Here is a 115,343-nt window from a genome sequence, read left to right as displayed (position 1 = left end):
CCCCGCCGGCTGGACCGGGTGGTCGACCTGCTCGCCGCCGCCTTCACCGGGCCGCTCTTCGTGGCCGCCCTCGAACTCTGGGTGGCCGCCCGCACCGACGCCGAACTGCGTGCCGCGTTGCTGCCGCTGGAGACCCGGGTCGGGCGCGAGATGCACCGCCTGACCGTCGAGCTGCTCGGCGTGGACGAGCGACGGCCGGGCGTACGCGAGGCGGTGCAGGCCACCCTCGACCTGCTCCGGGGCCTCGGGGTGGCCAACCTGCTCAGCGACGACTCGGCCCGCCGGGCCGCCCTGCTGCACGCCTGGAAACACCAGTTCACCACCCTGCTCACCCCCGCCGACGACCTGCCGGAAGGCGAGCGGGACTGATTCCCACCGGAGGCACCATGGTCGACCTGGCCGTACTCCTCACGGATCTGGCCGCCGAGTCCGCGCAGCTCGACGCGCTCGTCGCGACCCTGCCCGCGACGGAGTGGGAGCACCCCACCCCGGCAGCGGGCTGGACCGTCGCCCACCAGATCGCCCACCTGGCCTGGACCGACCACGTGTCCCACCTGGCCGCGACCGATCCGGACGCGTTCCACGCCTCGGTCGCCGCCGCGCCGGACCCGGCCCGTCTGGTCGACGCCGGGGCGGAAGCGTTCCTCGCCCCGCCGGACGCGCTGCTGAACCGCTGGCGGGACGGCCGCCGCACGCTCGCGGCGTCGCTCGCCGCCGCACCGGCCGGACAGAAGCTGCCCTGGTACGGCACCCGGATGTCGCCCGCCTCGATGGCCACCGCACGGATCATGGAGACCTGGGCGCACGGCGAGGACGTGGCCGACGCGCTGGGTGTGTCCCGGCCCGCCACCGCCCGGCTACGGCACATCGCGTACCTGGGCTCCCGGACAGTCGGGCACAGCTTCGCCGCGCACGGCCGGGCGGTGCCGACGGCGCCGGTCCGGGTCGAGCTGCTGGCGCCGACCGGCGACACCTGGGCCTTCGGCCCGCCGGACGCGGGCGACCGGGTCACCGGCGCGGCGCGCGACTTCTGCCTGCTGGTGACCCGACGCCGGCACCGGGCCGACACCGCCCTGGTGGCCGACGGACCGGTGGCCGACGCGTGGCTGGACGTGGCGCAGGCATTCGCCGGCCCACCCGGCCCGGCCCCCACGCCCCGGTCGCCGGGCGACGACCGTGCCGGAGCCAGCGCGTGAGCGCGCCCGACCGGCGGCCACGCACGGGTGACGTGCTGCGGGTAGGCAACGCGTCCGGCTTCTACGGTGACCGGTTCTCCGCGTGGCGGGAGATGCTCGACGGCGGCGAACTGGACGTGCTGACCGGCGACTACCTGGCCGAGTTGACCATGCTGATCCTCGGCCGGGACCGGATGCGCGACCCCGACCTCGGGTACGCGAAGACGTTCCTGCGGCAGCTCGAAGGGTGCCTCGGCACCGCGCTGGACCGCCGGGTCGCGCTGGTCACCAACGCCGGTGGACTCCACCCGGCGGGGCTGGCCGCCGCGATCCGTGCTCTCGCGGAGCGACTCGGGCTGCCCGTGCGGGTCGGGTACGTCGAGGGCGACACCCTGGCCCGCCCGGACGCGCTCACCGCGAACGCGTACCTCGGGGCGTTCGGTATCGCCGCCTGCCTCGACGCCGGGGCGGACGTGGTGGTGACCGGCCGGGTCACCGACGCCTCCCTGGTGGTCGGCCCGGCCGTGGCCCACTTCGGCTGGACGCACGACGACCTGGACGCGCTGGCCGGCGCCACCGTCGCCGGGCACCTGATCGAGTGCGGGGCCCAGGTCACCGGCGGCAACTACAGCTTCTTCACCGAGCTGCCCGACGGCGGCCACCGGCCCGGCTTCCCCGTCGCCGAGCTGCGCCGCGACGGTTCGTCGGTGCTCACCAAGCATCCCGGCACCGGCGGCGCGGTCACCGTGGAGACGGTCACCGCCCAACTGTTGTACGAGGTGGCCGGGCCCGCGTACCTCGGGCCGGACGTGGTGACCCGGCTGGACACGGTCGCGCTGCGCCAGGACGGGCCGGACCGGGTACGCGTCTCCGGTGTCCGGGGCACGCCACCGCCGGAGACGCTCAAGGTGGGCGTCAACAACCTCGGCGGCTTCCGCAACTCGATGACGTTCGTGCTCTGCGGGCTGGACATCGAGGCGAAGGCGGCCCTGGTCCGGACGCAACTGGAGGCGGCGGTCGGCACCGACGGGCTGGAGTTCCAGGTGGCCCGCACCGACCACCCGGACGCGACCGACACCGAGGTGGCGAGTGCGCTGCTGCACGTACACCTGCGGGACGGTGACAGGACGCGGGCCGGACGGGCGTTCTCGACGGCGGCGGTGGAGCTGGCGCTGGCCTCCTATCCCGGCTGCACGCTGACCACGCTGCCCGGCGACGCCACCCCGTACGGCGTCTTCACCACCGACACCGTGCCCCAGGACGCGGTCACCCACGTCGCCGTACTGCCCGACGGCACCCGACGCACCATCCCCCCACCCCCGGTGCGATGTAAGGAGGGGTCCCCTGTACGACACCAGGCGATAGCAGGGGACCCTTCCTTACACCTGAGGGCGGGGACGCGGCGAGCACCGCTCGGGGAGTTGGTCGGGGCGCGCTCGGGCGACAAGGGCGGGGACGCGAACCTCGGCGTGTGGGCGCGTACCGACGCGACGTGGGCCTGGCTGCGCGGGTGGCTGACCGTGGCCCGGCTCGCCGAGTTGCTGCCGGAGACCGCCCCGCTGACCGTGCGGCGCTACGAACTGCCGAACCTGCGGGCGGTCAACTTCGTGATCGAGGGGCTGCTCGGACCGGGGGTGGCCGGTTCGACCCGTTTCGACCCACAGGCCAAGGCGCTCGGTGAGCTGCTCCGCGCCCGGCTGGTCGACCTGCCGGCGGAGTTGCCCACGGGTCCGGCCCCCACCGGGAGGTCGGCAGGATGACCATCGTGGACACGCCGGAGCGGCGTCAGTTGCGCGAACTGACCCGGGCTTTCGTGACCCGGGAGGTGCTGCCGCACCTGGCCGACTGGGAGAGGGCCGGCGAGGTGCCCCGCGCGCTGCACGTCACCGCCGCGCGGACCGGGCTGCTCGGCGTCGGCTTCCCGGAGTCGGTCGGCGGCAGCGGCGGCGACCTGCTCGACTCGATCGTCGTCACCGAGGAGATCATCCGCGCCGGCGGCTCGTCGGGGCTGGTCGCGGCCCTGTTCACACACGGCATCGCGCTGCCGCACATGGTCGCCGCAGCCGGCGGTCGGCTCGGCGGCACGCTCCCGGGCGCGGCCGGGCCGCCGGTGCCGCGCACGCCGGCCGATGACGACCTGGTCGACCGGTACGTCCGACCGACGCTCGCCGGCACCACGATCGGCGCGCTCGCCGTCACCGAGCCGGAGACCGGTTCCGACGTCGCCGGAATCCGCACCCACGCCCGCCGCGACGGCGACCAGTACGTCGTCAACGGTGCGAAGACGTACATCACCAGCGGTGTCCGGGCGGACTTCGTGACCACGGCGGTCCGCACCGGTCCACCGGGTGGCGGCGAGTTGAGCCTGCTGGTGATCGAGAAGGGCGCGCCCGGGTTCACCGTGGGGCGTCGGCTGGAGAAGCTCGGCTGGCACTGCTCGGACACCGCCGAACTCTCCTTCGTCGACGTACGCGTCCCGGTGACGAACCGGATCGGTGAGGAGGGCACCGCCTTTCTCGCGATCATGCAGCACTTCGCCGCCGAGCGGCTCTCCCTGGCCACCCAGGCGTACGCGATCGCGCAGCGCTGCGTCGAGTTGACCGTGCGCTGGTGCCGGGACCGGTCCACGTTCGGGCGTCCGCTGGTCGGTCGACAGGTGGTCCGGCACCGGCTGGCCGAGATGCACACCCGCGCCGAGGCCGCCCGCGCGTACGTGCACGAGGTGGCCGCCCGGGTCGTCGCCGGGGAGCCGGTGGTGACCGAGGTGGCGATGGCCAAGAACGTGGCCGTGGCGGCGAGCGACTGGGTGGTCGACCAGGCCCTGCAACTGCACGGCGGGTTCGGCTACCTGCGCGACGCCGAGGTGGAGCGGCACTACCGGGACGCCCGGATCCTCGGCATCGGGGGCGGCACCACCGAGATCATGAACGAGATCGTCGCGAAGGGCATCGGTCTATGACCACGTTGGAGAGCACGGTCGACCTCACCTCACCGCCCCACCGGGCCAACCGGGAGGCGTTGCGGGACCGGATCGCCGAGCTGGACGCCGCGCTCGACCAGGCACGTGCCGGTGGTGGCGAGAAGTACGTGACCCGCCACCACGCACGCGGGAAGCTGCTGCCGCGCGAGCGCATCGAGCTGCTGCTGGACCGGGACAGCCCGTTCCTGGAGCTGTCGCCGGTGGCCGCGTACGGCACGGACTTCCCGGTCGGGGCCAGCGTGGTGACCGGGATCGGGGTGGTCGAGGGCGTCGAGTGCATGATCGTGGCGAACGACCCGACCGTACGCGGCGGTGCGGTGAACCCGTGGTCGCTGGCGAAGACCCGGCGGGCCGGGGAGATCGCGCTGGCCAATCGGCTGCCGATGGTCAACCTGGTCGAGTCGGCCGGCGCGGACCTGCCCACCCAGGCGGAGATCTTCATCCCGGGCGGCCGGGTGTTCCGTGACCTGACCCGACTCTCGGCCGAGAAGATCCCGACGGTCAGCGTGGTCTTCGGCAACGCCACCGCCGGTGGCGCGTACGTGCCCGGGATGTCGGACTTCACCATCATGATCCGAGAGCGTTCGCAGGTCTATCTGGCCGGGCCGCCGCTGGTGAAGATGGCCACCGGGGAGGACGCCGACGACGAGTCGCTCGGAGGTGCGGCGATGCACGCCACCCGTAGCGGCCTGGCCGACTTCCTTGCCGCCGACGAGCGGGACGGCCTCCGGCTGGCCCGGCAGTGTGTCCGCCGGCTGAACTGGCGCAAGCAGGGGCCGGGGCCGCGTACGCCGCACCCGCGCCCGCCCCGGCACGACCCGGAGGAGTTGCTCGGCATCGTCAGCGCCGACCTGAAGGTGCCCTTCGATCCACGTGAGGTGCTCGCCCGGCTGCTCGACGGCAGCGAGTTCGACGAGTTCAAACCGGCGTACGGCACGGCCCTGGTCACCGGGTGGGGCGAGCTGCACGGGTTCCCGGTCGGCGTGCTGGCGAACGCCCGGGGGGTGCTGTTCAGCGAGGAGGCGCAGAAGGCGACGCAGTTCATCCAGCTCGCCAACGCCGCCGACACACCGTTGATCTTCCTGCAGAACACCACCGGCTACATGGTCGGCACCGAGTACGAGCAGCGCGGCATCATCAAGCACGGCGCGCTGATGATCAATGCGGTGTCGAACTCGACGGTGCCGCACCTGACGGTCAACCTGGGCGCCTCGTACGGGGCCGGGAACTACGGCATGTGCGGCCGGGCGTACGAGCCGAGGTTCCTGTTCACCTGGCCGAACGCGAAGTCCGCGGTGATGGGCCCGGCCCAGTTGGCCGGCGTGCTCTCCATCGTGGCCCGGCAGGCCGCCGCCGCCCGGGGCCACGAGTTCGACGAGGACTCCGACGCCGCCATGCGGATGATGGTCGAGCAGCAGATCGAGTCCCAGTCCGGCGCGCTGTTCCTCTCCGGACGGCTCTACGACGACGGGGTGATCGACCCCCGGGACACCCGTACCGTCCTCGGGCTCTGCCTGTCGGCCGTGCACAACGCGCCGGTACGCGGTGCCGCCGGCTTCGGCGTCTTCCGGATGTGAACCCCCGTGAGCGCGAGGAACGCAGCGCAGCGGAGTCCCGCAGTCGCGAACGAAAGACCAGCCCGATGAGCGCGAGAAAGGCTCTGCTGCCATGATCACCAGGCTTCTGGTCGCCAACCGGGGCGAGATCGCCCGCCGGATCATCGCCACCTGTCGGGTGCTCGGCGTCGAGACGGTCGCCGTGCACTCCGACGCGGACGCCGACGCGCCCTTCGTCACCGAGGCCGATCGGGCGGTACGCCTGCCGGGGAACACGCCCGCCGAGACGTACCTGCGGATCGACCTGATCCTGGCGGCGGCCCGGCGGTCCGGCGCGGACGCCGTGCACCCGGGCTACGGTTTCCTCGCCGAGAACGCCGACGTCGCGGCGGCGGTGACCGACGCCGGGTTGACCTGGGTCGGCCCGTCGGCGAAGGCGATCGCCGCGATGGGCGACAAGCTGGCCGCCAAGGCGTTGCTCGCCGAGGCGGGCGTGCCGATGCTGCCCTCCTGGACCGACGCCGCCCAGGTCACCGACTTCCCGGTGCTGGTGAAGGCGTCCGCCGGTGGTGGCGGTCGCGGCATGCGGATCGTCCGGGACGCCGACGGTCTCGCCGAGGCGGTGGCGGGCGCGGGCCGCGAGGCGGCGTCGGCGTTCGGCGACGGCACGGTCTTCATCGAGCGGTACGTCGAGCGGGGCCGCCACGTCGAGGTGCAGATCGTCGGGGACCGGCACGGCACCGTGCTGGCGCTCGGGGAGCGAGACTGTTCGATCCAGCGCCGGCACCAGAAGATCGTCGAGGAGGCTCCGGCGGTGCTCGCCCCGGAGCTGCGGGACCGGCTGCACGCGGCGGCGGTGGCCGCCGGCCGGGCCGTCGACTACGTCGGCGCGGGCACGGTGGAGTTCCTGCTCGCCCCGGAGGGCGACTTCCACTTCCTGGAGATGAACACCCGTCTCCAGGTGGAACATCCGGTCACCGAGGCGGTCACCGGGCTGGACCTGGTCCGGCTGCAACTGCTGGTCGCCGAGGGCGAGCCGCTGCCACTGACGGTGACGCCGCCGGCCGAGGGCCACGCGATCGAGGTACGGCTCTGCGCCGAGGATCCGGCCCAGGGTTTCCTGCCGGCCACCGGCACCCTGCACCGGTTCACGGTCCCCGGGGTGGTCGGCGAGTTCGTTCCGACGCGTGGGCTGCGGCTCGACTCGGGCGTGCGGGACGGCTCGGCGGTGCAGGTGCACTACGACTCGATGCTGGCCAAGGTGATCGCCTGGGCGCCCACCCGCGCCGAGGCGGCCCGTACGCTGGCCGCCGCGCTGGCGCGGGCCGAGTTGCACGGCGTGGCCACCAACCGGGACCTGCTGGTCCGGGTGCTGCGGAGTCGGGAGTTCGGCGCGACGGAGGTCGACACCGGCTTCCTGGACCGGCATCCCGGGGTCTTCGCCCCGCTGCTGCCGCCCGGCGAGGTGCCCCTGGTCGCGCTCGCCGCCGCGCTCGCCTCAGCGGCGGCCCGCCGTGCCGCCGCGCCGGTGCTGGCCGGGCTGCCCTCGGGGTGGCGCAACGTGCCCGCCTTCCCGCAGGTCGCCCACTTCTCCGGCCCGGACGGGGAGGTCGAGGTCCGGTACCGGCTGGACCGCGACGGCGGCATCGCCGAGTGGTCGACGTCGCCGGAGAGCGAGTCGCCGGAGGTCACGCTGGTCGAGGCGGGCCCGGAACGGGTGGTGCTCGACGTCGACGGGGTGCGCCGGGCGTACCGGGTGCACCTGGTCGGTGCGTCGATCTTCGTGGACGGCCCGGACGGCGCGGCGAGCCTGACCGAGCTGCCGCGCTTCCCGGCGCCCGGTGCGGAGCTGACCGCCGGGTCGCTGCTCGCCCCGCTGCCCGGGGCGGTGGCCCGGGTCCACGTGGAGGTCGGCCGGCGGGTGGCCGCCGGTGACCTGCTGCTGACCCTGGAAGCGATGAAGTTGGAACACCCCGTGCTCGCCCCGACCGACGGCGTGGTCACCGAGCTGCCGGTCGCGGCCGGCGGCCAGGTCGACACGGGTGCGGTGCTGGCCGTGGTCACCCCCACCGAGGAGGCATCGTCATGAACTTCGACCTCAGCCCGGAACAGGAGCAGCTCCGCGACGCGGTCCGGTCGCTGGGCCGGCGGTACGGCCACCGCTACTTCGTGGATAAGGCCAAGGCCGGCGAGCACACCACCGAGCTGTGGCACGAGGCCGGCCGGCTCGGCTACCTCGGCGTCAACATCCCCACCGAGTACGGCGGCGGGGGCGGCGGCATCACCGATCTGGCCATCGTCTGCGAGGAACTGGCCGCCGCCGGCTGCCCGTTGCTGCTGCTGGTGGTCTCCCCCGCCATCGCGGCCACCGTCATCGCCCGGCACGGCACCGAGGACCAGCGCAAACGCCATCTGCCCGGTCTGGCCGACGGCTCCCAGAAGATCGTCTTCGCGATCACCGAGCCGGAGGCCGGGTCCAACTTCCACCGCCTCGGCACCGTCGCCCGTCGCGACGGCGACGACTGGGTACTCTCCGGTCGCAAGTGCTACATCTCCGGCGTCGACGAGGCCGGGCACGTCCTCGTGGTGGCCCGCGCCGGGGACGACACCACCACCGACGGTGCCGGGCAGCGGCTGAAGCCGGCCCTGTTCATCGTGCCGACCGACGCGCCCGGGTTGACCCGGTCCAAGCTGGACATGGAGATCCTCTCCCCGGAGAACCAGTTCCTGCTCTACCTGGACGAGGTCCGGCTGCCCGCCGACGCGCTGGTCGGCGAGTCGCTCGACGCCGGACTGCCGGCGTTGTTCTCCGGGCTCAACCCGGAACGCATCACCGTCGCCGCGATGGGCGCCGGCACCGGCCGGTACGCCATCGAGCGCGCCTCGGAGTACACCGCGACCCGCACGGTCTGGGGCGGTCGGACCATCGGCACGCACCAAGGCGTGTCGCATCCCCTGGCCCATGCGGCAGTGCAGGTGGAGCTGGCCCGGTTGATGATCCAGAAGGCGGCGACGCTCTACGACGCGGGACGTGACCTGGAGGCCGGCATCTCCGCCAACATGGCCAAGTACGCCTCCGGTGAGGCCGCCGCGCTCGCGGTCGACACCGCCGTGCAGGCGCTCGGCGGTGCCGGCATGACCACCGAGTACGGCGTGGCCACGCTGCTCGGGGCGGTACGGGCCGGTCGTATCGCCCCGGTCAGCCGCGAGATGATCCTCAACTTCGTCGCCCAGCACGTGCTCGGCCAGGACAAGTCGTACTGAGCCCGGGGCGGGTGGGCGCTCACCGGCAGGCGGCGTCCACCCGGTGCACCGGGCGTACCCGCCGGCCCAGCCCTTCCAGCAGTGAGTCCTCGATGTGGAAGTCGTGGATCCAGAGCCGGTAGCGGGGCAGCTCCTCCTCGGAGGGGCAGAGCACCTGTTCGCGTACGTGGTCGACGGGCACGTACCGGACGCCGCCCCGCTCCTGGAGGATCACCGTGTGCACGTCGTCGGTGGTCACCACGTGCCCCCGGATCTCCTCGCTGGCCTCGGCGGTGGCCCCGACCGTGGTCACGGTGAGCGGCAGCACCGGTGTGCTGATCACCGGCAGCGCCGCCCAGACCAGCACCACCAGCACGGCGGCCTGACTCAGCGGGGCGAAGGCCCGGAGCACCACCCGGGGCAGCGGCCCGGCGACGAAGATCGCCAGCAGCGGCGGCACCACCAGCAGCGCGATCGGCAGCGGCTCGGCCTGCCGCCACGCGTCGCGCAGCGTGGGCAGGAGCAGCCACAGGTAGCCCGCGTACGCCGCAGTGATCATCAGGATGCGGACCGCCGGGCGCTCGTGCAGCCGGACCGCCGTGAGCCCGAACGCCGCCGCCAGGGTGGGCAGCAGCAGCGGGAGGTACAGCAGCGGCCAGGTGAGCAGGGCCATCAGGAAGCTCGCCGCGATGAACCAGCTCGGTGTGACGTCCATCCAGCGGGCGAAGAGCGAGCGGCGGGCGGTGGCCTCCCGGCTGGCCGCGAGCACTCCGCCGAGCGCGAAGACCGCGACCAGCGCGGTGCAGAGCAGGCGGGCCGCCGTGGTGAGGAAGCCGGCCAGCATGTTGACCGGTCCCACGTTCGCCACCAGCAGCAACGTGGTCTGCAACTCGCCGCCGGCCTCGACGCCGAGGCGGAGCACCGAGAAGATCGCCGGTACGCCGACCACCGCCGTCCAGAACGACTGGCTGGACCGCGCTCGGCGCTCGGTCCGGTCCCCGCCGACGTCCGCGGGCCCCTCCGACGTGGCAGGCCCGTCCTGCCTGGCGGGGGCGTCCCGTGGCGGCACCGCCGGCTCGGAGGGCGTCACCTGGGACGGCACCGGCCGGTCGGCGTCCGGGGCGTTGCCGGTGGTCGCCGCCGGCGTGCTCATCGGCCCGGCACCTTGTCGTCGAAGTCGACCAGTCGGGGCACGTCGAGGGGCTGCGGTTGCCGCTTCTCCGTCCGCAGCCACGGACCCAGCGTCCGGTTGTACGCGACCTGCCACGGGCTGATCTCCCCGTTGCGACCCTGGCGGTAGCTCTTGTCGAGGAAGTACGCCACCAGGTCGCGCAGCGCGGGGTCGCCGATGGGCACGCCGATGCCGAGCAGTTCGCTGGTGCCGAAGGGCATGTCGACGATCTCGAACTCCGTCGGATACCGGGCCACGAAGCCGGCGAGGATCGTCTCGTCCGAGCTGACGGCGTCGTACCGGCCGTCCAGGATGCCCTCGACGCAGTCGCCGACGTCCTTCACCACCACCGCGCGCACCTGGTGCTGTTCCAGCTCCGCCTCGGTGGTGGAGCCACCGCTGGTGCAGATCTGGAACTTCGGGTTCCGCAGGTCCTCGATGGTCCGGATGGTGTCCCGGTGCCGGCTCGGGACCATCACCTCCTGTGTGGTCACCAGGTACGGCCCGGCGAAGCTGACCTCCTTCTTGCGCTCCTCGGTGATGGAGAAGCTGGACACCACCAGGTCGACTATGCCGCCCTGGAGGGCGGGGATCCGGTCCTCGGTGGAGACCGACACGAACTCGATCCGCTGGTCGCCCTCGAAGCCGAGCGAGGCGGCGACGTAGCGGGCGATCTCGACGTCGAAGCCGACGTGCCCGCCGTCGCGTACGTCTCCCATCAGCGGCTCGTTGACCGCCACACCGATCCGCAGCACGTTCTGTTCCCAGACGTGCGACTCGCGGAGCTTCTCCTGCACCGAGGGCAGTTCCGGCTCCTTCTGACTGTCACAACCGGCCGCTGCGCCCAGGAACAGCGTCAGGGCGACCGCGAGGGTGGTGGCCACCGAGCGGAACCGGGTGGTGGAGAACCGACTGACCATGGATCACCTCGCTACCTTCCGAAGTTGTCATGACACTGAAAGTAGCGAGCGTCTGCCAGTCGGTACCGTCGTGAAACGCACCGGGGTGCGGCGGGCATCCGACTGCCCGCCGCACCCCGGAGGGTGTGTCGCGACCTCAGCGCGCCGTCAGCGCGCCGATCCCCGGCATCGGCACGACCACCGGCGGGAGCTGCTTGGGCGCACCGCGGCGCGGTGCACCCTTGGCCGCAAGGTCCTCCTTGGAGGTGTCGACCCGGGCGCCTGCCGCCGACTCCGGCAGCTCCTCGAACGGCTGGATGTCGCCGTGGCAGACGGTGCCCTTCTTCGGCAGCGTCAACCGCAGCAGGTAGGCGTCGATGGCGCCGGTCGCGCAGGCCGAGGTGCCATACGCGGAGTGGCCCCAGTTGTCGCTGGAGAGCAGTCGGCTGTTCGGCAGCAGCTTGGCCGTGGCGACGGCACCGTTGTAGTTGGTCGCCGGGTCCCAGTAGTTACCGACGACCAGGACCGGGTTGACGGTCCGCCGGTTGAACGGGCCGGTGAAGCGGTCCTCGTCCCGCACTGTCCAGGTGTCCCGGGCACAGGGCGCGGAGACCCAGGACCAGTACCGGCCGAAGTGCGGGTCGCGTTTGTCGGCCCTGGCCGCCCGGTCCGCCCAGGAGGCGGCGTCCTTCGGGTGGTACGCGTCGGTGCAGTCCACCCCGAGGAAGGCCTCCAGCCCGTTCTCGTACGGGAAGTCGTAGGCCCGGGCCTGCTGCCGCGCCTTCTCGGTCCGTTGGAGCAGCGAGGTGCGTGCCTGCGTCCGCGACGCGTTCGTCGCCGACGGGTCGGTCAGCGTCAGCAGGCCATCGAGGAGGTAGACGATCTCGTAGCCGTACGGATCATAAAGGTAACGCGCGGTGATGCCGATGACGGTGGCGTAGGTGAAGGTGTAATCGCCCTCGTCCGGGTCCTCGATCACCAGCGGTTTGGCCTTGAGCCGCTTGGTCAGCAGTTCGAACTTGGCGACCGGGTCACCGGAGGCCAGCGGGCAGACCTCCACACCAGCCGCTTTGCAGCGCTTGAGGATCTCGCGCAGCGCCTTGTGCGCGCCCTGCGCGCTGCGCATCCGGTCCTCCTGGCCCAGGTTGCCGGAGGCGCCGGCGCCGAACCACGTGGTCGCGTCCAGCACACCGTCGATCGCGACCGCCCGCACCCGGTCGGGGAACATGTTCGCGTAGTACTGCCCGAGCACGCTGCCGTAGCTGATGCCCAGATAGGACAGCTTCTTGTCGCCGACCGCCCGCCGCAGCACGTCGAAGTCGCGGGCGACCTGGGCGGTCGACATCGCGCCGCTGAGCGGCTTGCCGGTGGTCGAACATGCCTTGCCGACCGCGATCGAGGAGGCCACGTACGCCTTCTCCTCGGCTCTTGTGTACGGGAAGGTGACGTTCAACCCCTCGTACGCCCGGGTCTGGTCCTTGACCGACGTGAAGCACCGGATCTGCTCGCTGGCGCCCACCCCGCGCGGGTCGACGCCGACGATGTCGAACCGGTCGAGCACCTCGTCACCGAGGTAGTAGGGCGCGAACAGGGCGAAGTCGGTGCCCGAGCCACCCGGTCCGCCGGGGTTCAGGAAGAGGCTGCCGATCTTGCGCTTCTGGTCCCGCGCCTTGACCCGCAGCACCGCGATCTCGGTCGTCTCGCCCCTCGGCTGGTCGTAGTCCAGCGGCAGGTCGACGGTGGCGCACTCGGCGTAGTCGTAGCACTCGTACCAGTCCAGCTTGGGCGTGGGCACACGGTCGACGCGCAGCCGCTCCAGCGGGCTGGTGCGGTGCGAGACCGTGGCGATGCCCCCGCCGATCGTGGTGGGTGCGGCGCTGGCGGGCACGACCGCCGCTCCGGCGAGGAGCGCGCCGATCAGCCCGGCGGCGGCGAAGTTCCGGATTGGTCGTGGCATGTGGACGCCTTCCGGTGGGAGACGGGACACGTCGAGTCGGGCTCGACCTCCGTCACTCTAGAGACGTCGGACGATGCATGCGGTCCGATGAACAGCAACATGTCCGACAATGCAGGCGTCAAGGTCGTGCTTTCGGCATCCCGTAAGGTGGAGTTGTCAGATGTTACGCAGGCGCTCGACCGTCTGCTGTTGACAGATCGGCAATCTCCGACATTCTGGACGCGTGAGACGCATCCCCGGACCTGACGCGCGCACCGTGGCGGTGCTCGCCGCACTCGGATCGCTGTGGCTGCTGGTGGCACTGATCGTCGGGCCCCGGCAGGACCTGCTGGGGGTCGCGATGGCCCTGGGCTGCGTCCTGCTCGCCATCGTCACCGGGGTGGCGGTCACCGCCGCCCGGCAGGCCGCCCCGGTCGACACGCCACCTCCACCCCCACCGGTCCACCCGATGGCACAGGCGCCCGGCATCGACGCGGACACCCTGGAGACGCTCGGCGACCGGGAAGCCGTCCGGGCGATGCGGGACCGCTACCGCCGCGACGCGAGCCACTGACCCCGGTCAGCTCCCGGTGAGGGTGGGGGACGCCAGCCCGTCCAGCCCGCGCCCGGCCAGGCAGCGGTAGGTCGCGTCGTTCTGCGCGTCGGCCGGCGGCAGCACCTCCAGGTTCCACCCGGTGGGCTTGTCGATGCCGCTGACCAGGCGGAACGTCTCCGTGTTGCAGATCTTGCGGACGGCCGGATCCGCCACGATCTCGTCGTGGTCGGCGTCGCGCAGCGTGGGGGGCAACTCCCCCGCGGCGTAGCTCTCCCAGGTGTGCCGGGTGTCGCACGGCACCTGGCTGGCCTCGGCCCGCTGGGCGCGCACCTGCACCGGGCCGAAGCACTCCAGTTCCTCCGCGCAGCGGGCGCCCTCCGGCAGCGCCTCGGGCAGGGCGGCGCAGCCGGGACGGTGCACGCCGGTCGTGATCTGCCGGGTCGGGGCGGTGGGCTGGCCGGACTGAAGCCCACCGGCGGCCCAGGCACCGACGCCCGCCGAGGCGGCCAGCGCCACCACGCCGGTGGCACCCAGGAACCAGCGCCGTCCCCGGCCGCGCTCGGTGGAGGCGCCGGTGTCCCCGGCGTCAGGTGTCGCACCCGCCGCCCGGACACCGCCGTGGTATCCGCCGCCGAGCAGGCCGATAGGCGGACTCGGCGGGCCGAAACCCTCCAGTTGCAGGCCGACGAGCATGTCGTGCAACTGGACGACGGAGGGGCGGTCCGCCGGGTCGTTGGCCATCCCGGCGCGGAGCACGTCGAGCAGATCCTCCGGGATCCCGGGGATGCCGGGGATCGGCTGGTGGAACATCTCCAGCACGGTGACCAGGCTCGGGTTGCGTTCGGTCTGCCAGCGTGGCGGCCGACCGTGCATCACCGCGTAGAGCGTGGCGCAGAGCGCGTAGACGTCCACCGCCGGTGAGGGCGGACTGTGGCTGAACATCTCCGGCGGGGCGTACGCCGGGGTGAGCACCTCCAGGGCGACCGTGGCGTCACGCATCTCGGCGACCACGGCCAGCCCGAAGTCGGCCAGCACCGCCGAGTTGAAGTGCGAGTAGAGGATGTTGGCCGGCTTGACGTCGCGGTGCAGCACCCCGGCCGCGTGCGAGTGGGCGAGCGCGTCCGCGATCTTGATGCCCAGGTCCCGCGCCTCGGCGGCGCCCAGCGGCGAGGTACGCATCCGTTCGGCGTACGACCCGTCGCAGAGCTCCATGATCAGGTAGGGGTGCTGGTCGATGGTGACCCCGACGTCGAAGAGGTCGACCACGTGCGGGTGCGACGACATCCGACCGGCCGCACGCGCCTCGCGCAGGAAGCGGGCCTGGTCCCGGTCGCTGGCGAGAGTGCGGTTCTCGACCTTGACCGCGACCTCGCGGTCCACCGAGATCTGGGTGGCCCGGTAGACGGTCGCATAGCCCCCTCGGGCAAAGACCCGCAAATCAGTCAGACCAGGCACGATGGGCGTCGGCAGGGCGCCGGGCGGGGTGTCGGTCACGGTTTCGAAAATACCCAACTGGACCGGCGGCTCAGTGAACCGCATCGGCGGGCGACGGCTCCGGCGCGGTCTGCGCGGCGCGCCGGGAGTCCCACCACAGGCCGGCGGCGGTGGCCAGAGCGCCCACACCCTCCCAGGCCGCCACGCCGAAGAACCGGCCGGGCGCCACGTCGGCCAGCACCGCGAGAGTGAACACGGTGAACGTGACCAACCGGAACACCACCGTGAAGCGGAAGAACGCGCGCCACTCGGTGGCGGTGGCGAGCAGGTAGTAGACCCCCATGTTGAACGAGGCCATCGACGAGGCGGTCACGAACACGCCCGTGTAGTCGCCGGGCGCCCGGGTCGCCGGGATCTCGAAGCCGAGCATCCCGAGCAGCACCTCCGGCCAGATCAGCCCGACCGCACCCATCACCAGCGCCAACACGCCGAACACCGCGACCGTCCAGCCGGCGACCGAGCGCGGCAGCCTCATCTGAGCCCTCCCCCTTGACGGCACGACCGCCCATGTTGACCGCCGCGTGCACCGTGCACGCTATCGGTCGGCCCCGACAGCCCACATCACCGGAACCGACATACCCGGCCCCACCGCACCACGTCGGCAGGCCGACGGGTCGGCTCAGCGACCGTCGCGCAACCGGGTGTACAGCGCCTCGGCGTCGGCGCGCTCGCTGCGCTGCTCGGTGGCGAACGACAGACGGACCGCCTCCTCGGCACTGGTCAACGCCTCCGCCGGCCGGCCGCAGGCAGCCAGCGCCTCGGCGCGTACCCGGGCCGCGACCACCTGGCTGCGGACGTCCTCGGCCGGCGTGCCCGCCGCCCGACGGGCCCAGTCCAGCGCCTGCTCGTACTGCCCGTGCGCGAGCAGTGCCGAGGCGTAACGCGCCATCGACTGCCGACGGGAGAACAACAGCGACGGCGAGGTGGCGGCGGCGGTGGCCACCGGGGCCAGCAGGCCGACCGCGGTGCCGGAGTCACCGGCTGCCAACCGGGCCGTCGCCAGCAGCACCCGAGGCCCCACCTGCGCGGGCGCCTGCGGATTGTGCGGCTCCACACTGGTCAGCACCGCTCGCGCGTACCGCTCGGCACCGGCCACGTCGCCCATGTCCAGCGCCACGAAGCCGCGCAGCGTGCCGGCCATGCCGGTGAGCAGCGGATGGGCGGTCCGACCGGCGTACTCCAGGGCGTCGGTGAGCAGGTCGGCGGCGTGTTCCGGCTCGCCAAGGCCACGGGCCACCACACCTCGGACGACAAGCGCGAAACCCTGCCCCCACTCGTCGGAGGCCGCGGCGAACTCGCGGTACGCCCGACGGGCCTCCCGGTCCGCGTCGAGCAGTTCGCCCAGCTCCGCGTTGGCGTACGCGTCGACCGCCCGGAGCGTGCCCACCGCCCACGCCTCGCCGACCCGCTCCCCGAAGGGCAGGAAGATCCGGGCCAGCCGACGCGCCTCGCTCAGTCGACCGGCCAGCAGCCGGGCGAAGGCGGTGGTGCCCCGCAGCCACGCCCGCCCGTACGGGTCCTTGAGTTCGGCGAAGAGTCGGGCGGCCCGGCCGAGCACCGCGTCCGTACCCGCGAAGTCGCCCCGGGTGGTGGTCACCCAGGCCAGGTTCTGCAACGACCACGCCTGCCCCCGACGGTCCTGCACCGCCAGGCTGACCTGGTACGCGGCGGCCAACCGGCTGCTCGCCTCGCCGAGCCGGCCGGCCAGGAAGTCGGCCATGCCCAGCCGACGCATCGCCGAGGCCCGCAGGCTCGGCAGGTCCGCGTCGGTGGCCACCTGCAACGCCTCCCGCCAGCAGGTCTCGGCCCGCCGCAGGTCACCCATGGCCTGCTGGGCCTGCCCTGCGAGCAGCAGCGCGCTGATCCGGGTGGTCGCCTGGTCCCCGGCGTTGGCGGCGATCTTCTCGGCCGACGCCAGCGCGTCGGCCACCCGCCCGACCTGGAGCAGCGCCCGCGCGTGCACCACCCGGTCCTGCGCCGGTACGCCGTCGACGCGGGCCAGTTCGGCCGCGCGTTCGGCGTACTCGACGGCGAGGGCCGGCTCGCCCTCGTGCAGCGCGCGCCGGGTGGCCCGGCCGAGCGCGGCGACCCCCAGCGGGGCGACCGCCCGGGCCGGCGCGTCCGGACGCAACGTGACCGCGTCGGCCAACGCGGTGGCCCGCTCGACGTGCTGCGCCACGAAGTCGTCCCGGGCCGCCTCGGTGAAGCCGCCCGGACCGACCGTGGTGCCGGTCGCGACCAGGTCGGGGCCGCCCAGGCCGCTGGTGACGCTGGCCGCCGGGCTCGCCCACCGGGCCAGCGCGGCGTGCCGTTCGGCCAACTCCGCCTTGCTGACCCCGGCGTACGCGGCCTCCCGCATCAGCGGGGTGGCGAAGGCGTACCCGGTGCGCGTGCGGTGCAGCATGCGGCGTTGCAGCAGTTCCTCCACGGCCCGGTCCAGTTCGAGCGCGACCACGGCGGCGGGTCGACCGTCGCGCCCGGCCCGCTGGTCGCGCAACGCCTGCAACGCACCGTCGGGCACCGTGTCGCCGACCACCGCCGCGTCCCGCAGCACCGAGCGGGCCTCGGCGGGCAGCGCGTCGATCCGGGCCGCGAGCACGGCCGCCAGGTCACGGGAGAGCAGCCGGCTGCCGAGCGAACCGGGGGCCAGCCGCCAGTCGTTGCGCGCCCCGGCGGTCAGCGCGCCGCGCTCCATCAGCAGGGTGATCAGCTCGGCCAGATAGAACGGGTTGCCCTGGGCGGTGGCGAGCAGCCGGTCGGCGTCGGCCTGCGGCAGCCGCCCGCCGCCGAGGTAGCTGGTGAGCAGGCGGGACGCGTCGGCACCGCGCAGCGGCGGCAACGGCTGCACCTCGGCGTCCGCGACCCGGGCCAGGGTGCCCGCGGTACGCACCAGCTCCGGCCGCCCGAGCAGCAGCACCAGGACCGGCCCGTCGAGCCGGGACAGGGTGATCTCCAGCGCGCCGATGGTCTCCGCGGTGGCGTCGTGCAGGTCGTCCACCACCACCATCAGCGGCGCCTCCTCGGCGAGCGCGCTCAGCAGGGCGGCCACCGCGTTCGGCACCGCCTCGGCGTCGGGTGGCGGTTGCGCGGCGGTCCACTCGCTCTGGTCGGTGTGCGCGGCGGCGGGCAGCTCGGCGTACCCGAGCAGGGCCAGCAACTGGTCGACGGCGACCGGCGCGGGCGCGGTGCGGGAGCGGCTGAGGCGCTGCCCGAGGCGGCGCAGCCGCTCCTCGACGGCGGCCCGGGTGACCGCCGTGGCCGTGTCGTTGGGCAGGCCGGCGGCGGCGCGCACCAGGTCGGCCAGGGGGGCGAGCCGACGGCGCTCGCCGAACGCGGCGCAGCGTACCGAGAGGACCCGGGCACCGGTGTGTGCCGCGTACCGTCCGGCCCCCACGTCGTAACCGGCGGCCAGGCGCTCCACCTCGGCGGCGAACCGGGACTTGCCGATCCCCGCCTCGGCGGTCATCAGCAGCACCCGGGGCTCGCCCCGGTCGATCACCTCGGCCAGCCGGCCGGCGACCCGGCCGATCTCGGTCTCCCGGCCCACGAAGGGCGCCTCGTCGCCGAGGCCGGAACGGGTGCCCGGCGCATCCAGCAGGCCGAGCAGCTCGTACGCCTCGACCGGCTCGCGCTTGCCCTTGAGCCGCAACGGCCGCAACGCCCGCCAGCTGGCGACGTGGCGGGTGGCCGCCGCGGTCCGCGCCCCGCCGTAGACCGCGCCGACGGCGGCGGCGTCGGCCAGCCGTGCGGCGGTGTTCACGGTGTCGCCGATGACGGTGTACTCGATGGCGGCCTGGATGCCGGCGATCACGTCACCGGTGTTCAGCCCGACTCGCAGCCCCAGCGGCGCACCGCCGCCGCGCTCGTCGTCGAGCACCCGGCGGACCGCCCGCTGCATGGACAGGGCGGCCCGGACGGCGCGTTCGGCGTCGTCCTCGTGCGCGACCGGAGCGCCGAAGACCGCCATGATCCCGTCACCGGTGAGTTTGTCGACGTGCCCGCCGAAGGTCTTCACCGCGCCGGCCAGGGCGGCCAGCACGCGGTCGGTGACCGCGCCGACGCGTTCCGGGTCGAGGTCCTCGGACCAGGAGGTGAAGTCGGACAGGTCGCCGAAGAGCACGGTGACCACCCGCCGCTCGGCGGCGGGCAGGGTGGCGGCGGCCGGCAGCGCGGCGCCGCAGTTGTGGCAGAACCGGGCGCCGGGCACGGCGACGGTTCCGCACACCGGGCAGGTCACGGTCGGTCCAACCTCGCGGCGTCACCCTCGGATTCCCGGCCCAGGTACTCCAGTTGGGCGCGCACGGACCACTCCGCCGCCCACCAGAGCGACCGGTCCACGTCGGCGTAGACGACGGCGACCACCTCGGCCGGGGTCCGCGCCCCACCGTCGCGCGCCGCCCGGACCTGGTCCAGGCGGGCCCGCCGGTGGGCCAGGTAGAAGTCGGCGGCGGCGCCGCAGTCGGCCAGCGCCGGCCCGTGGCCCGGCAACGCCGGGATCCCCCGGTACGTGGCGAGCAGTTCCAGGCTGGCCAGGTAGTCGCCGAGGTGGCCGTCCGGATGGGCGACCACGGTGGTGCCCCGCCCGAGAATGGTGTCGCCGGTCAGGACCACCTGCCGGCCACCGTGCTCGACCAGGAAGCAGACCGAGTCGGCGGTGTGCCCGGGGGTGGGTACGAGCCGGATCGTCAGCCCGTGCCCGTCCACGTCTCCGGCGGCGTCGAGTGCCGGACCGCCGATGCTGTGCGCCGGGTCGGCGGCGCGTACCGGCGCACCGCCGAGCATCTCGTGCAGGCGCGGCGAGGCTTCGGTGTGGTCCGGATGCCCGTGGGTGATCAGCACCAGGCCGACCGGTCCCCACTGCGCGATCGCGGCCAGGTGGTCCTCGTCGGCCGGCCCCGGGTCGACCACGACGCCGTACGCCGCGCCCGGGGCGCGCAGCAGCCAGGTGTTGGTGCCGTCCAGCGTCATCGGCCCCGGATTTGGTGCCCGCAGCAGCGTCACCCACTCCGGCAACTCGCTGGCGAGGGCGCTCACCGCCCCCGTCACATGCCCTCCCATGGCTGCGATCGTACGACCCCGGGCACGCACCTCCGCGATCTTGCAGTTCTGGTCCCCGATTCGCCCTCGTTAGGGGCCTTCGTCCGGCCGGAACCACAAGATCGCGGCGGTGCGGTCAGGCGACCTCGACGATGACCTCGACCTCGACCGGCGCGTCGAGCGGCAGCTCGGCCACGCCGACGGCCGACCGGGCGTGCCGACCGGCCTCACCGAACACGGCGCCGAACAGGTCGGACGCTCCGTTGATGACGCCGGGCTGACCGGTGAAGCCGGGGGCGCTGGCCACGAAGCCGGTCAACTTGACGATCTTGACGACGTTCTCCAGGCCGACCAGCGAGTCGATCGCGGCGAGCGCGTTGAGGGCGCACCGCTCGGCGAGCTGCTTGGCCTGGTCGGCGGAGACGCCGGCACCGACCTTGCCGGTGGCCAGCAGCTTGCCCTCGGCCATCGGGAGTTGCCCGGAGACGTACACGTGCTGGCCGGACTGCACCGCCGGGACGTAGCTCGCCACCGGCGGGACCACCTCCGGCAGCTCCAGCCCGAGTTCCGCCAACTTCCCGTGCGGTCCGTTGCTCACGGCCTTATGCCTTCGGGCGCTTGAGGTAGGCGACGAGCTGCTCCGGGTTCGGCCCGGGTACGACGGAGACCAGTTCCCAGCCGTCCTCACCCCAGTTGTCGAGGATCTGCTTGGTCGCGTGGACCAGCAGCGGGACCGTGGCGTATTCCCACTTCTGCATCGGTGGAGAGCTCCCTCGGTGGCATGGACACTTCGGGGCACAGCCTACGGTCCGCCGGCCGGTCAGGACGCGGGACGCTGCTCCGAGGTCGGCCACTGCTCCGTGGCGGGACGCTGCTCGGGGGCGATCGACACGTCCCCGCAGAGCCCCTTGTGGTCGTACGGCTGGGGGCACCGGGTGCGGTCGGGCAGCAGCAGGTCGCAGAAGACCCGGTGCCGGTTGTTCTGGTCGTCGGCGGTGGACACCTCGGTCTCCCCCGCGTCCAGCTCGGGCAGGAAGTTCAGCGAGGTCGCCACCCGGGCCGCCAGCGCGGTCGCGGCGGCCAGGTCGGCCACCCGGACGGGCAGGTGGATGACGTAGCCCGGAACCTCGTCGTCCCGCCCACCGGCCGGCTCGACCATGCCGACCGGGTCGGCGGGACGCCGGTACGACCGCTCGTTGACCGGCAACCGGCCGGAGGGGTCGCCGCCGGCCGTCCGGCTGCCCCGCCGCCCCCCGACGGAGAACTGGGCTCGGGGGGTGTTGTCGATGTCGCGCATGCACTGCCTCCGGGCGTCGTACCTGGTCACGGCGCCGCCGGCCGGTCCGGCACCGCTGCGGCCAGCCCAGTCAGGGCGTGCCGGAGCGACGGTAGGGCGGCGGCGGCGGTCCCATCAACAGGACGCGCACGCCCGGCGGCCTTTCGTCACATTTGCGACACCCCATCAGCAGGAAACTGATGGCGCCGTCCGCACAGGTGACACCGGGACCCCCGCACCCCACCGATGGACCGCTACCCTTCCCGTCTGGACGGGCGCACGGCCCGGCCGCCCCAATCCCACGCCCGTCGCTGTCGCGCGACGGTGCGCCGCACCCGGGGGTACGCGATGACCCAGCCACCCGCAGGCGGCCCGACCGGCCCCACCGACCCGCTGCCGGCCGGCCCACCGGTCGCCCCCTCCTCGCCGGCCGGTCCGGAACCGGTCACGGCGTCGCCCGGCAGCCATCCGCCGTACCCGCCACCGACCGCGCCACCCCGCAAACGGGGTGGCGCCATGGTGGCCTCGATCGCCCTGGCCGTGGTGCTGCTGCTCTGCGCGGGCGGCGGCGTGGTGGCGTTCCTGACCGTGCGCAACGCCGAGTCCGGCGAGGGTGCCCAGGATCCGTCGGTCGCGGTCGACGACTTCCTCACCGCCGTTTACCAGGAGCGGGACGCGGCCAAGGCGGCCCGACTGGTCTGCACCGGCGCACGCGACCAGGACCGGATCCGGGCCAAGGTCACCGAGGTCGAGCAGTACGTGGCGGCCCACCAGAGCCCCCGCTTCCGCTGGGACACCCCGACGGTGGACAACGAGACCGGGGACCGCGCCACCGTCACCACCACCGTGACGGTGACCACCGCCGACGAGAAGATCGCCGACCAGGACCTGCGCTTCACCGTGATCCGGAAGAGCGGCTGGTGGGTCTGCGAGGTCGCCTGAGCCGGCCGGCTGGATAGGCTCGGCCGGTGGGAGCAGCGCAGCGCCCGGCCGACCGGGCCGGCACGGAGTGGCCCGCCCGACTGCACGTGGTGACCGGCAAGGGCGGCACGGGCAAGACCAGCGTGGCCGCCGCCCTGGCCCTTGCCCTGGCCGCCGGTGGGCGGCGCACACTGCTGGTCGAGGTGGAGGGGCGGCAGGGCATCGCCCAGCTCTTCGGCACCGACCCGTTGCCGTACGCCGAGCGGCGTCTGGCGGACGCGGCGGACGGCGGTGAGATGTGGGCGCTCACGGTGGACGCCGAGGAGGCCCTGCTGGAGTACCTGGACATGTTCTACAAGCTGGGTGCCGCCGGCCGGGCGCTGCGCAAGCTCGGCGCGATCGACTTCGCCACCACCATCGCCCCCGGCCTGCGCGACGTGCTGCTCACCGGCAAGGTCAAGGAGGCCACCACCCGCAGGGTCGAGCAACGGCGGGTGTACGACGCGGTGGTGCTGGACGCCCCACCGACCGGCCGGATCGCGCGCTTCCTGAACGTGACCGCGGAGACCGCCCGGCTGGCCAAGGTCGGCCCGATCAAGACCCAGAGCGAGGGGGTCTCGGTGCTGCTGCGGTCGCCGATGACCGCCGTGCACGTGGTGACGCTGTTGGAGGAGATGCCGGTCCAGGAGACCGTCGACGCGATCGCCGAGCTGGCCTCGCTCGGTTTCGGGGTGGGCCGGGTGATCGTCAACGGGACCCGGCCACCGCTGCCGGCGGGACGGATGGTCACCGAGGCGGAACTGGAGCGGGGGCTGCGCGCCGCCGGGTTGTCCGCCGACCGGCGCGTCCTCGCCGGGTTGCGCGACGAGGCACGTGACCAGGCCGTCCGCCGGGATCTGGAGGACTCGCTCCGCGCCGATCTGGCGGAACTCGACGTGCCCCTGGTGGAGCTGCCCCTGCTGCCCGACGGGGTGGACCGCGCCGGCCTGGACGTGCTCGCCGCAGCCCTGGTGAAGGGCGATTGACTCACACCTGACGTCGGCCCGCCGCGCGGACCGGGTCGGGCCGATACGCTCGAATGGTGCCTTCCGACAACGCCGCACCGCCGCTGGACGTCGACCGGATCCTGGCCGATTCCGGCGTACGGATCGTGGTCTGCTGCGGTGCGGGCGGGGTGGGTAAGACGACCACGGCCGCCGCGCTCGCACTCCGTGCGGCCGAGCGACACGGTCGCCGTACGGTGGTGCTCACCATCGACCCGGCCCGCCGGCTGGCCCAGTCGCTCGGCCTGACCGAGCTGGACAACACGCCCCGGCAGGTGAAGGGGATCGACGTCGAGGAGAGCGGCGGCGAGTTGCACGCCATGATGCTCGACATGAAGCGCACCTTCGACGACGTGGTGCTCGCGCACACCGACCCGACGAAGGCCGCCGAGATCTTCGCGAACCCCTTCTACCAGGCGATGAGTTCCACCTTCGCCGGTACGCAGGAGTACATGGCGATGGAGAAGCTGGGCCAGTTGCACGCACGGGGCGACTGGGACCTGATCGTGGTGGACACCCCACCGTCGCGGTCGGCGCTGGACTTCCTGGACGCGCCGGCCCGACTGTCCCGGTTCCTCGACGGACGGATGCTGCGCCTGTTGCTGGCCCCGGCGCGGACCGGCGGGCGCAGCATGTTCAGCCTGGTCACCGCCTCGTTCGGGATGTTCTCCCGAGTGGTACAGAAGATCCTCGGCGCGCAGTTGCTGACCGACCTGTCCGGCTTCGTGGCCGCGCTCGACTCGATGTTCGGCGGGTTCCGGCAGCGGGCGGAGCAGACGTACCGCATCCTCCAGGCGAACGAGACGGCGTTCCTGCTGGTCGCGGCCCCGGAGCCGGACGCGGTCCGGGAGGCCGCCTACTTCGCCGGACGCCTGCGGGAGGAGAACATGCCGCTGGCCGGTCTCGTGCTCAACCGGGTGCATCGCCCGGCCGACACCGGGTTGGACGCGTCGGCCAGCCGGGCCGCCGCCGACCGGCTGGCCTCGACCGGGGGCCACGAGGGCGTCGTCGAGGTGTTGCGGGCCCACGCGGCCCTGTCCGAGCAGGCGGTTCGCGAGAAGCGTGTGGCGGCACGGTTCACCGAGGCGTTTCCGCAGGTGCCGGCGGTCTCGGTGACGGCACAGCCCGCCGACGTGCACGACGTCGACGGGCTGCGGACGATCGGTGCGGCGATCGGCCGCTCCTGACCGTGCCGGTCAGGTGGTGGCGAGAATCTTGTCCTTGCCGACCTTGTCCTTGGCGTTCTTCTTCATCGCCGCCTCGAACATCTTGCGCCAGCTGGTGACCTGCGGGTGCCGACGCAGCAGTGCCCGGCGTTCGCGTTCGGTCATGCCGCCCCAGACGCCGAACTCGATGCGGTTGTCCAGCGCGTCGGCCAGGCACTCGTAGCGGACTGGGCAACTCCGGCAGATCCGCTTGGCCACGTTCTGTTCGGCGCCCTGTACGAACAACGCGTCCGGGTCCCCGTTCTGACATGCCGCCAACGACGGCCAGTCAGTGATCATGCCCATCTGTACTCGTCCCCCCTTGCAGTACTACCGACGCCGTCGCGGGTCAGCCGGCAATTCCCCCCGGTCATCCGGCACGCCTTACCCCAAGGCGGCACAGACGACATGTGGCGCTGTCGCCGCAACCATCATGCTCTGTAGTCACCCGATTACGCAACGTTGTCGGCCAAATCCATCATTCCGGACACTCCCGGCTTCTCGGGCTCGGGGCCCCCGCTTACCCCGCCCGAGTCCGCGAAAACGCTGCGCGCCACCCCCCACGCGGAGGAAACTCGGCACGGATCACACGCAACCAGATCTCCGGTGCCACGCGTCTAGCACAACGAGGACGGCGCGCGCAGGAAATGGGGAAAAGACGCCCCAGCGCCCCTCGTTACCTGTTCGCGTACCCTGTCGAGGTGACCTGGATGCGGAAACGTGACCACAACATTCTGACCAACGCCGCATCGCTGCTCATCTGTGGGTTGTTGGCCGGCGTAGTGGTCGCCGCAGCGGCATTCCCCGCGGTGGCGATGTCTGGCCTGGCCGCCAAGGCCGGCGCGGAGACCTTCGGCGCGCTGCCGAAGGAACTGACGGTGTCCCGCGCCCCCCAGATCAGCTACCTGCTGGCGTCCGACAAGAAGACACCACTGGCCACGATGTACGACGAGAACCGGCGGGACATCAAGTTCGCCGACATCGGCGAGAACATGCGCAACGCGATCATCGCGGCCGAGGACCACGACTTCTACAACCACAACGGAGTCGACCTCAACGGCGTCGCCCGCGCCTTCGTCAACAACAGCGCCGCCGGCAACGACCGGCAGGGCGCCTCGACGCTGACCATGCAGTACGTCCGGATGGGCATCGCGTACTCGGCGACGCACCCGGCCGACGTGGTCGCCGCGACTGAGGACACCAGCGCCCGCAAGCTGCGCGAGATGAACTACGCGTTGCAGATCGAGAAGACGCTCACCAAGGACCAGATCCTGGAGAGCTACCTCAACCTCGCCGCGTTCGGCAACGGCGCGTACGGCGTCTACGCCGCCAGCCAGGTCTACTTCAGCAAGCCGCCGAAGGACCTGACGGTCGACGAGGCCGCCATGCTGGCCGGCCTCGTGAAGGCGCCGACCTCGTTCGACCCGACCACCAAGAGCGGCTACCCGCAGGCGGTCGCCCGGCGCGACTACGTGATCGACAACATGGTCAAGACCGGTGCCGTCACCCAGGAGGACGCCGACAAGGCCAAGGCAGTCAAGCTGGTGGTCAAGGGCAAGCGGGCGCCGAACGGCTGCGTCGCGACGAACAAGAACGCCTGGGGCTTCTTCTGCGACTACTTCTACCGCTGGTGGATGTCGCAGGAGACGTTCGGCTCGACCACGTACGACCGGGAGCGGCGGCTCAAGAGCGGCGGCTACACGATCATCACCACCCTGGACAAGCAGGCCCAGGAGGGCGCCGACAAGGCGGTCCGCAAGGCCAAGTCGGTGAAGTCCAAGGAAGCCGCGATGATCGCGGTGGTCGAGCCCGGCACCGGCCGGGTCCGTGCCCTCTCGGTCAACCGCAACTTCAAGCTGGACAACCCGAACAAGCCGAAGAACCTGCCGCACAGCGACCCCAAGCAACGCGGGAACGGCAAGCTCGGCAACTATCCGAACACGGTCAACCCGCTGCTGACCGGCGGTGACGGGATCACCGGCTACCAGGCCGGCTCGGTCTTCAAGATCTTCACGATCGTGGCCGCACTGGAGAAGGGCATCCCGCTCAGCTACACCATCAACGCGCCGCGGCAGTTCAAGTCGGAGTACATCATCAGCCCCAGCAGCCCGGCCGCCTGCGAGGGTACGCACTTCTACTGTCCGACCAACTCGAACCTCCAGCCCGGTGGCGTGAAGGACATGTGGAGCGCCTTCTCGGCCTCGACCAACACGTACTTCGTCCCGCTGCAACAGCAGGTGGGCGCGGCGAACGTGGTGGACGTGGCCAAGCGCCTGGGCATCCAGTTCCGGGAGCGCGAGGACGCGGACCTCGCGCGCACCAAGGAGTCGGCGAACCAGTGGGGCGCTTTCACGCTCGGCGTCTCGCAGGTCACCCCGCTGGAGTTGGCCAACTCCTACGCCACGCTGGCGGCCGACGGCAAGTACTGCGAGCCGACCCCGGTGCAGGAGATCCGCGATCTCGACAAGAACAAGCTGGACGTGGCGAACCCGCGCTGCGAGAAGCGGATCAGCACGGACGTGGCCCGGGCGGCCGTGGACGCGGCCCGCTGCCCGGTCGGCGACAACTCCCCCACCACCAAGTGTGGTAGCAGCCGGACGTCCCCGCAGACCAAGGTCGTCGTCAACGCTCCGGTCGCCGGCAAGTCCGGCACCACCGACTCCGAGAAGACCGCCTCCCTGGTCGCGATGACCAAGCAGTACGCGGTCGCCGGCATCATGGCCGACCCGGACTGGCCGCAGACCAACGTCAAGATGAGGCACAACGCGGCGGACGGCATCAACCCGCCGGTCAACGAGACGTTGAAGGCCGCGATGGACGGCAAAAAGAGGATCAACTTCGACCCGCCCGGCAAGAAGATCTCCGAGGGCGACCAGCGCAGCATCCCCGGCGTCAAGTGCCTCTCCGTCGACGAGGCCAGATCACGCATCTCCGGTGCCGGGTTCCAGCCGGTCGTCTCCAGCAACCGGGTCGCCTCGGAATGCGCGGCGGGCACCGCGGCCGGCACCAGCCCTGACGGTCGCACCATCAAGAACGGGATCGTGACGATCCTGGTCAGCGCCGGTGGTGGCGGAAGCAACGCCGGTAACGGCCCTCCGGGTGGTACGCCGAGCAGTCCCGGTCGACCGCCGGGCAGACCTGGCGGCTGATCACCGCTGAGACCGCACGCGAACGGGCGGGCAACCCTGGAGAGGGATGCCCGCCCGTTCCGCGTCGTCGGGAGTGATCAGCGGTAGCGCCGCGTCCGGGGCGTACCGGCCGGTGACGTGTCAGAGACCGAGCTGTCGGCGTACCTCGGCGGCAACCCGACCGCCCTCGGCCCGGCCGGCCGTCGCAGCCTGGGCCGCCTTCATGGCCGGGCCCATCTGTGCCTTGCCGGTGAACCCGCCCCCGGCGAGTGCCCCCGCGACAAGCTCGGTCAGCTCGGCGTCGGAGAGCTGCTTCGGCAGGTAGCGCTCCAGCACCTCGCCCTCGGCGGTCTCCTTGGCGGACTGCTCGGCGCGACCCGCGTCGGCGAAGGCGGTGGCCGCCTCGCGGCGCTTCTTGGCCTCCTTGGTCAGCACGCCCAGCACCTCGTCGTCGCTGAGCTCACGCTTGGCCTTGCCGGAGACCTCGGCCGTGCCCACGGCGGCCAGGGCCATCCGCAGGGTGGAGGTGGTCAGCTCGTCGCGGGCCTTGAGGGCGGCGCGCATGTCGGCGGTGAGGCGGTCCTTCAGCGTGCTCATGGTCGCCCAAACTACCCTGATCGGCATGCGAAAGCGCACACTATTCCGGCTCGCGACCGCCACCGTCGCGACGGGCGCCGCCGCCCTGGCGTACGCGTCCCTCGTCGAGCGCAACATGTTCACCCTCCGGCGCTTCGACGTCCCGGTGCTGCCGACCGGCACCGAGCCGCTGCGCGTCCTGCACCTCTCCGACCTGCACATGACCCCCAACCAGGTACGCAAGCAGAACTGGGTGGCCTCGTTGGCCGCCCTCGACCCCGACCTGGTCGTGGTCACCGGTGACAACATGGCCCACCCGGGAGCGGTGCCGGGTGTCCTGCGGGCGCTGCAACCGCTGCTCGACTACCCGGGTGCCTTCGTCTTCGGCTCCAACGACTACACCGGGCCGGTGCTGAAGAACCCGTTCAGCTACTTCCTGCCCGACCGGGAGTACACCGAGGGCGTCGAGCTGCCCTACGAGGAGCTGCGCGACGTCTTCAGCGGGGCGGGCTGGACCGACCTGAACAACCGGCGGGTGACGCTCAAGGCCGGTGGCCGGACGATCGACATGGCCGGCGTGGACGACCCGCACATCGAACGCGACGACTACCCCTCGGTGGCCGGTCCGGTCTCCGCCTCGGCCGATCTCTCCATCGCCCTGACCCACTCCCCCGAACCGGCGCTGCTCGACGAGATGGCCGCCGACGGCTTCGGGCTGCTGCTCGCCGGGCACACCCACGGCGGCCAGGTGTGCGTACCGGGTGTGGGCGCGCTGGTGACCAACTGCGGGCTGCCCCGGTCGATGGCAAAGGGCCTGCACCGCTGGCCCGGCTCGGACTCCTGGCTGCACGTCTCCGCCGGCCTCGGTACCCATCCGACCGCCCCGGTCCGGTTCGCCTGCCCGCCCGAGGCCACCCTGCTCACCCTCATCCCCCGCTGACCCTCCGGCCCCGGGGGTACCGAGTTTGACCCCCGGGGCGGGTGGGCTAGTATTTGTCCGCACGCCTCGGGGTGTGGCGCAGCTTGGTAGCGCGCTTCGTTCGGGACGAAGAGGTCGTCGGTTCGAATCCGGCCACCCCGACAGATGTGAGGCCCTGACCGGCATTCTCGCCGGTCAGGGCCTCACTCGTGTGCAGGGCAGCGGTCCTGCACGGGGGCGCACCCGTGGGCCGGCCGGTCGGACAGTGCACACCATTCGGTCGAACGCTCCGGGCCTCGCATCGCCCCCCGCGTCCCACCCCCCGAGAACGGTCGTGGTGCACTACAGTCCGAGAACGCCCGAAAGGCCGCCTGACCTCACTCGGCACGGCCGCCACCACAATCGGGGCACCTCGTTCGAACACAAATACCTACGCGCAAAGTCGCTGAGATCAGTTCAATGTTTGCTGGTTCGGTAATCCTCCACTCAAGCCAGGATAAACCAGACAGGCGATAATTCCTGGGGTCGACCCTTTTTCCTCCACCACTGAGCGTGTTACCGTACTCACGCAACAACGGCCGTAGATGGGTTGGGGACCCCGGCTGATAATTTCCAATGGGGGGAACAGTGCGTTGTCCAAGCTCGGCGCGCTCCGAGTTGACCCCGCAGATGCTTGTTTACGATGATTTCGACCAGCGCGGCCAGGCTCGCTGGATGTCCTATGTGATGCATTTTCACCGCGTGCACTACCGCTCTCCCGTCATCAATACGGATCGTCTCGGTTTTCGCATCTCGCACGGCGCCGACGGGTACGCCTCGGCGGGCGGGGAGCCGGCCGACGGCCCGATCCGGTTGTTGGCCGGCAGTTCCATGGCGATGGGCATCGGAGCCACCTGCGACCAGGCGACACTCGCCTCGCGACTGTGGACCGCCCACGCACCGTCGCTGCCCTGGTTGAACTTCGCGGGACGCAGCCATTCCTCGGCCCAGGAGCTGCTGCTCTTCCTCTTCTACCGGCATCTGCTGCCGCCGGTGGAGGAGATCGTGATCGTGTCCGGGCTCAACAACCTGGCCCTGGCGCGCCTACCCGCCGCCCAGCGCGGCGACGACGGCGCGTTCTTCAACTGCGGTGACTTCTTCGGCCAGATGGACAAGCTCAGGTCCCAGCACCGGACGCATCCCTTCGGCTCCGGCACCTCGTCGACCGGCGGCGACGAACCGGTCCGCCCGCTGGAGGTACGCATCGCGGACGCCGCCGCGCTGACCGTGCGGCACCTGGAGTCGTGGAAGCAACTCGCCGCCGCGACCGACACCAGGATCACGTTCGTGCTGCAACCGCTGGCAACCTGGGTACGCGAGACGGCCGCGCCACCGGAGAAGTGCCTCTTCGACGAGCTGGACAAGATCTCGAACTTCTGGGAGTTGTTCGGCGACATCGCCACCCGGGAATCGGTCCGCAGATATGCGGAGCTGCTGCAACTGGGCTGCGAGAAGATCGACGTCGGGTTTCTGGACATCAACCCCCTCCTCGCGACCAGCGTCAAGGACGACAGCTGGCTGTTTGTCAACCGGGCCCACATGACCGACCACGGGTTAGACCTGGTGGCCCGGCTGTTGGCCGAACAGTTGAATTTCTCGTCCTAGGACCGACACGGGTCCGACTCAGGTGAGGGCAGAAAGATGAACGTGGTGCGCAGAATTCTTAACAAGATCTTCGGTCGCAAGAAGAAGCCGAAGAACGACGCCTCGATCTACCCCATGTTCTAGCTTCTGCGAAGACGGCGACACCTTTCCCGTCACGACGAATGGCACGTTCGTCGCGCGGGCCATCCGTGCCGTCCAGATTCCGCACACATTTGGTTACCACATTGTTTCGAGATACCAGACACGAATAGAGCCAGGAGCTGGCAGTGTCAACGAAAGAAGTCGGTCAGTCAGGTCGACATACGGCCCGACCGCTTGATCAGCAGGCCCGGTCCCGCGAGCTCTTCGTCATCGCGGTCGACCCCGAGACCTCCTTTCCCGGCGACCCGTTCGTGACACGGCTGCGGGCCGAGATCAGTAACGTGGCAGATCGCGAGTCGTCGCCGACCCCGTTGGACGTGCTCCGGGACGAGGCGGTGCGCTGGTCGACCGCCGAGTCCCGCCGGTTCGAGGAGTTGGGCGCGACGGCCTCGGCTCCGCCGGCCACCGAGTCCCTCGTCCGCCGCACCGCGCTCGCGGTGGCACCGCTCGCGCTGCGGTCGGGCGCCTGGTTGCAGTGGCAGAGTGCGCCGGGCAACGCGGACGACGCGACCACACTGCGCATCCTGACCCTGTACGCGTCGGACGTCGGCGTCGGCCGGCCGCAGGACTCCCGGGGCAGCGTCTACCTGACCCTGCTCCGGCACCTGCACCTCTCCGAGCACGCGGTGCCGGTGGCCCGGCTGGTGCACGACCCTCGGGTGGCCGACCACCACTTCTATCTGCCCGCGATGCTGCTGGCCATGAGCCGGAGACCGGCCGACTTCCGCCCCGAGATCATCGGCGCCGACCTGTGCCTGCGGACGGTCGGGCTACTGCCCGCGTTGCGGCTGGTACGTCAGGCGCATCCGCAGCTCGTGGAGTGGAGCGCGATCGATCCGTCCGCCGGCCGGGACGGCGCGGCGCGTACCGGGTTGGAGCTCTGCCTGGACGTCGTCGAGCACGGGTTCGACGACGGGGAGCTGGCCCGGGTACGCGACGGTTTCCGGTGGGCGCTCACCGTGCTGGACAGGTGGAGCAGGAGCCTCTTCGCCGAGTTGGAGGAGGCCCTCGACCCGGCGTACGAGATGGCCGAGCTGCTCCGCCATCGGGCCCGCGAGGGCGCCGTCTACCACCGGGACTTCACCGTCGGGGACCGTTCGCTGTCGAACTGGTTGGAGGAGGCTCGGACGGATCCGCGCGGGTTGCTGGCCGAGCTGGCCGCCAGCCGTCTGGTCAAACCGGGCCGCTCCGTACAGAGTCCGCTGGTCAACGGCCTCGTCGGGGAACGGGGCCCGATGTTCCGGGTGTTCTCCCCGGCCGATCTGGTCGTCATCCGCCGGTGGATCGACTCGCTCCCCACCGGGCAGCCGGTGCGCGATCACCCCGGACCGGTCCACGACGTGCACACGGTCTCCCCGGAGCTGCTGGCCCCGGTCACGGCCGGTCCGGTCGCGAACGACCGGGAGCCCGTCGACGTCCGGGAGGCGTACCACCTCCTCCAGCAGCGGACGGACACCCCTGCCGTCCGCCGGTTCGCCGTCGACTACGTGCGGGGCTGGCTGGCGCGGTCCCGGCACAACATGGCCTCCGACCCGCAGCGCCTGCCCGACGTGTGGGGCCGGGAGGGGCTGCGGCCCTGGCTCGTCGAGCAGCACGACCGGCAGGGGCGTGACTTCGAGGAGTCGGCCGGCGCGCCGATGCCGTCCCGGGAGGATCTCGTCGACTCCACCGTGCAGCTGGCCCCGTTGACGTTGATCGACGGTGCCTGGCTCCAGGGGTTCACCGACTACGAGCACGCGGCGTCGGAGCAGGGCTACTTCCTGTTCGAGACCTACTGGGACGAGCTCGGCAACGGCGTGCCACGGATGAACCACCCGTTGATCTATCGGGAAGTGCTCGCCGAGATGGACGTCCGGGTGCCGCCGACCGCGTCGCGGGAGTTCGCCGAGTGGGACGGATTCCGGGACGAGTCCTTCGAGCTGCCGGTGTACTGGCTCAGCATCGGGCGCTTTCCGCGTACGTTCCTGCCGGAGATCCTCGGGTTGAACCTGGCCATGGAGCTGTCCGGCGTGGGCGGGACGTACCGCCGGGCACGTCAGGCGTTGAAGAGCTACGGCTTCTCCACGAAGTTCGTGGACATCCACAACACCATCGACAACGTCGCCACCGGGCATTCCGCCTGGGCCGCCGATGCCGTCGACACCTATCTCGCCTCGCTGCCGGTGTCCCACGGCGCGCAGGCGGTCACCGAGGTCTGGGACCGGGTTCGCACCGGCTTCCGCTCGCTCAACCCGCCGACGGGTCTGCTGGCTCGACGGGCGTTTCGCCGCGCCCGCAGGGCCAGCAGGTCACTCGCCGCCATCTGACCGTCCACCCGCCCACACCCACAACCGAGGGGAACGCCCGTGGGAAAGCTGGTTCTGGGGTTGTCCGCCTACTACCACGACAGCGCGGCGGTGCTGGTGCGGGACGGCACGCCCATCGCGGCCGCCCAGGAGGAGAGGTTCACCCGTAAGCGCCACGACCCGGCCTTTCCGGCCGAGGCCGTCCGGTACTGCCTGGCCGAGGGCGGCGTCACGCTGCGCGACGTGGACGCCGTCGCCTACTACGAGGACCCGGAGCTGAAGTTCGGCCGGGTGCTGACGAGTTTCGCCGGATCGGCTCCGTTCTCGCTGGAGGCGTTCACCAGGGTCCTGCCGGAGTGGATGTCCTGGAAGCGCGACACGATCGGAGAGGTCCGCCGGTCGTTGGCCGCGCTGGGGTCGGCCGAGGTGCCGGAGATCAGCGTACGACGGCACCACGAGTCGCACGCCGCCTCCGCGTTCCTGCCCAGCCCGTACGAGTCGGCGGCGGTGCTCTGCATCGACGGTGTCGGCGAGTGGGCGACCACCACGCTGTGGCACGGTCGGGGCAGCGAGCTGCGTCAGGTGGCGGAGATCCGGTACCCGCACTCGTTGGGCATGCTCTACTCGGCCTTCACCTACTTCTGCGGGTTCAAGGTCGACTCGGGCGAGTACAAGCTCATGGGGCTGGCCCCGTACGGTGTGCCGCGCTACGCGGACGTGATCCGGCAGCACCTGATCGACGTCAAGGACGACGGTTCGTTCCGGCTGAACATGCGCAACTTCGAGTTCCTGCGCGGTCGCGTCATGACCGGCCGGGGGTTCGAGCGGTTGTTCGGTGGCCCCCGGCGCGAGCCGGAGAGCCCGCTGACCGAGCGGGAGTTCGACCTGGCCGCCTCCGTGCAGCTGGTGACCGAGGAGGTGGTGACCCGGCTGGCGCGGACCGCCCGCGAGCTGACCGGGGAGACCAACCTGTGTCTGGCCGGCGGCGTGGCACTGAACTGCGTGGCCAACGGCAAGGTCGTCCGGGAGCGCCTCTTCGACTCGGTGTGGGTGCAACCCGCCGCCGGTGACGCCGGTGGCGCGTTGGGTGCCGCCCTGATGGTGGCGACGGAGTGGGGTGCGCCGCGCGCGCACCTCGCCGAGGGCGGCGACGGCATGTCCTCCGCCCTGCTCGGTCCCGCGTTCGACGACGAGGAGATCGCCCGTTTCCTGGACGGTCTGGGTGTGCCGTACACCCGGCTGGCCGAGGACGCCATCGCCAAAAACGTGGCGGAGGAGTTGGCCTCCGGCAAGATCGTCGGCTGGTTCCAGGGCCGGATGGAGTTCGGCCCCCGGGCTCTGGGCGCCAGGTCGATCATCGGTGACCCGCGCGACGTCGACATGCAGTCGACGATGAACTTGAAGATCAAGTTTCGGGAGTCGTTCCGGCCGTTCGCGCCGTCGGTCCTGGCCGAGGACGTCGAGGAGTACTTCGACCTGGCCCAGGAGAGCCCGTACATGCTGCTCGTGGCGCCGGTCGCCGGGCGGCAGCGCCGGGCGGTGTCGGAGTCGGCGTCGGCCACCGGCCTGGACCGGCTGAAGGTGCACCGTTCCACGATCCCGGCGGTGACCCACGTGGACCACTCGGCGCGGGTGCAGACGGTCACGGCACGGTCCAATCCGACCTACCACCGGCTGCTGACCTCGTTCAAGCAGATCACCGGCTGCCCGGTGCTGGTGAACACCTCGTTCAACGTCCGGGGCGAGCCGATCGTCGCCACTCCGCACGATGCCTACCAGTGCTTCATGCGGACCAACATCGACCTGCTCGCCATGGGCAACTTCCTCCTGCACAAGGCCGATCAGCCCGCATGGCGGGAGCAGGGCGACTGGCGCGACGAGATCGCCCTGGACTGACCGACCGATTCCGCACCGACGAGGGTTGATCATGAAACTTCTGTGGATCCTGGCCTATCTTCTGATATTCGTTCCGGTTGGTATATTCTTCCGGGTGTTTCGCGACCCGCTGCGCCGAAAACTGCAGCCGGAGCTGAGCACCTACTGGGATTTCCACGAACGGCCGCTGTGATTTCGGCTGCCCATTATCCGAAGCAGGAGAAAAGACGTGATCGACGTCAACGCAGGGCTCGGCATCGCCGCTGTCGCCCTGGCAATGGTGCTCACCCCGGGGCCGAACATGATCTATCTGGTGTCCCGGTCGATCACCCAGGGCCGCCCGGCCGGCCTGGTCTCCCTGCTCGGGGTCGCCGTCGGCTTCTTCGTCTACCTGCTTGCCGCGGTGACCGGTGTCTCGGCGGTGTTCGCGCTGGTGCCCGCGCTCTACACGACGATCAAGATCGCGGGCGCGTGCTACCTGCTGTGGCTCGCGTGGAACGCCCTCAAGCCCGGTGGCCAGTCGGCCTTCGCGCCCAAGGACCTGCCCGTCGACGGGACCCGGAAGCTGTTCACGATGGGCCTGATGACCAACCTGCTCAACCCCAAGATCGCAGTGCTGTACGTGTCACTCCTCCCGCAGTTCGTCGACCCGGCCAAGGGCGACATCGCGACGCAGAGCCTCTCCCTGGGGCTGATCCAGATCACGGTGGCACTGACCGTCAACTGCCTCATCGTGCTCACCGCGGGTTCGGTCGCCGCCTTCCTCGCCCGGAAGCCGGCCTGGCTGCGGGCCCAGCGCTACATGATGGGCACCGTTCTGATCGGTCTCGCGGCGAGCATGGCCTTCGACCGGACGGAGGCATCGGTACCGCAATAGTCGATTCCGGCAACGTCGGGCAATTACTGCGTGCCGCCGAGCGACTTCCTGACTACGTGAACGGTGGCGAACTCGCCACCCATTCGAATCGTGGGATCGACGGAAAGGCGAGGAGCACGCCCCGATGAAGCCGCACATTCTGATCATTCACCGCTGGCGCGATCACTATGCGGGATACGCGGAATACCTCGACCACGACCTGCACCACGTCACGTACGTCTGCACCGAACTGGCCACGGCCGCCGTACCCGCGTCGGCAGCGGCCGTGGCGCTCGTCGCCGCCACCGACCGCCTGGATCTGGTGAGCGCCGCCGCCGACGGGTTGATCGCGCGATTCGGCGTCCCGGAACGGATCGTCGCCCTCAACGAAGGTGACCTGGACACGGCGGCCGAGCTACGCGCCCACCTGGGGGTGGCCGGTGACCGTCCCGACCGGCTGGCCCGGTTCCGCGACAAACTGGTCATGGCGGAGACCGTCGTGCGCGGCGGCGTCGCCATCCCGGCGTTCGCCGACGCACCGGACACCCAGGCCGTCGTACGCTTCGCCGACTCCCACGGCTGGCCGTTGATCGTCAAACCCCGTCGGGGCACGGCCAGCCGGGACGTGCTGCGGCTGAACTCGGTCGACGACCTGGTCACACTCGACCGGTTGCCACCCGAACCCCGGATGGTGCAGACCTTCTGCCCGGACCAGGTCTTCCACATCGACGGCCTGTGGACCGGTGCCGAACTGGGTCCCTGGCGGGCGTCGCGCTACGTGAACACCTGCATGGAGTTCGCCGCCGGGGACGTGCTCGGTTCGGTCGAGGTGGACGACGCCGACCTGCTCGGTCCGCTCGGCGGGTTCCTCGCCGACGCCTGCGCCGCCTTCGGTGACGCACCGTGGGTGTTCCACATGGAGGCGTTCGTCGGCACCGAGGCCGACGGCACCGTCCGGATCAACTTCCTGGAGGCGGGCTCCCGGGTGGGTGGCGCCGAGATCCCGTTCGTCTGGCGCGAGGTGCACGGCGTCGACCTGATGGAAGCGGCGATCCACATCCAGCTCGGCCGCAACCCGATCGTGCGGCAGATCAGCGATCAGCGGGTCGGCGGTTGGCTGCTGGTGCCGACGCCGGTGCCCGCGCCCTGCCGGATCACCGTCGCGGAACTCGACCTGCCGGCGGCCGAGTGGCCCTACGCCCGGGTGATCCCGGCCGTCGGCACCGAGATCCCCAAGGCCGGCGGCTACGAGCACGTCGGCGCGCGGTTCCGGTTCTCCGGTGCGGCCACCGACGACGTGGAGAAGGCCATCCGGCGTACGGCGGGCCAACTCTGGTTGGAGTGCGTGCCCAGCCGGTCGGACCTGCCGTCGGCACGCTGACGCCACGATGAGCACCTCCTTGTCCTACCTCCACCAGCAGCGTGGCCCCCTCGACAGCGTCGAGTCCGCCGCGTACGAACATGCGGTGCTGGGCAGTCGGCTGCACGCCGACCGCCCGCCGCCGGAGACCGGCATGAGCCGGGGCGAGTGGGCACACGCCTGCGAGAACCTGGTCCGACGCCGGCTGCTCTCCCGCGACGAGGACGGCGGCCTGACCGCAGTGCATCCCGATGTCGCCCTGAGCATCCTCAACGCACCGCTCACCGACGAGATCCGCGAGCGGGAACAGGCGATGGCCGCCAACAGCCGGGTGCTCCAGTCGATCGGCCGACGGCTGGCCGAGAACGGCAGGCAGCACGAGGGCGTACGGGTCGTCCAGGGCGAGAAGGCGATCCGTGACGAGATCGACTCGGCGATCCTGCGCTGCGCCACCGAGATCCTCTCGCTGCGTCCGGGAGGTCCACGGTCGACGGACCAGTTCAGCGCCTCGGAGGCGTCGGTGACCTCGATCTTCGTACGCGGGCTCCGCTGCCAGTTCGTGTACCACCACACCGCCCGCGCGAACCCGGGTCTCACGGCCCGGGCCAAGGCGGTCGCGGCGTACGGCGGTGGCATCCGCACCACGGCGGCGAGTTTCGAACGTCTGATCATCTTCGACCGACGGGTGGCGTTCGTTCCGGTCGACGCACCGGGTGCGGATCACGCTGCCGCCGTCATCTCCGACGACCTGGTGGTGGAGTACCTGCACCGCACGTTCACGCACCTCTGGGCCAACGCGGTCCCGCTCGAACTCGCCGAGGACCAGATGGACGAGGTGTCGCTGGGCACCAGGATGGCGATCCTCCGACTGATGGCCGCCGGGCTCAAGGACGAGGCCATCGCCAACCGGCTGGGCATGGCGCTGCGGACCTGCCGACGGCACATCTCCTCGATCCTCAAGGGTCTCCAGGTGTCGAGCCGGTTCCAGGCCGGCATCAGGATCGCTCAGCTCGGGATCCTCGCCGACGAGGTGGCGGACTCCGACCAGTCCAGCCGGACCGACATCAGCCCGCTCTGGTGACCCCTCCGCCTCTCTCCACCCCCATCCGACAAGGAGAACCGACGACGTGAAACTCCAGCGCGAGATCCTGACGCCGCAGATGCTGCAGTACGACGACTTCGCGTCCCGTGGGGAGACGCAGTACCTCCCGTACCTGATGTACTTCAACCGGCCGGACTACCGGTCGGAGGCGATCAACACCGACCGGCTCGGCTTCCGTATCTCCCACGGTGTCGACGAGCAGGCCTCGGTCGGTAGCACCCTGCCCGAGGGGCCGGTCCGCCTGCTGGTCGGCGGTTCCGTCCCGCTCGGGTACGGCTCCACCAGCGACGCGGCCACGATGGCGTCGCGGTTGTGGACGAAGCACGCCTCGTCCCGCCCGTGGCTCACCTATGCCGGCCACTGCTACAACTCGACCCAGGAACTGCTGTTGTTCCTGCTCTACCGGCACCTGCTGCCGCCGGTCGAGGAGATCGTCATCCTGAGCGGGTTCAACACGCTGGTGATGTCCCGGCTGGTCGAGATGCACCGCGCCGACCAGGGGCCGTTCTACTTCTGCGGCGAGTTCTTCGAACAGATGGAGGAGGTCCGGGCCAGGCACCGCAAGACGTCGCGTGGTTTCGGTCGCCGGGCCAAGCCGACCGTCCCCTCGTGGCCGTCGCCGGACGAGGTCCGTCCGGAACTCGACGAGGCGATCGCCAGCGCGGTCGACCTGGTCGGCAGGCATCTCGCGAGCTGGCAGGTGCTCGCCGCCGCCACCGGCGCCCGGGTCTCCTTCGTGTTGCAACCGATGGCCACCTGGCTGCGGGCCGAGCCCGCGCCGGAGGAGAAGCTGATCTTCGACGAGCTGGACCGGATCTCCAAGCTGGGCACCTGGGAGGCCCTCTACGGCGACGTCTCCTCGGTGGCGGCCGGGCAGCGGTACGCCGACGCGCTGGCACCGGCCTGCGAGCGGCAGGGCGTCCGCTTCGTGAACCTCAACCCGGTCCTGCGCGCGGCCGTGACCGACCGGTCCTGGCTGTACGTCGACCGGGCCCACCTGACCGACGAGGGCAACGACATCGTCGCCGCGCTGCTCGCCGAGCAGCTCGGCCTCTCCTGAGCCGGCTGCGATGACCGGGCAGCCGTTCCATCCCACGAGAAGGTGCGCGACTGATGCTTAGAGTAGCCGTGATCGGTGGTCGTCCCGCCCCGATCAAGGGAGCCAAGGACCTGGGCGTCGACGTCGTCCTGGTGCATCAACCGGGGCAGTACGAGGAGTCGATCCGGCAGCACTGCGAGCGGATCGTGCACGCGCCGCTGGCCGACGGCGAGGCGATGCTCGACGTGCTGCGCCCGCTGCACGACGAACGCCCCTTCGACCGGGTGCTGACCGTCTCCGAGCCGTGGGGTGTGCCCACCGGACACGTGGTGGACGGCCTGGGCCTGCCCGGCACCTCGGAGAAGACCGCCCGCCTGCTCAAGGACAAGGCGCTGATGCGCGAGCGGCTCGCCAAGTACGACCTGAGCCCGGTCCGCTACCGCGTGGTGCGCACCGAACGCGAGGCGCGCGACTTCCTCGCGGAGGTCGGCGGTCCGGTCGTCCTCAAACCGGTCGACGGGGCCGCCAGCCGGAACATCCTGCGGGTGGCGGACGCGGCCGAGCTGGGCCACGCGTGGCGCGTGCACACCGAGGCCGGCAACACCTCGGTGCTCGCCGAGGAGTTCCTCGCCGGCCCGGTGGTGAGCGTGGAGTCGTTCTCCTTCGGCGGTCGGCACCTGCCCGTCGGCTACTCCGAGTACCTGGTCAACTCGTACCACGTGGAGTGGCAGGTCAGCGTGCCGAGCCGGCTCGTCGTGCCGTACCTGGAGGAGCTTCGGGACCTCACCGTGCGCCTGCTGGACGCGGTCGAACTCACCGAGGGCCCTTCGCACAGCGAGTTCGTCCTGACCGACCGGGGTCCCCGGGTGCTGGAGTCGCACGCCCGGATGGGTGGGCACGCCATCCCTGAGCTGGTCCGCCGGGCCTACGGCCTGGACCTGGCCCGGATGTGGCTGACGGTGCCGCTCGGCATCGACGCGCTGCCCGCCGAGTCTCCGCGGCCCACGGCGGGTGCCGCCATCCGGTTCCTGCGGCCCGAGCCCGGGGAGATCCGTGCCGTCACGGTCGCCGAGGACATCCCGGCGGTGGTCAAGCGGGTCCCGCCCGGCGAGATGGCCGACGTGTACCTCCCGCTGCTCGGCGAGCTGGTCGACGTCCCGGTCGGCGCGGTCGTGCACAAGAACCCGGGCGACGTGATCACCCCGATCCAGACGCTCGCGGACTGCAGCTCCGGGTACGTGCTGGCCACCGGCGCGGACGCCGACTCGGCGATCGCCACCTGTGTCCTGGTCGACCAGCAGATCCAGTTCCACACGTGACCCTCCTACGGCATCACGACTTCCGGCTGCTGTGGACCACGCAGACCCTGGGGCAGTTCGGCGCGCACTTCAGCCGGGTCGGCCTGCCCCTGGTGGCGATCCTGGCCCTGGACGCGACCGCGTTCGAGGCCGGACTGCTGGCGACGTTCCAGACCGTGGCGTTCCTCGTGGTCGGCCTGCCCGCCGGGGCGTGGGTGGATCGGCGGCGCAAGCGTCCCGTCATGATCGTGGCGAACCTCGGGCGAGGTCTGCTGTTGGCGTGGGTGCCGGTGGCGGCCTACCTGGGGGTGCTCTCCCTGACCCAGTTGTACGTGGTCGCGCTGGGGGTGAGCGTGGGGACGCTGCTGTTCGAGACGGCGTACGTGAGCTACCTGCCGCTGCTGCTCGAACGCGGGCAGTTGGTCGAGGGCAACGCGAAGCTGGAGAGCACCCGGTCGGTGGCCCAGATCGGCGGTCCCACGCTCGGCGGCTACCTGATCCAGTGGCTGGGGGCGCCGCTCGCGGTGCTCACCGTCGCGGGCGGCTACCTGACCTCGGCGGTGGTGCTCTGCCGGATCCGGATGCGGGAGTCCGTTCCCGCGCGCGGGACCGACCGCCACCTGGTTCGGGAGATCCGGCAGGGGCTGTCGTTCGTCTTCGGGCACCGGTCGCTGCGCGCGCTCGCCGTCTCGGGTGCCCTGTTCAACCTCGGGGTGTTCGTCACCGGAACGGCGGTGGTGGTGCTGCTCGCCCAGCAGCTGCGCATCGCGCCGGGAACGGTGGGACTGTGGTTCGCCGTCGGCGGACTGGGCGGGCTGGTCGGGGCGTTCCTCGTCCGGCGGGTCAGCGCCCGGATCGGCCCGGGGCCGGCGGTCTGGGTGGGCATGGCGGTGGCCGGCGTCTCCGGTCTGGTCGTGCCGCTCGCCGACGCCGACTGGCGTCTCTGGCTCGCCGGGGCGGGCAACGCGTTGGTCTCCACCGGCCTGGTCATCAACAACGTGAACAGCATGGCGATCCGCCAGCAACTGTGTCCGCAGGAGTTGCAGGGCCGGATGAACGCCACCATCCGCTTCCTCATCTTCGGGGCCATGCCGATCGGCTCGTTCCTCGGCGGGTTCCTCGGGGAACGCGTCGGGCTCCGGGAGGCCCTGTGGGTGGGGGCCGGACTCAGCCTGGTCGCCGTCCTGCCGGTCTACTTCTCGCCGCTGCGGACCATGCGTGGCGACCCGGGCGACGACGACCCGGGTACGGATCGGAGCAGCACCCGGCCCGGACGCCGGGAGCGTCGACGCGACCCGGACGGCGTCGGTTCCCGATGAGGCGGGCTTCCGTCGGGCCCGCCGGGTGTGTCATCCTGACTCCAACAGTTCTAGAACAGTGGGAGTCCACGTGACCGACCTGACCGTGCTGCCCAACGGCAGCGTCATGGCCGATCCCGGCGAGCGCGGCAGATTCGGCGGGCACGGGGGTCGTTTCGTCCCCGAGTCGCTGATCCCCGCCTGCACCGAGCTGGAGGCGGCGTTCCGGGAGGCGTGGGCGGACCAGCGCTTCCGCCGCGACCTCGACCGGCTGCTCGCGGTACACGCCGGCCGCCCTACCGCGCTCACGCCGGCCTGGCGGCTCTCCGAGGAACTCGGCATCAACGTGCTGCTGAAACGCGAGGACCTGGCCCACACCGGCTCACACAAGATCAACAACGTGCTCGGTCAGGCCCTGCTGGCGCGCCGGATGGGCAAGACGAGGTTGATCGCCGAGACCGGCGCCGGCCAGCACGGCGTCGCCACGGCCACCGCCGCCGCGCTGCTCGGCCTCCAGGCGACCGTCTACATGGGGGCCAAGGACGTCGAGCGCCAGGCGCTGAACGTGTTCCGGATGGAGCTTCTCGGTGCCGAGGTCGTTCCGGTCACCGGCGGCAGCCGCACCCTGAAGGACGCCACCAGCGAGGCGCTGCGGCAGTGGGTCACCCGGGTCGACGACACCCACTACTGCATCGGCTCGGTCATGGGCCCGCACCCGTACCCGTGGATCGTGCGGGAGTTGCAGCGGGTCATCGGCGAGGAGGCGCGCGCACAGTGCGCCGCCGAACTACGGACCGGCGTGCCCGACTACGTGGTGGCCTGCATCGGCGGTGGCTCGAACGCCGCCGGCACGTTCGCCGGCTTCGTCGACACCCCGGCCCGACTCGTCGGCGTGGAGGCCGAGGGTGGGGCGGCGGTCGCGTTCGGTCGGGTCGGCGTGCTGCACGGGTTCCGCTCGTATGTCCTCCAGGACGAGCACGGCCAGGTCAGCGAGGCGCACTCGATCGCGGCCGGGCTCGACTATCCGGGCGTGGGCCCGGAGCACGCCTTCCTCAACGACTCCGGCCGGGCGCGGTACGTCACCGTCAACGACGCCGAGGTCATCCCGGCGGTCCGGCGGCTGGCCCGCACCGAGGGGATCCTGCCCGCCCTGGAATCGGCCCACGCCATCGCCTGGGTGATCCGCGCCGCGGAGAGCGGTGAGCTGCCGCCGTTCAGCACCGTGCTGGTCGCGCTCTCCGGCCGTGGCGACAAGGACATCCACACCATCCGGGAGACCGCATGAACGGCAAGCTGCTGGTCCCGTACGTGACCGGGGGCATCCGGCCCGACTGGACCGGGTACGTCGAGGTGTACGCCCGCAGCGGCGCGGACATGATCGAGATCGGGCTCCCCTTCTCCGACCCGATCCTCGACGGGCCGACGATCCAACAGGCGTCCCACCGTGCGCTGCAACAGGGGGCCACGGTCCGGTCGATCCTCGACGACCTCGCCGGGGTGGACGTCGACGTACCACTGATCGCCATGACGTACTACAACCTGGTGATGCACGCGCCGTCGTTCTGCGCGGACCTCGCGGCGGCCGGGGTCAGCGGGCTGATCGTGCCCGACGTGCCGATCGACGAGGTGGACGACCTGGCGGCCAGCGCCACGGCGGCCGGTGTCGACCTGGTGCTGCTCGCCGCGCCCACCACCCCCGGCCCTCGGCTGGCCGCCATCGCGCGGCGCAGTCGCCGCTTCGTCTACGCCGTCTCGGTGATGGGCACCACCGGCGAGCGCGACCGACTCGCCGAGGACGCCGCCCGGCTCGCCCGCGACCTGCGGGCCCTGACCGACCTGCCGGTGCTGCTCGGCTTCGGCATCTCCCGGCCCGCGCACGCGGTGGAGGCGGCCGAGGCCGCCGACGGTGTCGTGGTCGCCTCGGCACTGATGCGGATGGTCCTCGACGGCGCGGACCCCGCTGAGGTCGGAGCCGTGGTCGCGGAGTTCCGCGCGGCGTTGGACGGGGTGGGCGCAGCGGTTCCCGGGTGACCGCGAGCCGGGCGGGTGCCCGGTGCGGCCGGTCACGGACCGTGGGCCACACTGGGCACCGGTACGGCCGCAGGGACGGGAGACACCCATGGGTGAGGCGACGGTGGGTGGGCGACCGACCGCGCGCTACCGGCAGATCGCGGCCGACCTGGCGGCCCGGATCCGGCAGGGCGAGTACGAGCCGGGCGAGGCGTTGCCGGCGCAGCGGGACCTGAGTGCCCACTACGGCGTCACGCTGATGACGTTGCGTCAGGCCCTCCAGGAGCTGTCCGACGAGGGACTCATCGTCCAGCAGGCCGGGCGGGGCACCTACGTCACACCTGTCCAGGCCGCCTATCGGGTGGACACGCTGCGCAGCTTCACCGAGGACCTCCGCGAGCAGGGCCACGACGTGCTCACCCAGGTGGTGTCCGGTGCGATGCGCCGACCGCCGGCCTGGGTGGTCGACCGGTTCGGCGACGGTGGCGGCGAGCGGGCCCTGCGGCTGGAACGGCTGCGCCTGCTGAACGGCCGTCCCGCCATCCACCAGGTCTCCTGGGTCCGCCCGCCGTACGCGGCGACGATCCGGGACCGCGACTTCGTCCGGACGTCGCTCTACGCCGCGCTGGCCGACGCCGGTGTCGCCATCCTGCGGGCCTCGGAACGGATCGTCCCGTCTCTCCTCGCCGCGCCGGCCGCCGGGCATCTGCGCCAGCCCGTCGGCAGCCCGGTCTTCGTCAGCGAACGGACGACGATCGCCCTGGACGGGACCGCCGTGGTGGTGGACCGGGCGGTGGTCGTCGGCGACGCCATGGAGATCCGTGCCGAGCGCGCGGCGACCCGGTTGTCGGTCCGGTGGGGTGCCGTACGCTCCCCGGTCCTGCCGGGCGACGGACGTCCCGGCGACGACGCGCCGTAGGGCGGTCCGCTTCCTGCCCGCAGCGGGCGACGGCAGCAAGGTGTCTGGCCACTTCTGGCCTCCGTGACGGCGTTGTTACCCGCTGTCGCCGTCCGGCATCGTGAGGTCTCGGGTGCACGACGACTGGGCGTCGCACCCGATCCGACCGCGAGTTGGGGATTCGCGGCGACCCCTCATGATCGGAGCCGTTCATGACCCGTGCACTCCGGGTGGCCCGTCACCATCTGAACGACCGGACCCGTGACCTGCTCGACAAGGAGCTCACGGCCGCTGTCTGCGACATCGAGCTGGATTCGGACGCCCACGAGGCGATCCTCGCCGGAATCGGTGCCCACGCCCTGCAGACCCACCTGCCCGGCGAGATCCTCCAGGCACTGACGTTCTTTCCGGCCACCGGCGCGCACGTGCTGACCATCGGCAACCTGCCGCAGCAGGAGTTCCCGGCCACGCCACGTGACGGCTTCACCGACGAACCCGCGATGGCCGTGACCAACGCCCTGCACTTCGGGCTGCTGCAACTGCTCTCGCTGACGCCGTTCGCGGTCGACTACGAGAACGCCGGCAAGTACATCCGCAACGTCGCCCCGAACCCGGCGGCGGCGGGAACCACCAGTTCCTGGGGGGCGGATTCCGAGTTCTCCTGGCACACCGACAACCCGCACCTCCCCTTCGGCGGCAGGGGCGTCGACCCGCGCCGGTACGTCCCGCGCTACCTCAGCTTCTATGCGGTCCGCAACGACGAGCAGGTGCCGACCGAGGTGCTCGCCATCGAGGAGGCCGTGGCCGCGCTGGACGAGACCACCGTGCGGGAGTTGCAGTCGGCCCAGTTCACCGTCGGCCCGCCCGCCTCGAACGACGAGACGGCACCGCTGCGGGACACCGCCCTGCTGGAGCAGAGCTACGAGGGAACGCGGGCGCGGTTCGACCGGGGCACGGTCGACGCGAACACGCCGGCCGCGAGTGCCGCCCTCGACAGCTGGGTGCGGGCCCTCGACCAGGCGCGGTCCGAGGCGTTCGTGCTGCGGTCCGGCGATTTCCTGATCTTCGACAACTACCGGGTGCTGCACCGCCGTCGGGCGTTCCGACCCGGCCCGGCGGACACCGCCCGCTGGCTGCGCCGCTGCTACGCAAGCTGACCCGGACACCAGGAGGATGACCATGGGCACGTATCGCGTCGCCGTCATCGGCGGTATGCCCGCGCCGATCCACGGCGCCAGGGAACTCGGCATCGACGTCGTGCTGGTGCACGAGGAGGGCAAGTACGAGCCGTCCATCCTGGCCCACACCGAGCGGGTCGTCCACGCTCCGCTGGACGACGGCCCGGCCATCCACGCCGCGCTCAGCCCGCTGCACGCCGAGCGCCCGTTCGACCGCGTGATGACCACGACCGAGGTCGCCGCGATCTCGTCGGGCTACGTCGTGGACATGTTCGGCCTGCCGGGCGTCACCGAGTTCACCGCCCGCGCGCTCAAGGACAAGTCCCTCACCCGGGAGTGCCTGGCCAAGGCCGACGTGGAGAACGTCCGCTACCAGGTGGTCAACTCGGTCCAGGAGGCGGTCGCGTTCCTGGAGCAGATCGGCGGGAAGATCGTCCTCAAGCCGATCGACGGTGCGGCGAGCCTGCACATCAAGGAGGTCGAGACCCCGGAGCAGGTGGCCGAGGCCATGTCGGAGCTGGCCGCCGCCGGCATCACCGCGCCGATGGCCGAGGAGTTCCTCTCCGGCCCGGTGGTGAGCGTCGACTCGTTCTCCTTCGGGGGCCGGCACCTCACCATCGGCTACTCCGAATACCGGATGAACGACCGGTTCGTCGAGTGGGAGGTCAGCACGCCGAGCCGGGTCGCCGTGCCCTACCTCGCGGAACTCCGGGAACTCACCGCGAAGCTCCTGGACGCGGTCGGCGTGACCGAGGGACCGTCGCACAGCGAGTTCGTCCTCACCCCGCACGGGCCTCGGGTGCTCGAATCCCACGCGCGTCTGGCCGGCAGTGGCGCGCCGGAACTGGTGCGGCGCGCCTTCGGGCTGGACCTCAACCGCATGTTCCTGACGGTCCCGTTGGGCATCGACGAGCTTCCGCTCGAATCACCCGCACCGATCGGGGGCGCGGTCGCCCTCTTCCTGACCCCGAAGCCGGGGCCGATCACGTCGATCACCGTCAGCGAGGACATTCCGGCGACGGTACGCCGGATCCCGCCCGGCGAGTCGGCGCGGGTCTTCATGCCGTACCTGTTCGAGCTGGGCGCCGAGGACACCGCCGTGGTCATCACCAAGAACCCCGGCGACGAGGTCGCACCGCTGCTGACCGTCGCGGACTGTAGCAACGGCTACATCCTGGCCTCCGGCACGGACGCGCTCGACGCCATCGCCAAGGCCGAGGCGATCAACGCGAAGATAGACTTCGTCACCGGTTGATGAGGGAGAACACCATGAAGCGCACCGCAGTGGTGACGGGTGCCAGCAGCGGGATCGGGGCGGCCACGGCGCGCCGGCTGGCCAAGGACGGATTCTTCGTCGTGGTGGCGGCCCGCCGGTGGGACCGACTTGAGGCGCTGGCGGCCGAGATCGGTGGGCAGGCCGTCGCTCTCGACGTCACCGACCAGGCGTCCGTCCAGGCTCTCGCCGCCGGTCTGGACCGCTGCGACCTTCTGGTCAACAACGCGGGCGGGGCGGTGGGCGCCGACCCACTGGCCACCACCTCGCCGGCCGACCTGGTGCGGAGCTTCGAGATCAACGTCCTGGGCATGCTGTACGTGACCCAGGCGCTGCTGCCGCTGCTCCGCGCCTCCGACGCACCGACCATCGTGACCGTCACCTCGACGGCCGCGCACGTGACCTACGAGTCCGGCGGCACCTACACGGCCGCCAAGCACGCGGAACACGCGCTGGTCGAGACGCTTCGGCTGGAACTCTGCGGTGAGCCGGTGCGGGTCATCGAGATCGCACCGGGCATGGTCCGCACGGACGAGTTCGCGGTCAACCGGTTCAACGGCGACGCGGAGAAGGCCGCCTCCGTGTACGCGGGCGTGGACCGGCCGCTGGTGGCCGAGGACGTCGCCGAGTGCATCGCCCTGACGGTGGCGCTGCCCAGCCACGTCAACGTGGATCGTCTCGTCGTCCGGCCGGTCGCCCAGGCCGCCCAGCACAAGGTGCACCGTCAGCCGATCTTCGGGAGCTGACGGACGGGACGTCGTGCTGAGTCGCACCGCGAGCGGTGCGACTCAGCCCAGATCCTCGGGTTTCACCTTCCCCCGGGCGACGAGACTCTTCGCGAGACGAACCCGCCCCAGCATGACCGCCTGCACGTAGCCGAGCACGACCAGCACGGCGGCGAAGATCTCGCCACGCTCGGCCAGAATCCAGGTGGGAATGATCGCGAAGAGGACCACCGGCACCGCGAAGACCCACAGCGGGTAGCGCAGGTGGTTGCTGAGTGTGGCGTCGAAGAACTTGGGCACGAGATCATTAGATCTCACCCGGCAAGGACTCCTCGTCCGTCCGTCGACTCAGAACCCAGCGGGCACGTCCCGTGCCTCCGATACGTGGTCACCACCACTTGGGGTAGTGCCGGAGTACCCGGTCCGCCGGTTCCGGTGACTTCGACCTGCGTTCCCGCCACTTCTGCACCAGGTTCGGGCCGTGCACGAGTGCGCCGGCGACCAGTAGGAGCAGGGACCCGTACCGTCCCGACCACCCGAACCAGAGACCGAGACCGGCCACCAGCCAGAGCAGGAAGCCGAGGCCGAGCAGTGCCGTTCGAAGACGTGGGCGGCGCACGACTCTCAGACTACGGCTCGCCGCCAACGAGGCACGTCATCCGTGACCCCTTGGGCCACGGGCGGAACCTGATCCCACCGAGAACCGCGACGCCTCGGTGAGATCAGGCCCGTGCGAGAGATTCCCCTCGGCGCGCCCCAACGCTCGCGCGCCGATCAACGGTTACCCGTTCAGCAGGCGGTGTAGCCCTTGCCCTTCTTCGACCAGGCGCACTTGTCGATCAGCTTGCCGCTGGCGTTGCGCAGATACGCGGTGTCGCCGGTGTTGTTCCAGACGTAGTTGCCCGAGCCCCAGTAGCGGTTCTTGGTGGTGTTCGTGCCCTTGCCGGTGCGGATGACCACGCTCTTGCCCTTGGCGAGCTTGACGTCCCCACTGAACGTGTAGACGTGGTTGGCCTTGTCGCGCAGCGTCCAGTTCTTCAGGTTGATGGTGCGGGCGCGCCGGTTGGTCAGCTTCACGTACTCGGCGTTCAGGCTGGCGTTCGAGCGGGTGTCCGTACCCGGCGAGTCGTAGTAGACCTTCGTGATCTCGATCGCCGGGGTGGCGGCCTGCGCCGGGGCACCGACGGCCAGCGAACCGCCGAGCGCCACGGCGAGCGCGGACACCAACCCGATGAACCTTCTCGACATGCGTGTTACCCCCACAGGATGCGCGCCGACGTTCGGCGCGGAAACGTCACGCCGACGCGTGACGGAGCGAGGTTAACGACGAGTTACGGCAACATGCGTCCCACTCGCACCCGCGCCGCCGATTACAGCCGCGCGGTTGCCCATCAGCATCCAGCCGGCTCGAACCGGTCCGCCGGTCCGGTTGAGCCGACTCGACCGGAGTTCCGCACCGACCGCACGAAAGATGATCGACGGCTGTGCGTTCGATGTCCATCGAGGACCGGAAGGCGAGCCACCGGAGCCGTCACGGCGTGCAGATCGAACGGCCATTGAGGAAACCTGATACACCGGAGGGCGGCCCTCGGAAGGGAGTGTCCGGTGCACCAGGAGACGCGGAATCTGGCCTTGGATGCGGCGCTCGCCGATGCCGCCGCCATCAGAGCCACGATCGAACGCAAGGCCAACCACAATCAGAACCTGATCAGCCTGTACCTCACCGCCGTGGCGGCGGTCGCCGGTGTGGTGCTCTCCGAGAAGGCGGACGTCCGGCTGCTCCTCCTCCTTCCGATGCTCAGCGCCGCGCTGGGCCTGAGCGTCGCCGCGCAGTACCGCGACAGCCGCATCGCCGGGGCGTATCTCGAAGAGGTGCTCCGACCGGCCATCGCCAGGCACACCGGAGACGACTCCCTGTTCGGCTGGGAGACGTACTACCGGATGCGGAAACACGACGGTCACCTGGCGCAGGCGTTCGCCCTGGGGCTCATCTTCCCCGGCGTGTCGGCGCTCGCACTGGCTTTCACACTCCCGAGCATGCGGAGTTGGACGGATCTTGCCGCCTGGGCCATCGGCGCGGGAATGCTGCTCCTGCTGATCGTGGGCTGGAGTCCGCGCCTGATCGAGATGGTCCGGGCCCGGCGGCACCGCAGGCCGACGACGCCACCGGCCGCAGTCGACGAGCCGTCGGACGTGAAGCTCTCCTGACCGTTTCAGAACCGCAGGTCCTTCCGGCGGTGTGGCTGCCATCGCCGCAGACGTCCGCGCGTGGGTCCACAGGCTGCATCCACAGGCTGTGGATAGCACATGTGTACGAGTCCAGCCCGCTCCCAGTCTCCGGTGAGTACGCTTGGTCATCCTCCCGGTGCCGCCGGGAGGCGTACCCGACCTGGAACGACGTGCGAGTGGATCATCAGCAAGTCCTCCGCGACGTGACGGTCCGCCTGCCGATGGCGTCGACCGTCGCCGAGGTGTGCCAGGCCACCGTCGATTCGCTGGCCCGTCACACTCCCGCCACCATCGCCGTCCTGCTGCACGTGCACGACCGGCTCCGGTGCGTCGCCGCCACCGGCTCCTGGCAGGTCTTCGCCACCGTCGCGCCGGACGCCGGGATCGTCGGTCGGGTCTACACCGGCGGCGCAGCGGTCGTCGCCCCGGACGTCACGACCGATCCCGACCACATCCCGGTACGCCCCGACGTCACCGCCGAGGTGTGCGTACCGGTGCCGGATCCGGCCGGGCGGGTCATCGGCGTACTCGACGTGCAGTGGACCGGCCCCGCCGACCTCGCCACGTGGCGGACGACCGCCGAACGGGTGGCCGCCCGCCTCGGCGCGCGGATCGTCGCGCTGGGCGGACCGACGGAGAGCCGCAGCGAGAAGCTGCTCCGGCACGCCGCCGCGATGACCGCCGCCGGCACCGAGTGGGACCTGATGACCGCCGCGATCGGGGCGGCCCGGGACGTCTCCACCCTCGGCGCGGCCGTCCTGGTGCTCGGCGGCCGGGGCGGCGTACGGCTCGGTGCCCCGACCGGGGCGCCCGGGGAGCTGGAGAGCCGGATGCGGGCCGAGCTGGCCGAGGCGGGCCCGGAGGCACTGCGCGGCATCATCGACCGGGCGCACCGCTACGGGGCCGGCTACACCCTCGGCGAGGCGGGCCACCCGCCCACCGTGGAGCACGAGCCGCTGGTCCGCGCCGGTGTCCGGACGCTGGTCACGGTGCCGGTGGGACCGGCCCGACGGGGCGGGGTGCTGCTGGTCGCCGACGACCGGCTGCTGCGTCCCGACCCCACCACGGTCAACCTGATGGAGCTGCTGGCCGGTCAGGCGTGGAGCTGCCTGGACCGGTTGCGCACCCTGGACCGGCTGCGCGAGCAGGCCAGCTCCGACCCGTTGACGGGGCTGCGGCACACCGGCCCGTTCGGGCAGCGGATCGCCACCGCGACACCGGGCCGGACCGCGCTGCTCGCTATCGATGTGGACGGCTTCAAGACGATCAACGACACCTACGGGCACCAGGCCGGTGACCGGGTGCTGGTCGGCCTGGCCCGGGCGCTGGAGGGCGCGCTGCGCCAGGGCGACGAGCTGTACCGGGTCGGCGGCGACGAGTTCGTCGCGGTGATCGAGGTGAGCCGTCCCGAGGAGGCGGTCCGGGTCGCCGAGCGGCTCACCGAGGCGGCCCGCCGGATCGGCCGCACGATCAGCGTCGGTGTCGCCCTGCCCCGGCCGGGCGAGTCGCCCGAGATGACGCTGCGCCGCGCCGACCAGGCGCTCTACGCGGTGAAACGGCAGGGTCGCGACGGCGTACGCCTCGCCGCCGCCTGAGTACGACGCTCAGCGCTGGGTGATCTCCTTGGCCAGGAGTTCGGCGATCTGGGCGGTGTTCAGGGCGGCACCCTTGCGGAGGTTGTCGCCGGTGACGAAGAAGTTCAGTGCGCGAGGGTCGTCGAGGGCACGACGAATCCGGCCGACCCAGGACGGGTCGGTGCCGACCGCGTCGATCGGCATCGGGAACTCCCCGGCCGCCGGGTCGTCGACGACGATCACACCGGGGGCGTTACGCAGCACGCCACGGGCACCCTCGGCGTTGATCTCGGTGCCGAAGACCGCGTGCACCGCCACCGAGTGACCGGTGAGCACCGGCACCCGTACGCAGGTGGCGGTGACCTTCAGGTGCGGCGTACCGAGGATCTTGCGCGACTCGTCGCGCATCTTCATCTCCTCGGAGGACCAGCCGTCGTCGGCCGGTGAACCGGCCCACGGCACCACGTTGAGCGCTATGGGTGCGGGGAACGGGTCGAGGTCGTCGCCGACCGCCTGCCGCACGTCCCCGGTACGCGAACCGAGCAGCCGGTCGCCGGCCACCTTGGCCAACTGGTCGTGCAGCGTGTCCGCGCCGCGCTGACCCGCCCCGGAGACCGACTGGTACGAGGCGAGCACCAGCTCGCGCAGGCCGTACTCGCGGTGCAGCGGGGCGACCGCGACGATCATCGCCAGGGTGGTGCAGTTCGCGTTGGCGACGATGCCCCGGGGGCGGTGCTGGACCTCTTCGGGGTTGATCTCCGGCACCACCAGCGGGACGTCCGGCGCCATCCGGAAGGCGCCCGAGTTGTCCACCACGATCGCGCCCCGGCGTACCGCGATCGGCGCCCAGTGCGTGGCGACCTCGTCCGGTACGTCGAACATCGCGACGTCGACGCCGTCGAACGCCTCCTCGGTCAGCGCCTGGACGGTCAGCTCCTCGCCCCGGCACCGGACCTTGCGCCCGGCCGACCGCTCGGAGGCGAGCAGGCGGATCTCACCCCAGACGTTGCGACGCCCGGTGAGCAGTTCACACATCACGGTGCCGATAGCGCCCGTCGCCCCGACCACGGCCAGGGTGGGCAGCCCGGCCATCCGCGCTACCGTCCCGTTCCCGCGTACACCACGGCTTCGGTGTCACCACCGAGGTCGAACGCCTCGTGGATGGCGCGTACGGCGGCGTCGAGGTCGGTGTCCCGGCAGACCACGGAGACCCGGATCTCCGAGGTGGAGATCATCTCGATGTTCACGCCGGCCTGGCCGAGCGCGGCGAAGAAGCCGGCCGCGACGCCCGGGTGCGAGCGCATCCCGGCGCCGATCAGGGAGACCTTGCCGACGTGGTCGTCGTAGAGCAGGCCCTTGAAGTTGACCGACTCCTGGATCTTGCTGAGCGCGGCCATCGCGGTCGGGCCGTCGGTCTTCGGCAGGGTGAAGGAGATGTCGGTGCGTCCGGTGCCCTCGGTGGAGACGTTCTGCACGATCATGTCGATGTTGATCTCGGCGCCCGCGACCGTGTCGAAGATCCGCGCGGCGGCGCCCGGCTCGTCGGGCACGCCGACGATGGTGATCTTGGCCTCGCTGCGATCGTGGGCGACGCCGGTGATCAGTGCCTGCTCCACAGGAAGCTCCTCCGTCGATCCGATGACCATCGTGCCGGTGTTGGTCGAGTATGACGAGCGGACGTGAATCGGGAGTCCCGCCCGGCGGGCGTACTCCACGCTGCGCAGGTGCAGCACCTTCGCGCCGCAGGCGGCCAGCTCCAGCATCTCCTCGTAGGTGATCTGCTTGATGTGCCGGGCGTTGGGGACGATCCGCGGGTCGGCGGTGAAGACGCCGTCCACGTCGGTGTAGATCTCGCACACGTCCGCGTGCAGTGCGGCGGCCAGCGCCACGGCGGTGGTGTCCGAGCCGCCCCGGCCCAGGGTCGTCACGTCCTTGGTGTCCTGCGAGACACCCTGGAACCCGGCGACGATGACCACGGCGCCCTCGTCCAGCGCACCCTTGAGCCGCCCCGGGGTGACGTCGATGATCCGCGCCCGACCGTGCACCGAGGTGGTGATGACACCCGCCTGGGAACCGGTGAACGAGCGGGCTTCGTACCCCAGGTTGTGGATCGCCATGGCGAGCAGCGCCATCGAGATCCGCTCCCCGGCGGTGAGCAGCATGTCCAGCTCGCGCCCGGGCGGCAGCGGGCTGACCTGGTTGGCCAGGTCGAGCAGCTCGTCGGTGGTGTCGCCCATCGCCGAGACGACCACGACGACGTCGTCGCCGGCCTTCCGGGCGGCCACGATCCGTTCGGCCACCCGCTTGATCCGCTCGGCGTTGGCGACGGAGGACCCGCCGTACTTCTGCACCACGAGTGCCACGACGGCGCACTCCCTCCCAGTTGCCTGAGCGTGCCGACGCCGCCGGCACCGGGGCCGGCGGCGCGGGTCGGACGACCTCAGGGTATCGGGCCGCTCTGACCGCCGGGTCAGGTGATCCCACGATCCGGCCCGGCGTGGCGGGACGGGTGGTGTGCGACACGCCGGAAAGGCCGACCTTTCCGGGGGTGTCCGCAAGGGCACCCAACGCCGAGAATGGCCGGGTGTACGCCGCCCACCGTCCCGTCGTCCGTCTGACCGCCCCGATCGCGTTCGCCCTGCCCGTCCTGCTCGCCGGCTGCTCCTCGGATCCGCCGGACGATCCGCCGCCCCCGCCGAGCGCCGCGCCACGGCCGGCGGGTCAGGACGCGGCCCGCGACGAACTGGCCGCGCTCGCCGCCGCCGCGCAGGATCGGCACCTGATCGCCCGGTACACCCTGCGGGTGGCCGACACCCCGGACCGCTCGATCGTGGTGACCAGCGCCAACGACGGCAGTTGGCGGGTGGACGTACCCGGCGGCGCGCTCGGCGGCACGGCGGACATCTCGCTCGCGGCCACCGCCGACGGGCTGTTCCAGTGCGCGTTGCCGACGGCGACCCGGCCCGAGCCGGCGACCTGCGTACGCGTCGGCGAGCGGGACGACACGCTGCCGCGCCGGATCGACCCCCGCGTGCAGCACCCGTTCACGGACTGGCTGGACGTGCTGACCGACCGGCGCGCCCCGCTGTCGGTCTCCCCCGCGATGGCCCCACCCGAGGCCACCGGCACCTGCTACTCGGTGGAGACCACGGCCGCCTCGATCAACCCACCGTTGGACGTCGGCATCTACTGCTTCGACGCGGACGGCACGCCGACCGCGGTCCGCGCGGCGTTCGGCACCCTGACGCTGGCCGGACCGACCGAACCGGCACCGGCCACGGTGCAGCTCGCCGGTCCGGTGGTCGACGGCGAGCCGCTGGGTATGGAGGCGCCACCACCGCCGTCCACGCCGTCCGATCCTGATCCGGGCGGCACCGCTCCGGACGGCACCGATCCGGGTGATTCCGGAGCGGGCGACGCCGGGCCGGGAGGTACCGCGCCGACCGGTGGCGGGTAGGCCCGGTCCGATCTCCAGGTCCGGCACACGGGGCGTTCCCCGCCCCGGTCCGGGCGGGTGCGGCGTCGGGGTGCGCGCTCGGCAACGCCCGGCCGGTCGTCCCGTTACGGGTGTCGTTTCCCACATTCAACCCCCCTGACAACACCACCAAATCCCCCATAAAGGACGCTTCTGCACATGACCGACCTCACCCCCGTACTGGCCTTCCGCTGGAGCCCACGCTCCTTCGACCCGGTCGCGGAACTGCCCCGGGCCGAGGCGGCCACCCTGCTGGAGGCGGCCCGGTGGGCGCCGTCGGTCGGCAACCGGCAGCCCTGGCGGTTCGCCCTCGGACACCGCGACGACCAGACCTTCAAGCGGATCCTGGTCAACCTCGCCCCGGCCGAGCAGCGGTGGGCCGGGCGCGCCGGTGCGCTGGTGCTCGGCGCGTACCGGCGGACCGAGCAGGCGTTCGCCGCGTACGACCTCGGGCAGGCGGTGGCCCACCTCACCGTGCAGGCCACCGCGCGGGGACTGCACGTACGACAGGTGACCGATTTCGACCGGGCCGGACTGATCGCCGATCTCGACCTTCCCGCCGATGTGCGACCGTACGTGGTGGTGGCGGTCGGCCAACTCGGCGATCCGTTGAGCCTTCCGGCCGACCTCCTGGCCGATGAGACCAGTCTGCGGCACCGTCGCCCTCTCTCCGAACTCGTCCTGAGCTGCGGCGAGATCGTCATCTGATCCGGTAGGCGCAATTTCCATCCCATACTCCGGACGGACCTTTCCCACACCACGTCCCATCACGTAGGGTCACCCTGTCATGTGGCAGGCGCACCTTCTCCTTGGTCGCCGCGACGAGGCCTGACGGCCGGCACCTCGTCGCGGAGTCGAACCGCGCCGCCAGCACCGTCCCGGATCTTTCGCTCGGCATTCCTGCCGACCCCCGTCGCTGACGACACATGACCCCAGGAGAAGTCCGCCATGGCTCACCCAGCCGGCCCCACCGACGTTGACTCCGATGCCATCGCCCGGCAACGTCCCAGCCAGATGCCGCACCGCCGCTACCAGCCCTACCAGCAGCAGTTCCGCATCGACCTGCCGGACCGCACCTGGCCGACCCGGCACGTCGAGACCGCGCCGCGCTGGTGCGCGGTCGACCTGCGCGACGGCAACCAGGCACTGATCGACCCGATGTCGCCGGAGCGCAAGCGCCGGATGTTCCAGCTCCTGGTCCAGATGGGCTACAAGGAGATCGAGGTCGGTTTCCCGTCGGCCAGCCAGACCGACTACGAGTTCGTCCGGCAGCTCATCGAGCAGGACATGATCCCCGCCGACGTCACGATCCAGGTGCTGACCCAGTGCCGGGAACACCTCATCGACCGCACCTTCGAGGCGCTGCGCGGTGCGCGCCGGGCGATCGTGCACTTCTACAACTCCACCTCCACGCTGCAACGACGGGTGGTCTTCGGGCTGGACCGCGACGGCATCGCCGACATCGCCACCACCGGCGCCCGGCTCTGCCAGAAGTACGCGGAGATCCACACGCCGGACACCGAGATCTACTACGAGTACTCGCCGGAGTCGTACACCGGCACCGAGCTGGAGTACGCGCTGGAGGTCTGCGCCAAGGTCATCGAGGTCGTCGACCCCACGCCGGACCGCAAGCTGATCGTCAACCTGCCCGCCACGGTCGAGATGGCCATGCCGAACGTGTACGCCGACTCGATCGAGTGGATGCACCGGCACCTGCCCCGACGCGACAGCCTGGTGCTCAGCCTGCACCCGCACAACGACCGGGGCACCGGCGTCGCCGCCGCCGAGCTGGGCCTGCTGGCCGGCGCCGACCGGATCGAGGGGTGCCTCTTCGGCAACGGCGAACGCACCGGCAACGTCGACCTGGTGACGCTGGGCCTGAACCTCTTCTCCCAGGGCATCGACCCGATGATCGACTTCTCCGACATCGACGAGATCAAGCGGGCCGTCGAGTACTGCAACCAACTGCCCGTGCACGAGCGCCACCCGTACGCCGGTGACCTGGTCTACACCGCCTTCTCCGGCTCCCACCAGGACGCCATCAACAAGGGCTTCGCCGCGCTGAACGCCGACGCGGCGGCGGCCGGCGTACCCGTCGACGACTTCACCTGGGCCGTGCCGTACCTGCCGATCGACCCGAAGGACCTGGGCCGCAGCTACGAGGCGGTGATCCGGGTCAACTCGCAGTCCGGCAAGGGCGGCGTCGCGTACATCATGAAGACCGAGCACCAACTGGACCTGCCCCGACGGCTCCAGATCGAGTTCTCCGGCGTGGTGCAGCAGGTCACCGACCACGACGGTGGCGAGGTCGGCCCGGACACCATGTGGCAGATCTTCGCCGCGCAGTACCTGCTCGACCACCAGAGCGACCCGGCGGTGACGCTGACCGAGTACGAGATCGGCAGCGCCGACGGCAAGGTCGAGATCACCGCGCAGGTCGGGGTGGACGGTCGGGCCCGTTCGGTGAACGCGATCGGCAACGGCCCGATCGACGCGTACGTGAACGCGCTCGGCTCGGCCGGGGTGAGCGTACGGGTGCTCGACTACCACGAGCACGCGCTCTCCTCCGGCGGGGACGCGCAGGCGGCCGCGTACGTGGAGTGCGAGGTGGACGGCCGGACGGTCTGGGGCGTCGGCATGGACGCGAACATCGTCACCGCCTCCGTCAAGGCGGTCACCAGCGCCATCAACCGCGCCCGTCGCTGATGTAAGGAGGGGTCCCCTGCTAACGCCTCGTGCATAGCAGGGGACCCCTCCTTACATCGCAGAGATCATCCGTCCGGCGTGGAGACCGGCATCGAGTGGCAGGGTTGTGCGGGCGGTGCACGGCGGGTCGGCCGGCGTACCAGAAGTGCGGCGACGATCGCCCCGACCACCAGCAGGCCGGCGCACCAGAGCAGCGCGCCCCGGTACGCGGCGGTGAGTTCGGCGGGCTGCTCGTAGCCCGTGCCGGTGAGCCCGACCAGCAGCGGCAACGCGGCCACCGCCAGCAGGCCACCCACCCGGGACGCGGCGTTGTTGAAGCCGCTGGCCACCCCGGCGAAGCGGTCCGCCACGGCGGCCAGCACGGACGCGGTCAACGGCGCCACCACCAGGGTCAGCCCGGCGCCGAACAGCACCACCCCGGGCAGCACCTGCCGCCAGTACGACGCACCCGCGTCCACCTCCCGCAGCATCAGCAGCCCGACGGCGGCCAGCACCGGGCCGACGGTCAGCGGCAGCCTCGGCCCGATCTTCGCCGACAACGCTCCGGCCTTGGGCGAGCCGACCAGCAGCAGCACCGTCATCGGCAGCAGGGCCAGGCCGGTGAGCAGCGCCGACCAGCCGACCACGTTCTGCAGGTAGACGGCGAAGAAGAACGTGAACCCGCCGAGTGCGGCGTACACCAGCACGGTGAAGACGTTCAGCACCGAGAAGAGTCGGCTGCCGAACAGGCCGGTGGGCAGCATCGCGGTCTCGCCGCGACGCCGCTCCACGAGCACGAACGCCAGCGCGGCCAGCACCGCGACCAGGGCCGACACCAGCACGGCAGGTGAGCTGATCCCGCGACCCGGCGCGTCGACGAGCGCGTACGTGACCCCGGCCAGTGCCACCGCGCCGAGCAGTGCACCGGCCACGTCGAAGCGTCGGCGCCCGTCCCGGCTACGCGAGGCGCTCTCGTCCCGGCTCTCCGGCACCCAGCGCAGCGCGGCCAGCACCACCAGCACGGCCAGCGGCAGGTTCAGGAAGAAGATCCACCGCCAGGAGAGCGCGTCGATCAGCCATCCGCCGATGAACGGGCCGAGGGCGGTGGAGACGCCGGAGAGCCCGGACCACGCCCCGATCACCTTGCCCCGGTCGTCCGGGTGGAAGCTGGCCTGGAGCAGCGACAGCGAGCCGGGGGTGAGCAGCGCGCCGCCGGCACCCTGGAGGAACCGCGCGGCCACCAACCAGTCGGTACGCAGCGCCAGCCCGCACAGCACCGAGGCGACGGTGAACCAGACCACGCCCAGCAGGAAGATCCGCCGTCGCCCGAAGCGGTCCCCGAGAGCCCCGCCGAGCAGCACGAACGCGGCCAACGTGAGCAGGTATCCGTTGACCGTCCACTGTAGGCCCGCCACCGAGGCGCCCAGTTCGGCGCCGAGTCGGGGCAGGGCCACGTTGACCACGGTGGTGTCCAGGAAGACCATGCCGGAGGCGAGGACGGCGGCGGCCAGGGTGCCTCGACCGGCATGCGACTTCAGCCGGAGGGCGGGCGCGGTTTCGGGCATGACTACCAATGTGCCGTGCGCCATACGTGAGACACCACGAATCGCCGAAACTGGGCCCGGGTACTGTGCGGGATCGCCGAAAGCCCGCAAGCTGGAGAGGTGTCGTCTGTGCGTACCAGATCAGGACCTCGCGCCCTGGGGGCGCTCGCGCTCGTCGCGGCGCTGACCCTAGGCGCGGCCGGTTGCGTCGAGTTGGTGGAGCCGGAGGTGTCGCCCACCAGCGGTGACGGCGGCACCGCCACCCAGATGCTCTCCGAACTGACCGTCGCCGAAGCCAACCCGATGCGCGGCTACAGCCGCAACCGTTTCTCGCACTGGCGCAAGACCGGCCAGAACTGCGACGTCCGGGACACCGTGCTGGAACGCGACGGCAAGGACATCCAGCACTCCGGGTGCAACGTGGTGGGTGGCAACTGGGAGAGCGTGTACGACGGGCGGACCTTCACCGACCCGTCCAGCGTGGACATCGACCACATGGTCCCGCTCGCCAACGCGTGGCGCTCCGGCGCCGACGAGTGGGAAGACTCGAAGCGGAGTGATTTCGCGAACGACCTCGACCGGCCGCAGCTCTTCGCGGTTTCGGCCTCCTCCAACCGGGCAAAGGGTGATCAGGATCCGTCCCAGTGGAAACCGCCAAACCGGTCATACTGGTGCCAGTATGCCGGCGACTGGGTGGCGGTGAAGCACCACTGGAAGCTCACGATCACCAGTGCTGAGAAGGCCGCGCTGGCCGACATGTTGGAGGGCTGCACATGGGAGAGCAAGCCGTAACCGGAGCCGGCGGCACCCCGGCACCCGAGCGGACGCCCGACGCGGGTGGGGACGACGCCGCGGCGGCCACCGGCAGCCCCGGCCCGGCCACCGCCGGGATGACCGCCGACGGAGCGGCCGCGGGTGAGGTGGAGGTACCCGGTGCCGGCATGACCGCCGACGCCGGTGGCGCCACCGGCCCGCAGAGCCGGACCACGGACGTCGTGCCCGGACCGGGTGGGGTGATGACCGACGAGGTCGGCGTGGTCACCGGGGAGTTGACCCTGCGCACCGACCTCGCCGACGGCCGGGTCACCCTCCACGTCCAGTACAAGGACGCCGACGAGTGGTACGCGGTCACCGGCGGCAGCGCGGCGCTGGCCGACGCCGCCGGGCTGGACGCGGTGCACAGCATCGCGGTCGGCCTGCTGAACCGCCCCGAGGGCTGATCCCGGGTGTTGATGTAAGGAGGGGTCCCTTTCTAACGCCTACGGCATAGAAAGGGACCCCTGCTAACAGCTCAGCTAGACGAACGTGCCGGGCTCGCTGGGTGCGGAGACCACGCCGGGCTCCTCGCCCTCGCCCTCCGGGCGGACGATCTCCGCACTCACCCTGTGCGGCCGCAGTTCGCCGCTGGCGATCTGCTCGGCGAAGTGACACGCGACCCGACTGCCACCGATCTCCCGCAGCACCGGCCGCTCGTCGGCGCACCGCGTCGGCTGCGCCCACGGGCAACGGGTGTGGAAGCGGCAGCCCGACGGCGGGTTGGCCGGCGAGGGCAGGTCACCGGAGAGCAGGATCCGCTCCCGGCGGTCCTCCACGTCCGGGTCCGGCACCGGCACCGCCGACATCAACGCCCGGGTGTACGGGTGCAGCGGCTCGGTGTAGAGCCGGTCACTCGGCGCCTCCTCGACCAGACCGCCGAGGTACATCACGCCGACAGTGTCGGAGATGTGCCGCACCACCGCCAGGTCGTGCGCGATCACCAGATAGGTGAGGCCGAGGCTGTCCTGCAACTCGTCGAGCAGGTTGATCACCTGCGCCTGGATCGACACGTCCAGGGCGGAGACCGGCTCGTCGGCGACGATCAGCTCCGGCCCGAGCACCAGCGCGCGGGCGATCCCGATGCGCTGCCGCTGGCCGCCGGAGAACTCGTGCGGATAGCGGGACAACGCCCAACGGGGCAGGCCCACCTTGTCCAGCGTCTCGCCGATGATCTTCCTGCGGCCGTCTCGGTCGCCACCGATGCCGTGCGTCTGCAGGCCCTCGGTGAGGATGGACTCGACGTTCTGCCTCGGGTCGAGGCTGGACATCGGGTCCTGGAAGATCATCTGCATTCGCCGCCGCATGGTCCGCAGCCTGCGCGGTGCCAGCGTGGTCAACTCCACCCCGTCGAAGCGCACCTCGCCCGCCGTGGGCGGGTTGAGCTGGAGCAGCGCACGACCGAGCGTGGACTTGCCGCAGCCCGACTCGCCGACCAGGCCGTACGTCTGTCCGCGCGAGATGCTCAGGTCGACGCCGTCGACCGCCTTGACGTGGCCGACCGTCCGGTCGAACAGCACCCCCCGCTTGATCGGGAAGTGCACCTTGAGATCCCGTACCTCGACGAGGACATCGCTCTCGGTCATGACTTCTCCTCCTCGCGCGGCGCGGGCACCTGGCCGGTACCCGACGCCTCGACGGGCGCGGCTGCCTCAGCAGCCGGCGGTGCCTCAGCGACCGCCGCAGCCTCAGCATCCGCCGATGGCCCGGCAGACGGGTGGACCTCGGCAGACGGGTCGACCTCGACGGACGACGGCGCTTCGGCAGACGTCCCGGCCTCGGCGGACGGTGCAGCCCCGACGGACGACACAGCCTCAGCGGACGGTGCGGATGGTGCAGCCTCGGCGGACGGCGCAGCCGGCGAGGGGTCCGACACCGGGGCCGGGTTGACGCAACGGTAACTGCGGCCGGCATGGGTGAGCACCAGCTCCGGCGGCTGGCCGACGCAGGCGTCCACCCGGCGGGTGCAGCGCGGCGCGAAGGCGCAGCCCTCCGGCCAGGGCAGCAGGTCGCGCACCGAGCCGGGGATCGGGGTGAGCCGCTCGCCGCGCCCGGCGTCCAGGCGCGGCACCGAGCCGAGCAGCCCCACCGTGTACGGGTGTCGGGGCTCGCGGAACAGTGGACGTCGCCGGGCGGTCTCCACCACCCGGCCGCCGTAGAGCACGTTGATCGTGTCGCACATGCCGGCGACCACGCCCAGATCGTGCGTGATCATCACCAGCGCGGTGCCGGAGTCCCGGACCAGGTCCTTGAGGAGTTCCAGGATCTGCGCCTGGATGGTGACGTCCAGCGCCGTGGTCGGCTCGTCAGCGATCAGCAGCCGGGGCTGGCAGGCCACCGCCATCGCGATCAGGGCGCGCTGCCGCATCCCGCCGGAGAGCTGGTGCGGGTACTCCTTGAGCCGCCGCGTCGGGTCGGGGATGCCGACCCGGTCCAGCAGTGCGGCGGCCTCCTTCGCCGCGGCGGCGCCCTTCATCCCCCGGTGCCGGGTCAGCACCTCGGTGACCTGGAGTCCGATCGGTACGACCGGGTTCAGGGACGACAGCGGGTCCTGGAAGATCATCGCGACGTCGCGGCCCCGGATGTCCCGCCGGGACCGGTCGTCGAGCTGGAGCAGGTCCGTGCCGTCGAACACCGCCTTGCCGCCGACCCGCAGGCCGGGCTGCTTGGGCAGCAGACCCATGATGGCGAGCGAGGTCACCGACTTGCCGCAGCCGGACTCGCCGACGAGGCCGACGACCTGACCGGCGTCGACCGAGAAGGACACCCCGTCGACGGCGTGCACGGCGCGCTGACCGCGCCGGGCGAAGGTGACGGAGAGGTCGTTCACTTCGAGTAGTGCCATTACGAACCCTCCTACTTCCGCAGCTTCGGATCGAGGGCCTCGCGCATCGCCTCACCGAGCAGGGTGAATCCCAGGGCGGTGATGATGATGGCGACCGCCGGATAGATGGCCAGCTCCGGGCGTACCCCGAGGTACTGCTGCGCGTCGGCCAGCATGACGCCCCACTCCGGGGTGGCCGAGTTGGGGTTGCCGAGCCCGAGGAAGGAGAGCGCGGCGGCCTCGATGATCGCGGTGGCCAGGGTCAGCGTCGCCTGGACGATGACCGGGGCGAGCGAGTTGGGGAGTACGTGGGTCAGCGCGATCTTCGACTTGCGTACGCCGAGCGAGGTGGCGGCGAGGACGTAGTCGCTGTTCGACTGCACGATCATCGAGCCGCGCAGCAGCCGGGCGAAGACCGGCACCGAGACCATGCCGACCGCGATCATCACGGTGGTCAGGCTCCGGCCGAGCAGGGCGGCGATGCTGACCGCGAGCAGCAGGCTGGGCAGCGCCAGCAGCATGTCGATGAACCGCATCAGGATGCTGTCGATCCAGCGTCCCCAGCGGCCGCCCAGGCCGGCGGCGGCACCCGCGACGCCACCGATCAGCGCGCCGACGGCCAGACCGATCAGGGTGGCCACCACGCCGACCAGCAGGGTCTGCCGGGCACCCACCACCATCCGGCTGAACACGTCCCGACCCTGGTGGTCGTAGCCGAACCAGTGCTCGCTGGAGGGGCCGGGGATGGTGCCCGGCCGGATCACGCCTTCGCGGATGCCCATCGTGTCCGTCGGGCCGTACGGCACCAGGAACGGGCCGATCAGCGCCACCAGCACGAAGATGGCCAGGATGACGGCACCGATGATTGCCGCCGGGTTGCGCCGCAGCCGCCGGAAGGCGTCCTGCCACAGGCTGACGCCCCGCTCCTCCTCGCGCGCGGCGAGTTCGGCGAGCCGGTCGATCTTCTCGCGCTTCTTGCCACTGATGATCGTCATCGGACCCTCACCCTCGGGTCGATCAGGCTGTACGAGAGGTCCACGATCAGGTTCACCAGCACGTACACCACCGCAATGATCATGATGAAGCCCATCAGGACCGGATAGTCGCGCTGGTTGATGGCCTCGGCGAGGAAGGCGCCGATCCCGCTGAACGCGAAGACGGTCTCGGTGAGCACCGCACCGGAGAGCAGACCGCCGGTGAGCAGACCGATCGAGGTCACCACCGGGAGCATCGCGTTGCGCAGGACGTGCCGGCGGCGTACGACGTTCTCGGTCAGGCCCTTGGCCTCGGCGGTGCGGACGAAGTCCTCGTTGAGCACCTCCAGCACGCTGGCCCGGGTGATCCGGACGATGATCGCCAGCGGGATGCTGGCCAGTGCGAGCCCGGGCAGGACCAGATGCCACAGCGCGTCGGCGGCGGCGTCCCACTCCCGGGTCATCAGCCCGTCCAGCACGAAGAAGTTGGTGATCCGGGTGGCGCCGATCGTCGGGTCCTGCCGGCCGCTGGAGGGGAACCAGCCGAGGTTCTCCGAGAAGATCGCCTTCAGCACGTACGCCAGGAAGAAGACCGGGATGCAGATGCCGATCAGCGACCCGCCGACGGAGGCGTGGTCGAGGAAACGGCCGCGTCGGCGGGCGGCCAGATAGCCGAGCGGGATACCGATGCCGATCGCGATCACCATCGCGGTGACGGTCAGCTCGACGGTGCCGGGGAAGCGCTGGAGGAACTCCGTGGTGACCTCGCGCTTGGTGGAGATCGACGTGCCCAGATCCAGGCGGACCATCCGCCGCACGAACCGGCCGTACTGGATCAGGATCGGCTCGTCGAGGCCGAGATTGCGGCGGATCGCGGCGCGCATCTCGGGCGTGCCCCGCTCGCCGAGGATGGCGGTCTCGGGGCCGCCGGGCAACCGCCGGAGCCAGATGAACAACAGAATGGAGAGCCCGAACAGCGTGGGTATCAGCTGCAGGAGGCGTCTGACGATGAACCGGAACACGGCGGCCTCGAAGGGTGTGCTGAGGGTAGCGGGCGGGCGCTGTGGTACAGCGCCCGCCCGCGTTCTGTTTGCGTCAGATCAGGACTTGAACTCGGCGGTGGAGAACCGCTCGTCGGTGAGCGGGCTCGCCTTGACCCCGGTCACGTCCTTGCCGAACACGATGGCCGGCGGTGCGTGCGAGATCGGCACACCGGGCAGGAAGTTCATGATGTCGGCGTTGATCTCCTTGTAGAGAGCCACCTTGGCCGCCTGGTCCGCGGTGGTGTCCGCCTGCTTGAACTTCTCGAACAGCGCGGGGTTGTTGAAACCCCACTCGTCCTTCTGCCGGTCGAAGAACGTACCGATGAAGTTGTAACCGTCGCCGTAGTCACCGGTCCAGCCGAGGAAGTGCAGGTCGTGCGCGGAGCCGGAGGTGGTGGCGTTGAGGTAGTCCGGGCTCCACTTCAGCGGGATCGGCTCGATCTTGATGCCGGCCGCCTGGAGGTCCGCCGAGACCAGCTCGAACAGGTCCTTCGGGTTCGGCATGTAGGGCCGGGTGACCTCGGTCGGGTAGTGGAACCGCAGGGTCAGGTCCGACGCGCCGGCCTCGGCCAGCAGCGACTTGGCCTTCTCGACGTCGTAGTCGTACTTGGTGACGTCGCCGTTCCAGCCCTCGACGGTCTCGGGGAAGAAGTTCACCGCGACCTGGGCGCCCGGGGGCAGCTTCGAGTCGACCAGCGCCTGACGGTTGATCGCGTGCGCCAGCGCCTGCCGGACCTTGATGTCGGCCAGCTTCGGGTTCCCCTTCTGGTTGATCGCCAGGTAGAGGATGTTGAAGGCCGGGCGGGTCAGGACGTTGAAGCCCTCGCCCTTGAGCGGCTCGACGTCGGCCGGTCCGACCAGGTCGTAGCCCTGGATGTCACCGGAACGCAGCGCCTGCTTGCGCGCGTTCTCGTCCGAGATGGTGCGGAAGATCAGGCTCTTGAGCTTGGCCTTGTCGCCCCAGTAGTCCTCGTTGCGCTCCAGGGTCAGCGTCTTGTTCGGGACGTCCCAGGACTTGAACTTGAACGGACCGGTACCGGTCGGGTGCTCGGTCGCGTACGCCGGGTACTTGATGTCGTCCGCGCTGCCCGTGACGTTGCTGGCGTCGTGCTCCTGCAGCGCCTTGGGACTGTGGATCGAGAACGACGGCAGCATCAGGGCGGCCGGGATCTTGCTGGAGACCCGGGTGAAGGCCAGGCTGACCGTGGTCGCGTCGGTGGCGGTGCAGGACTTGAAGAGGCTCTCCGGGAGAGTGTCGTCCTCGTTGGCGGCGAAGCCACCCATGATGTCCTGCCAGTACGCCGTCACGTCCGGGCTCTGCATGAGGCCCTTGGCGTTGTACCAGCGGTCGAAGTTCGTGCAGACGGCCTCGGCGTTGAAGTCGGTGCCGTCGTGGAACTTCACGCCGGAGCGCAGCTTGAAGGTCCAGGTCGTACCCGCCGCGTCGGGCTCCCAGGACTCGGCGAGGCCGGGGCTGACCTTGGTGCCGCCCTCCTCGGGGCGGACCAGCGTCTCGAAGACCTGACGCGCCACACGCAGCGACTCACCGTCGCTGGCGAAGCTGGGGTCGAGCACCTTCGGGTCTCCGGCGACGCCGAAGACGAGGGTCTCGTTGCTACTACCGCTGGAACCTTCGCGATCGCTTTCGGCACAGCCTGCTACCGCGAGGGCCGCGGCCGCCACGGCCGCGATAGCGACCTTCGGCCTGGATGCACGCATGGGTGCTTCACCTCGTCCTTGGGGGTACGGACAACGTGGTGACAGGGTCACCGATCGCGGTGACCATAGCTCCCACTTCGACCGCCGGGAAACGGCGCGCGAAGCTCTTGGTACCGGATCGTGTCCTTAGTGACCGGCCACCAGGAGGCACGCTCACAGGCCATGGGACAAAAAGGGCCGAAAGCCGCGAATAATCGATATCAATCTGTTACGTGTTTCGGACGGCCGTCGACGGCGGTGTCACACCCACCGGCCCTCGATCAGACCGCCCGGCGGCCCTCGAAAGCACGGCCCAGGGTGATCTCGTCGGCGTACTCCAGGTCGCCGCCGACCGGCAGGCCACTGGCCAGCCTGGTCACCGAGATCCCCATCGGCTTGACCATGAGGGCGAGGTACGTCGCGGTCGCCTCGCCCTCGGTGTTCGGGTCGGTGGCGAGGATCAACTCCCGCACCTCGCCGTCGCTCAGCCGGACCAACAGTTCCCGGATGCGCAGGTTGTCCGGCCCGATGCCCTCCAGCGGATTGATCGCCCCGCCGAGCACGTGGTACCGCCCCCGGAACTCACCGGTTCGCTCGATCGCGACGACGTCCTTCGGCTCCTCGACCACGCAGATCACCTCGTTGCCGCGGCGCGGATCGCGGCAGATCCGGCACTGCTCGGACTCGGCGACGTTGTAGCAGGTGGTGCAGAAGCGCACCAGGTCCTTGACCTTGCGCAGCGCACCGGCCAGCCGGTTCACGTCGGCCGGATCCGCCGACAGGACGTGGAAGGCGATCCGCTGGGCGCTCTTCGGGCCCACGCCCGGCAGACGCCCCAACTCGTCGATCAGATCCTGGATGGCACCCTCGTACATCGGGTGGCTCAGAACCCGGGCAGGCCGAGGCCGCCCATCCCACCCGCGACCGGGCCCATCTTCTGGTCGGTCAGTTCCCGGACCGCCGCAGTGGCGTTGTGCAGCGCCGCGAGGACCAGATCCTCCAGGGTCTCCACGTCCTCCGGGTCGACCGCCTTCGGGTCGATCTTGATGCTCTTGATCTCACCGGCACCGGACACGGTCGCGGTGACCAGACCACCACCGGCGGTGCCGGTCACCTCGGCCTCGGCCAACTCGGCCTGCGCCTGGGCGATCTGCTGCTGCATCTTCTGCGCCTGCTTCAGCATCTGCTGCATGTTCGGCTGTCCACCAGGCCGCACGATCGCTCCCTTGACTCGTCATACAAGACCACGCCCACCCTAACCATGCCCACCGACCACACTCCGGCGGCCACACCCCGCCCGTCGGACGGACCCGTGGGGTCAGCGGGTCGGCACCTCGTCGATCTTCTCGGCGCCGAACGCCTCCCGCAGCAGACGTACCGCCTGCTCCTCACCCGACTCCCGGGCGGTCTTCTCGTCGATGACCTCGTCCCCCGGTTCGTCGCCCGGGTCGAAACCCTCGTAGGCCGGCGCCGTCGCCGCTGGGCCGCCGCCGGCACGCCCGCCGCCGCGCCCCGGACCGTCGAAGTCCGGGTCGTACGGGGGCTCACCGGCGAACTCGGCGTCCGCAGTCCGCCGGCCCGCCGCAGCGGTACGGGTACCCGCCGCACCGGTACGCGGACCCCGCCCGGCCGCCGCCGCCCGGGCCGCCGCGATCGCGCTGCTGACCGGTGCGCCACCGGAACCACCGCTTCCGTTGCCGTTGCCCGCCGGAGTCTGCCGGGGCGGGGCCGCCGTGCCGGACCGGCCTGCCGCAGCGTCCACGGCGTGACCGCCCGACGCCGGGGCGGACCGGCCGTTCGCGACCGTGACCTGCGCTGCCGAGGCAGCCCCGGTCGACGCGGACGCGCCGCCCGGTCGAGCCGCCTCCGGCCAGTCCTCGTCCGCTCCACCCGACTCGGCGGGCGGCGTGACGCCACCGGGACGCGCCGGCTCCGGCCAACCCTCGTCGTCGTTCTCGTCCGACGCAGCCGACGGACCGCCACCGGCCCGTCCCTGCGGTCGCCCGGCAACACCGGGCACACCCGCACCACCCTCGCCACCGGAACGCGCAGAACCGGGCGCGCCCGCGTGGGCCGCACCACCGGAGCGTGCGCTACCAGTCGGGCCACCGGGGCCCCCACCGGCCGTGCCCCCGGCGCGGCCCGTGTCAGCAGCACCGGGGCCGACGTTCGTACCACCACCAGTGCCCGCGTCGGCACCGCCGGGTCGACCGGCCGCTGCCGCACCGGCGGGACCCGCAGCAGCGGCGCCTCCGGGAGCGCGGCCAGCGGAGCCCGGGTGGGCCGTGCCGTCGGACGCACCGCTGTCGACCGGAGTCCCCGCACCAGCGGGACGACCCGGCGCCTCGGCGGCGGGGCGGCTCGGAGCCTCGGCGGCGGACGTCGGACGGGCGGGAGCCGGCCCACCGGCGGCGCGCGGGTTGCCGGGCGACATACCGCCCCGCTCGCCGGCCACCTCGCACCGGATCTGCCAGCGCCCGCCCAACTCCTCGTAGAGCGCGTCGGTGAGTACCCGGGCGTGGTCGGTCATCATCTTGGCCAGCACGGTCGACTTCACGGTCACCACGAGCGTGTCACCGTCGAGGTCCCGCACCACCGCGTCCCGCATCAGCGCGGCGATCCGCTTGTTGCTCCGGTTGACCTTGCCGACCACCTCGGGCCAGACCCGGCGCACGGCCACCGCGTCCAGTTCGCCGGGAGCCGCCGCACCGGGGCGGGGCGGTTCCGGGGTGGCCGGGTCGGGCATGACGGCCGACGGCGGCACCTGACGGCGCGGTGCGACCGCCTCGGCATGAGCCGCATCGCCGCCGGAGCCACCTCCGCCCGTGTGGGCGGTGTCGTCGGAGTCGTACGTGACAGCGGCACTCCCCGTCTGGGCGGGACCGGTCGAGGCGGGGGCGGCAGCCGGCGTGCCGGTCCCGGCCCGGTGCGCGGCGGCAGCCGCGGGCGCGGCGGGAGGCGCGGAGCGTACGGCGGCGGGCTCGGTCGCGGGTGCGGAGCCGACGGCGGCCGACGGCGCGTCCGTGCCGGCGAGCGTGAGCCGACGTTCCATCCGTTCCAGGCGCTGGAGTAGGCCGCCGGTGGAATCGTCGACGCCGGGCAGCAGCATCCGGGCGCAGATCAGCTCCAGCAGTAGCCGGGGCGCGGTGGTGCCGCGCATCTCCACCAGGCCCTCGTGCACGATGTCGGCGCACCGGGACAGCGTGCCCGGCCCGAGCTGCTGGGCCTGGGCCGCCATCCGCTCGATCTGGTCGTCCGGCCCGTCGATGAGCCCCTTGATGGCGGCATCCGGCACCTGCTGGAGCACGATCAGGTCACGCAGGCGTTCCAGCAGGTCCGAGGCGAACCGGCGCGGGTCGTGCCCGGCCTCGGCCACCCGGTCGACGGTCGCGTACGCCGCCGCGCCGTCTCCGGCCGCCAGCGCGTCGCACATCTCGTCGATCAACGCCGCGTCGGTGACGCCGAGCAACGCGGCGGCCCGTGCATAGCTGACCCCGTCCGGGCCGGCACCGGCGATGAGCTGGTCGAGCACCGAGAGGCTGTCCCGGGCGCTACCGCCACCGGCGCGGACGACCAGCGGGAATACCGCCGGCTCGACCTGTACGCCCTCGGCCTCGGTGAGTTGCTCCAGATACGGCCGGAGGGTCTTCGGCGGGATCAGCCGGAACGGGTAGTGGTGGGTCCGCGACTTGATCGTGCCGAGGACCTTCTCCGGCTCGGTGGTGGCGAAGATGAACTTGACGTACTCCGGGGGCTCCTCGACCAGCTTGAGCAGGGCGTTGAAGCCGGCCGACGAGACCATGTGCGCCTCGTCGATGACATAGATCTTGAAGCGGCTGTTGGCCGGCGCGAAGAACGCCTTCTCCCGCAGCTCACGGGCATCGTCCACACCACCGTGGCTGGCCGCGTCGATCTCGATGACGTCGAGCGAGCCGGCCCCGTCGCCGCTCAGCGAGCGACACGAGTCACAGGTGCCGCAGGGCTCCGGGGTCGGACCGTGCTCGCAGTTGAGCGACCGGGCCAGGATGCGGGCGCTGGAGGTCTTGCCGCAGCCACGCGGCCCGGAGAAGAGGTACGCGTGATTGAGCCGGCCACTGCGCAGCGCCTGCGACAGCGGCTCGGTGACGTGCTCCTGCCCGATGACCTCGGCGAAGGTGCGCGGCCGGTACTTGCGGTAGAGCGCCAGTGCCACGGCGTCCCGCCTCCTCTCGACCGCGCCATTCTCGCCCCGCGCACACCCCACTGACCACCCACCCCGCTGAACGGGGTGCTCCGGAGTGCAACGCCGAGTGCAAGGAAGGGCACCTTGTTAACGCCTCCGGTAGAGGAAGGGCCCCTTGTTAACACCGACAGCACAGCGCCCCACCACGCTGGGTGGGAGGGGAGCGCACGGTGCCGGAGACAGAAAGGCCTCCCGTGCACCCGGCAGAGCTCGCTTATCCTTGCTGCCTTCCGGCCCTGGGGAGGTTCACGAGATACCGCCGCACGGGAGGTAGCACCAGCCTACCCGACCCGTCGTCGATCTTCAGGGGGTGGTGGGGTGGGCGGGTCGGCAGGGACCTGTACTCTGTTCGACGGAGGATTCGCCTAGAGGCCTAGGGCGCACGCTTGGAAAGCGTGTTGGGTTTACACCCTCACGAGTTCGAATCTCGTATCCTCCGCTCGCTTGAGCAGCACGAACGACAGGGCCGGCCCCATGGGGACCGGCCCTGATTCGTCGCGCGATGCCTGCTAGGGCTACTCGCCCTCCTCCGGTTGCCGGCTTTCGCACCAACCAGCAGCGTCGTGCAGTGTGGCCGAGCGGCGTCGGACCGGCGAGCAACTGCGAATGCTCATGCAGGCGGAAGACCGGTGGTGAGACCGGCGGGTGACAGTTCGTGCCTGGCCATACTCATGGAGAGCTTCACGCGCCTTCCACCACGCAGCGAGCGATGTCGAACTCCCGCGCTGCCCGTAGCCGCTCCAGGAGGAGGGCTGACGGGCCATACGCCGGGTTGACTCGGCGACCGATGATGACCGCTGCCACGGCTACTGCCCCGGCTGCCTTGAGGGCGAAAGCCAGCGACTGGACCCGACTGCCCGTCGTCCATGTGTCATCGAGAAGCAGAACTCTGCCGCCGGAGGCGCCGCTCTGCGGCAACTGGAAACGGTCGTGACGGAAATTCCGGTCGTCACCACGGTAGGCAGGGTTCGAGACTGGGCGGAGAACAGGGAGAGGCAGACGTCTCGCCACGATGGTCTCGAGCGGGTGGACGCCCGGTCGACCCCGCGTGGAGGGAACCGTGACGACGTGGGTGAAACGACCACCAAGCACGTCCGCGAAGCAATCCCAGTGAAACGCGAGGTAGAGGACCGTCAGCGAGGAGAGGTTTCCCATCGCGACCACCGACGGCTGAGCAGACTTGTAGACGATGAGATTGTGATCATGTTGCTCCCTCGCCACCGAATAGGCGATCGGGGCGACGACGTCTGCCTGAATACCGCCGGATGCAGAACGGTGCTGGCCGCACTGGTAGCACAGCTCGAATCCGATCCCCGCAGTGCTGCGGCAGACGACACAGATGCCATCACCCGGCGGCAATGGGCTGCGCAGGTAGTTGCGCTGTCGCTCAACCACCTGCATCTCGTCATGCTGGGCGGTCGCCCATTGTCTATAGGTCGACAAGACGCGGTAGACCTTCAAGTGCCTGAGGGGAATTGGGTATCTGGTGCACGATGAGGTCGACCGTAGCAACGAGCTCGTTAGCTGTCGATACGACATGCACACCTGGCCGGTCGGCGTACTCACGCGCCCAGTCGTGTTGCAGGAGCGAGTCGGCCAGGACCACTGGTCGGCCGTGCTCCAGCGCGAGGCGAGCCTGCATCCGAGCTCCGCTGCGGTATGCCGCTTCCACCACGACCGTCGCCGCCGCGTAGCCACTCATGACGGCATTGCGCATCGGGAAGGTGTGCTTGGCAGGTGGTGCGTCTGGCCAAAATTGACTGAGCACCAGGCCGTCTTCGATGATCTGATCCTGCAGCTGCCGGTTTGCTGCGGGGTAGCATCTATTGACCCCAGTGCCGATAACCGCCACTGTGCGACCACCTGCACGCAGGGCTGCGGTGTGCGCCGCCGTGTCGATTCCGGCAGCTAGACCGGAGACAACGGTGATACCCGACTCCGCCAGAGCAGCGGCACAGGTCTCGGCGATACCCACGCCGCGTTCCGTGGGCCTACGGGTTCCGACCACAGCCACCGCCCGCCGGTCTTCGGCGAGCGTGCCCCGCGTGAACACAATCGGAGGCATCTGGTGGATGTCACGCAGACGTGCGGGATAGGCGTCATCAAAGAACGAGTAGACCTCGATGCCCTCCGCTGCCCAGGCTTGCATTTCGGCCCGAGCAGCGCCCAGCGCATCCCGCACCGGGTCATCGCCGAAGAGAGTCTCTCCCGCACCGATCTGGCGGCGCAGAACAGCAAGTGCACTCCCTTCGGCAAGCACCTCCGCCGCCACTTCAGCCCAGCGGGCACCAGGCTGGCGCAGCAGCGCAACGAGGGCCGCCACCTGCACCTGATGGCTTTCTGGCATGGCACTGATCCTAGAAGTGCTGTGTACCGGCGGCAGCGACACGGGGCTCATTGCCGCTCCTTCCCTCGACTCACCGACGACCCGAATCCTCGTACAGCCGTACGACTGTTCCGCCCGGTCACGGTAGCGCCATTGTCCAGGCTCACGCCCCAGGAGCGCATCTGGCCGCACCGGCGACAGCGCCACCGACCAAAGCAGCACCGCTCCGGCGAGCAGCCGACGACGGCAGCCGGAAGTCGCCGTTACCGCGATACTGACCGGATGGAGCCGAGCGCTGCCCGACGACGGCGAGCACGCCCGACCACCGTCGTACACATGTTCTATCCACAGGCTGTGGACATTCGGTGAGCTACCAGCTCAGCGCGGTCGTCGCGGACGCCGACCTGCTGCGCGAGGAGACCCGGGACCTGGATCACGCGGTGCTCGGCGGGTTGCGACAGGACTTCGCCCTGCTGCCGGTGACGCCGCAGTTGGTGGCGGAGTTGACCGGCACCCCGCCCGACTATGCGGCCGACGAGCCGAGCGCGGCGGACCCGTTCGCGCTGGTGCTCTCCCCCGCGCTGGTCGAGGTGCTGGCCCGCTGGTCGCGGCGGGGGCCGGTGGCGTACGTCGAGGCGGAGTTCGCCGGAGGGATCGGGCACCAGGCGGCGGCGGTCTGGTTGGGCGGCGCCCTGTCCTGGGGTCCGCGCTTCGACACGGCCTTCGACGGGCCGCGTCCGGATTGGCCCATCAACGCCGCGTTGACCGAGCTGGGTGCGGAGCCGGGGCGATGGATCGACCCCTTCGCCGAGCTGGGACTGCACGTGGAGCGGAGCACCGAGGGCTGGCTCACGCACGGCCGGCGCGGGCTGAGCGCCGACTACTGGGACGAGTTGGCCGACGAATGGGAGGCGCGGCAATAACCTCTTCGCTCCCGTCACGTTGGGGACTGGGGGATTCCATGAAATTGCGACAATTCGGCTTCATCGCCACACTGCTGCTTGCTGCCGCGATCTCGGGCAGCGGACCCATGCCACCGGACACCATCGCCGTTCGTGAGCCGGTCGCCGCGGCCAGCGTCGTCGACCTCGACGGTCTGTCCGATGTCGACTTCGGTGACACGGAGGACGATCTGGCCCGGCGCGGCATGCTCCGCACCGACGTCGACGCCTGCGGTCCGACGCTGGCCGGACACGAGATGATCAGCCCGGTCTTCATCGACGACCGGCTGGTCCTGCTCTGGGCCGGCGACCCGGTCCGCACCCCGGAAGGAATCGCGGCCGGGTCACCGATCACGCAGGTCAGAGCCAGTTATCCGGAGGTACGCGCGCTGCACGCACCGCCGGGAACGCACCGCTTCGACGGCCTGTTCGCCCGCCACGGCGACCGCGCCTACCTGTTCCTGCACGACGGCGACACCGTCCGAAAGATCATCGCCGGGTACGCGGACTGGGCCCACCGCCTCTTCGTCGAAGGCCACGGCCCCTGCTGACGACGAGATCCCGGTACGAATCTGCCCTCCGAGGGGCGTGTTCGCACCAGGATCTCGTCGCGGTCAGGTCAGTAGTTCAGGCCGCCGGTCTGCGCGGCGGCGAGCCGCCGGCCGTACCACAGTGGCCAGACGACGTCCGTGCGCAGGCTCAGGCCACTCCACGACGTCGCCTGCGGGACGAGCCCACCGGAGCCGCCGTGGAACACCGCGACCGACCCGGAGGAGAGGCCGGCCGGGTCACCGGTGACCGCCTCGCCGGGCGACGCCACCAGCGCGTCCAGCGGACCGGTGCCGTTCAGGTTGAGCAGGGCGACCGCACCACCGAACCGGTCGCCGCGCTCCGCGCCGCCCGGCACGACCGCGTGATCCTGGTCGAAGCCCTGGGCACCCGTACCGGTCAGCCCCGAGGCAGAGCCCTTCAGCAGCGCGATCGTGCCCGCCTCGGCCTTCGTACCGATCGCCTCGCCGGGTGCGCCGACCAGCACGTCGGCCCGGCCGTCACCGGTCACGTCACCGACCGCCAGCGTCGCGCCGAACAGGTCACCGGCCTCCGGATCGCCCGGCACACCGGCCGTACGCTGGCTGAACAGCTTCACCGCGCTGCTCGACAGACCGCCGCTGCGACCGGTGAAGACCGCGACCATGCCCTCGTTGCCCTTCGGGCTCTGCGCGTTCGGGGCACCGGCCACGACCTCGCCCAACCCGTCGCCGTTGACGTCGCCGACGGCCAGCGCCATGCCGAGATCCCACACGTAGCTGTCGCTGCGTCCGGTGGCACCGCGCAGCGCCGCCCCGGTGACCGAGGTGGCTCCGCTGAGCTTCACACCGCTCGCCGAACCCCACATCAGCGTCAGCATCCCGCTGCCCGTCGACGAGGAGTTGCTGTTCTCCTGCGGCGCACCGATGACCAGGTCGGCGTACCTGTTGTTGTCGACCTTGCCGATGGCCAGCGTCCAGCCGAAGTGATCGCCCTTCTCGGCCGAGCCGGGCACCGCGGCCTGGTCCTGGTGCAACTGCTGCGCACCGGTGGCGGTCAGGCCACCGGTGCCGCCGTACAGGACGGTGACCGCACCGGCCTCACCGAGACTGCCGATCGCCTCCCCGTACGCGCCGATCGCCAGATCGTCCCGGCCGTCACCGTTGATGTCGCCCGCCGCCAACGCCGACCCGAACCGGTCCTCCCGCTCCGAGGCGCCGGGCACCCCCGGGCTGCTCTGCGTGAAGTACTTCGCCGAGTCGATCCGCAGGCCGCTGCTGCTGCCCGGGATCACCCACACCCCACCGGCGTGCACCTTCACCGTCGTGTCGTACGCGTCGTGCTCCCCGGCCGCCAGGTCGTCGTACCCGTCACCGTCGAAGTCCCCGGTGGCGAGAATCTCCCCGAAGCAGACGCAGCCACCCCCGACCGGTGAGACCGCCGTGGCCAGATAGTCCACGTACGGCGTCGACGAGTAGCGCACCACCACCAGGCCACCGGGTGACTGCGGCAGGCTGTGCTCGTAGGGATCGGCGGAGGCCGCGACGTCGTCGACGCCGTCACCGTCGAAATCCGACCGGGTCGCTCCGCTCCCCTTGACCGGCGTGACCGACACCGGCACCCGATCGACCTGGAGGACGACTCCCTCCCGGGTCACCGTCCGATAATCGCCCGCCGCGTGGGCGGGTACTCCCACCGCCATGCCGGCGGCAACCGCCAGCACAGAGACTCCCGCGACTCTTCGCCGCATCGATACCCCGTTTCTCGATGTTCGTACGTGCTGACGCGGAGGCCGCCTCACCGACCGGCGACACACTCCGCGTAGTTGATGATCTCGGTGCGGCTGGTGTTCAGTGCACGTCCGCTCCACGAACCCGACTGCGGGACGAGCCCACCGGGAGCCCCGCGGAAGCGGGAGACCGTGCCGGACCCGTCGGCCGCTCCCACATCCTAGGGACCCGGAGATCGATAGCCATGCCCGGTCAGCCAGACATCGCGCTCCGGACGGGTGGACCCGCTCAGGCGGGGGCGGCGTGCGGGGCGGCAACGGGAAACGCCCGGTCGATCCTCGCGGATCGACCGGGCGTTCTCGCTTGTCACGAGCGGTGGCGGCGGGATTTGAACCCGCGGAGGGCGTAAACCCTCACACGCTTTCGAGGTCTGCGACCATGCATCCGCGCTGGTCTGACGGTGACCGTTAGCAGGGGTGACGGCTTCCGATGGGCGGCAACGTGCCACGACGGACCGCGGTGAACGAGACCGGCACTGAGACCGCTCTGTCACGCCCGCGCCTTGCCGCACCGCGGGCGTCGGCCCCTTGCCCTATCGTGCCGCCATGGCTTCCGAGCGGACCTACGGTGAAATCCCTGGCTACCCACCCGGCTCAACCTTGAGAATCGGGATGAGCTCGCCGGGTCTGGAGTGCACCGGCCGAACCAGGCCGGAATCTGTGGAGGCAAAGACGGCGCCGAGTCCATCGTGGTCTCGGGTGGCTACGTCGACGACGAGGACTACGGCACAGAGCTCGTCTACACAGGTCAGGGTGGGAACGACCCAGCCACCAAGCGGCAGATCGCAGACCAACAGCTAACCCGTGGCAACCTCGGACTCGCGCGCAGCCAGATTGACGGCAACCCAGTGCGGGTGATCAGAGGTGCCGGCGGAGACCAGAAGTACTCTCCCAGGCTTGGCTTGCGATACGACGGGCTCTTCCGAGTTGTCGACCACTGGTCTGACACTGGCAAGGACGGCTACAAAATCTGGCGATACCGCCTGGTAGCGCTGGAGAGCACCGACCCTCCGCCTGCTGCGCCCCTCCATGGAACTACTGACCAGCAGACCCCTCGCACGGAAGCCACCATCCAACGTCTCGTCAGAAGCACTGCCGTCGCCAACGGCGTGAAGCGCCTGCACGGCCACCGGTGCCAGGTCTGCGGCATTCAACTAGCAACCCCGGCTGGCCCGTACGCCGAGGCCGCCCACATACGGGCCCTAGGGAAACCCCATAACGGCCCCGACGTCCCGAGCAACGTCCTCTGCCTCTGCCCGAACCATCACGTTCTCTTCGACACAGGGGCCATCTACGTCGACGGCTGGCATCGTGATGGAGGCGGGCGCAGGAGATGAGCTGGGGGAGCTACGTGTCGTCGCTGGCCATTCACCGGACGGGGCTCACCTGACGTACCACCGCCAGCACCACAGGCCGTAGGCGCAGGCTACGGTCCAACTCCGGAACCCGGCCTACCGGCAGCCGCCGGATGCCACCTGCCGAGATGGCGAGTAACACCACGCTGTCCCCCACTACCGCTAGAGTTACTGCCCAACCTGCTGGCTCCAGCCACCCGACCCCTACGTGATCAGCGATTGCGAGACCTCGTGGCTCTGCTTCCCGAAGTCAACTTCCAACAGATTCGCGGCAAGGCGCCTTCCGGCTCCCGTCGTGACGGGTTCGAGGAACTCTGCAACCAACTCATAATCTATGGCGGCCTCGTCGAGTGGCCGGCAGGCACCAACTTCGCCACGTTCGGGAACCCGGACGGCGGTCGAGAAGGTCGAGGCGAGCTTCCCAACGGCGAAGTATGGGGATGGCAGGCGAAATACCTTTTTGAGCTCGACAACGACGAGTTTACCCAAATCACCAAGTCTGTTCGCCGCGCCCTTTCGACTGAGCCGAAGCTCGCGCGCTACTACATCCTCCTTCCCTACAACCGCCCAGCGGGCGATACGGAGGTAGCCCTCAAAGGCGGAGGCACTCGCACAACGAAAAGCGCGTGGACAAAATGGAATGAGCATGTCGCGGAGTGGGAAGCTGCGGCTTCAGCGACTGGCCGGACTGTCAGGTTCGAGTATGTCGGCGAGACGCAGCTAATAGAATGCCTGTTGCAGCCGTCGCAAGTAGGCCGGCTTCGCTATTGGTTCGACCTCGACGGATTCTCGCAGGAGCGGTTCCGTGAGATCGCGGACCGCGCAGAGAAGGATGCCGCCGGCCGGTATGACCCCCGGTTAAACGTCGAGCTTCCTATTGCGAAAGTCTTTGATGGTCTGGCGCGAACATCTTCGTTCGAACGTGAAATCCGGACCAAGCTAGCCGGCCTGCGAGAAGCACGAGGAGCCTACGGGCTGTCACTGCCCGAGGGGCATGAGGATATCTTCCGACCCTCCATCGAACGGCTCGGCATCCACCTTGATCAGCTCGAGGAAAAGGTGGGCGAGGCAGCCAGGCAAGCCCGCCAGCCAATAGGGCCACTTCCCGATATCGGCCCCCTCGTCGCTGCCACTCATGACCCTATTAACGATCTCTCTCTACTCCTTAGACGCCACTGCCTCCAAGACCGGTACTACCATGGCAGTGCTGCGAGCCTCTACGGGCAGCTCCAGAACATACGATCGGCGACGCGCGAGCTAGAAGGGCTAATCACAAGTCGCCCGTGGCAGAGCTTTGACTGTCCCGCAATCCTAATTACTGGAACAGGGGGCGCAGGTAAAACCCATCTGCTCTGCGACCTCGCTAAGGACCGGTCCTCTGCCGACCTACCCACACTGATAGCACTCGGGGAGCAACTCGAGCGAGGACCAATCGAGGCAGACCTAGGACGCATTATCGGTTTCAATAATCCGGCCGACCAACTTCTCGCCACTTTCGATGCAGCATGCCAGACGGCGGGTGAAGTGGGCCTGGTGATCATAGATGGCCTGAATGAGGCAGCCGACCGCACTCTATGGAACAAGTACCTAGGCAGTTTCCTTACGCAGGTCGAGCGCTTCCCGCACGTACGACTAGTGCTCTCGTGCCGCAACGAATTTCTGCCTGATACCTTGTCCGCGAATCTCCAGGATCGCCTCCTGCCGGTTGAGCACACAGGCTTCTCGGAAGTGCCCCGGAGTGCCGTTTCCCAATTCCTCGACTGGTACGGCATCGAACGCCCCTCGTTCCCAATGCTGGACCCCGAGTTCACGAATCCTCTCTTCCTAAAGCTCGTGTGCACAACCTTACAGCAACGCGGCGATAGCCGGTTCCCACGCGATGGTATCGGCACCACGTGGATCTACGACAGTTTCCTCGCTGCGATAAACCTGCGCCTCGCTAGTGCAGATAGGTGCGACTATGATGCTCGCAGAGGGCTAGTCCTCAGAGCAGTTGAGCGTATTGCCGGATCAATAGATCCAGGAACGAGAAGGTTGCCGCGGGAAGACGCCGAGGCGATAACCTCGACGCTTCTTCCGAGTAGCGGTTGGAGCGGCAGCCTACTCAACGGGCTACTCAAGGAAGCAATCCTATCCGAACTAATTGTTGATGGACGCGACTACATCAGGTTCGGATACGAGCGGTTGGGCGAAATTGCGCTGGCAAAGCTCATAGCAACGCGCGACCTAGCCTCGGTCCGAGTCGAGGCGGCCAACCTCGCCGAACGTTGGTATGCCAATCCAGGCATCCTGCAGGCGTTGGCCTCGGTTCTGCCAGAGACGCATGGGGTTGAGCTAGTGGACCTCCTCGAGATTCCACCGAGCGAGTACCACTACGCCGCGCACAATGATTTCCTGCTCAGCCTTGCTTGGCGCCAGCCTTCAGCAGTCAGTGACCGAACCGTCGAGATCCTGCTGCAACTCAAAAGCAATCCTGAATTTGCAGACGCAGCTCACAATGCCCTGATACAGGTAGCCGCGGTCCCTGGCCATAAGCTCAACGCGGAGTGGCTCCACCGGCATCTTGTTTGCCAAACACTTACTGAACGCGACGTTTCCTGGTCCTACTTCTGTGACCGACAGGAGGAGGACGAGGGGCACCTTCCCATCCTGATCGAGTGGGCATGGTCTGACGCGGGCACTCACGCTACAGATGACACCCGCTACCTCGGAGCGCTCACGCTCACCTGGGCGCTGGCTTCCTCGCACCGTCCGACTCGGGACAACGCTACGAAGGCCATCATCGCTTTGCTGGAGCCAACTCCAGACGTCTACGGGAAGATCCTGCGGATGTTCCTGGACGTTGACGACGACTACGTCCAGGAACGTCTGCTGGCGATTGGATGCGGGATAGCTCAGCGCAGCCTCCGCCCTGATGCGGTCTTCGTAGTAGCCGAGGCTGTCCTAGATCTCACCTTTAAACGAAATTACTGGCCTGAGAACTACCTAAGCCGTGATTACGCCCGCCGTGCAATCGAGGCGGCCCTCAGTGCAGGGTGGCGATCAGAGATTGATGACATTGCCACACGGATCCGACCGCCTTACACGTCGAACTGGTCTCAAAAGTGCCGGTCAAAAGACGAAATCGAATCTTTGTCGAGCCCGCCGAGTTATCGGTATAGCGCGCTCAGCCATCCCGTCATGTCCGACTTTGACGACTTCCGGAAATATGTTATCGATTCCGCGGTCAGCAACTTTGATCTCAAGGAGGAGCTCGACGCCGATCACGTCGGTCGGCTGATCTTCGATGCCGCTCATGAGCTTGGATGGACTCCTGAGCTCTTCGGCGAGATTGACAGAAACCTTCCCCGTTACGCCCCTGGAGACGACAGAAAGCACGAAGGTTACGCCCAGAAATATATATGGATTGCGTTCCGGCGAGTCATTGGCCGCATGACCGACCACTACGGCCTAAATCCGAATTATCGAGACGATGATCGGTCAGAGTATCAGGGACCGCTCGATGTCTACGGACATGACATCGATCCGACGATGCTATTGCGACGTGCGGAGAGTCAGGTTTACGAAGATACTCCGAAGACGTGGTTCGCGCCTATAGACGTTACCTTCCCGGCCCATTTCGACGCGAACTGGCCGAATAATGACGAGCACAGTCCTCAGGTTAACCTGCTGCTGGCGCCCGCGGATGCATCCGGACAGGTTTGGCTAGTTCTCGAGGGCAGCTATCAATGGTCGCAGGCGCAGAACCCGGAAGACGCAGCCATCCGGCAGCCCCAGCACAGAACCTGGGCTCAGATCCGTTCTTACTTGCTGGAAACCGAAGACGTGGAAAAATGGTCTCAATGGGCAGTTGGGCAGGACTGGTACGGCCGCTGGATGCCGGAGTCAGGCAGCCCTCTCGGCCTGCTTCATGCCGACCATCCTTATCGGTCGGATTGGCCCCAAATGGGCGGTCGCGAAGGTGGCCACAGCCAACGAACGCTTCCTCCTGGAAACCTTGTCGTCACAACGATCCGCTACGGCGGCGTCGCGAACGATTGGGATCACTCGGAAAGCAGGCGGCTATACACGTTTATGCCCTCGACTTCGTTCTGCGCCCTACTAGGACTCGAGCGCGTCGGCGACTTTCAATGGGGGAAGAACGGAAAGTTGCTGGCGGAAAGCTTCGCGGCTCGACAGGCTGGCCCTGACACTGTTCACGTTACAGCTGATGCTCTAGCCTTAGCGCTTCGAGAGCGAGGTCATTACCTGCTATGGACGATCCTGGCGGAGAAGGAGACTGTGACGGCCAGTCACGAGCGACCTGAAGACGGGGAGCCGATCTTCCGTACCTACTCGGCGTCCTATCTGTACGACGGGGTTTCTATACGATTACTCGACGCCAACGCTCGTACGCTATACGCGGCTGGTGGCCAGTCTGACGCCTCAGGCTGGGGCCTCCCCCGAGAAATAGCGATCTGATCCACGTCGTGACTGGCGACGATCGCGGCGGGCAGAGCCTCGCTGTGTTAGTCGGAGTCGGGCCCCAGGAAACTGGGGCCCGACCCTACGGCTCAAGCATTACGGCGGCTAGATCACCCATGCTTGTAATCACAGCGTTCGCTCCAGCCGTCCGGAGTGCGTCCGACTTTTCCGGCCGATTCGCGTAACCGGTAACACGTACACCGGCAGCCCGTGCCCCCTCAACATCCGAGAGGGAATCTCCTACAAGGATGCAGCGAGCCGGAACGAGACCGATGCTGCTCACGGCTTGCAGGATCGGTTCAGGGCTGGGCTTCATGCGGGTTGGGTCAGCGACTGCTCAAGCTCGCCGGGCTACGGGACGGCCGGCTACACGACGCTCGGCACACCGCCGCCACGGTGCTGCTGATCCTCGGCGTGGCAGAGCGGGCGGTCATGGGCATCATGGGCTGGTCGAACTCCGCGATGGCGGCTCGGAACCAACACCTCACCGCTCAGGTGCGCCGGGACCTCGCCCATCGCGTGGGAGGGCTGCTCTGGGCTACCGAAGACCGCGGCGACTAGCAGAAAGGCGGCGGCCTGGACTGGCAGCGTTGTGCTAGCCCAGGCCATCGGAGCGATAGGGGCTACGGCCTAAAGGACGTCTCGTAACTGGGTGACTGGTCCATGATGGATTATGTCGGGGTGCAGGTGATCTCGGCGGGCCGCCAGGAGTGGATCTTCCCGATCACCGGGCTGCAGCCCGCCCAGTTCCGCCGGCTGGTCCGGCTGGTCCGGCTGGTCGCCGAGCGTGGCGGAGACGTGATCGCTGATGGTCGGCCGGGCCGGCAGTGGTCGCTCGACCTCGCCGACCGGGTACTGCTGGTCGCCTCTTACTGGCGCACGAACCTGACGATGCGGCAGCTCGGCCCGCTTTTTGGGGTGTCGCACTCCGCCGCGCACAGGGTGATCGACACTCTCGGCCCGCTGCTCGCGCTCACCCCGGGACGCCGTCGTCGGGTCGACCAGATCAGCATCGTCGACGGCACGCTCATCCCGACCCGCGACCGCCGCCTGGCCACCCCGAGCAAGAACTACCGCTACTCGACGAACCTGCAAGTCGCCATCGACGCCCACACCCGCCTGGTCGTGGCCCTCGGCGATCCGCAGCCCGGCAACCGCAACGACACCATCGTCTACCGCACCTCAGGCATCGACCAGAAACTCGCCGGGCGGCCCGTCATGGCCGACGGCGCCTACCGCGGCAACCCCGAGGTGATCATCCCCTACCGCAAACCCTCCGACGGCAGCGAACTACCCGAGTGGAAGAAGAACCTGAACAAGCAACACCGCACCGTCCGCGCCCAGGTCGAACACACTCTGGCCCGGATAAAGAGCTTCAAGATCCTGCGGGACTACCGGCGTGCGGCCCACACATTGACCGACACCGCAGCCGGCATCGCCCACCTGCACAACATCATCCTGCTCGGGTGACACCAGCACCGATGCCGGACAACACCTTCAACGAGTTACGGGACGTCCTTTAGCGGGACGGTGCCGGCGCCAGCGAGACCGACGACGCTATCCGCAACGGACCCCCGCCATCGACGTTGAGCGCACCTTGGTCCCGAAGCGGCTTCAACGCTTCGATGACATGCTCCGGCCGGTAGACGGTCTCAAACAGTGCGAAGTCGCGCAGTTCCTGGACTCGGAGGGGTCCGCTCTCCCGGAGTTTGTGGGCAAGCAGCCGGGTGAGTGGCCCGAGTTGGGGTTCATCAAAGTCGAACAACGTCTCGGCCTGCTCGTCCCGAGGATCGCGGAAGCCGACGCCTTGGGTTCGGTCAACCTCCCAGAGGCTGTCCTTCATCTTCTGCACCCCGAGACGGTGGCGAGTGCCGAAGACGAGATAGAGAGGTTGCCCCTTCTGGGGGATGAGCTCGAAGTCCAGCAAGTACGGAAAGCCTGCCTTGTGAAGTGACTGGCGATAGCAGGTCAGGATATGTCGGCTCTTTGCTGCGGGAGCCAGGTCGGCGACCATTCGCCAGCTTGGGTCTCCCCCGAACACCTCATCAGCCGCTTCGCCCAGGTTGCTGACGAAGCGAACGAAGTGCTGAGGGAACAGGGTGACGATGACCTCGCTTGAGACGTTCGCGGCGAGACGCCTTAGAAGCCGATACGGCACAGGGGCGTTGCCCCAGGAGTCAAGGTTCGCGAAAATCGGCTGACCCCATGCCTTCATGCTGTCGAGAGTCGCCTCCAGATGTGTGGCACACGTCCCCTCGACGATCTTCACTGGCATCGCCTCGCCCGGCCGCGGGCGGTCAGGGAAGGCGGCCCTGAGGGTGTCCCACAGCATCGAGACGCAGCGCTGGTCATCGTCGACGAAGGCGAAGCGAGCAACACCCTTGTTCGGCGGGACCTTCTCAATGAGCGCCCGCATCGCGATGACGGGCGAACCGTCTTCGCCACCGCTGTACACGCCCGGGCCAGAGAAGCCCTCCGCATAGGTAACCGACGGGTATGCGTTTGAGCCGGCGAGCAGGATCGGGAACCATCTCTCAAGGTAGCGGCGGTAGATGTCGTGTTTAGCACCCGTATGCGGCGCACATGGCCATGGAACCTCACCGCTGACCGGCATCAGCCCTCCTGACTACTCAAGGTCATGGATCAGTGTCCCATCGCAACCGCCTCGATGGAACTCCCGATTAGGGCTGCACGTCTCAGCTGCGGGCAGGCTCCATCTCCTGCCTACCCCTACAGCTAGCCGCGGGCATCGCAGAGTGTTCACGCCCATCGAGGCGCCGGCCACCGGCCTTCGGCGTGCGGCCACCCCACTGCTTGAAGAAGAAGGCCGTGCCGGCTGCGACGCACTGATCCCTCAGCGCTCGCACCCATGCTGCGTTCACCGGACGGCAGTTGAGCCCAGACTCACCACCGGCGATCAGCCAGTCGATACCGTCCAGGTTCAGATCGAGCAGCGGGCCGAGCAGGGGCTCAGCGGAGACGAAGCGCACGGCGGCGGGCACTTCCCGCAAGTCATCAATGCGGCCCACCTCGTTGGCGTCCTCGACGCTAACGCCCATCCAAACGTTTGGGGGCCAGTCGAGCTGGTCGGCCACCTTGGCCAGCCTTGCAGCCCGCTTGGTGAGCACTTGATAGGTATGGCGAGGAGTCTCGCGCATGACCTCGAACACCTGCTGCACGTAGCTCAATGGCACCCGGGCATGAAACAAATCAGACATCGAGTTGACGAACACCAGCCGTGGGTCTCGCCACCGCCGCGGGATGTCTAGCGCGTCCGCATGGACCGCCACGCCAAACCCCGGCCCAGACGTCCGCGGGTCGCCATCAGTCTGATACTTGGCCGAGCCCATGGCCTTTAGTCGCTTAGACAGGGCGAGGGCATAGCAGTTGTCGCAGCCCGCGGAGATGCGATCACACCCGGTCGTAGGGTTCCACGTAGCTTCTGTCCACTCGATGGAACTACGATCCGCCACGTCATCACCTCCTCTGATCAGACATCTTGTCGAACATCCGTACGGCACGGAAGGGTCACCTACCGTCACGTCCCATACGGGTGTGAGATGGCTTATGTCATCCGTACAACGCCTCACGGGGCCGAGGGCAGCGCGTTCGACCGGACTAGCCGCACGGCCGACCGAAGCAGCAGGTGGGCGGGGTCGGGCGCCGATGGACCCCAACTGAGACCGAAACTGAGACCACAAGCGGAACGCCCGGCCGATCCTCGCGGATCGACCGGGCGTTCTCGCTGTTCACGAGCGGTGGCGGAGGGATTTGAACCCTCGGAGGGCGTAAACCCTCACACGCTTTCGAGGCGTGCTCCTTAGGCCACTCGGACACGCCACCGCCGACGAGGGTACAGGACTGCCGGTTCCGACGCCGAACCGGTCCCGGACAGGTGGGCCTGGCAGGATCTCTGCCATGAGTACGCACATCGGCGCGAAGCCGGGCGAGATCGCCGAGCGGGTCCTGATGCCGGGTGACCCCCTGCGGGCCAAGTGGATCGCGGAGACCTACCTCGAGGGCGCGACCTGCTACTCGACGGTCCGGGGGATGTTGGGCTTCACCGGGCGTTGGAACGGTGTCGAGGTTTCCGTGCAGGGCTCGGGGATGGGCATGCCGTCCGCCTCGATCTATGCGCACGAGCTGGTCAACGAGTACGGCGTGAGGTCGCTGATCCGGGTCGGTTCGTGCGGCGCCCTCACCGAGGATCTGAAGCTGCGTGACGTGATCGCGGCGATCGGGTCGTCGACGGACTCGAACATGAACCGGATGCGGTTCGACGGGCTGATCGACTACGCCCCGGTCGCCGACTTCGGGCTGCTGCGTACCTCGGTGGAGGTGGCCGAGCGGCGCGGCGTCGCGATGCGGGTGGGGCCGATCCTGGCGGCGGACGCCTTCTACACGGACCGGCCGGACCTCTACGACAGCCTGGCCGAGTACGGCGTGCTGGCGGTGGAGATGGAGTCGGCCGCGCTCTACACGATCGCGGCGCGCTTCAAGGCGCGGGCGTTGACCCTGTTGACGGTCAGCGACCACATCAAGACCGGCGAGAAGACCACCTCGCAGGAGCGGGAGCAGACGTTCAGCCAGATGGTCGAGATCGCGCTGGACACCATCATCGCCTGAGCACCACACCGCCGCACCGGCACGGCCACTGCGGTAGCCGCATCGACCGTCCCGTCACCGCCTCGCGGTGGCGGGACGTGGCGCGTCAGGGCCGGTGACGATGATCACCGCCTAAATAAATACGACCGGTCGTTCTTCTTTAGTAGGGTCGCCGTATGACCGTCGACGGCCGGCTCGCCCGGGGTGAGCGCACCCGCACCGCAGTGCTGGACGCCGCCGTCAGCCTGGCCTCCGCCAACGGGCTCGACGGCCTCTCCCTCGGGCACCTCGCCGATTCCCTCGGCGTGAGCAAGTCCGGCCTCTTCGCGCACTGGCGCTCCAAGGAGGCGCTGCAACTCGCCACCATCGACCGGGCGGCAGCGCAGTGGCAGGAACGGATCGTCGCGCCGGCCCTGCGCGCACCCCGGGGCGTACGCCGCATCCGGGCGCTGCACGAGGCACGGATCGACTTCTACGCCGCGCAGGTGCTGCCCGGAGGCTGTTTCTTCGCCACCACCGAGTTCGAGTTCAACGCCCGCCCCGGGCCGGTCCGGGATCGCCTCGCCGAGGTCTTCACCGCCTGGACGGCGTTCCTGGAGCGGCTCGTCCGGGAGGCCGTCGAGCGGGGCGAACTCCCCGCCGACCTGGACGTCGCGCTGCTCGCGTACGAGATCGACGCGTACGGGATCGCGGCGGCGATGCGTTCCCGGCTGCTCGACCCGGAGACCACCTACCGACACGCCCGTCGGGGCGTACTGACCCGTCTGCGGGCACTCTGCCCCGATCCCACACTGCTACCGGAAGGCCCCTGATGACCCACGCCCTCGCCGACCAGCCCGCCGTCGCGTACGGCCACGTCGGGCCGGCCATGGTGCACTTCGACGACCTCGACGCGCTCGGTCTGCTGCACAACGCCCGGTACGCGCTGCTGCTGGAGCGTGCGATCACCGCGTACTGGTCGGATCAGGGGGTGGCCTACCGCGCCGGACGGGCCACCACGCCGGACGTGTTCCACGCGGTCCGCGAGTTCAGCATCACCTATCGCGCGCCGGTCACCGGCACCGGCCCGATCGCCGTGCACTTCTGGCTGGAGCACTTCGGCACCAGCAGCGCCGAGTACGCCTACCGGTTCCACTCCCTCGACGACACCACCACGTACGCGGAAGGGCGGCGGGCGATCGTCCGGCTCGACCCGGCGACCATGCGCCCGACACCGTGGACGGACGTGGCCCGGGCGGTCGCCGGCACGCTGCTCCGGCCGACGGCGACCTGACCGACGGCCACCACCGCTGACGCCGACGCGGACGCGACGGCGTCAGCGGTAGGAGGCCGCGACACCGACAGGGGCGGGAGACGCGACGGCGTCAGCGGAAGAAGGCGCGCAGGACGGCGGCGTTCTCCGCCTCCAGCACGCCGCCGTACACCTCGGGTCGGTGGTTGAGCCGGCGGTCCCGCAGCACGTCCCAGAGCGAACCGGCGGCCCCGGTCTTCGGCTCCCACGCGCCGAACACCACGGTCGAGACCCGGGCCAGCACCAGGGCGCCCGCGCACATGGTGCAGGGTTCCAGGGTCACCACCAGCGTGCAGCCGTCCAGCCGCCACCGGCCCCACCGCTGGGCGGCCCGGCGCAGCGCCAGCACCTCGGCGTGCGCGGTCGGATCGCCGGTCAGCTCCCGCTCGTTGCGGCCCACCGCCAACTCGGCGCCGTCCGGGCCGTAGAGCACCGCGCCCACCGGCACGTCGTCGACGGAGCCGGCCGGGGCCGAGTCGACGTCGGTGGGGAGGGGCGCGCCGCCGACAGAACCGGTCACCGCGATCTCCAGCGCCCGGCGCATCCAGAGTTCGTGCCGCTGTCGCCGGCCGGTGCCGGTCGGGTCGGCGAGTGCCTCGTGTGCTCCCGGCCCCACCCGGCCGACCGCGCCGGGGGTGGGTTGGCCGGGCCGGACCGTCTCCAGTGCCGGATCGGTCGCGTCAGCCGGTCCACCACCGCCGGACCGGACCGGCGCACCCTCGACCGGCTCAGACCTCACGCAGCTCCTCGACGTCGTCCACGCAGCCGAGCACCTGGCACACCTCGGCGGTGACGTCGGCCGGCATCATCCCCTCGTGGGCACAGAGCGCCAGCAGGCGCTGCGCGGGGATGCCCAGGTCGGTGAGGAGGTCCGCCTCGCCGACCGGGTCCGCCTCCGGGTCGACGGCGGGTTGCTCGTTGTCGTCGCCACCGCTGGTGGTCGCCGGGCGTACCTCCTCGGTGTCGTCCAGCCCGGTGACCGACGTCTTGAGGTCGCCGACCAGCAGGGCACCCAGCCGGGACTCCTCCGCGTACGCCGAGTCGGAACCGAAGACGCGCAGGTCCTCACCCTCGTCGAGGCGGAGGATGACCAGATAGGTGTCGTCCGCCTCGACGAACAGCAGCGACAGGTCCGCGTCGGGGGCGAGGTCACGGAGGCGCTCGGCCACCTCGTCGACGTCGGCGGCACCCCGCAGACTCAGCTCGGCGGCAGTCCAGCCACCCTTTTCCCGCACGACGGCCGCAGCGAAGTACGACACGGTTCCCCCAAGTAGCCTCGGCACAGCACACGCCGACCCGTTACGCGTGCACGTTAGCCGGTCGGGTCGGCAGGCGACCGGTCAACGCCCCGAAGGGCCGGTCATTCCTGGGGAAAGTGACAGACGCCGGTCAGCCGGTCAGGCGACGGCGGGTGGCGATCAGCTGGCGGAGCCGCTCGGTGCGTGCCCGCTGTGGCCGCTCGCGTTCGCGCACCGAGCGGGCGTCCGCCAGCTGCGCCAGGAGCTGCATGCGGCGACGGCTGCGATCCGGATCGAGCCGCGGAGTGGTCCAGGCCATACCGCGAGCGTGCCGAGTCGCGGCGGCCGAGTCAAGACGGGTTTCGGTGCCTGCACAACAACGCAGCGCAGTCACCGCCGGTGGGGGCCGCTCGCCGTCCGGGCCGGCGGACGGGTACGCCGTCCGCCCTACCAGAGCGGCCAGTCGCCGCTGGCCGCCCAGCGGGTGACCACCGCGACGGTGGCGATGCTCCAGCCTCCTGCGGTGACGATCGCGATGCCGGCCGCCGTTCCCCGGTCGCCGAAGCGGACCAGCACCAGCGCGGCGATCCAGGCCACGCCACCGGCGATCAGGGTCCACCAGGCGTACCCGGCGAGGCTGCGTCCGAGCAGGGCGACCAGGCCCAGCCAGGCGAGCGCGCCGACGGCTCCCGACGCGACACCGGCACCGCTGACCGGGTGCGGCTCGCGATAGGTGGGTCGTCGCGGGCGCCCGGACGGAAAGAGGCCCGAGGGGCTGTACGGCATCATCCCTGCCACTCTCCCACCCGTGGACGTCCTCCTCCCACGGTAGGCGATACCTGTCAGGATGGCCCGATGGTCTCGCTGAGGATCGGACGCCGTCGCGCGTACGCCGTGCTACTGCTCGTGCCGGTGCTCGCCGCCGCCGGCTGCGGGACGCCCCCTCCCCCGCCCGTGGGGTCGCCGACCGGCTCGGCGACGCCGCCGGTCACCACCGGGGCGCCGGCTCCGACCGCCGCGACGCCGGACACCGCGGACCAACCGGCGGCGACCGCCAGTCCGACCCGCGCCGGGCTCCGGCACGTCTTCCCGGTACGCGCGACGAAGGTGGCCTACCACCCGACCCACTCGGCGTACCCGGGGACCGACATCTTCGCCGACTGCGGCGAACCCTTCGTGGCGGTCACCGACGGCACGATCGGTGAGGTCAGCCGCCGGGACCGGTACGACAGGCAGGGGCCGCAGGGGCCGTACAACGGTGGCCTGTCGGTGTCGGTGCTCGGCGATGACGGCGTGCGCTACTACGGCTCCCACCTGACCGAGGTCGCCGACGACATCGCGCCGGGCGTGCGGGTACGCGCCGGGCAGCAGCTCGGCACCGTGGGCCGGACCGGCAACGCCAACAACGTCTGCCACCTCCACTTCGGCATCTCCCCGCCGTGCCTGGGTGAGGACGGTTGGTGGATCCGCCGGGGCGTGATCTGGCCCGCGCCGTACCTCGACTCGTGGCGCGAGGGCGGCAACCGCGAGCCGGCGGCGAAGGTGGCGGCGTGGCACCGCAAGAACGGCTGCCCGGAGCGACCCCCGGCGCGTTGAGCCGGAGACGTCCCGTCCCGCGTCATCCGCATTTCATAAGTCCGACACATTGACGCAGGTCGTGCCGGTGAACTACCGTCGCGTAACACCGGAGAGAGCGCTCTCTCACGGAATCAACCCCCCAAACGACGACGAAACGCGCCGTCGACCGGCGCGCCATGGAGGAAAGATGCGACCTCCCGTCCCACGCCGTACCCGTCATCGGCTGCTGGCCGCCACCGCCGCAGCAGCCCTCGTCCTCGGCGGGCTGGCCGTCACCGCCACCTCCCCCGCGCAGGCCGCGCCCGTCGGCGCCGGCAGCTACACCACCACCCCCGTCGGCCCGCTGCCCAGCGGCTGCGGCGACATGACCACCAACCCTCGGCAGTTCGCCACCGCCGACGCGCCGCCCGGCCCGATCCCCACCAACGACTGGTGGTCCTCGCTGCTGTGGAAGCGGCTCAACTGCTCCTTCAGCGAGCCGCTGCACGCCCACCCGGCGTCCTACCGGCCGGTCACCGACGGACTCGGCTTCTCCGCCGAGTCGGTGGCCGCCATCAGCGGCACCGCGACCGGCGTCGGCGAGTACAAGTACCCCTACGTCGAGGACATCCGGGTCGGCGTGGCCGGGCTCGCCGCGCCGATCGTCCGGGTCGCCGACTGGACCGACTGGACGGTTACCCCGTACTGGAGCGACGGCACCCGCACCCTGCGCGCCACCATCGGTCACGGCCTGCCGTTCGCGTACTTCCGCACCACCGGCGGCGACGCGGTGATCAACGCGAACGGCGGCGGCTTCACGGTCTTCTCCAACAGCGCCGGCCGGATCAGCTTCAGCGTCCGGGGCCACGACTACGTCGCGTACGCGCCGTCCGGGGCCACCTGGACCGTGAGCGGTACCCGGATCAGCTCCAACCTCGCCGGACGCGGCTACTTCTCGGTCGCCCTGCTGCCGGCCACCGGTGACGCCACGGCCCGCGCCCAGCTCGCCACCACCTACGGCCAGTACGCGCACGCCCACGTCACCGGCACCCGGGTCGGCTACACCTACAACCAGTCGACCAGCCGGGTGGAGACCCGCTACACCTTCACCACCACCCCACGCGAGGGCACCGAGACGCGGACCGTGGTGAGCCTCTACCCGCACCAGTGGAAGTCGCTGACCGGCGCCACCCCGATCGCACCGACCTACCCGTCGGCGCGCGGCCGGATGAAGGTGCTCACCGGTGTCGGCGAGTTCCGCACCTCGATGCGGTTCCACGGCGTACTCCCCGAGCTGCCGGCGGTCGCCACCGGCGCCGGGGCCGACCTGACCACGCTGCGGCAGCAGCTCGCGGCGGTCCGGAGCAACCCGATGGACCAGCGCGGCGGTGACACCTACTGGACCGGCAAGGGCCTCGGCCGGGCCTCCCGGATCGCCGAGATCGCCGACCTGGTCGGCGACACCGAGACCCGGACCTCGGCGCTGAACGCCATCCGGTCCACGCTCAACGACTGGCTCACCGCCTCACCCGGCGAGACCGAGCGCCTCTTCTACTACGACCAGCGGTGGGGCACCCTGATCGGCTACCCCGCCTCGTACGGCTCCGACCAGGAGCTCAACGACCATCACTTCCACTACGGCTACTACATCGCCGCCGCCGCGACGCTGGCCAAGTTCGACCCGTCCTGGGCCCGTCAGGACCAGTACGGCGGCATGATCGACCTGTTGATCCGGGACGCCAACAACTACGACCGGGCCGACACCCGCTTCCCGTACCTGCGGGACTTCGACATCTACGCCGGACACGACTGGGCCTCCGGGCACGGCTCGTTCGCCAGCGGCAACAACCAGGAGTCGTCGTCCGAGGGGATGAACTTCGCCAACGCCCTGATCCAGTGGGGGCAGGCCACCGGCAACACCGCGGTCCGGGACGCCGGCATCTTCATCTACACCACGCAGGCGGCGGCGATCCACGAGTACTGGTTCGACGTCAACGACGAGAACTTCCCGGCCGGGTTCGGGCACTCGAACGTGGGCATGGTCTGGGGCGACGGCGGTGCGTACGCCACCTGGTTCAGCGCCGAGCCGGAGATGATCCAGGGCATCAACCTGCTGCCGATCACCGGCGGCCACCTGTACCTGGGCTACCACCCGAACTACAACTCCATCAAGTACCAGGAGCTGGTCCGCAACAACGGTGGCGAACCCACCGTGTGGCAGGACATCCACTGGCAGTTCCTCGCCCTCGGTGACGCCGACTCGGCGCTGGCGAAACTGCGCGCCAACCCCGGTTACACGCCGGAGGAGGGCGAGAGCCGGGCACACACCTTCCACTGGATCCGCAACCTGGCCGGGCTGGGCCGGGTCGACACCGGGATCACCGCCGACCACCCGCTGGCCGCCGTCTTCAACCGCAACGGCGCCCGCACCTACGTGGCCAGCAACATCTCCGCCACCCCGCTGACCGTCCGGTTCTCCGACGGTACGCAGCTCACGGTGGCCGCCGGGCGTACCGCCACCAGTGGCGCGCACACCTGGAGCGGTGGCAGTGCCGGCGGGGGCGTACCGCCGGGCCCGACGCCCACCCCGACTCCGACGCCGACGCCCACCCCTACGCCCACCCCGACTCCGACGCCGACGAACCCGCCGGGCTCGGGTCAGCCGACCCGCTACCTGCTCGCCGGCGGTGGACTGGGTACGGCCGGCACCGCCGGGACCACGACCGTGGCCAGCGCCGGCGGCACCAACCGGGACGGTACGCCGACCAACCCGTCGGTGTTCACCGCGACCGGGCTCACCCTCGACCACACCGGCGGACAGACCGCGTTCGACCTGCTCCTCGACGCGGGCAACGCGGTCGGCAACGGGGTGCAGGTACGCGTCTCGTACGACCTGACCGGCAACGGAAGCTGGGAAAGGGTGGAGACCTACCGGTACTTCGCCACCGACCCGGTGCCCGGCTGGGAGACCTACACCCAGGCGGCCGGGCTCCACTCCAGCACCGGCAGCCTCGGCAACCTGCGCGGCGGCACGGTCCGCGTGGAGGTCTGGTCCGCGATCGGCAACAACTCCAGCACGCTGGGCGTCGGTAACCGGTCGGTGGTACGCCTGCCGTACTCCTGACCTCTGACAACCCGCACTCCGCGCCGCCGGTCGTACCCCGACCGGCGGCGCGGACGCGTAGTTTCACCACATGCGTGACGCTGTTACTGACCTGCGCCGGATCGCGTTCCTGCTGGAGCGTGCCAACGAGGCCACCTACCGGGTGCGGGCCTTCCGGTCGGCGGCGAACGCGCTGGCCGCGCTACCCGCCGCCGAGGTGGCCGAGCGGGCCCACAGCGGCACGCTCACCGAGCTGGCCGGGGTCGGTGACGTCACCGCCCGGTGCGTCACCGAGTCGCTGGCCGGTGAGGAACCGGTCTATCTGCGTCGGCTGGTCGCCACCGAGGGCACCGACCTGGACGCCGAGGCGGCCGCGTTGCGTGGCGCGCTGCGCGGTGACTGCCACACCCATTCGGACTGGTCCGACGGTGGTTCGCCGATCGAGGAGATGGCGCTGGCCGCGGTCGAGCTGGGCCACGAGTATCTGGTACTGACCGACCACTCGCCCCGGTTGAAGGTGGCCCGGGGGCTGACCGCCGATCGGCTGCGCCGCCAGCTCGACCACGTGGCCCAGCTCAACGAGGCGCTGCCGGAGGGCTTCCGGATCCTCACCGGCATCGAGGTCGACATCCTCGCCGACGGTTCGCTCGACCAGGACGAGGAGTTGCTGGCCCGGCTGGACGTGGTGGTCGGCTCGGTGCACAGCGGCCTCGGCGACGACCGGGCGAAGATGACCCGACGGATGGTGAGCGCCGTCGCCAATCCGCACCTGGACATCCTCGGTCACTGCACCGGGCGCATGGTGTCGTCGCGTCCGGCCGGGGTGACCGGACCCGGTGACCGGGGGCATCGGGCCCGGACCCGGGCGGAGAGCGACTTCGACGCCGAGACCGTCTTCGCCGCCTGCGTGGAGCACGGCACCGCAGTGGAGATCAACTCTCGGCCGGAACGGCAGGACCCGCCGAAGCGGTTGATCCGGCGGGCCCTGGAGGCCGGGTGTCTGTTCGCGATCAACACCGACGCGCACGCACCGGGGCAGCTCGACTGGCAGCGGTTCGGGTGCAAGCGGGCGGCCCGCTGCGGCGTACCCGCCGACCGGGTCGTCAACAGCTGGTCGGCGGAGGACCTGGTCGCCTGGACCCACGGCTGACCGTTCCCGTCCGAGGCCGCAACCGGACCGGCCGTGCTGCTCCGCTGCCCCGCCGGACGGGTCACGTAGGGTTCGCTGCGTGGGACGAATCGATGACCTCGCGAACCGGTACGTCGCCGACTGGGCGGCGCTGAGTCCGGCCGGCGCGACCATGGTCGGCATCTCCGGGCACGACGACAAGCTCGACGACCTGTCACCCGACGGGTACGCCGCCCGCGCCGACCTGAGCCGGCGCACCCTGGCCGAACTCGACACCGTCGAGCCGGCGTCGGAGGCCGAACGCACCGCCCAGGAGGCGATGCAGGAGCGGCTCGGTCTCGACCTCGCACGGTACGACAGCGGCGAGACGAGCAGTGAGGTCAGCGTCATCACCTCCGGGCTGCACGAGATCCGGATGGTCTTCGACCTGATGCCGCACGAGGGCGAGCAGGCGCAGGCCGACATCGCCGCCCGGCTGAACCTCTTCGCCGGTGCGTTGGAGTCCTACAAGACCACGCTGCGCGAGGCGGCTGCCGCCGGACACGTCAGCGCGCGGGTGCAGTTGCTCGAGGTGGCCAAGCAGTGTGACACCTGGGTCGACCCGGAGGGCGACAACGTCTTCCACGGACTCGTCGAGCGACTGGGTGCGAGCGGTGCCCTCGACGCGGAACTGCGCCGGGGCGCAGCGGCGGCCACCGCCGCGACCGCCGAGTTCGGGCAGTTCCTGCGCGCCGAACTGGCCCCCCACGGCCGGGAGAAGCAGGCCGCCGGGCGGGACCGCTACGAGTTGGCCTCGCAGTACTTCCTCGGCGCCCGGGTCGACCTGGACGAGACGTACGCCTGGGGGTTCGCGGAACTGGCCCGCCTGGAGGCCGAGATGCGGACGGTGTCGGCGCAGATCGCCGGGCCGGGCGCCACGATCGAGGAGGCGGTGGCCGCGCTGGACGCCGACCCGGTCCGCACGATCCGGGGCAAGGAGGCGTTCCGCGACTGGATGCAGGGGCTGGCCGAGCAGGCGATCAGCGATCTGAACGGCACCCACTTCGACATCCCGGAGCAGGTCCGGCGGATCGAGTGCATGATCGCGCCGACCAGTGACGGCGCGATCTACTACACCGGTCCGAGTGAGGACTTCAGCCGGCCGGGCCGGATGTGGTGGTCGGTGCCGCAGGACCTGACCGAGTTCTCCACCTGGCGCGAGGTGACCACGGTCTACCACGAGGGGGTGCCCGGCCATCACCTCCAGGTGGGGCAGACCGCCGTCCGGGCGGAGCTGCTCAACCGCTGGCAGCGGCTGCTCTGCTGGGTCTCCGGCCACGGCGAGGGCTGGGCCCTGTACGCCGAGAACCTGATGGACGAGCTGGGCTACCTGGCGGATCCGGGCGACAAGCTCGGCATGCTGGACGGCCAGGCGTTCCGGGCCGCCCGGGTGATCGTCGACATCGGCATGCACCTCGAACTGGAGATCCCGGCGGACAACCCGTTCGACTTCCATCCCGGCGAGCGCTGGACGCCGCAACTGGGGTGGGAGTTCCTGCGGGCGCACTGCCGGGTGCCGGACGAGATGCTGCGCTTCGAGCTCAACCGCTACCTGGGCTGGCCGGGGCAGGCCCCCTCGTACAAGGTGGGCGAACGGATCTGGCTCCAGGCCCGGGAGGACGCCAAGGTCCGCAAGGGGGCCGACTTCGACCTGCGCGAGTTCCACCGCCAGGCGCTCGACCTGGGGGCTCTCGGGCTCGACCCGCTGCGTCGGGCGCTGGACCGGCTCTGAGAAACGGGCCCGGGACGAGGGTCACCCCTCGTCCCGGGCGTACCGGGATCAGCTCCGGTCGGAGTCGCTGCGCGGGGCGCGTTGCCCCGGCACGGTGGGCTCGTCGGACTTCCAGTTGGTCGATGCCGGAGGGATCTCGTCGGACAACGGCCCGCTCTGCCGCTGGTCGTCGCGGACCGCCGGCTGGTCGACCCGGGTCGGCGCCGTGTTCGCGGCATGCCGGCCGGTCGCGACGCCCCGGCCACGGTCGCGGGAGACCAGCAGTCCGACGAGGACCATCGCCAGACCGAGTACGGCGAGCCCGAGGGGCGCGTACACGCCGAGGAGGGTGAGCAGGCCCCGGCTCTCCTTGGCCCGCTCCACCGAGGACGCCACGGTCTCGTCGTTGTAGGCGAAGTCGGCGTCGAGCAGCGTCACCTGGGCACCCGTGTTCGGCACCAGCACCTTCTTCTGCTGCTCGCGCACCTTCAGGTACGAGCCGGTCACCGGGTCTACCCAGACCGTCCGGGTGTTGCTGTAGACGACGTCGCCGGAGGTCGCGCCGGGGGCGAGCGCACCGAGCAGCAGTCCGACGCGGTCCGCCGGTAGCGGCAGCTTCTCGTCGGTGATGACCTGCTCGTACCGGTACGCCTCAAGCCCGTTGACGTCCTCGGTGCCCTTGAACGCGGCCACCCGGGTCTGCCGCAGATCCCGGTCGAAGACCTCGTAGTCGGTCTGGTCCGAGTGGAACGGGAACTTGTAGATCTGCCCGGCGTACGGGACCTTCTCCTGGGTGCCGCTGTCGTCGAGGTAGCCCTCGCTCCACTCGACGGCGGCGCCGGAGACCCGGTCCAGGGCCAGCTCGGCACCGTACGCGCTGACCAGCTCCTTGGTGTCGGTCCGGTCGACGGTCTGGCCGACCCGCCAGACCACCGCGTCACCGGCCAGGTCGCCGCTGAGCGCCGCGGTCTTGGCCCGCTCGGGGGTGACCAGGATGGTGGACTTGAGGTCGGCCTGGTGGATGGCCGCCGCGCCGTTGGTGATCTGCAGGAAGGTGGCGTTCCTGGCCTCGGCGACGGACGTCGAGGAGTCCAGGTCGTAGGGCAGCTTGGTCATCGCTGGCTTGACGACGAACACCAGCCCGGCGGCGAGCGCCAGGAGCAGTACGCCGCCGCCGAACAGCACGGCACCCACGGCGCGGTGCTTCATGTTTCCTCCCCGAGGAGCGAATTTTCGTCGGCATCGATTAGTGTGGCCGCGAGGTTACTACCAAGTCACATAGCAACGCGACCCCCGGTCAGCCCCGATTTCGCCACCTCGTCGGGTCGTTCGCCGGCGGACCGCCGCAGGACGAGGACGAAGTTCCACGCCACCACCTCGCGAAGGCCCGGCACCCGGATCACCCACCGCGCCCACCAGGGGTGGTAGCGGGGCAACGCGTCCACCACGTCGACGTCGCCGTTGCCTCGCGCCCACCGCAGGGTGTCCGAGATGGAGACCGGGAACAGCGTCTCCTGGAAGCGGTTCTTCGGCGGTCGCCCGTGCCGTCGCTCGTAGCGGCGACGCGCCCGGTGCCCACCGAGCCAGTGCCAGGGTGCGGTCTCGTGCCCGCCCCACGGCGACAACCAGGGCGTGTACGACACGAAGAGCAGCCCGCCCGGCCGGGTCACCCGCACCATCTCGTCGAGCATCGACGCGGGATCCCCGACGTGTTCCACCACGTTGGACGAGAACGCCACGTCCACACTTCCGGTTCGCACCGGCAGCGCCGTGCCGCTGCCCCGCAGCATCCCCGACACCGCTTCGCCACCGGTCGAGAAATCACCCACGTCCGGGTCCAGCCCGACGTACCACGCTCCGGCGGCCCGGAAACTCGTCGCGAAGTATCCCGGTCCGCCTCCCACGTCGAGCACCGTCCGCCCGGCCAACTCGGTGTAGCCGGAGACCTGGCGGACCGAGTCGGCGGCGAGCAGTCCGTAGAAGTGGTCGGGATCGGTCTGCTCGACCAGGAAGGCCCGGAACAGCGTCACCGAGCGCCGCAGGGTCGCGAAACGGCGCAGTGCCGCCCGCCGCGTACGGTCGTCCACCGCAGTCACCGTGCCACCGCCCCGTCCTCGCCCTCGCTGTCGGCGCCGGCCACACCGGGCGATTCCACCGGTGAGACCGGCGTCACATCATCCGGTACGGGGGGCGCTGCGCGTACACCGGGGACCGGCACCACTGCGGCGACCACCGCACCGATCGCGACCAGCATCGCCGCCTGCACCCACGTCCCGTACGCCCAGTCCTGCCCGTACCCCTGCAACCGGCCGGTCACCGCGACCGCCGTGGCGACGGACAACCCGCCCAGCACCACCACCGGCAGGGCGCGCGGGGCCAGTTGGCGAAGCACCATCGCGGCCAGCACGATGGCCACCGGCAGCACCCCGCCCAGCACGACGAGCAGCGCCAGCAGCACAGCTCCGATCGCCCACGGAGACGTCTCGGCGGGTACGCCGTCCGGTATGTCGCCGTCCGCCGCAGGCCGACGGCGGGCCGGCCACCCGGCCAGGACCAGCACCCCGGCCGCCGTCAACGCGCCCGCACCCAAGCCGACGCGGTACGGCTGGTCGGGCGCGAAGACGAGTCGGACCTCGCCGCCGGCGCCGGCCGGCAGTACCCACGCCTGTTGCCACCCGTCGACGCGGGTGGTGGTCAGCCGCTCGCCGTCCAGCGTGGCCGTCCAGCCGGAGTTCGCGTTCTCCGGCACCACCAGCAGCGCCTGCTCGCCCGCCGCGACCATGACCGTGCGGTCGGTCGGCGCCCAGTCGCGCACCTCGACCTCCCGATGCCGTGGCGCGGCGGCCACGTCGCCGTCCGGCCGCAGCGTCGCGTCCTGCACGACGAACCCGGCCGACGGCGAGGTCACCAGCCGGTGACTGCCTGCGGGCAGGTCCAGCACCGCACCGTCCTCGCCGCAGACCCGCACCGGCACCGGCCGCCCGGCCCGGACGTCGGCCAGGTTGGCGGTCACCGAGGTGCGGTAGCGGAAGCCGTCCATCTCGACGATCGGCCCGTCACCGCAGCCCTCGACCACCTGGGTGTCGGCGGCCATCGGCGTGAGCAGGTCGGTCAGGGCCGGGATCTCCACCTCCGCGATGCCGGCGGTGGCGGGCCAGCCGTTGACACGCTCGTCCGCCAGGCGGTGTTCGGTCTCCAGCACGACGATCTCGATCCGGTCGGTGCGGACCGCCGGGAAGCGGACCACACCGTCGGCGTCGACCGGCACCGTGACCTCCCGCTGCGGCGTGCGGATCTCGACGCGTCGCGGCAACGAGCCCACCGGCAGGTCGGCGGCGCGCAGCCGTACCTCGTCGATCCGGCGCTGCCCCGCCCAACTCAGCCGCAGGGTGGGACGCAGGTCGTCGGTACCGGCGAGCCAGGCCGTACCCGGGTCACCGTCGACCGCCGCGTACGCCGCCACCGCCGCGTCCCCGCCGAGCTGCGACGAGGAGGTGGCGGTCAGCTCGCTCTCCGGCATCGTCCACTCGCCGCCCGGCCGGGGCACGGCCCGCAACTGGATCCGGTAGGTGCCCGCCGTCGGGTTCCGGAACACCCGGTCCAGACCCGACGGCTCCTCACCGGCCCTGGCCAGGAACCGGTCGCAGCGGATCACGCTGTCTCCCACCGCCGGCCCGGCACCGTCGACCGGGCTCGGATGACACGCGGGCCGGTGCGCCGCGCCACGGCTGAACGCCCACCTGACCGGCGTGGACGTGGTGTCCGGCAGGTCGGTCGGCACACGCAGGCCACGCGTCGGCTCGGTGTCCGGGATGGTCATCTCCCGGATGCCCACACCACCGTCGACTCGACCGTCGGCCACCTGCAACACCGTCACCCGTACGCGGCTGGTCGAGCCGGGAAGGGTGTAGTACGAGTGGGCGCCCAGGGTCTGGGCCACCTCGTGGTCCACCGAGCCCCGGTCGGTGGTGAGGCGGAACCGTGTCACCGGCCAGCCCACCGCGAGGTCGCTGACGAACGCCAGGCGCACACCGTCCACCGGACGCGGTGTGTCCAGGTCCACCTGGAGCCACTGGCCGACCGGGCCGCCCAGCGGTGCCGAGTGCCAGGCCGTGCCGGGATCGCCGTCCAGTGCCGCGAACGGCAGGCGCGACGAGTCGGCCGGGCCGAAGGAGTCCACGAAGCTCACCGCCGAGGAGGCACTGACCTCGCGTACGCCCTGGTAGACGGCGGTCGTCTGGTGTCGCTCGTCGGGAAAGGGCAGCAGGTCGAGCGCGACCCGACCGAGCCGCCCCTGCTCGCTCGCGGCCAGCGTCTGGGAGAGGTTGTCCCGGACCCGGCCGATGTCCCGCTCGCGACGCCGCAACCCGTCCGTGACGATCCAGGAGTCACCGGTGGCGTCGGGATACCGCTCCCGGTCGCCGGCGAGCACCACCGGCCGGTCCCGTTCCACCATCCGCTGCTCCAGCAGGGGCAGCAGCGACTCGGGGCCCCCGCTGACCGTGGGCACGTCGGCGGTGAGCACCGCCGAGGCGGCGGGGACCGGTCGCTGCACCTCGTACACCTCGACCGCCGGCAGGGTGCCCGCCGGGTCGTCGACCGGGCTGCTCCAGGTGGGGGCCAGGACGTCGGTGGTGCCGAAGGTCGCCACCCGGACGATGCCCGGCGAGTCGGCCAGCGCCCGACGCAACACCGCCACCGGTGGCGCGTCGACCTGGGGCCGGTCGATGTCGTTGCGCAGCAGCAGGTGCCGGAAACCGGAGCGGGCGAGCAGGTCGGCCAGCCCCGCCGAGCCCCGACCGCTGGCCAGGGCCTCCTCGACGGTGTCCATCATCCGGGTGTTCCCGGCCGAACCGAGCGGCACCTGGTGGCGTACCGCCCATGGTGCCCCGGCCAACGCCTGCAGGGGCTCGTCGACGGTGCGTCCCCACTGGTACTGCCCGAAGCTGGTGCCCGGCACCACCAGAGTCCGGGCCAGCGCGTCGCGGTCGGCGAGCCAGGTCGCCGCCGACCGCCAGTGCGGTGGCAGGTCGGACCAGCCGGGCCCGGGCCGCAGCAGGCCCAGCCACGCGGGTGCGGCGGCTCCGAGCACGAGCAGCAGCACCGGCACGAGGACCAGCGGCCGGAGCCGCAGCCCGGGTCGGCGTCGGACGAGCGCGTGGTGCAGCCGGGTGGCCACCGCGTCGACACCGTGCGCGAAGCCGAGCATCAGCGGCAGCCGCAGCACCGGGTCGAGCTTGTGGACGTTGCGGAACGGTGCCAGCGGACCGTCCAGCAGCCCGCGCACCTGCTCGGAGACCGGGCTGTCGAGCGCGCCGACGTAACCGACGGTGAGCAGGGTCAGTCCGGCCAGGAAGCCGGCCACCAGGAACCGTCGTTCGGGCAGCAGGTTGCCGGCCAGCCCGGCCAGGCCGATCAACGCCATCACGGCGGTCAGCGTCATCAGCACGGGATGGTCGATCAGCAACCAGCCGGCGGGCCACCAGGGCTCGCCCTGCACGATGTACGCCACCCACTGGTTGGTGCCGCGCACCGCCTGGAACAGCGAGGCGACCGCCGTGGTCGTGGTGGACGACTCGATGTGGTCGAGGAACGGGAGGCTGTACTGGCCGAGCAGCAGCAACGGCACGATCCACCACAGGCAGACCCCGACCACGCTGAGGCACCACCAGGCGACCAGGCGCCGATGCGCGGCGTCGAAGCGGCGGGTGAGCAACCACATGCCGGGGAGCAGCAGCGCCAGCAGCACGACGGCCGCGTTGATCCCGCCCATCCCGAGCACCGCCAGCGCGGAGAGTGCGGCGGCCCGCCGTGGTGAGCCGATCCGGCGCACGGTGACCAGCGGCAGCAGCACCCAGGGCAGCATCGAGGCGGCGAGCGTCTCCGAGGAGAGCGCACCGACTTCGGTCAGGATGCGCGGGGCGAGCGCGTATCCGAGCGCTGCCGCGTACCGGGTCGGTTCACTGCCGATGCCCAACGCGCGGGCCAGCCGCAGCAACCCGTAGAACGCGGCGACGAGCAGTAGCGCCGTCCAGAGCCGCTGGGTGATCCACGGTGGAATCGACAGCAGTTGCCCGACGGCGAAGAACGGACCCATCGGGAAGAGGTAGCCGTACGCCTGGTTCTGGAGTTCCCCGGAGGTGGCCTCCGGGTTCCACAGGTGCAGCGCGCGGGCCATGAAGTGGATCGGGTTGGCGGCGAGGTCGAGCTTGGTGTCGAAGGTGACCTGGCCGGGCCGCTGCACGAAGGCGATCACGGTGAGCAGGAGCATCGACAGCGCGGTGCCGGGCGAGCGGCGCAGCGCCGACAGCAGCCGGCTCACCTGCGGCACTCCGGGGGCTGGCAGCCCAGGTCGGCCAGGGCGGAGAAGAAGATGCGGCGTATCCCGCCGTGCTGCCTGGTCACGAACACCCGTCCCCCGGTCGCCTCCGCGATCGCCGTCAGCTCCGCCGGGTCGACGTCCTCACCGAGTCCGATGAAGATGATCGGCAGTGGCTGGCGGGGTTCCTGCAACCGCGCCAACTCCGCGAGGAGTGCCGCCCGGCTGATGCTCTCGTCGTCCTCGTTGCGACCGTCGGTCATCACCAGCACCAGGTTGATCCGGCCGGGCGTCCAGTTGCGGCGTGCGTCCCGGTACGCGGCCAGCGTGCTGTCGTACAGTCCGGTCCCGCCCTGCGGCGTGACCCGGACGGCGGCCAACCGTTCCGCGAGCAGTCGTCGCTGCGGACCCAGCGGGCCCACCGGCAGGATCTCCCGGTAGTCCCGGTCGCCGTCGAGCTTCGTGGAGAAGGTCCAGATGCCGAGTTCGCTGTTGTCGAGGAGCAGCGCGGCCCCCTGCTCGGCGGCCCGGACGGTCGCCTCCAGCCGGCTGCCCTCACCGGGCACCTGCGCGGCCATCGAGCCGGAGACGTCCAGCAGGGTGAGGATCCGGCCGCTGCGCTGCACGCCGCTCCAACCGGTCAGCACCTCGGTGACCACGTCCTCGGCCGGCAGCGGGACCGGCCGCCGCTCCTGCCCCAGCAACCGGCCGTCGTCCGGCACGGCCGGCGGGAAACCGGCCGAGGTGCGGAACCCGTAACCGGTGAACACCTGCTGGGCGGCCGGGGTGAGCAGACCGGTGAGGAAACCGGCGGCGGCGTCCCGCGCCCGTCCCTGGGTGGCGGGCAGCACCACGTACGGCAGGTCGAGCCAGGGGACGGCGATCTCCGGGTATGCCGCGACCAGCTTGTCGGTGCCGGCCAACGCGTTGTGCTCCCGCACGGCCTGCTCGGTGACGGCGACGGCATCGGCCCCGCCGGGCAGCGGTCGGCCCGGCGTGAGCGAGCCCTCCGGCGTGTCCGGGCTGAACGTCCGCTTCGCGAGTGCGCGCAGGGTGGCCGTCGTGGTCGCGGCCGAGTCCCGGTTCTCGTCGGCCAGCACCCGTACGCCGAGCAGTGCGGCGGACCCGGCCGGGTCGACCGCCGGGTCCGGCACACCCACCTCGACGTCACGTGCCGTGGACCCGACCAGCGCCGCCCAGGTCAACCGCTCGTCCGGCCAACCCGAGCGGCGGGCCAGTCGATCGGGCACCGCGAGCACCACCGGGGTGCTCGCGATGGAGGTGCCCTGCCCGGCGACCTCGAACGCCCCCGCCGCCCGCGCCCGTCGCAGCCAGAAGGTCGACTCGGGTACCCAGACCTCGGCCACCTCCACGCCGTCGGCGAGGTCCCGGGCGACGACGGCCGACTCGGAGGTGCGTACCTCGACGGAGACGCACGGCTGGCTGCCGGCTCGCACCCGCGCGACCCGGTCGAGCGCGGGAGCGATCAGCGGAGCGGCCACCACGCGCAGCCGGACCTGGTCGACGCAGGTCGGTGTGCCCCGGTCGGCACGCACGTAGGCCACCGCCGCCCAGCCGGTCAGCACCACCGCCAGCGCGGCGCTGAGCAGCACCACCGGCGAGCGGTGGAACGGGGCCCGCGTCGGCGCGGGACGGTCGGCCACCATCGCGGCCTCACCTCCTCGTCAGCCCTGCGCCCACCTTTCGACGCAGGTCACAACGCCACCACGAGCGAAGGACTCGGCGATCGCGGGCGGTTGCGCTGCACACCCTGCCAAGGTTTGCGTCCGTCGGCAAACCCCCGATCGATGGACGGTCATGGGCCGTCACGGCCGGAACTGCCCATTGCGCACTCGGGCCGGGCGGTCCTAGGGTGGCGCGATCGTGCTCAGTTACTCACCAGTAGGAGCAGCGTGGACACCAACGGCACCCCCTCCCGCCACGTCCTGTTCCTCAACTGGCGCGACACCACCAACCCGGAGGGCGGCGGGTCGGAGGTCTACATCGAGCGCATCGCCGCCGAGTTGGTCGCCGTGGGGCACCGGGTGACTCTGCTCTGCGCCGCGCACGACGCCGCCGCGACGGCCGGCACCACCGATTCGGGGGTCCGCGTGCTACGCCGGGGCACCCGGATGACCGTCTACCTCCGCGCGGCGCTGACCTGCATCGCCGGCCGGTTCGGGCTGGGACCGCTGAGCCGTCGCCGACTGGGCCGGCCGGACCTGGTCGTCGACGTGTGCAACGGGGTGCCCTTCTTCGCCCCGCTGTACGCAGGACGGCCGGTCGTCGCGCTGGTGCACCACGTGCACCGGGAGCAGTGGCCGGTGGTGTTCGGCCCGTGGATGGCCCGGCTGGGCTGGTGGATCGAGTCCTGGCTGGCGGTACGGCTCTATCGGCGCTGCCGCTACGTCACCGTCTCCGAGGCCAGCCGGGCCGAACTGACTTCGCTCGGCGTGGCCGCGGAGCGGATCGACGTGGTTCCCAACGGCACGCCGCCGGTGATCGGCCCGGCGTGGCCGCGTACGCCGCACCCCTCGCTCCTGGTGCTCGGCCGCCTGGTCCCGCACAAGCGGGTGGAGATCGCGCTGCGGACCGTCGCCGCGCTCGCCCGGGAACTGCCCGAACTCGAACTGGTGGTGGCCGGGCAGGGCTGGTGGGAGGAGCCGTTGCGGGAGCTGTGCGCGTCGCTCGGCATCACCGACCAGGTGCGGTTCGCCGGATTCGTCAGCGAGGAGGAGAAGCACGGGCTGCTCTGCTCGGCCTGGATCGCCCTCACCCCGTCGCTCAAGGAGGGGTGGGGCCTGACCATCGTGGAGGCCGCGGCGCGCAGCACCCCGACGGTGGCGTTCCGCTACGCCGGTGGCGTCGCCGAGGCGATGGTCGACACCCGGACCGGCCTGCTGGTGGACGACGAGGCGGAGTTCACCACGGTGGTCCGTGACCTGCTCGGCGACGACGTCCGACGCAAGGCGATGGGCGAGGCCGCACTGGCGCACGCCGCCCGTTTCACCTGGGCCGCGACCGGGGCGCGGTTCGCACAGCTGGTGGCACGGGCGACCGCTGCCACCGGTTGACGTCCGGGCACGGCGACCGGGGTGCCCGCAGATGCGGACACCCCGTCGTCACTTCTCAGGTCAGCGCGTGCCGTAGAGGGGCGCCTCGGTCTGCTCGCTCACCGTGGAGTTCGCGGCCTCCTTGGCGGACGGGCTGAGCACGTTCGTCAGACCGACGCTGCCGAGCATGCCGAGCACGATTCCGAGTACCCCGACGGCGATGAACGCAGGCAGGTTCTTCATCCACCTTCTCCTTCCGCGGGACTCGCGTGCCGGGACGTTACCACGCGGTAGCACCATTGCGCAGTGCCCGAAAGACCGACGGCCAGCAGCGCCGTAGCGGCCAGCAGATGGGCCAGGCCGACCGGCCCCGGCCGCGCCGGTCCGGGTGCGGCGGTCCACAACGGATTCTCGTAGAGGGTCAGCTCGGTCCCCGCGTACCGCAGGCGCAGGCCGTCCAGCGTGACCGCGTCCGGCGGCGGCCCGGCCGCCCGTTGCACCAGCACCCAACGAGGGTTGGCCGACACCACCGGCTGCCCGGCCGTCAGGACCTCGCGCAGCCGCGCCGCCCGCACGTCCTCACCGGCGACCGAGGTGCGGCCCACCCGCAGCGTGTCGTCGATCAGCACCGGCACCGCGAGATAGCGGGGTGCCGGATCGATCACCACCTGACCGTCGTTCCAGGCGTAGATCTGGTACTGCTGGAACGGCAACGATACGACCTCGCCCGGACGCTCGGCGACCAGTCGGCTCACCGTCGTCCAGTCGGCCGGCCAACTCACCGGACGAAGTCGACCGGCAGCGCCGAACGCCAGGTCGGGCAGGACCGCCACCGGCAGCAGTGCCGCACCGACCAGGAACACCCGCCCGGTGGCGGCGTCGAAACGGGCGGTCAGTCGCCCGGCGGCACGCTCCGCACCCAACGCCACGGCGACGGCCAGCGCCAGGACGTACGGCACCAGCAGTTTCTGTCCGTCCCGCACCAGACCGGCGCCGGGCACCGTCGCCACCGACCAGCTCAGCAGCGCCGCCCCGCCGGGCAGGACGCCCAGTGCCGCGACCAGCCACGACCCCACGGCGAGCACACCGAGACGCACGACGACCGGTCCGGCCCACCGACGCCGCAGCAGCGGTACGCCGTACCCGGCGACCGCCAGCACCAGCACCGTGGCCAGGGGCACCAGCCAGCTCGCCCGGGAGGCCGGGGTGGCATCGGCGCTCCAGATGCCACCCGTGCCGGCGAGCGCCACCCACCGGCCGGCCCAGTTCTCGCCCCGCGCCGCGAAGGCGGCGACCCCGGCCGGATCGGAGCGCGCGTCACCCGCCCCGGCCACACCCGCCACCAGCCACGGCGCGTTCAGCAGCACCGCCACGCCCAACCCGGTCGACGCCGCCCGAAGCGCCCCCGGGTACCGCCCCACCAGCAGCACCGCCGACACGACCAGCGCGAGCAGCCCGCCGGTCGGTGTGATCGCCGAGGCCGCCACGCACAGCAGCAGCCGATGCAGGGCGTACCGCTCACCCGCGCGGATTCCGATCGCCGCCCTCAGCAGCCACGGCAGCACCGCGTACGCGACGAGCAACCCCCACTGGCCGATCAGCAGCCGCTCGGCCAGGAAGGGAGTCCAGGCGTACCCGAGTGCCGCCACCGCCCGCACGGCCACCCGCCCGGTGGGGACGAGCCGCGCGGCACCCAGCGCGGCCAGATAGAGGATCGCCACCAGGACCAGCCGTTGCAGCACCCATCCCGGGACCAGTTGCCCCGCCAGCGCCACCACCGCGTCCTGCGGCACGGCCCGGGGCAGCGCGGTGGCCGGGGCGATCAGCTCCCAGCTCAGTGTCTGCCGAGGCACGAACACCATGTCGTACCGCAACACGTAACCGGGCAGGGCGAGCGGGGCGAGCACCACCGCCACCACGGAGGCCGCCACCGCGTGCGGCACCAGCCGTTCCCGCATCCGTCGACCCCATCACAGCCGGGCGCGGTATCGGCCGCGCTGGTGGCGGCCACTGTACGCGGCGCGGTGCCGCCGCAGCCGTCGAACCATCCGTTGGCCTGATGGGGGGCGGCACGCCCGATGTGACACCCTTCCCGCCATGACATCGACGGGGGCGGACGTGACGGCGGCACCCGACCGGACCGCCGGCCGGTGGGGCGGCGACCCGATCCGGGCGACAGCGCTGGCCATGATCGCGCTCAGCGTGTTCTGGCGTACCCACGTGGCGTTCCGCGGCTTCCTGGCCGCCGACGACTACGTGCTGATCACCCAGGCTGCGGAGTCCGACCTGACCGTCGCGCACCTGTTCGCGCTCTACAACAACCACCTCATGCCCGGCGGGCGGTTGATCGTCTGGCTGGTCACCGAGTACGTCGGCCTGCACTACTGGCCGTACGTGCTGCTCATGGCGATCGGTCAGGCCGTCCTCGGCGTCGTCTTCCTCCAGTTGCTGCGCCGCCTGCTCCAGCCGTCGTGGCTGATCCTCCTCCCGCTCGGACTGCTGCTGTTCAGCCCGTTGACCCTGGAGGCGACGTCCTGGTGGGCGGTCGGCGTCAACATGCTGCCGATGCAGATCGCCATGGTGCTCGCGATCCGCGCACAGGTCGACTACGTACGGACCCGGCGGCCCCGGCACCTGGTGGCCCTGGCCTTCTCCGTCCTGTTCGGGCTCTTCTTCTTCGAGAAGGCGATCCTGGTCGTGGCGCTGGTCTTCCTGCTGACCGCCGCCCTCTACGCCGACGGCGGCCCGCTGCGCACCGTCTGGACCACGATCCGTCGCTGGTGGCCGTCATGGCTGCTGCTGACGGTGCTCTCGCTCGTCTTCATGGCCGCGTACCTGACCCGGTCGGAGTCCTCCCTGCGCCGGCCGGACTCTCCCGACGAGGTCTTCTCGTTCCTGACCCAGATGCTCAACTCGACCGTCGTGCCGGGTCTGGTGGGCGGGCCGTGGCAGTGGCTCGGTGCCGGTGACGGCGCACCGGTCACCGCACCGCCGGAGATCGGCACCTGGATGAGCTGGGTGGTCGTCGTCGCCGTGGTCGTGGCGACGGTCCGCCTTCGCCCGCGCGCCGGACGGGCCTGGCTGCTGCTCGTCGCGTACCTGGTCATGGTGGCCGCGATGCTGGCCGCCACCCGGCTCGGGTCGGCCTTCAGCGGCGTGGCGGGCGGTGTTCCCCGGTACGTCAGCGACGTGGTCGTGGTCGCCGCGATCTGTCTCGGTGTCGCCGTGGTCGGGCTGGCCCGGTCGCCCGCCGCCGCGCCAGCCGACACCGCACAGCCCGACACCGGGCCGGTCACGCCGGCACCGGCCGGATCACCGCCACCCGGGCTGTCCGGTCCGCTGCCGGAGCGCTACCGGGAGCCGGTGGGCATCGGGCTCGCGCTGGTCCTGGTCGCCGCCGGTCTGGGCACCGCCTGGACGACCTCCCGGTACGGCGACGAGTGGGCGGCGAAGTCCGGACGGTCGTACATCGACACGGTGCGGATCGAGTTGGCCAGCGCGCCGCCCGACACCGTCTTCTTCGACTCCCCGGTCCCGGACAACGTCGTGCCGCGCCTCTCGGAGCCGTACAACCTCCAGTCCCGCTTCTTCCGCGCACTCGGCGCCCGTCCCACCTACGTCGACGAGGCCGAGCACCCGTCGGTGCTCGACGGGCTGGGCCGGGTCAAGGTGGCCACGGTCGTGGGCAGCACGATCCAGCCCGGCCCCCGCGAGGGCTGCGGTCACCTGGTGGCCGGCGGCGAGACGGTCCGGATACCGCTGAACGAACCGCGCTTCTCGTGGCACTGGGTGGTACGCGTCGGCTACCTCAGCTCGGCCGACGGCACGGCCACGCTGCGGCTGGGCAGTGGTGAGGCGGTGTTCCCGATCAGGAAGGGGCTGAACCAGCGCTTCTTCCGGATCGTGGGCGGCGGGGACAGCGTGGAGCTGACGGTGACCGGCACCGACCTGACGCTCTGCACGAACGAGATCGCGATCGGCGATCCGGCACCCAAGCCGGAGGGGTAGCCCTCGACACCGGTCCGTACGCCACCCGGCGGACCCGACCCTCGGTCACTCGGGACGGAACAGCACCGAGTTGACGTAACGCGGACGCGGCCAGACGACCCGTCGGGCGAAGCTCTGGCCGACCCGCGCGATGGACTCGCGCTGGTGCCCGCCGAGGTCGAAGTCGGCCAGCGGGATCCACTGCCGGTCGGGCAGCACGTACCCCCGGTACCCCCAGGAGGTCAGCAGGTCGACCAGCGGCTCCATCGGTTGGATCCGCTCCTCGACCTCGATCAGCAGCACCGGACGGTCCCGCCGGACGGTCTCCGCCGCGCCCCGCAGCGCCGGCAGTTCGTGGCCCTCGATGTCGATCTTGACGAACCGCACGTCGGTGAGGCCGAGCGAGTCGAGCGTGATCCGCCGGACGGACACCGGGTGGCCCTGCGTCTCGTCCTCCAACGACGAGGTACCGACGATCGCCCCGCCCTCGGGGAGATAGAGCGTCGCGGTGCCCTCGTGGTCGGAGACGGCAGCCTCGACCACCTCCACGGCCGGGAACGCCACCCGGAGCTGACCGGCCAGGGCGCTGGTCGGCTCCACCGCGACCACCCGGTCGGCACGGCGTACCAGCCGCGCCGTCCACGGCCCGTACCAGGCGCCCACGTCTACGGCGGTGCCGCCGGCCGGCACGAAGTCGGCCAACCGTGCCAGTTCCGGTTCCACCCGGGGGTAGACCCGGCGGATCGCCCCGGCGAGCAGCCGTTGCGGGAGGATTGCCGCCACACCGGAGGTCGCTGCCGGTGACAGCTTCGTCGACGCCATGGGGCAGCACACTAGACGCTCACCGGCCGCTGGGGCAGGGTCTGTCGGAGACAGCTACCGGCCGGTAGGGTCTTGCCGGTCGGGGCCGTCTCCCCGACTCGGATCCGCCCGGGGCCGGACCCGCACGGGTCCGCCGGCCCGCCGGCACGACGCGGAGTGGCATGACACGGACCACGGGCAAGGACGCCACGACGGTACGCTTCGGCGCGGCCGGTGCCGCCGCCACCGTCGCCACCCTGGCGACCAATGCGCTGGCGTACGTCGTACCCGTGCTGGGGGCACGCCGACTGAGCGCGGCCGATCTGGGCGCCCTGGCCACCGTGCTCGCGTTGGCGGCGATCGCCGCCGTTCCCGGTTTCGGTCTGCAGATCGCGGTGGCGGCGCACCGGGCCCGCCTCGGCGGTGGTGGCGAGGCCGGGTTGGCTCTGCGTACCGCCACGTACACGGCGGCGGCCACGCTCGCTGCCGCACCCGTGCTCTCCGTGGTCCTGCGACTGCCGGTGACGCTGTCCCTGCTGCTCGCGGCGACCACGTTCGCCACCGTGCTCAGCGGCCGCTGGCTCGGCGAACTCCAGGGGGACCAGCGGTTCCTGCGGCTCGCCGCCGCGATGACCGTACTCGCCGCCGGCCGCTACGGCGGACTGGTCGTCGGCCTCCTGGCAGGTCGGGGACCGGTGGTCTGCCTGCTGCTGGGTACGCTCACCGGCCTGCTCGCCATCCCGGTCCTGGCCCGCCTCGCCGCACCGTCCCTCGGCGTGACGCCTCCGTCGGCTCCCGCAGGCGTCACCGGTTCCGGGAGACTCGGTGGACGCCAGGTGACGACCGCCTGCGTCGCGACGCTGGCGATGCTCACCATCTCGTACGCCGACCTTCTCCTCGCCCGCCAGCTGCTACCGGCGGCCGACTCCGGCGCGTACGCGGTCGGCGCGGTCCTCACCAAGGGTGCGCTCTGGGCACCCCAGGTGGTCACGCTGCTGGTGCTGCCCCGGTTGGCCCGGCACGACCGCCGGGCCCGCGTGGTGGCGTTGGGACTGATCCTGGCCTGCGGCGCGGTCCTGGTCGCGGCCGCCGCCATCGGCGGAGAGACGGCGTTCCAGCTCGCCGGCGGCGCCGACTACCGGCACCTGGCCGGGCTCGCGCCGTTGTTCGCCGCCACCGGAGCCCTCTACGCGGTGGTGTTCATGCTCGTCAACGATCGGGTGGCGACCGTCGCCCGGTGGCCGGCCCTCCCGTTGTGGGTGGCGTCGGCCGTGCTGGCCGTGGCAGCCACCCTGATCGCGCCACGCACCGTCACCGGCGTGTTGTCCTGCGCCCTGGCCACCGCAGCCGGGACCGCGCTGGTGATGGGCTGGCTCGTCTTCCGTCGCGGCCCGTTGACCCGGAAGGGAATGAGCGATCACCAGGAGTGACCGTGACGACCGCCTCGACCTGCTGGACGGCCTCCCTGGACGACTGACGGGTCACTCGGACTCCCCGTCGGCCGCACCGTTGGTTACCGTAGTTGTCTTCCGGGTGGGTCCCATCCCCCTGCGGTAGTTCCCCGAAGAGGTTGCTGTGACGTTGTACGGCGAGAAGAAGCCCCCCGCCGACGATCGGCCCACCGTGGAAGTGACCGCGGTCGACTGGCCGAACGCGCGGTCGGAGCCCGAGGCGAGCCCTGCCCAGCCGGGCACACCGGGCCGGCCGCGCCGGTTCCGCCTGCTCCTCGCCTCCGGGGTGGCCACCGCCGTGCTCGCCTCGGTGGGCGCGGTCACCGTCTGGGCGTACGCCGGTGACGTGCCTCGGGGCACCAGCGTGATGGGCACCGAGCTCGGTGGTCGGAGCCGGACCGACGCGGCCCGTGAACTGCGGGCGCAGCTGGACCGTCGCGCCGCCGAACTCGCCGCCCCGATCCAGGTACGCATCGGCGAGCGGACCGCCGAGATCAACCCGGCCGAGGTGGGGCTCACCGTCGACGTGGACGCCACGGTGGCGGCTGCGGCGGCCACCGACGCACACGCGGTGGACCGGCTGGTCGGCTCACGGCAGGTCGACCCGGTGGTCTCCGTCGACGTGCCGAAGTTGGAAGCCGAGTTGGAGAAGCTCGTCGGCGACCAGGGCCGCAAGATGACCATGCCGGCGATCACGTTCACCGGCACGAAGCCGAAGGTGCGTCACCCCAAACCGAGCCTCGCGGTCGACCCGGAGCACTCCGCCGACGTGGTCAAGGCGGGCTGGTTGAGCGGTCAGCCGGTGACGGTGCCGTTGGTGGAGAACCACCCGGCCACCTCGGCCGAGGAGGTGGACCGCCTGGTACGCGAGCTGGCCGAGCCGGCGGTCGCCGCGCCGGTGAAGCTGACCACCGACCGTGGTTCGGTGAACATCCCGACGTCGGCCATCGCGAAGGGCCTCCGTTTCAAGGCCGACAAGAGCGGCAAGCTCACTGCCGGCATCGACATGAAGCGGCTGCGGGCGGCCCTGGGGAACCGGCTGAACGAGGTCGAGGTGGCACCCAGGGACGCCACGATGACCATCTCCGGCGGCAAGCCGAAGGTCGTCGAGGGACGCGCGGGCCAGCAGGTGGACACCAGCAGCCTCGGCGACGACCTGATGGCCGTCCTGCCCCGCACCGAGGACCGCACGATCTCGGCGAAGCTCACGGAGAAGAAGCCGAAGCTCACCGCGGAGAAACTGGGCGGCCTCGGCATCAAGGAGAAGGTCTCCTCCTTCACCACCCACTTCACCGGCGGCCTCTCCTCGGCACGCAGCCAGAACATCGTGACGATCGCCAAGAAGGTGGACGGCACCGTGGTGCTGCCGGGCGAGACGTTCTCGCTCAACGGGCACACCGGTGAGCGCGGGTACGCCCAGGGCTACCGCGACGCGCCGGTCATCATGGACGGCAAGCTGGTGCCGGGCGTCGGTGGTGGCACCTCGCAGTTCACCACCACGCTGTTCAACGCCACGTACTACGCCGGTCTCGAAGACGTCGAGCACAAGCCGCACTCGTACTACTTCAGTCGCTACCCCTCGGTCATCGAGTCGACCATCTTCTGGCCCAACCTCGACTTCAAGTTCCGCAACAACACCGATCACGGCGTTCTGATCGACACCTCGTACACGGGCAGTTCGCTCACCGTGTCGATCTGGAGCACGAAGATCTGGGACAGCGTCAAGACCGAGTACAGCCCGCGACGCAACATCACGTCTTCCAAGACCGTCTACCTGGAGCCGGGCCCGACCTGCATCCCCGCCAGCGGCAGCCAGGGCTTCACCCAGGACGCCTTCCGCGTCATCAAGAAGGACGGCAAGGTCGTCAAGCGGGAGAAGTTCACCTGGACGTACAGTGCCGAGCCGCGTTTCATCTGCGCCAAGGAGCCAGGCACCTGACGTCCACTCTCCACCACGCCCGCGTGTAAGGAAGGGTCCCCTGCTAACGCCTCGTGCATAGCAGGGGACCCTTCCTAACAGGGCTCAGGAGCGCTTCTTCTTCGCCCAGATGACGTAGACGGCACAGAGGATCAGCATGAGGACGGCGATGCTGGTCCATGCCCAGCGGGCGAAGGGCTCGTCGGCCACCAAGGCGCGGATGCCCGCCAGGACGGCGAACGCCAGAGGGCCCAAGCCGAACCAATGGGAGTGTTCGGAGAGGGTCAGATCCTTCATCGCCTGCCTCATCCGGCAAGTCTAGGTAACGACGGACCCCTCATGAATCACCGCCGCGCTGCCCCGGTTCAGGCTGCCACGGTCGGGCTGTAGCGGTCGGGCTTGTAGCGGTCGGCCCACAAATGCGTTTAGGGCCACCCCCGTGGGGGTGGCCCTAAATCGAGAAGATGTCCGGCGGTGTCCTACTCTCCCACACCCTCCCGGGTGCAGTACCATCGGCGCTGGAGGGCTTAGCTTCCGGGTTCGGAATGTAACCGGGCGTT

At 70.6% G+C, this 115,343-nt stretch carries 94 protein-coding genes, 3 tRNA genes, 1 rRNA gene, 1 other RNA gene and 3 pseudogenes (1 of these 102 running past the window's edge); 55 read left to right on the top strand and 47 right to left on the bottom strand.

The genetic code is table 11. The features are described from left to right. The 7 genes from ABZ738_RS00510 to ABZ738_RS00480 form a co-directional block, all read left to right on the top strand. Positions 1-369: the 3' portion of a TetR/AcrR family transcriptional regulator gene (locus tag ABZ738_RS00510; RefSeq protein WP_131054407.1), read on the top strand. 267 nt of this gene lie to the left of the window's left edge; only the last 369 of its 636 coding nucleotides appear in the window; its start codon lies off the left edge, out of view; its stop codon occupies positions 367-369. 17 nt (positions 370-386) lie between these two features. Further along, the gene (locus tag ABZ738_RS00505) at positions 387-1,196 is read left to right on the top strand and encodes a TIGR03084 family metal-binding protein (protein ID WP_357210121.1); all 810 of its coding nucleotides are present in this window, start codon (positions 387-389) and stop codon (positions 1,194-1,196) included. Then, positions 1,193-2,935: an acyclic terpene utilization AtuA family protein gene (locus ABZ738_RS00500; RefSeq protein WP_236146067.1), complete on the top strand. Its 1,743-nt coding sequence runs from the start codon at positions 1,193-1,195 to the stop codon at positions 2,933-2,935. Before ABZ738_RS00505 ends, ABZ738_RS00500 begins: the two co-directional genes overlap by 4 nt. Further along, entirely contained in the window at positions 2,932-4,134 is a 1,203-nt protein-coding gene (locus ABZ738_RS00495; protein WP_357210118.1) for an acyl-CoA dehydrogenase family protein, read from the top strand. The genes ABZ738_RS00500 and ABZ738_RS00495 overlap by 4 nt, the downstream gene beginning before the upstream one ends. Then, positions 4,131-5,732, top strand: coding sequence for a carboxyl transferase domain-containing protein (locus ABZ738_RS00490; RefSeq protein WP_131056931.1), 1,602 nt, complete (start codon positions 4,131-4,133; stop codon positions 5,730-5,732). Before ABZ738_RS00495 ends, ABZ738_RS00490 begins: the two co-directional genes overlap by 4 nt. Positions 5,733-5,823: 91 nt before the next feature. Further along, positions 5,824-7,800, top strand: a complete 1,977-nt coding sequence (locus tag ABZ738_RS00485) for a biotin carboxylase N-terminal domain-containing protein (RefSeq protein WP_357210115.1) — start codon at positions 5,824-5,826, stop codon at positions 7,798-7,800. Further along, positions 7,797-8,975 (top strand): acyl-CoA dehydrogenase, encoded by a 1,179-nt coding sequence (locus ABZ738_RS00480; protein ID WP_131054426.1) that lies wholly within the window; start codon positions 7,797-7,799, stop codon positions 8,973-8,975. Before ABZ738_RS00485 ends, ABZ738_RS00480 begins: the two co-directional genes overlap by 4 nt. Before the next feature lie 19 nt (positions 8,976-8,994). Here the strand turns inward: ABZ738_RS00480 and ABZ738_RS00475 are convergent, their stop codons facing one another. From ABZ738_RS00475 to ABZ738_RS00465, 3 genes are all read right to left on the bottom strand, one after another. After that, positions 8,995-10,107: a hypothetical protein gene (locus ABZ738_RS00475; protein WP_357210111.1), complete on the bottom strand. Its 1,113-nt coding sequence runs from the start codon at positions 10,105-10,107 to the stop codon at positions 8,995-8,997. Then, positions 10,104-11,045, bottom strand: a complete 942-nt coding sequence (locus ABZ738_RS00470) for a transporter substrate-binding domain-containing protein (RefSeq protein WP_131054424.1) — start codon at positions 11,043-11,045, stop codon at positions 10,104-10,106. The genes ABZ738_RS00475 and ABZ738_RS00470 overlap by 4 nt, the downstream gene beginning before the upstream one ends. 136 nt (positions 11,046-11,181) lie before the next feature. Continuing rightward, a complete protein-coding gene (locus tag ABZ738_RS00465) occupies positions 11,182-12,981 on the bottom strand; it encodes an alpha/beta hydrolase (protein ID WP_131054423.1) in 1,800 nt (599 codons plus the stop codon). A gap of 223 nt (positions 12,982-13,204) precedes the next feature. Here ABZ738_RS00465 and ABZ738_RS00460 point away from each other — a divergent pair, with 223 nt between their 5' ends. Further along, a complete protein-coding gene (locus ABZ738_RS00460) occupies positions 13,205-13,534 on the top strand; it encodes a hypothetical protein (RefSeq protein WP_131054422.1) in 330 nt (109 codons plus the stop codon). Positions 13,535-13,540: 6 nt separating this feature from the next. Here the strand turns inward: ABZ738_RS00460 and ABZ738_RS00455 are convergent, their stop codons facing one another. The 7 genes from ABZ738_RS00455 to ABZ738_RS00425 form a co-directional block, all read right to left on the bottom strand. Beyond that, positions 13,541-15,010 carry a serine/threonine-protein kinase gene (locus tag ABZ738_RS00455; protein ID WP_131054421.1) on the bottom strand — a complete coding sequence of 490 codons (1,470 nt, stop codon included), beginning with the start codon at positions 15,008-15,010 and terminating at the stop codon, positions 13,541-13,543. A gap of 31 nt (positions 15,011-15,041) precedes the next feature. Further along, a complete protein-coding gene (locus tag ABZ738_RS00450; protein ID WP_131054420.1) occupies positions 15,042-15,485 on the bottom strand; it encodes a hypothetical protein in 444 nt (147 codons plus the stop codon). Positions 15,486-15,629: 144 nt separating this feature from the next. Further along, a complete protein-coding gene (locus ABZ738_RS00445) occupies positions 15,630-19,247 on the bottom strand; it encodes an adenylate/guanylate cyclase domain-containing protein (protein WP_176095448.1) in 3,618 nt (1,205 codons plus the stop codon). Further along, complete coding sequence (locus tag ABZ738_RS00440; protein ID WP_357210105.1) at positions 19,244-20,068, bottom strand: MBL fold metallo-hydrolase; 825 nt, start codon at positions 20,066-20,068, stop codon at positions 19,244-19,246. The genes ABZ738_RS00445 and ABZ738_RS00440 overlap by 4 nt, the downstream gene beginning before the upstream one ends. A 115-nt stretch (positions 20,069-20,183) precedes the next feature. After that, entirely contained in the window at positions 20,184-20,645 is a 462-nt protein-coding gene (locus ABZ738_RS00435) for a RidA family protein (protein WP_131051588.1), read from the bottom strand. 4 nt (positions 20,646-20,649) lie between these two features. Then, on the bottom strand, positions 20,650-20,805 hold the full coding sequence (locus tag ABZ738_RS00430) for a DUF4177 domain-containing protein (RefSeq protein WP_013736319.1): 156 nt from the start codon (positions 20,803-20,805) through the stop codon (positions 20,650-20,652). 62 nt (positions 20,806-20,867) lie between these two features. Next, a complete protein-coding gene (locus ABZ738_RS00425; RefSeq protein WP_131051589.1) occupies positions 20,868-21,344 on the bottom strand; it encodes a hypothetical protein in 477 nt (158 codons plus the stop codon). Between the two features lie 327 nt (positions 21,345-21,671). Between ABZ738_RS00425 and ABZ738_RS00420 the strand changes: the two genes are divergently transcribed. The 3 genes from ABZ738_RS00420 to ABZ738_RS00410 are packed head-to-tail and all read left to right on the top strand — an operon-like array spanning position 21,672 to position 24,474. Next, positions 21,672-22,265: a hypothetical protein gene (locus tag ABZ738_RS00420; protein ID WP_131051590.1), complete on the top strand. Its 594-nt coding sequence runs from the start codon at positions 21,672-21,674 to the stop codon at positions 22,263-22,265. A 26-nt stretch (positions 22,266-22,291) separates the two neighbouring features. Continuing rightward, positions 22,292-23,269 (top strand): ArsA-related P-loop ATPase, encoded by a 978-nt coding sequence (locus tag ABZ738_RS00415; RefSeq protein WP_131051591.1) that lies wholly within the window; start codon positions 22,292-22,294, stop codon positions 23,267-23,269. 53 nt (positions 23,270-23,322) lie between these two features. Next, on the top strand, positions 23,323-24,474 hold the full coding sequence (locus ABZ738_RS00410) for an ArsA-related P-loop ATPase (RefSeq protein WP_176095452.1): 1,152 nt from the start codon (positions 23,323-23,325) through the stop codon (positions 24,472-24,474). Positions 24,475-24,483: 9 nt separating this feature from the next. Here the strand turns inward: ABZ738_RS00410 and ABZ738_RS00405 are convergent, their stop codons facing one another. Beyond that, complete coding sequence (locus ABZ738_RS00405; protein WP_131051593.1) at positions 24,484-24,798, bottom strand: WhiB family transcriptional regulator; 315 nt, start codon at positions 24,796-24,798, stop codon at positions 24,484-24,486. 404 nt (positions 24,799-25,202) lie between these two features. On the opposite strand from ABZ738_RS00405, the gene ABZ738_RS00400 reads away from it, so the two are divergent. Further along, a complete protein-coding gene (locus ABZ738_RS00400; RefSeq protein ID WP_357210101.1) occupies positions 25,203-27,641 on the top strand; it encodes a transglycosylase domain-containing protein in 2,439 nt (812 codons plus the stop codon). Positions 27,642-27,761: 120 nt separating this feature from the next. Here ABZ738_RS00400 and ABZ738_RS00395 read toward each other — a convergent pair whose 3' ends face one another. Then, on the bottom strand, positions 27,762-28,217 hold the full coding sequence (locus ABZ738_RS00395) for a GatB/YqeY domain-containing protein (protein WP_131051595.1): 456 nt from the start codon (positions 28,215-28,217) through the stop codon (positions 27,762-27,764). 25 nt (positions 28,218-28,242) lie between these two features. Here ABZ738_RS00395 and ABZ738_RS00390 point away from each other — a divergent pair, with 25 nt between their 5' ends. From ABZ738_RS00390 to ABZ738_RS00305, 18 genes are all read left to right on the top strand, one after another. After that, a complete protein-coding gene (locus ABZ738_RS00390) occupies positions 28,243-29,136 on the top strand; it encodes a metallophosphoesterase (RefSeq protein WP_131051596.1) in 894 nt (297 codons plus the stop codon). Positions 29,137-29,203: 67 nt separating this feature from the next. Next, a tRNA-Pro gene (locus ABZ738_RS00385) sits at positions 29,204-29,277 on the top strand. A gap of 552 nt (positions 29,278-29,829) precedes the next feature. Beyond that, positions 29,830-30,759 (top strand): Inducer of phenazine A, encoded by a 930-nt coding sequence (locus tag ABZ738_RS00380; protein WP_236145578.1) that lies wholly within the window; start codon positions 29,830-29,832, stop codon positions 30,757-30,759. Positions 30,760-31,025: 266 nt separating this feature from the next. After that, positions 31,026-33,206, top strand: coding sequence for an iron-containing redox enzyme family protein (locus tag ABZ738_RS00375; RefSeq protein ID WP_357210098.1), 2,181 nt, complete (start codon positions 31,026-31,028; stop codon positions 33,204-33,206). 39 nt (positions 33,207-33,245) lie between these two features. Beyond that, entirely contained in the window at positions 33,246-35,081 is a 1,836-nt protein-coding gene (locus tag ABZ738_RS00370) for a carbamoyltransferase (protein ID WP_176095456.1), read from the top strand. A gap of 31 nt (positions 35,082-35,112) precedes the next feature. After that, positions 35,113-35,253, top strand: a complete 141-nt coding sequence (locus ABZ738_RS00365; RefSeq protein ID WP_161594902.1) for a hypothetical protein — start codon at positions 35,113-35,115, stop codon at positions 35,251-35,253. A 36-nt stretch (positions 35,254-35,289) separates the two neighbouring features. Then, positions 35,290-35,937, top strand: coding sequence for a LysE family translocator (locus ABZ738_RS00360; protein ID WP_131051600.1), 648 nt, complete (start codon positions 35,290-35,292; stop codon positions 35,935-35,937). Between the two features lie 124 nt (positions 35,938-36,061). After that, positions 36,062-37,297: a biotin carboxylase gene (locus tag ABZ738_RS00355; RefSeq protein WP_176095457.1), complete on the top strand. Its 1,236-nt coding sequence runs from the start codon at positions 36,062-36,064 to the stop codon at positions 37,295-37,297. A gap of 7 nt (positions 37,298-37,304) precedes the next feature. Continuing rightward, entirely contained in the window at positions 37,305-38,357 is a 1,053-nt protein-coding gene (locus ABZ738_RS00350; RefSeq protein WP_357210094.1) for a LuxR C-terminal-related transcriptional regulator, read from the top strand. 46 nt (positions 38,358-38,403) lie between these two features. Next, entirely contained in the window at positions 38,404-39,438 is a 1,035-nt protein-coding gene (locus tag ABZ738_RS00345; RefSeq protein WP_357210091.1) for an Inducer of phenazine A, read from the top strand. Positions 39,439-39,491: 53 nt separating this feature from the next. Then, the gene (locus ABZ738_RS00340; protein ID WP_131051604.1) at positions 39,492-40,736 is read left to right on the top strand and encodes an ATP-grasp domain-containing protein; all 1,245 of its coding nucleotides are present in this window, start codon (positions 39,492-39,494) and stop codon (positions 40,734-40,736) included. Next, positions 40,733-42,034 (top strand): MFS transporter, encoded by a 1,302-nt coding sequence (locus ABZ738_RS00335; RefSeq protein WP_357210087.1) that lies wholly within the window; start codon positions 40,733-40,735, stop codon positions 42,032-42,034. Before ABZ738_RS00340 ends, ABZ738_RS00335 begins: the two co-directional genes overlap by 4 nt. A 70-nt stretch (positions 42,035-42,104) precedes the next feature. Beyond that, positions 42,105-43,298, top strand: a complete 1,194-nt coding sequence (gene trpB, locus ABZ738_RS00330) for a tryptophan synthase subunit beta (protein ID WP_254876999.1) — start codon at positions 42,105-42,107, stop codon at positions 43,296-43,298. Continuing rightward, on the top strand, positions 43,295-44,044 hold the full coding sequence (trpA, locus tag ABZ738_RS00325; RefSeq protein ID WP_357210084.1) for a tryptophan synthase subunit alpha: 750 nt from the start codon (positions 43,295-43,297) through the stop codon (positions 44,042-44,044). The genes trpB and trpA overlap by 4 nt, the downstream gene beginning before the upstream one ends. Positions 44,045-44,132: 88 nt before the next feature. Next, entirely contained in the window at positions 44,133-44,942 is an 810-nt protein-coding gene (locus ABZ738_RS00320; RefSeq protein ID WP_357210081.1) for a GntR family transcriptional regulator, read from the top strand. A 191-nt stretch (positions 44,943-45,133) separates the two neighbouring features. Next, positions 45,134-46,078, top strand: a complete 945-nt coding sequence (locus tag ABZ738_RS00315; protein ID WP_357210079.1) for a TauD/TfdA family dioxygenase — start codon at positions 45,134-45,136, stop codon at positions 46,076-46,078. Between the two features lie 22 nt (positions 46,079-46,100). After that, positions 46,101-47,354 carry an ATP-grasp domain-containing protein gene (locus tag ABZ738_RS00310; RefSeq protein ID WP_357210075.1) on the top strand — a complete coding sequence of 418 codons (1,254 nt, stop codon included), beginning with the start codon at positions 46,101-46,103 and terminating at the stop codon, positions 47,352-47,354. Positions 47,355-47,368: 14 nt separating this feature from the next. Beyond that, entirely contained in the window at positions 47,369-48,118 is a 750-nt protein-coding gene (locus tag ABZ738_RS00305) for an SDR family oxidoreductase (protein ID WP_131051611.1), read from the top strand. 42 nt (positions 48,119-48,160) lie between these two features. Here ABZ738_RS00305 and ABZ738_RS00300 read toward each other — a convergent pair whose 3' ends face one another. The 3 genes from ABZ738_RS00300 to ABZ738_RS00290 all read right to left on the bottom strand — a co-directional run bounded on the left by ABZ738_RS00300 (position 48,161) and on the right by ABZ738_RS00290 (position 49,345). Then, positions 48,161-48,397, bottom strand: coding sequence for a hypothetical protein (locus ABZ738_RS00300; RefSeq protein WP_357210071.1), 237 nt, complete (start codon positions 48,395-48,397; stop codon positions 48,161-48,163). Positions 48,398-48,485: 88 nt separating this feature from the next. Beyond that, positions 48,486-48,716: a hypothetical protein gene (locus ABZ738_RS00295; protein WP_131051615.1), complete on the bottom strand. Its 231-nt coding sequence runs from the start codon at positions 48,714-48,716 to the stop codon at positions 48,486-48,488. A 170-nt stretch (positions 48,717-48,886) separates the two neighbouring features. Further along, positions 48,887-49,345, bottom strand: a complete 459-nt coding sequence (locus ABZ738_RS00290; RefSeq protein ID WP_357210067.1) for a lamin tail domain-containing protein — start codon at positions 49,343-49,345, stop codon at positions 48,887-48,889. A gap of 357 nt (positions 49,346-49,702) precedes the next feature. Here ABZ738_RS00290 and ABZ738_RS00285 point away from each other — a divergent pair, with 357 nt between their 5' ends. Continuing rightward, entirely contained in the window at positions 49,703-50,305 is a 603-nt protein-coding gene (locus tag ABZ738_RS00285) for a hypothetical protein (protein ID WP_357210065.1), read from the top strand. Between the two features lie 197 nt (positions 50,306-50,502). Beyond that, complete coding sequence (locus ABZ738_RS00280; RefSeq protein WP_357210062.1) at positions 50,503-51,921, top strand: sensor domain-containing diguanylate cyclase; 1,419 nt, start codon at positions 50,503-50,505, stop codon at positions 51,919-51,921. Between the two features lie 9 nt (positions 51,922-51,930). Here the strand turns inward: ABZ738_RS00280 and ABZ738_RS00275 are convergent, their stop codons facing one another. Both ABZ738_RS00275 and ABZ738_RS00270 read right to left on the bottom strand, forming a co-directional pair. Beyond that, positions 51,931-52,992, bottom strand: a complete 1,062-nt coding sequence (locus ABZ738_RS00275) for an aspartate-semialdehyde dehydrogenase (RefSeq protein ID WP_131051617.1) — start codon at positions 52,990-52,992, stop codon at positions 51,931-51,933. Positions 52,993-52,997: 5 nt separating this feature from the next. Next, the gene (locus tag ABZ738_RS00270) at positions 52,998-54,263 is read right to left on the bottom strand and encodes an aspartate kinase (protein WP_131051618.1); all 1,266 of its coding nucleotides are present in this window, start codon (positions 54,261-54,263) and stop codon (positions 52,998-53,000) included. A 221-nt stretch (positions 54,264-54,484) separates the two neighbouring features. Between ABZ738_RS00270 and ABZ738_RS00265 the strand changes: the two genes are divergently transcribed. The 3 genes from ABZ738_RS00265 (at position 54,485) to leuA (ending at position 58,081) form a co-directional block, all read left to right on the top strand. Beyond that, positions 54,485-55,357 carry a hypothetical protein gene (locus tag ABZ738_RS00265; RefSeq protein WP_357210057.1) on the top strand — a complete coding sequence of 291 codons (873 nt, stop codon included), beginning with the start codon at positions 54,485-54,487 and terminating at the stop codon, positions 55,355-55,357. 177 nt (positions 55,358-55,534) lie between these two features. Continuing rightward, entirely contained in the window at positions 55,535-56,083 is a 549-nt protein-coding gene (locus ABZ738_RS00260) for a nitroreductase family protein (protein ID WP_131053461.1), read from the top strand. Positions 56,084-56,323: 240 nt separating this feature from the next. After that, positions 56,324-58,081, top strand: coding sequence for a 2-isopropylmalate synthase (gene leuA, locus ABZ738_RS00255; protein ID WP_357210054.1), 1,758 nt, complete (start codon positions 56,324-56,326; stop codon positions 58,079-58,081). Between the two features lie 65 nt (positions 58,082-58,146). On the opposite strand, the gene ABZ738_RS00250 is transcribed toward leuA, so the two are convergent. Further along, on the bottom strand, positions 58,147-59,625 hold the full coding sequence (locus ABZ738_RS00250; RefSeq protein WP_131053463.1) for an MFS transporter: 1,479 nt from the start codon (positions 59,623-59,625) through the stop codon (positions 58,147-58,149). Between the two features lie 108 nt (positions 59,626-59,733). On the opposite strand from ABZ738_RS00250, the gene ABZ738_RS00245 reads away from it, so the two are divergent. Beyond that, positions 59,734-60,396 carry an HNH endonuclease family protein gene (locus ABZ738_RS00245; RefSeq protein ID WP_131053464.1) on the top strand — a complete coding sequence of 221 codons (663 nt, stop codon included), beginning with the start codon at positions 59,734-59,736 and terminating at the stop codon, positions 60,394-60,396. Beyond that, a complete protein-coding gene (locus tag ABZ738_RS00240) occupies positions 60,378-60,824 on the top strand; it encodes a hypothetical protein (protein WP_131053465.1) in 447 nt (148 codons plus the stop codon). The genes ABZ738_RS00245 and ABZ738_RS00240 overlap by 19 nt, the downstream gene beginning before the upstream one ends. A 75-nt stretch (positions 60,825-60,899) precedes the next feature. Here the strand turns inward: ABZ738_RS00240 and ABZ738_RS00235 are convergent, their stop codons facing one another. The 9 genes and pseudogenes from ABZ738_RS00235 to ffs all read right to left on the bottom strand — a co-directional run bounded on the left by ABZ738_RS00235 (position 60,900) and on the right by ffs (position 71,451). Continuing rightward, complete coding sequence (locus ABZ738_RS00235) at positions 60,900-62,003, bottom strand: oligopeptide/dipeptide ABC transporter ATP-binding protein (RefSeq protein WP_357210049.1); 1,104 nt, start codon at positions 62,001-62,003, stop codon at positions 60,900-60,902. Between the two features lie 236 nt (positions 62,004-62,239). Next, positions 62,240-63,262: pseudogene (locus tag ABZ738_RS00230) on the bottom strand (ABC transporter ATP-binding protein); the annotation flags it as partial. 11 nt (positions 63,263-63,273) lie between these two features. Next, a complete protein-coding gene (locus tag ABZ738_RS00225) occupies positions 63,274-64,236 on the bottom strand; it encodes an ABC transporter permease (protein ID WP_131053467.1) in 963 nt (320 codons plus the stop codon). Further along, entirely contained in the window at positions 64,233-65,237 is a 1,005-nt protein-coding gene (locus ABZ738_RS00220) for an ABC transporter permease (protein WP_117227296.1), read from the bottom strand. The genes ABZ738_RS00225 and ABZ738_RS00220 overlap by 4 nt, the downstream gene beginning before the upstream one ends. Positions 65,238-65,315: 78 nt before the next feature. After that, on the bottom strand, positions 65,316-66,977 hold the full coding sequence (locus tag ABZ738_RS00215; protein ID WP_131053468.1) for an ABC transporter substrate-binding protein: 1,662 nt from the start codon (positions 66,975-66,977) through the stop codon (positions 65,316-65,318). A 260-nt stretch (positions 66,978-67,237) separates the two neighbouring features. Continuing rightward, positions 67,238-67,831, bottom strand: coding sequence for a recombination mediator RecR (gene recR / locus ABZ738_RS00210; protein WP_131053469.1), 594 nt, complete (start codon positions 67,829-67,831; stop codon positions 67,238-67,240). A gap of 8 nt (positions 67,832-67,839) precedes the next feature. Beyond that, entirely contained in the window at positions 67,840-68,148 is a 309-nt protein-coding gene (locus ABZ738_RS00205; RefSeq protein WP_236145756.1) for a YbaB/EbfC family nucleoid-associated protein, read from the bottom strand. 126 nt (positions 68,149-68,274) lie between these two features. Then, positions 68,275-71,148: a DNA polymerase III subunit gamma and tau gene (locus tag ABZ738_RS00200; RefSeq protein WP_357210042.1), complete on the bottom strand. Its 2,874-nt coding sequence runs from the start codon at positions 71,146-71,148 to the stop codon at positions 68,275-68,277. Positions 71,149-71,361: 213 nt separating this feature from the next. Continuing rightward, positions 71,362-71,451, bottom strand: an RNA gene (gene ffs, locus ABZ738_RS00195) — signal recognition particle sRNA small type. 81 nt (positions 71,452-71,532) lie between these two features. Between ffs and ABZ738_RS00190 the strand changes: the two genes are divergently transcribed. Next, positions 71,533-71,617, top strand: a tRNA-Ser gene (locus ABZ738_RS00190). A gap of 242 nt (positions 71,618-71,859) precedes the next feature. Here the strand turns inward: ABZ738_RS00190 and ABZ738_RS00185 are convergent. Both ABZ738_RS00185 and ABZ738_RS00180 read right to left on the bottom strand, forming a co-directional pair. Beyond that, entirely contained in the window at positions 71,860-72,639 is a 780-nt protein-coding gene (locus ABZ738_RS00185; RefSeq protein ID WP_236145803.1) for a hypothetical protein, read from the bottom strand. After that, positions 72,608-73,576, bottom strand: a complete 969-nt coding sequence (locus ABZ738_RS00180) for a DNA-processing protein DprA (protein WP_357210038.1) — start codon at positions 73,574-73,576, stop codon at positions 72,608-72,610. Before ABZ738_RS00180 ends, ABZ738_RS00185 begins: the two co-directional genes overlap by 32 nt. 293 nt (positions 73,577-73,869) lie before the next feature. On the opposite strand from ABZ738_RS00180, the gene ABZ738_RS00175 reads away from it, so the two are divergent. Together ABZ738_RS00175 and ABZ738_RS00170 are read left to right on the top strand one after the other, a co-directional pair. After that, the gene (locus ABZ738_RS00175; protein ID WP_357210036.1) at positions 73,870-74,427 is read left to right on the top strand and encodes a hypothetical protein; all 558 of its coding nucleotides are present in this window, start codon (positions 73,870-73,872) and stop codon (positions 74,425-74,427) included. Positions 74,428-74,501: 74 nt separating this feature from the next. Then, positions 74,502-74,996: a hypothetical protein gene (locus ABZ738_RS00170; protein WP_357210890.1), complete on the top strand. Its 495-nt coding sequence runs from the start codon at positions 74,502-74,504 to the stop codon at positions 74,994-74,996. 68 nt (positions 74,997-75,064) lie between these two features. Here the strand turns inward: ABZ738_RS00170 and ABZ738_RS00165 are convergent, their stop codons facing one another. Beyond that, on the bottom strand, positions 75,065-76,630 hold the full coding sequence (locus tag ABZ738_RS00165; RefSeq protein WP_357210033.1) for a hypothetical protein: 1,566 nt from the start codon (positions 76,628-76,630) through the stop codon (positions 75,065-75,067). Positions 76,631-77,394: 764 nt separating this feature from the next. Here ABZ738_RS00165 and ABZ738_RS00160 point away from each other — a divergent pair. Further along, positions 77,395-78,099, top strand: a complete 705-nt coding sequence (locus tag ABZ738_RS00160; RefSeq protein WP_357210031.1) for a YDG/SRA domain-containing protein — start codon at positions 77,395-77,397, stop codon at positions 78,097-78,099. A gap of 249 nt (positions 78,100-78,348) precedes the next feature. Continuing rightward, on the top strand, positions 78,349-82,578 hold the full coding sequence (locus tag ABZ738_RS00155; RefSeq protein WP_357210027.1) for a hypothetical protein: 4,230 nt from the start codon (positions 78,349-78,351) through the stop codon (positions 82,576-82,578). Positions 82,579-82,663: 85 nt separating this feature from the next. Here the strand turns inward: ABZ738_RS00155 and ABZ738_RS00150 are convergent. Then, positions 82,664-82,918: pseudogene (locus ABZ738_RS00150) on the bottom strand (HAD-IA family hydrolase); the annotation flags it as partial. Here ABZ738_RS00150 and ABZ738_RS00145 point away from each other — a divergent pair. Continuing rightward, positions 82,909-83,142, top strand: a pseudogene (locus ABZ738_RS00145) (tyrosine-type recombinase/integrase); the annotation flags it as partial. The pseudogenes ABZ738_RS00150 and ABZ738_RS00145 sit on opposite strands and share 10 nt — an antisense overlap. A gap of 120 nt (positions 83,143-83,262) precedes the next feature. Continuing rightward, positions 83,263-84,051, top strand: a complete 789-nt coding sequence (locus ABZ738_RS00140) for a transposase family protein (protein WP_357210888.1) — start codon at positions 83,263-83,265, stop codon at positions 84,049-84,051. Positions 84,052-84,100: 49 nt separating this feature from the next. Here the strand turns inward: ABZ738_RS00140 and ABZ738_RS00135 are convergent, their stop codons facing one another. The 3 genes from ABZ738_RS00135 to ABZ738_RS00125 all read right to left on the bottom strand — a co-directional run bounded on the left by ABZ738_RS00135 (position 84,101) and on the right by ABZ738_RS00125 (position 86,424). Then, positions 84,101-85,195 carry a three-Cys-motif partner protein TcmP gene (locus tag ABZ738_RS00135; RefSeq protein WP_357210025.1) on the bottom strand — a complete coding sequence of 365 codons (1,095 nt, stop codon included), beginning with the start codon at positions 85,193-85,195 and terminating at the stop codon, positions 84,101-84,103. 82 nt (positions 85,196-85,277) lie between these two features. Next, a complete protein-coding gene (locus ABZ738_RS00130; protein ID WP_357210023.1) occupies positions 85,278-86,054 on the bottom strand; it encodes a phage Gp37/Gp68 family protein in 777 nt (258 codons plus the stop codon). A gap of 283 nt (positions 86,055-86,337) precedes the next feature. Continuing rightward, positions 86,338-86,424 (bottom strand) — tRNA-Ser (locus ABZ738_RS00125). A gap of 75 nt (positions 86,425-86,499) precedes the next feature. Here ABZ738_RS00125 and deoD point away from each other — a divergent pair. The 3 genes from deoD (at position 86,500) to ABZ738_RS00110 (ending at position 88,459) form a co-directional block, all read left to right on the top strand. Next, positions 86,500-87,207: a purine-nucleoside phosphorylase gene (gene deoD, locus ABZ738_RS00120; protein ID WP_131053991.1), complete on the top strand. Its 708-nt coding sequence runs from the start codon at positions 86,500-86,502 to the stop codon at positions 87,205-87,207. Positions 87,208-87,362: 155 nt separating this feature from the next. Next, positions 87,363-87,998 carry a TetR/AcrR family transcriptional regulator gene (locus ABZ738_RS00115; RefSeq protein ID WP_131053992.1) on the top strand — a complete coding sequence of 212 codons (636 nt, stop codon included), beginning with the start codon at positions 87,363-87,365 and terminating at the stop codon, positions 87,996-87,998. Then, entirely contained in the window at positions 87,998-88,459 is a 462-nt protein-coding gene (locus ABZ738_RS00110) for a thioesterase family protein (protein ID WP_176095486.1), read from the top strand. The genes ABZ738_RS00115 and ABZ738_RS00110 overlap by 1 nt, the downstream gene beginning before the upstream one ends. A 91-nt stretch (positions 88,460-88,550) precedes the next feature. Here the strand turns inward: ABZ738_RS00110 and ABZ738_RS00105 are convergent, their stop codons facing one another. The 4 genes from ABZ738_RS00105 to ABZ738_RS00090 form a co-directional block, all read right to left on the bottom strand. After that, on the bottom strand, positions 88,551-89,021 hold the full coding sequence (locus ABZ738_RS00105; RefSeq protein ID WP_176096052.1) for a nucleoside deaminase: 471 nt from the start codon (positions 89,019-89,021) through the stop codon (positions 88,551-88,553). Positions 89,022-89,205: 184 nt separating this feature from the next. Continuing rightward, the gene (locus ABZ738_RS00100) at positions 89,206-89,736 is read right to left on the bottom strand and encodes a tRNA adenosine deaminase-associated protein (protein WP_131053995.1); all 531 of its coding nucleotides are present in this window, start codon (positions 89,734-89,736) and stop codon (positions 89,206-89,208) included. A 130-nt stretch (positions 89,737-89,866) separates the two neighbouring features. After that, a complete protein-coding gene (locus ABZ738_RS00095) occupies positions 89,867-90,034 on the bottom strand; it encodes a hypothetical protein (protein WP_162854368.1) in 168 nt (55 codons plus the stop codon). Between the two features lie 128 nt (positions 90,035-90,162). Beyond that, positions 90,163-90,504: a hypothetical protein gene (locus ABZ738_RS00090; RefSeq protein WP_176095488.1), complete on the bottom strand. Its 342-nt coding sequence runs from the start codon at positions 90,502-90,504 to the stop codon at positions 90,163-90,165. 66 nt (positions 90,505-90,570) lie between these two features. On the opposite strand from ABZ738_RS00090, the gene ABZ738_RS00085 reads away from it, so the two are divergent. From ABZ738_RS00085 to ABZ738_RS00070, 4 genes are all read left to right on the top strand, one after another. Then, a complete protein-coding gene (locus ABZ738_RS00085; protein ID WP_357210016.1) occupies positions 90,571-91,311 on the top strand; it encodes a M23 family metallopeptidase in 741 nt (246 codons plus the stop codon). A 169-nt stretch (positions 91,312-91,480) separates the two neighbouring features. After that, entirely contained in the window at positions 91,481-94,396 is a 2,916-nt protein-coding gene (locus ABZ738_RS00080; protein WP_357210013.1) for a glycosyl hydrolase, read from the top strand. Positions 94,397-94,466: 70 nt separating this feature from the next. Then, positions 94,467-95,525 carry a PHP domain-containing protein gene (locus ABZ738_RS00075; protein WP_357210010.1) on the top strand — a complete coding sequence of 353 codons (1,059 nt, stop codon included), beginning with the start codon at positions 94,467-94,469 and terminating at the stop codon, positions 95,523-95,525. Positions 95,526-95,604: 79 nt separating this feature from the next. Further along, positions 95,605-97,275: a DUF885 domain-containing protein gene (locus ABZ738_RS00070; RefSeq protein WP_131055708.1), complete on the top strand. Its 1,671-nt coding sequence runs from the start codon at positions 95,605-95,607 to the stop codon at positions 97,273-97,275. Between the two features lie 48 nt (positions 97,276-97,323). Here ABZ738_RS00070 and ABZ738_RS00065 read toward each other — a convergent pair whose 3' ends face one another. The 4 genes from ABZ738_RS00065 to ABZ738_RS00050 all read right to left on the bottom strand — a co-directional run bounded on the left by ABZ738_RS00065 (position 97,324) and on the right by ABZ738_RS00050 (position 105,240). Beyond that, positions 97,324-98,463 carry a DUF3068 domain-containing protein gene (locus tag ABZ738_RS00065; protein ID WP_357210006.1) on the bottom strand — a complete coding sequence of 380 codons (1,140 nt, stop codon included), beginning with the start codon at positions 98,461-98,463 and terminating at the stop codon, positions 97,324-97,326. 65 nt (positions 98,464-98,528) lie between these two features. Further along, entirely contained in the window at positions 98,529-99,341 is an 813-nt protein-coding gene (locus ABZ738_RS00060; protein ID WP_357210003.1) for a class I SAM-dependent methyltransferase, read from the bottom strand. Positions 99,342-99,346: 5 nt separating this feature from the next. Further along, complete coding sequence (locus tag ABZ738_RS00055; protein WP_357210000.1) at positions 99,347-103,576, bottom strand: alpha-(1->3)-arabinofuranosyltransferase; 4,230 nt, start codon at positions 103,574-103,576, stop codon at positions 99,347-99,349. After that, entirely contained in the window at positions 103,573-105,240 is a 1,668-nt protein-coding gene (locus tag ABZ738_RS00050; protein ID WP_131053211.1) for a substrate-binding and VWA domain-containing protein, read from the bottom strand. The genes ABZ738_RS00055 and ABZ738_RS00050 overlap by 4 nt, the downstream gene beginning before the upstream one ends. A 246-nt stretch (positions 105,241-105,486) precedes the next feature. Between ABZ738_RS00050 and ABZ738_RS00045 the strand changes: the two genes are divergently transcribed. After that, entirely contained in the window at positions 105,487-106,647 is a 1,161-nt protein-coding gene (locus ABZ738_RS00045) for a glycosyltransferase family 4 protein (RefSeq protein WP_236145730.1), read from the top strand. Positions 106,648-106,707: 60 nt separating this feature from the next. Here ABZ738_RS00045 and ABZ738_RS00040 read toward each other — a convergent pair whose 3' ends face one another. Both ABZ738_RS00040 and ABZ738_RS00035 read right to left on the bottom strand, forming a co-directional pair. Next, complete coding sequence (locus ABZ738_RS00040; RefSeq protein WP_161594961.1) at positions 106,708-106,869, bottom strand: hypothetical protein; 162 nt, start codon at positions 106,867-106,869, stop codon at positions 106,708-106,710. Then, the gene (locus tag ABZ738_RS00035) at positions 106,866-108,584 is read right to left on the bottom strand and encodes a hypothetical protein (protein WP_131053213.1); all 1,719 of its coding nucleotides are present in this window, start codon (positions 108,582-108,584) and stop codon (positions 106,866-106,868) included. The genes ABZ738_RS00040 and ABZ738_RS00035 overlap by 4 nt, the downstream gene beginning before the upstream one ends. Positions 108,585-108,723: 139 nt before the next feature. On the opposite strand from ABZ738_RS00035, the gene ABZ738_RS00030 reads away from it, so the two are divergent. Beyond that, positions 108,724-110,634, top strand: coding sequence for a hypothetical protein (locus tag ABZ738_RS00030; RefSeq protein ID WP_131053214.1), 1,911 nt, complete (start codon positions 108,724-108,726; stop codon positions 110,632-110,634). Between the two features lie 45 nt (positions 110,635-110,679). Here the strand turns inward: ABZ738_RS00030 and ABZ738_RS00025 are convergent, their stop codons facing one another. After that, on the bottom strand, positions 110,680-111,435 hold the full coding sequence (locus ABZ738_RS00025) for an FkbM family methyltransferase (protein ID WP_131053215.1): 756 nt from the start codon (positions 111,433-111,435) through the stop codon (positions 110,680-110,682). 161 nt (positions 111,436-111,596) lie between these two features. Here ABZ738_RS00025 and ABZ738_RS00020 point away from each other — a divergent pair, with 161 nt between their 5' ends. Together ABZ738_RS00020 and ABZ738_RS00015 are read left to right on the top strand one after the other, a co-directional pair. Then, positions 111,597-112,844 carry a polysaccharide biosynthesis protein gene (locus tag ABZ738_RS00020; RefSeq protein WP_201272377.1) on the top strand — a complete coding sequence of 416 codons (1,248 nt, stop codon included), beginning with the start codon at positions 111,597-111,599 and terminating at the stop codon, positions 112,842-112,844. Between the two features lie 145 nt (positions 112,845-112,989). Further along, positions 112,990-114,804: a VanW family protein gene (locus tag ABZ738_RS00015; RefSeq protein ID WP_131053216.1), complete on the top strand. Its 1,815-nt coding sequence runs from the start codon at positions 112,990-112,992 to the stop codon at positions 114,802-114,804. A gap of 84 nt (positions 114,805-114,888) precedes the next feature. Here the strand turns inward: ABZ738_RS00015 and ABZ738_RS00010 are convergent, their stop codons facing one another. Then, positions 114,889-115,092 carry a hypothetical protein gene (locus tag ABZ738_RS00010; RefSeq protein ID WP_131053217.1) on the bottom strand — a complete coding sequence of 68 codons (204 nt, stop codon included), beginning with the start codon at positions 115,090-115,092 and terminating at the stop codon, positions 114,889-114,891. A 157-nt stretch (positions 115,093-115,249) separates the two neighbouring features. Next, positions 115,250-115,343 (bottom strand): 5S ribosomal RNA (gene rrf, locus ABZ738_RS00005); the annotation flags it as partial.

The sequence above is a fragment of the Micromonospora sp. NPDC047793 genome, assembly GCF_040642635.1.
Taxonomy (GTDB): Bacteria; Actinomycetota; Actinomycetes; order Mycobacteriales; family Micromonosporaceae; genus Micromonospora.
This window is presented reverse-complemented; position numbering and strand designations above follow the sequence as displayed.

Coding starts and splice junctions, on each gene's coding strand:
- ABZ738_RS00470 (WP_131054424.1), bottom strand. CDS start 11,045: ATGGTCAGTCGGTTCTCCACCACCCGGTTCCGCTCGGTGGCCACCACC.
- ABZ738_RS00215 (WP_131053468.1), bottom strand. CDS start 66,977: ATGCGTGCATCCAGGCCGAAGGTCGCTATCGCGGCCGTGGCGGCCGCG.
- deoD (WP_131053991.1), top strand. CDS start 86,500: ATGAGTACGCACATCGGCGCGAAGCCGGGCGAGATCGCCGAGCGGGTC.
- ABZ738_RS00115 (WP_131053992.1), top strand. CDS start 87,363: ATGACCGTCGACGGCCGGCTCGCCCGGGGTGAGCGCACCCGCACCGCA.
- ABZ738_RS00465 (WP_131054423.1), bottom strand. CDS start 12,981: ATGCCACGACCAATCCGGAACTTCGCCGCCGCCGGGCTGATCGGCGCG.
- ABZ738_RS00305 (WP_131051611.1), top strand. CDS start 47,369: ATGAAGCGCACCGCAGTGGTGACGGGTGCCAGCAGCGGGATCGGGGCG.
- ABZ738_RS00225 (WP_131053467.1), bottom strand. CDS start 64,236: ATGACGATCATCAGTGGCAAGAAGCGCGAGAAGATCGACCGGCTCGCC.
- ABZ738_RS00275 (WP_131051617.1), bottom strand. CDS start 52,992: ATGGCCGGGCTGCCCACCCTGGCCGTGGTCGGGGCGACGGGCGCTATC.
- ABZ738_RS00075 (WP_357210010.1), top strand. CDS start 94,467: ATGCGTGACGCTGTTACTGACCTGCGCCGGATCGCGTTCCTGCTGGAG.
- ABZ738_RS00420 (WP_131051590.1), top strand. CDS start 21,672: ATGACCCAGCCACCCGCAGGCGGCCCGACCGGCCCCACCGACCCGCTG.
- ABZ738_RS00390 (WP_131051596.1), top strand. CDS start 28,243: ATGCGAAAGCGCACACTATTCCGGCTCGCGACCGCCACCGTCGCGACG.
- ABZ738_RS00065 (WP_357210006.1), bottom strand. CDS start 98,463: ATGAAGCACCGCGCCGTGGGTGCCGTGCTGTTCGGCGGCGGCGTACTG.
- ABZ738_RS00505 (WP_357210121.1), top strand. CDS start 387: ATGGTCGACCTGGCCGTACTCCTCACGGATCTGGCCGCCGAGTCCGCG.
- ABZ738_RS00095 (WP_162854368.1), bottom strand. CDS start 90,034: ATGGCCTGGACCACTCCGCGGCTCGATCCGGATCGCAGCCGTCGCCGC.
- ABZ738_RS00395 (WP_131051595.1), bottom strand. CDS start 28,217: ATGAGCACGCTGAAGGACCGCCTCACCGCCGACATGCGCGCCGCCCTC.
- ABZ738_RS00030 (WP_131053214.1), top strand. CDS start 108,724: ATGACATCGACGGGGGCGGACGTGACGGCGGCACCCGACCGGACCGCC.
- ABZ738_RS00010 (WP_131053217.1), bottom strand. CDS start 115,092: ATGAGGCAGGCGATGAAGGATCTGACCCTCTCCGAACACTCCCATTGG.
- ABZ738_RS00430 (WP_013736319.1), bottom strand. CDS start 20,805: ATGCAGAAGTGGGAATACGCCACGGTCCCGCTGCTGGTCCACGCGACC.
- ABZ738_RS00480 (WP_131054426.1), top strand. CDS start 7,797: ATGAACTTCGACCTCAGCCCGGAACAGGAGCAGCTCCGCGACGCGGTC.
- ABZ738_RS00080 (WP_357210013.1), top strand. CDS start 91,481: ATGCGACCTCCCGTCCCACGCCGTACCCGTCATCGGCTGCTGGCCGCC.
- ABZ738_RS00380 (WP_236145578.1), top strand. CDS start 29,830: ATGTCCTATGTGATGCATTTTCACCGCGTGCACTACCGCTCTCCCGTC.
- ABZ738_RS00405 (WP_131051593.1), bottom strand. CDS start 24,798: ATGGGCATGATCACTGACTGGCCGTCGTTGGCGGCATGTCAGAACGGG.
- ABZ738_RS00315 (WP_357210079.1), top strand. CDS start 45,134: ATGACCCGTGCACTCCGGGTGGCCCGTCACCATCTGAACGACCGGACC.
- ABZ738_RS00035 (WP_131053213.1), bottom strand. CDS start 108,584: ATGCGGGAACGGCTGGTGCCGCACGCGGTGGCGGCCTCCGTGGTGGCG.
- ABZ738_RS00425 (WP_131051589.1), bottom strand. CDS start 21,344: ATGCGCGACATCGACAACACCCCCCGAGCCCAGTTCTCCGTCGGGGGG.
- ABZ738_RS00450 (WP_131054420.1), bottom strand. CDS start 15,485: ATGAGGCTGCCGCGCTCGGTCGCCGGCTGGACGGTCGCGGTGTTCGGC.
- ABZ738_RS00320 (WP_357210081.1), top strand. CDS start 44,133: ATGGGTGAGGCGACGGTGGGTGGGCGACCGACCGCGCGCTACCGGCAG.
- ABZ738_RS00475 (WP_357210111.1), bottom strand. CDS start 10,107: ATGAGCACGCCGGCGGCGACCACCGGCAACGCCCCGGACGCCGACCGG.
- leuA (WP_357210054.1), top strand. CDS start 56,324: ATGGCTCACCCAGCCGGCCCCACCGACGTTGACTCCGATGCCATCGCC.
- ABZ738_RS00495 (WP_357210118.1), top strand. CDS start 2,932: ATGACCATCGTGGACACGCCGGAGCGGCGTCAGTTGCGCGAACTGACC.
- ABZ738_RS00205 (WP_236145756.1), bottom strand. CDS start 68,148: ATGCAGCAGATGCTGAAGCAGGCGCAGAAGATGCAGCAGCAGATCGCC.
- ABZ738_RS00365 (WP_161594902.1), top strand. CDS start 35,113: ATGAAACTTCTGTGGATCCTGGCCTATCTTCTGATATTCGTTCCGGTT.
- ABZ738_RS00085 (WP_357210016.1), top strand. CDS start 90,571: ATGGTCTCGCTGAGGATCGGACGCCGTCGCGCGTACGCCGTGCTACTG.
- ABZ738_RS00090 (WP_176095488.1), bottom strand. CDS start 90,504: ATGATGCCGTACAGCCCCTCGGGCCTCTTTCCGTCCGGGCGCCCGCGA.
- ABZ738_RS00355 (WP_176095457.1), top strand. CDS start 36,062: ATGAAGCCGCACATTCTGATCATTCACCGCTGGCGCGATCACTATGCG.
- ABZ738_RS00410 (WP_176095452.1), top strand. CDS start 23,323: ATGGTGCCTTCCGACAACGCCGCACCGCCGCTGGACGTCGACCGGATC.
- ABZ738_RS00485 (WP_357210115.1), top strand. CDS start 5,824: ATGATCACCAGGCTTCTGGTCGCCAACCGGGGCGAGATCGCCCGCCGG.
- ABZ738_RS00110 (WP_176095486.1), top strand. CDS start 87,998: ATGACCCACGCCCTCGCCGACCAGCCCGCCGTCGCGTACGGCCACGTC.
- ABZ738_RS00020 (WP_201272377.1), top strand. CDS start 111,597: ATGACACGGACCACGGGCAAGGACGCCACGACGGTACGCTTCGGCGCG.
- ABZ738_RS00135 (WP_357210025.1), bottom strand. CDS start 85,195: ATGCCGGTCAGCGGTGAGGTTCCATGGCCATGTGCGCCGCATACGGGT.
- ABZ738_RS00235 (WP_357210049.1), bottom strand. CDS start 62,003: ATGACCGAGAGCGATGTCCTCGTCGAGGTACGGGATCTCAAGGTGCAC.
- ABZ738_RS00340 (WP_131051604.1), top strand. CDS start 39,492: ATGCTTAGAGTAGCCGTGATCGGTGGTCGTCCCGCCCCGATCAAGGGA.
- ABZ738_RS00350 (WP_357210094.1), top strand. CDS start 37,305: ATGAGCACCTCCTTGTCCTACCTCCACCAGCAGCGTGGCCCCCTCGAC.
- recR (WP_131053469.1), bottom strand. CDS start 67,831: ATGTACGAGGGTGCCATCCAGGATCTGATCGACGAGTTGGGGCGTCTG.
- ABZ738_RS00310 (WP_357210075.1), top strand. CDS start 46,101: ATGGGCACGTATCGCGTCGCCGTCATCGGCGGTATGCCCGCGCCGATC.
- ABZ738_RS00180 (WP_357210038.1), bottom strand. CDS start 73,576: ATGAGCCCCGTGTCGCTGCCGCCGGTACACAGCACTTCTAGGATCAGT.
- ABZ738_RS00260 (WP_131053461.1), top strand. CDS start 55,535: ATGACCGACCTCACCCCCGTACTGGCCTTCCGCTGGAGCCCACGCTCC.
- ABZ738_RS00240 (WP_131053465.1), top strand. CDS start 60,378: ATGGGAGAGCAAGCCGTAACCGGAGCCGGCGGCACCCCGGCACCCGAG.
- ABZ738_RS00050 (WP_131053211.1), bottom strand. CDS start 105,240: ATGGTGGCCGACCGTCCCGCGCCGACGCGGGCCCCGTTCCACCGCTCG.
- ABZ738_RS00040 (WP_161594961.1), bottom strand. CDS start 106,869: ATGAAGAACCTGCCTGCGTTCATCGCCGTCGGGGTACTCGGAATCGTG.
- ABZ738_RS00290 (WP_357210067.1), bottom strand. CDS start 49,345: ATGTCGAGAAGGTTCATCGGGTTGGTGTCCGCGCTCGCCGTGGCGCTC.
- trpA (WP_357210084.1), top strand. CDS start 43,295: ATGAACGGCAAGCTGCTGGTCCCGTACGTGACCGGGGGCATCCGGCCC.
- ABZ738_RS00490 (WP_131056931.1), top strand. CDS start 4,131: ATGACCACGTTGGAGAGCACGGTCGACCTCACCTCACCGCCCCACCGG.
- ABZ738_RS00250 (WP_131053463.1), bottom strand. CDS start 59,625: ATGCCCGAAACCGCGCCCGCCCTCCGGCTGAAGTCGCATGCCGGTCGA.
- ABZ738_RS00025 (WP_131053215.1), bottom strand. CDS start 111,435: ATGGCGTCGACGAAGCTGTCACCGGCAGCGACCTCCGGTGTGGCGGCA.
- ABZ738_RS00105 (WP_176096052.1), bottom strand. CDS start 89,021: ATGCGCCGGGCGCTGGAGATCGCGGTGACCGGTTCTGTCGGCGGCGCG.
- ABZ738_RS00400 (WP_357210101.1), top strand. CDS start 25,203: ATGCGGAAACGTGACCACAACATTCTGACCAACGCCGCATCGCTGCTC.
- ABZ738_RS00440 (WP_357210105.1), bottom strand. CDS start 20,068: ATGGGAGGGCATGTGACGGGGGCGGTGAGCGCCCTCGCCAGCGAGTTG.